Below are 112,195 nucleotides of genomic sequence, written 5' to 3'. Positions count from 1 at the left end.
GTATAATACATTTATTCTTTATGATAATGATAACATAGTTTCAGAAAGATACTGGATTTTCCTTCTATTAAAAAGACTGGATTCCAGACCTTCAGTTTCTTTGACGAATATGTTTCATTGCTATTTAATCTTACAAAACCTCTATTATAGATTACTTGTCCAAAATGAAGAGCAATATGGTTTTGATCAATTCCAAAAAATCACTTGGACAAATTTACGAGAACCCATTGAAAAAGATTATTTAGAACGCTTCCAAAATATGCATGGTTCATTACCAAATCATAGTCGAGTTGTTTATCTGGAGGGTCGGTTTGCTCCTAAGGATGAAGAAGTTAAGAATGTTTCGATTCTCTATAATATTTTAAGTGGGTACTGGAGATATTTGTACAATACTGATCCTGCAAGTGATCTGACTTTATTGCTAGGGGAATTTGAAAAAAATATTACAAACCCACCCTTTATAAAGGGGCGTTATTTAAAATTAGCACTTGTTGCCCACTTTGTAAAACTCCCTGAAACTCGGGTTGACATACCCTACCGACATTATACTTTGCGTACTAAACTTACCAAGCAAGCTTATACTCTTAAAAATACACTTGAATACTACCCATCCTTAAAATTATGGCTGAGAGGCATTGATGCTGCCGCAAACGAACTAGATGCACCACCGGAGGTTTTTGCAAGCGTGTATCGTATGTGCCGTCATTCAGGGATTACGCATCGCAGTTACCATGCAGGGGAGGATTTCCATCACATATTATCAGGTATTCGGGCTATGTTTGATGCATTAGAATTACTTGGCTTATGTGAAGGAGATCGTATTGGCCATGGTACTGCAATGGGTATATCTCCCGAACTATGGTTAAAGCGAATGCCTGGAGGAGTATATATACGTAAAGATGACTGGTTACTTGATTTACTTTCCACTTGGCGCCTTCTAAAAATGATAGGAGAAACAGGGTTAGCCTATAAATTGGAAGCTGAATTGACCGAATTGGGGTCTGAATTATTTGGCCTGCAAATAAATAGTGTAACATTAGAGCGAATAATGAAGCTTAGAGGGCTTAATATTGAATTCCTTGCAAAGATCTTCACGTCTATTCCTGCGAATATAAACAACTCTGAACCGCCAAAAACTGTAAATTCCATCACTCCACTGAGTGATATAGAAATGGCGGAAGCACTAAGGGTTGATGAGGCTGTCAATGCCAATTTCAAGGACTGCGATCTTTTATGGAAATGGCTTAGTGACCCCGAGATACGTTTGCGAGGGAGTCAACTCACTTTTGTTGATGCAGAGTATTTGTCGGCAGCTGAATATATAAAAGTACAGCAGGCATTAATGAAGGTTGTCAAGGACAGAAGAGTTCTTATTGAAACATTACCCTCAAGCAATGTTCGAATCAGCCAGTATGAAAGTTTTGATGAGCATCATGTATTTAGATGGATGGGATTACCAGATTATGCACACCCTGGTGATCCAGAAATAATGGTTACACTTGGTTCAGATGACCCCGGGATTTTTGCTGGTGATCTAGCAGGTGAATTCTATCAGTTATATGCTGTTCTGCAAGGTTTAGGGTTGAGCGATAAAAAAGCATTACATTACATTTCAGAACTTAATGAAAGAGGTAGAGAGTATCGTTTTCATGATTTTAGAATAGGTTGAATTTAATACATATTTTTTATTTAAAAACATCACTATTCAGTCTTAGCTATATGACTAAGACTGAATTTTTTTTGATATAACTAAATGGAAGTTTCAGTAATGTTAATTTATATATTGATAGATAACTCTGAGGTTGATTAAATAAATGCATGGGTTTTTATCTGATAATTTGTGCGTATAACTTATTATATCGATAACTCCAGTGCTAACCTACGATAACTCCCAGTCAGACTCTCTGGCCTGTTTCTGCCTCGCATAGACGACGGGTGGAAGGTCAAGATATTGAGTAGTGAAAATGGAGGAGGTATTTTTAATTCATGCCTCTTTTATAGATACTCATTGTTCTTAACTATATAGCCCATTTAACTGTGATAATTTGAAAAAATAGGATTCATCTGTATTGTTAAAGTATCCAGACGCATTCTGTCTAAGGGATGCATTAATAAGAATGCAGCAATTTTCAGCTCTGGTTATACCAACGTAGTGGAGGTTTAGCTCTTGTTGAAGCGTTGGGTATAGAGGTGTATTCCTGTCTTCGCTATTATATTCTCTATATGGAAAAGACCATTCATCTAGATCTAAATGAAATACTATTTTGAATTCCAATCCTTTCGATTTATGAAGCGTCATTACTTGTATCTCGCTATCATCTAATGGCTTAAATTGATTGATTAAAATGTCGTCAGATATTGTTTTTATTAGAGCGCTGTCATCATGTTCCGAGGCTGTTATTCCTAGAGTATCTGCGATTTCATGAAATTTACAGATCAAATCTTCATGGTTCAATACTTCTCTAATCATTTTTATTTTTTTTCTTAGTAACAACCGAGTATTATCATTTATGATAACTCCATCAAAAACTTTATTAATTAATTCCTGGGCTGTACTTATAGCTTTATACTTGTACGCTAAAAGATCTTTATATAGATCTGAACAACCAGTACCAATTTTATCGAGAGGAGTATCAATATAAAGCCTGAAGTTTGAGTCCAATCCAGAACAAAATAATAACAACGACTTCTCTTTTCTTGCAAAAATTGCTATTTGACTTGCTTTTTTCAATTTCCATTCTCCACTATTTAACCATTTTGAAATCCAGGGTGAGATCGTGATGGCAACATCTTTAAGATTTCCACTCAGTCGTCTCCGATAAATTCTTATTTCATCGGTTGGTAGTAAGTTATAGGTTGGGTCAAGCAATCTCGAAGCATAATTTCCTATTGAAGGATGACATCTATGATTAAAATTTATCTCGAAATGTTTAAAGCATTTTGTATTTTTTACCAATTCTAAAAGAAGTTCTGAGTTTCCACCTCTAAATTCATATATTGATTGCCAAACATCACCAACGGCAATAGAGTGTAAGCCAAGTTCATTTATTTTTAGAAATAGTTGATGCTGGGGTAAGGATGAGTCTTGATATTCATCTATGAATAGATGACTATATCTTGCTTTAATATATCGCCTTGCTGCTGACGATTCATTAATTATTTTTAGTGCTAAGGCTGAAAATGATCCCATCCACAGTATGCCTTCATCGTATAACTTTTTATACCCAGGATCTTCATTGATATTAATAACAGAGGGTGTCCCGGAAAAGTTGTTTTCTATAAAATGACTATATGGCAAATCTAATTTTTTTAGGACTTTGCATTCGGTAGGTATTCCGCCCCATACTCTTGAAAGAAAAGGTATAATTATTTCCTTTAAGCAAAAACTATCAATTGTGCCAAAAAAACTATTTTTTGTATTGTGTGCATCCGCCTTGCATCTACTTTCTAATTCTGAGCTTGCTTTCTTTGTGAATGTAATTGCAATGACTCCTTTATGCTTTGGAAGGCAGGAGGTAATATTTATAATTTTTTCTTTTATAACCGTCGTTTTACCACTTCCCGGGCATGCTGTTATTACCATACTTCCAGTATAGTCAATGGCTAATATTTGCTGAAGTGTTGGTGAGAACTTGCTCATTTCATTCGCCCTTAATTATTTCTACAAGTTTTTTTAATGGTTTAACTAAATTGCCAGAATTAATGTTGTGAAGGTCTGCTTTTATTTTTTTAAGCAGTATACGCATTCTTAATGCTTTTTTCTTCTGTAAATATTCTATTGCACTTTGGTTGCTCTTTTTACCTAAAGCACTTAATATTGAAGTGCTCAATTCTTCTACTAGATCCGTTTCTAAATCAATTTTTGATAAATATACTCCAGATTTATTTATTTCATCAGAAACGGTTTCCCAATCCCCGTTGGTCAGTGTGTCTTTAGATGTTATGCGTGTATCACTATGTTCAAATTTTTCTATACCTGCTATATCTAAGCACCTATTTATACCTGAATATTGCCATTTGTCTTGATCTTTTAGTTTGGAGATATCGTTATCAGTTCGCATTACCCATGGGATTTCTAAAGCATCAAGAATAGTCACATATATTTTAAATGAAATTCCATCAACTGAAATTATCGAGATGTTAAAATAATCCAGATCGATACTTAAACTGTCTGCTAAAGAATGGAAAAACAAAATTTCTGATGGGCCTTCAACTAAGAAAACACCATTCGAAAAAAAGGATTCTGCTGGTAATATACTCATTCGATAGCTCATCCCTTCCCAACCATCTGCAATACCTTTTGAGCATCCTTCACTTGCGGCCACAGTGTGTCCTGCCTTATCAAACAATCTAATTACTGAGTCTGGTTCAAAATTTACAGCAATTTGGGGTGAGTGGGATGATATGAACGTTTGACCCGGAAGTTCAGTTATTAAATAATCGGCCAGTTTTCTTTGTTGGTGGGGGTGCAAGTGTGCTTCAGGTTCTTCGATAACATAAAAAATTACTTCGTTATCTATATCATGTTCCTTGATACTTTTCGATTTCCATAATGCTAATAATATTTGATTATTCCGTCCATCTCCTCCAAGCATAACGTTAGAACCATTCGCATTAGCTCCAAGTTGTAAGTTATCAATAAACTCATTTATTCCGACTGCTCCAGCATCTAGTTGTACGGAATATTCTGAATAATGATGTGCAAGTTTTTTTAGCTCATCATTGATATCTTTTGTTGCTCTATCAACATATATAAGTTGTGATATCTTATCGTTAATTAATTGTAGATCTGAACCTATCTCTACTAACAAATCGTCATCTTCTTCTCTTTCGTTTGAGTTTAAAGATTGTTGTGCAATTTTCAAAAGTTGTTTTTTTTCTTTACGGATAAATCTTTCTAAATCTCGTTGTGATTGAATATACTTTAAATTGACGAATTTAAGATAGTAGCGAGAATTTATTTCTTGTAAGGACTCTAAAGAATCTCCAATAAAGAGTTTATAGCTGAGATCTGATTTTAGAGCAACATATTTAATGAATGATTCGCCTGAGTCACTGACATTTCCTTTTAAAATTGAAAGCACTGCATCTTCATTTATATCTTTAAAATGAATGATAATTTCAATTTCATCACAAGATGTGCCATTTTCTAAATGGAAATCGAGTTCATTTGGTTCAATTTCGGATTCTGAAACACTTTTATCTAATAGCATTCTTAGAGAATGCAGCATGTTGCTTTTGCCAACATCATTAGCACCAATAATTAGAGTATTTGAATTAAAGTTGATGTGTGCATCTTTAAAGTTTCTAAAACCCTTTAGTTTCAGAGATGAAATTTCCAATTTAAAATCCCTCTTTAAAGTAAAAAACATTAATCATGATGAGGTATGGCATAAAGTATGCAACTGATTTTTCCTCATTTTTTACGACAAGTCTATTAGTTGATTTGGTGAAAAAAGAGCCTGATATGGTTTTTAATATATGGTTATCGGTATGTTTTTCAAGGAAATAATTTAATTAATTTCATAAAAATCATATGGTTAAAAATTTCAAAAAACTATCCGATGAAACCCGCTTGGGTATCGTGTTGCTGCTAAGGGAGATGGAAGAGTGATCCTACCCGCGAATAGTGGACACACGGATAAATGTAAAAGCCGGAACAATTCCGGCCAATCGTTTTTGTGCCTACCTTCGTTTCCCCATCACCACAACCTTCTTCACATCCCCATGCTCCAGCCCATCAACAAAATCCCCATACCACTGCAACATACCTCTCCGTTGCTCTAAATACTGCGCATGGTTATACGTTCCACGAATGGTGTTTTTGTCCACATGAGCAAGCTGCAATTCGATCCAGGCAGTGTTATAGCCTTGTTCGTGTAGTATGGTGCTCATCGTGTGGCGAAAGCCGTGTCCTGTCGCTTTACCGTGATAACCAATCCGTTTCAGTACCTGATTAATACTGGCTTCACTCATCGGTTTGGTGATGTCGTTACGTCCAGGGAAAACCAGATTGTAGCGTCCGGTAACGGCGTAGAGCTGTTGCAATGCATCGATAACGTGATTGGAAAGGGGAACGAGGTGAGGGCGGCGCATTTTCATGCGTTCTTTCGGTACTTCCCAGAGCCCTTTTTCAAAATCAAACTCTTTCCATTCTGCTTGTCGTAATTCGATAGTGCGAACGCCGGTAAGCATCAGAATGCGTGTTGCCAGTTGTGTGACCTTGCTCCCCGAATAAGTTGATAACGCACGTAGAAAATCCGGCAGTTCATCAGGCAACAGGTGAGGGTAGTGCGTGGCTTTGGGTGGGGGAAGGGCGCTTGCCAGTTCTGATGCTGGGTTGTTTTCCGCCCGGCCAGTGACAATCGCATAACGGAACACCTGATTACAGGCTTGGCGAATCTTACGCAACTTGTCGAGTACGCCACGTTTTTCCAGTTTGCGCAGCGTGGTTAGCATCTCCAGCGGCTTAACTTCAGCGACAGGACGTTTACCGATATCAGGGAAAATATCGTTTTCAAACGCTTCCATCAGGTCTTCAGCGTACCCCTTCGACCAGTTAGGGCGCTTATATTCATGCCATTCGAGAGCGATGGCTTTGAAGGTGTTATCGATGTTGATTTTCTTAGCTTGTCTTTCGACCTGCTTTTGTTCACTAGGATCGCCACCAGAAGCGACGATTTTGCGAGCTTCTTCGCGTTTTAGGCGAGCCTCTGCCAGCGAGATATCAGGATAAACACCGATAGATAATTTTTTCTCTTTACCTGCAACGCGGTACTTCAAGCGCCAATATTTGGCTCCATTCGGCTTTATCAGAAGATAAAGGCCTGCGCCGTCAGTGAGTTTGTATTCTTTGTCTTGTGGCTTGGCGGTTTCTATCTGTCGAGCATTAAGTGGCATGGTGGGGGCCCCTAATAGTCATTGAACAAGAAGAGCCCCCATAGAGGCCCCCAACATCAACTTGATTTCCGGTATGCTGGGTTGACCTTGGTAGAGCTCAGCGACAGAAAATCCTAGTAGTATCAATGAATATAACGGGGTTTTGTTGAATTCGGTAGAGTCTGGGAGAACTTAAAATGGTACGCCCTACAGGGTTCGAACCTGTGACCTACGGCTTAGAAGGCCGTTGCTCTATCCAACTGAGCTAAGGGCGCATGCACAAATGCCGGTTGGAATACGACAGTGCGCTGGATTATACCGACCCTCCCCAGTGAGTCAACGAATTGAGGCCGCTTTCATGTCAGTCGGGCAATCCCTGAGCAGTGGCGGTGGGGATGATTGCAATCGAAGGGAATACGTCCTGGCGAAAAAGGGGAGGCCCGTACTGTGCATGGTGGGTACGGGCCTCCTGATGGTATCAGGTGCGAGTCTGGGTTTGAGCCATGTCGATATAAATTTCACGGAGCCGGCGGGTGATGGGCCCTGGCTTTCCATCGCCGATAATGTGGTCGTCGAGTTTCACGACCGGCAGCACGAAAGAGGTTGCCGACGTGATGAAGATTTCTCGCGCTTGATAGGCGTCTTCCGGTGTGAAAGGCCGTTCTTCCACATGAATGTTGTCTTGTTGCGCCAGTGCAAGCAACGACTGGCGGGTGATACCCGGCAGCAGAGCATGGCTAAGCGGGCGAGTGATAACCGTATTATCGTCGGTGACGATATAACAGTTGCTTGATGTTCCTTCCGTGATAAACCCATTCTCCACCAGCAATGCGTCATCGGCCTGTTGCGCATGCGCTAACTCTTTGGCCATACAGGCGGCCAGCAGGCTAACGGTTTTGATATCGCGGCGTTGCCAGCGAATATCCGGGCTAGTGATGACCGTCAGGCCAATCTCAGCCTTTGGATGAGCAATAATCGGACGCGCCTGAGTAAAGAGCACCAACGTAGGTTTCACATCGGCTGGCGGATAATGAAAATCGCGATCGCCGGCATTACCACGGCTCAACTGCAGATAAATAGAACCTTCATGCAGTGCGTTTTTTTCTATCAGCGCCAGATGGATATTTTTCAGTGTATCGATTGTCACCGGCAATGTGAGTGAGAGTTCACGGCAAGAGCGTTGCAGGCGCGCCAGATGTGCATCCAGATCCACCAGTCCGCCGTTGATGACCGATGTCACCTCGTAAACGGCGTCGGCAAACAGAAAGCCGCGATCGAACACAGAGATAGTAGCCTGCGATTCGGGCAGGTACTGTCCATCCACATAAACCATGCGTTGCATGACAACACTCCTTAACTGATTTCGGGCAAAAACACCATGCCGCGTCGATTTGATTGGGAAACGTTCAGGCATGAAGAAACTGGATGTAGACGGACCGTCGGCCGAAGCGTGTCGGAATAATCGGGCAAAGGCGGCCGCTCGTCGAACCGCGCATAAAGATACTGGTTTCCATCGGAAGACGAAAGTGAGGTGCAACAGCTTGTCACAGGAAAGTATATTCAGGGCGAAAAAGACCTTATCGTCAGTTGGAAATAATTTCGGTCGGCATATCGACAGCACAACCGAACTCGGATAGTGTGAATCGAGGTTCGGATCCCGGACCTGGCGTCGCTCGGATGGTCCGGGCGCTCACGTTATTCTGAGGATGTTATGGCTGATTCCAATTCTCCACGTCGTTTTTCGCGTATCGATCGTCTTCCCCCTTACGTTTTTAATATCACCGCCGAACTGAAAATGGCCGCCCGCCGCCGTGGCGAGGATATTATCGATTTCAGCATGGGCAACCCCGATGGCCCGACGCCGCCGCATATTGTGGAAAAACTCTGTACGGTGGCGCAGCGGGAAGATACGCACGGTTACTCGGCGTCTCGCGGTATTCCCCGTCTTCGTCGGGCGATTTCACATTGGTATGCCGAACGTTATCAGGTTGATATCGACCCGGAAAGCGAAGCGATTGTCACCATTGGTTCCAAAGAGGGGCTGGCGCATCTGATGCTGGCAACGTTGGATCATGGCGACACGGTTCTGGTGCCGAATCCCAGTTACCCTATTCACATTTATGGCGCGGTTATCGCCGGCGCGCAGGTGCGTTCTGTGCCGCTGGTTGAGGGGGGCGATTTCTTCAATGAGCTGGAGCGAGCCATCCGCGAGACGATTCCCAAGCCGAAAATGATGATTCTGGGATTCCCTTCCAACCCGACGGCGCAGTGCGTTGAACTGGATTTTTTTGAGCGGGTGGTGGCGCTGGCTAAACAGTATGGCGTTCTGGTGGTTCACGATCTGGCGTATGCGGATATCGTTTACGACGGCTGGAAAGCGCCTTCAATCATGCAGGTGCCCGGCGCCAAGGATATTGCGGTAGAGTTTTTCACGCTGTCCAAAAGTTACAACATGGCGGGATGGCGTATCGGTTTCATGGTTGGCAACCAAGAGCTGGTGAGCGCATTGGCCCGAATCAAAAGTTACCATGATTACGGGACGTTTACGCCATTGCAGGTGGCGGCGATCGCGGCATTGGAAGGCGATCAGCAATGCGTGCGCGATATCGCCGAGCAGTACCGCCAGCGGCGTAATGTGTTGGTCAAAGGGTTGCATGAAGCCGGCTGGATGGTGGATGAACCGAAAGCCTCCATGTACGTATGGGCGAAAATCCCTGAACAATATGCGCACCTGGGGTCGTTGGAATTTGCCAAACGGTTACTATCCGAGGCGAAGGTCTGTGTCTCTCCTGGGATCGGCTTTGGCGATTACGGCGATACGCATGTGCGTTTTGCTTTGATCGAGAATCAGGATCGGATCCGTCAGGCGGTAAGGGGCATCAAAGCGATGTTCCGGGCGGATGGGGTGCTTCCCGGCGCGGCTAAAACGGCACATAAACCAGAATAAATACGATCAAGCGTGGATCATGTCATTGATGTCCGCTCCGGTTGCGCAGATGCTTAACTGACCAGTCATGAGTAACGTGTGAGCGCTTGATATAACTATTTTTATGTATTGCAGGGTGAAGTTTTCTTACCGGAACTTCACCCTGTTGTTATTCATCCTATTGTTGTAGGGTTGTCCGGTGTTGGGCGGGTGTATTAACTGCAGCACGTTTTTCTGCTGACTTGATCACGCTGTCTCCTATCACGCCTTGTCGTGATAGACGGAGAGTGATTTGCTAATGCCCCTTAAGATGGAACTTCATTAATAAGACGAGTCGAGTCATGCGTTTATTCTCAATAAAAGCGGTGTTACTTGGAGTATGTTGTCTGGGTCTGGCTGGGTGTCAGGGGACTGCGCCCGAAAAAACGCCGTCAAAGCCATCAGCATCCCGGGCTGCTGTTGTGCCGGTTAACGAACAGATTAACCAGTTGGCGTCGTTGGTCGCCGCCAGTAAATACCTGCGGATTCAGTGTGAACGCAGTGATTTGCCTGATGACGCGGCGATCCTGAAAACGGCGGTGAAAGTCGCGGGTCAGAAAGGATGGGATACCAGCCGCTATTCCACGTTGCCTCAGACCAGCGAAACGCTTTATCAAGGCCTTTTGAAAGATGGTACGCCGAAAACCGCCCAATGTTCCGCCTTTAACCGCTCAATGGCGCCCTTCATTGATGCGATGCGCAGCCGCTGATTGGCAAAAAGCCGGCCGTCAAGCATTTATGGCCGGTATTATGACTACTGTGAATCGCCTTCAATCATATCCGAATCTGGTTTCCCTCCAGGCCAGTCTTGCAAAGAGTCCAGAACGAACGGCTCGCCGTTGAAACTGAAAATCAACACATCCTGTTGAATTTGTTCAATAATTAGCCCTTTGTAGGGCGTATCGCCTTCACGATAAAGCGTACCATTGAGTGTCACGCTGCGTTTTGTCGGATCCGATGTGTAAACGTGGGCGCTGAACGCGATAAAAGGCAATTCTCCAGGTTTAGCGGTTTGCCAGCCGATGACCGGTTTTTTATCCGGCGGCGGCGCCGTTTCTGTTGCCACAGCAGGGGGGACTGAAGGGGAAGCGGTTTGCTCTGCGGCGATATTGGGCTGTGCTTGCTCCTGAATCTGTGCCCGGACTGGCGACGCGGCAACGATAGCGGCTGCCGGCAGATGGGCTGTCGGGGGGCTGAATTCCGCCCAGCGCTGATGGCCAAACCAGCCTAAAAAGAAAATCAGACAGGCATAGACAACCAATAGAGAGCCTGGAATTCGATAGCCTGAAGACGTTTCGCCCTGGGCTGGGGTTTTGACTTCCGATGTATTATTCACGTTGACCTCAAAACGTTGGCTCTCTCGGTTTACCCGGAGGAGCGGCATCCATGACCTGAACCTGCTATTTTTCAGAAAATAAGGCCCTGCTGGCAGTCATTCATCTTATTTATGTGACCCGTCTGCCATTTCGGCAAGATTTCCCGTATCTGAAAATCAGGGCAAATAAAATTTTGAGCCTGGTCGCAAAAAAAATAACGGGATGTGTTTTAATGAAACGATGTTTTAGTCTTATGGTGTCATTGTTTCTGTTTGTGTGAATTGTGCCCCTGATCGGGAATTTAGGGTGTTTTCACGGCGCATTAAGATGCGTGAATACGATGTATGGATGCACCGGAGGCAAAGGAGCTTGGGAGTCATTGTCATGCTGAATTATCCCGTGTAGCCATCGGGAGAAGCGACAAAAAGTCATTGGAATCGCTCATTTTGATGTTGGCGGTTTGTTTGTCGGGATTGCCGTCTTTTAAATACTCATACAAACATGACGGAGTCTATTCGAGTTCTGTTTTTTATCAAGATTATCTCTACGTGAATAAATATAACTCTTTCGGTCGGATAACGAGAACAGGATTGTTTAATAAGTGTTATAACCCGTTCGGGTTTTGTAATGTGTTTCGCATATCCTGAATATCAGATAATAGAGCGATAGCGCAATTGAGTGAATTGAATTAAATATAACCAGGAACCTGTTGAAGGTGAAAGATAGCTGCGGGATGCAGAATACATTGTAGTGAAACATGATGAAATGATTGATAAATCAAGCCATGTTTTATAAGGAAATAACCAGAAAAAATGATATCTGTCCAAAGGATTGCCACGGTTTTTTTGTTTTATGCTTGCGAAAGCGTTGATCAGACTAATTTTTTCTGGGGTAGGCATTGAAAGCCCGGTTTGCCGTCATAGGGGCGTTTTATTATCCTCAAATGTTGTTCTGGTGCCTTGTGGGATAAGCTTCGGTGCCTTGTTGGATAAATAACACTCATGGCTGATTAGGGAATGAATAATTTCATGATGAGAATGCTGATCGCAGATTCTGTTGCCATATCATGATTGGTGAAATATCAAATATGATTCGTCTGGCGACGCGATTACGTAAAACGCATGTTGTTCTTTCCGGGGCTGAATGGCATGTTACTCTTCCTGGAAAGGAATTCTGTATTACCCCGGTTCGCATCCCTCAATGCGGATGGGTTAATCGGCGAACACATAGGGACAATGTTTGCAGATGAAAATCTCACAATTGCCACCGTTATCACCGCCTGTCGTCAGACGGATTTTGTTGGGGTTAGTGCTGTTGCTTATTTGTCAGCAACTGGCAATGCTGTTCTGGCGCGCGGGATTCCCGGACAACGCGCCAGCCCCCAACTCGCAGGTCATGCCGGCGCAGGCGCGGCAACAGCCCGTCCGGCTGAGCGATTTCACGTTGTTCGGCATTTCTGCGGAAAAAACGCAGCCTGGCGCGATGGATGCTGCTCAAATGACCAATCTGCCGCTTTCCTCTCTCAAACTCATGCTGACGGGCGTTATGGTCAGTACGAACGAATCATCCCGCTCGATAGCGATTATCAGCAAGGACAATCAACAGTTTAGCCGGGGAATCAACGAGGATGCCCCGGGCTATAACGCCCGCATTGTTTCTATTCGTCCGGATAGGGTCATTCTGCAATATCAAGGGCGTTATGAAGCGCTTGAACTGTATGTGTCGGACGGCGGCGACAGCGATGCGTCGATCCCCATGTCGCAGGTCAAAGAGCAACTGCAGCAACGGGCTTCCACCAATATGAGCGATTTCGTTTCCTTCTCGCCGATCATGAATGGCGATCGGTTGCAAGGGTATCGCTTGAATCCGGGGCCGCAGAGTGATGCCTTCTACCGCGTGGGATTACAGGATAACGATCTTGCCGTGGGGATGAATGGGTTGGATTTACGCGATCAGGAGCAGGCCAAGAAAGCCATGGAGCGGATGTCTGACGTACATAATTTTACCCTGACCGTGGAGCGAGACGGCCAACGGCAGGATATCTATCTGGAACTTGGGGGAGACGAGTAACGTGCTGGGCAAAGGGATAATGAAACGTTGGGGTTGGCTGGGATTAACCGCTCTCCTGATAAGTTCGACATACAGTTGGTCGGCTGAGTTTTCAGCCAGTTTCAAGGGCACAGACATTCAGGAGTTCATCAATACCGTCAGTAAGAATCTGAATAAAACCGTGATTATCGATCCGACCGTGCGCGGAACCATCACCGTGCGCAGCTACGATATGATGAACGAGGAGCAATATTACCAGTTTTTCCTTAGCGTGCTGGATGTCTACGGGTTTTCCGTGGTGCCGATGGATAACGGCGTGCTGAAAGTCATCCGTTCCAAAGACGCCAAATCCTCCGCCATTCCCGTCGCCAACGATGAACAACCGGGGGTCGGCGATGAGCTGGTAACAAGGGTTGTGCCGTTGAATAACGTGGCGGCCCGCGATCTCGCGCCGTTGCTGCGCCAACTCAACGATAACGCCGGTGCCGGTAGCGTGGTGCATTATGAACCCTCCAATGTCCTGTTGATGACCGGTCGTGCCGCGGTAGTTAAACGTTTGATGGAAATCGTCAGCACGGTGGATAAAACCGGCGATCGCAACGTCGTTACTATCCCGCTGACGTATGCCTCTGCGGACGACGTCGCCAAACTGGTCAACGATCTGAACAAAACGGATGAAAAAAATGCATTGCCCAGCACCATGGTGGCAAACGTGGTGGCCGACGGCCGTACCAACTCGGTCGTGGTCAGTGGTGAAGATAATGCGCGTCAGCGCGTAGTGGAAATGATCCATCAGTTCGACCGCAAGCAGGTGGTGCAGGGCGGTACCAAGGTGATTTACCTCAAATATGCCAAAGCGCTGGATCTGATCGAAGTGCTGGCGGGTAACGGAACCAGCGGCAACCGTAATTCATCGTCAACCAACAATCGTTCCTCGTCGACCCGATCGGGCAGCAGCTCCAGCAATAGCAGTTCCAGTAGCGCCAACAGTTCCAGCAATTCGTCATCTTCTTCCAACTCCGGTAATGGGTCGTACTCCTCGTCCGGTTCCGGCATGGGGTTTGGTTCCACGTTCGGTTCCAGCAGCAGTTCCGGCGGTCGCACCATTATTATTCAGGGCAAAGAAGTGATCATGCGGGCGCATGATCAGACCAACTCTCTGATTATCACTGCACCACCCGATATCATGCGTGACCTGGAACAGGTCATTAACCAACTGGATATTCGCCGTCCTCAGGTGTTGGTTGAGGCGATTATCGCCGAAGTCCAGGATGCAGATGGTCTTAATCTGGGGATTCAATGGGCTAACAAACGCGCGGGGATGACGCAATACACCAACACGGGAATGCCGATTTCTACCGCCATCGTTGGGGTCGACCAATACCGGGACGACGGTACGCTGACCAGTAATTTCTCTAGTGCGCTTGGTAGTTTCAACGGCATTGCCGCTGGTTTCTATCACGGTAATTGGTCGATGTTGCTGACGGCGTTGTCCAGCAATAGCAAAAACGATGTACTGGCGACCCCGAGCATTGTGACGATAGACAATATGGAAGCCACCTTCAATGTGGGTCAGGAAGTTCCAGTATTGACCGGATCCCAGACGACCTCGGCGGACAACATCTACAGTACGGTGGAGCGTAAGACCGTCGGCATCAAACTGAAAGTAAAACCACAGATCAATGAAGGTGATTCCGTATTGCTGCAAATAGAGCAAGAGGTTTCCAGCGTGGCGGATTCTTCCAGCAGTACCAGCAGCGATCTTGGCGCTACGTTTAATACCCGTACCGTCAATAATGCGGTTATGGTGACGAATGGTGAAACCGTGGTCGTCGGTGGATTGCTGAACAAATCTACGGTCGAAACGGACAGCAAGGTACCTTTACTGGGTGACATTCCGGTGTTGGGCAATCTGTTCCGTTCGAAGAGCCTCACTGTATCCAAACGCAACTTGATGCTGTTCCTGCGTCCAACGATCATTCGCGACCGTCAGCAATATCAGGCTACATCGATCAACCAATACAAAGCGTTCGACAGCGAACAGGATCTGCAGCGCAGCAGCAAGGTTTTGGATAGCAATACGTTGCGTCTGCCAGCTGGAGGCAATACCTATACCTTCCGTCAGGTGCAGTCGGCGATTGGTGCGTTCTACTCGGAGGGGCGATGAGCGAACAGCCCATCACCATGCCAGAACTGCGGCCGATATTGCCGTTTGCTTTCGCCCGCGCCCAGCAGGTTCTGCTGTTGCAGGAGGACGGCAGCGACACGGCTGAGGCGATCTGCACACCACAAGCGTCTGCCGCCGCGTTGCTGGAAGCGCGCAGAGTTGCCGGTCGGCCCTTGACGATTAGCCGTGTCAGCTCGGAAGAGTTCGAGCGGCAACTGGTTATGCGTTATCAGCGGGATTCAGAAGAGGCCCGCCGTCTGATGGAAGACATCGGTAACGACATTGATTTCTATACGCTGGCAGAAGAATTGCCCGACAGCGACGACCTACTGGACGCCGAAGACGATGCGCCAATTATCCGCTTGATCAACGCCATGCTGACGGAGGCCATCAAACACAAAGCTTCGGATATCCATATCGAAACCTTTGAACGTCATTTGCTGATCCGCTTTCGGATTGATGGCGTCCTCCGCGAGATATTGCGCCCGCAGCGGCAATTGGCATCGCTGCTTGTTTCGCGCATCAAAGTGATGGCGAAATTGGACATTGCGGAAAAGCGTGTTCCCCAGGATGGTCGCATGGCGTTGCGGATCGGCGGCCGAGCCATTGACGTGCGTGTTTCTACCTTGCCTTCCAACTACGGCGAACGTGTCGTGTTGCGTCTGTTGGATAAAAATAGCGTTCGGCTTGACCTGGAGTTGTTGGGGATGGTGGAGCGTAACCGCCAGTTGCTCGACACGCTGATTCATCGTCCGCACGGCATTATTCTGGTTACTGGGCCGACCGGTTCGGGGAAGAGTACCACGCTGTATGCGGCGTTGAGCCGTCTAGATTCTGCTGAACGCAATATCATGACGGTGGAAGATCCCATCGAATATGAACTGGATGGCATCGGTCAAACCCAGGTCAACCCGAAAGTCGATATGACGTTTGCGCGTGGGCTGCGCGCTATTCTGCGCCAGGATCCGGACGTCGTACTGGTGGGGGAAATCCGCGACGGCGAGACCGCACAAATCGCGGTGCAGGCATCATTGACCGGGCATCTGGTGTTGTCCACGTTGCATACTAATAGTGCGCTGGGGGCGCTTTCCCGGTTGCAGGACATGGGTATCGAGCCATTTTTGTTGTCCACCTCATTGCTGGGGGTATTGGCCCAGCGGTTGGTGCGCACGCTGTGCCCCGAATGTCGAGAGCCTTATACCATTACGGATGAACAACAACAGCAAACGGGGTTGCCCGCGGACACTCAGCTTTATCGGCCCGGCGGGTGCGATAAATGCGGGCATAGCGGCTATCGCGGTCGAACCGGTATCCATGAATTGTTACTGATTGACGACGCTGTGCGCGCCGCGATTCACCGTGGCGACGGCGAACTGGCTATCGCCGAAATGCTTGGCGGTAACAGGGCGACCATTCGTCAGGATGGGTTGGATAAGGTACTGGCTGGGATCACCACCTGGGAAGAGGTGGTCAGGGTAACTAAAGAGGAATGACATGGCCCTGTTTCAATATCAGGCATTGAATGCACAAGGGAAAAAGTGCCAGGGCATGCAGGAGGCGGATTCCGCGCGCCTTGCCCGTCAATTGCTGAGGGAAAAAGGGCTGACGCCGGTCAAAGTCGAGGAACAGCGCGGCGAAGCGGCGCTGCGTGGCAACGGGTCATTCTCGTTACGTCGGGCTCACCGAATTAGCGCCAGCGATTTGGCATTGTTGACTCGTCAGTTGGCGACGCTGGTTGCAGCGGCGTTGCCGCTGGAAGAGGCGCTGGATGCAGTGGCCAGACAGAGTGAAAAACCCAGGCTGAGGGCGCTGATGGCGGCGGTGCGGGCTAAGGTGGTGGAAGGTCACTCGTTGGCGGAGGCGATGGGAAATTTCCCCAACAGTTTCGAACGCCTGTATTGCGCGATGGTAGCGGCCGGCGAAGCGTCGGGCCATCTGGATGCTGTGCTGAATCGTCTGGCGGACTATACCGAACAACGCCAACAGATGCGCAGCCGCATTCAACAGGCCATGATTTATCCCTGTGTCCTGACGCTGGTGGCGGTGGCTGTCGTCAGTATTCTGCTCTCCGCCGTGGTACCGAAAGTCGTCGAGCAGTTCATCCATATGAAGCAAGCTTTGCCGTTATCGACCCGTCTGCTGATGAGCGTTAGCGATGCGGTGCGGACGTTTGGCCCTTGGGCGCTGCTGGCGTTGGTTTTGACTATCATGGGCGCGCGCGTGCTGTTAAGGGAAGAAAAGCGCCGGATTGTGTTTCATCGCCGTCTGTTATTTCTCCCGGTGGTCGGCCGTATCGCACGCGGGCTGAACACCGCCCGTTATGCCCGAACCCTCAGTATTCTTAATTCCAGCGCCGTCCCTCTGCTGCAAGCCATGCGCATCAGCGGCGACGTGCTGACCAACGACTATGCCCGTTTCCGTTTGGGGCAGGCGACCGACGCCGTGCGGGAAGGGGTTAGCCTCAATAAAGCGCTGGAGCAGACTGCGCTGTTTCCCCCGATGATGCGGCACATGATTGCCAGCGGCGAACGCAGCGGCGAGCTTGACGACATGCTATCCCGCGCTGCGGATAACCAAGATCGCGAGTTCAGTGCCCAGATGACGTTAGCGCTCGGGTTGTTTGAGCCGCTGCTGGTGGTGAGTATGGCGGGCATCGTGTTGTTTATCGTACTGGCCATTCTTCAGCCGATTTTGCAACTGAATACCCTGATGAGCATGTAGCAAAGATTCACACATTGATGAGGTAGGAAAAAAGATGGAACAGCGTCAGCGAGGTTTTACCCTGTTGGAGATCATGGTCGTCATCGTCATTCTTGGCGTGCTGGCGAGCCTGGTTGTCCCCAACCTGATGGGAAACAAGGAAAAAGCCGACAGGCAAAAGGCCATTAGCGATATTGTGGCGCTGGAAAGCGCGCTGGACATGTACAAGCTGGATAACAGCCGTTACCCCACTACGGAACAGGGCTTAGGCGCGTTGGTGAAGAAACCGACCACGCCGCCGGAGCCGCGCAACTATCCTCAGGATGGTTATATTCGCCGTTTGCCGCAGGACCCGTGGGGTGCGGATTACCAACTAGTGAGCCCCGGTCGTCACGGCAAGGTGGATGTTTTTTCTTATGGACCAGACGGTATGCCGGATACTGACGACGATATCGGTAACTGGAATGTCGGTAATGCCGGCCAAAACGGCGGTAGCGGGAGCAAATAGTGCGGCAACGGGGATTCACGCTGCTGGAAATCATGCTGGTGGTGTTGCTGGCCGGCGTGGCCGCCACGTTGATCATGATGGCGATCCCGACGCCGAAACGGCAGGACAGCGGCTGGCAGATCGCCCGTTTTCAGGCGCAACTGCAGTATGCGGTGGAGGAGAGTCAAATGAATGACCAAATTTTGGGCATTTATGTTCAACCTCACCGCTGGCAATACGCGCTGCTACAACGTCAGGTGGTAGAGAACTCGCCGGAAGACCGGCAGCAGTTGCGTTACCAGTGGCAGCCCTGGCTGCCTTATCGACTGTCTCAGCCCAATGAACTGCCCGCCAGCTTTGAGATGGAGCTGACGGTACAGGCCGGTGCGGCGGGTGATGGCGCGGGTTTTTCGCCGGGGAACGGCGACCCCAATATTCTGATTTTGCCCGGCGGTGAAGTAACGCCGTTCCGCTTGACGTTGCGTAACGGTAACAGCGCCGCCTGGCTACAGGTGGATACCAACGGTTTTCTGACAATGTCGCCGGACGCGAGGCAGTGATTGAGCATGAAGCAACGGGGGATGACGCTGCTGGAAGTGATGGTCGCGCTGGTGATTTTTGCGCTGGCTGGGCTGACGGTGCTGAGAACCACGGCGCAGCAGTCGTCCATGTTGAGCCGTCTGGAGGAGAAAACCTTTGCCGCTTGGATAGCGGAAAACCAGTTGGCGGTGCTGCGGTTGGAAAAGCGTCAGCCGGAAACCTTCTGGCTTGAGGGCGAAACCCGGTTTGCCGGGACGATGTGGTACTGGCGGATGTTGGGAGCGGATGCGGGTGTCGACAAGGTGCGATCGGTCGATGTCGAGGTGAGGCATGAAAAAGATAACGGCGCGGCGGATGCCGTGTTGCGCAGCTATGTGATTCGGCAGGATCCGCCGGGGGAACCCCAACCGTGATACGTACCCAGGAACAAGGCTTTACTCTGCTGGAAATGATGCTGGCGCTGGCGGTGTTTGCCGCGCTGAGCGTAGCGGCGTCACAGGTGCTGAATGGCGTTATCAAGAATGACGAAGCGTCGGCGCGCAAAGAGGCGCGACTGGCGGAATTGCAGCGGGCGTTTTCGTTGATCGAACGCGACTTCTCGCAGATTGTACCTCGCCGTAGCCAGGGGTATGCGTTGGGTTTTTTCGCTGAACGTTATCAACTGGGGAGTAATGACTGGGCGGTGAGCTTTGTCCGTTCCGGTTGGTTGAATCCGCTGGGTATTTTGCCCCGCTCCGAACTGCAGCGGGTAGGGTATCGCGTGCGGGACGGCCAGTTGGAGCGGTTGTTCTATGATTCGCCGGAACCGGCAGCGTCGCAGGAAGCCGCTATACGGCCGCTATTGACCCAGGTCGATGGTTTTACCTTGCACTTTTTCGGCCGCTCGGGGTGGCAGGATCGTTGGGATGACGCGAAGGAACTGCCGGATGGCATCGCGGTGGTCGTCACCTTGAGAGATTACGGCGAGATTACCCGGGTGTTTTTACTGACGCACCGGTTTGACGAAAAACGTGACCGACTGAGTGATAAAAAGGGTAACGGACAGGAGAAGGAGAGCGGCGAGCAGAGCGACGACAGCACGGACAAGAACACATCGCCAGAGAGTAATGAGGGTAGCTCATGAGCCGTCGTCAGCGGGGAATGGCGTTACTGATCGTGATGTTGATGCTGGCGCTGATGGTCACTGTGGCCGCATCCATTGCTGAACGCAGCGGCAGGGCATGGCAGCGGACGGATCACTTGCTGAGCCGTACCCAGGCTAAATGGTATGCCCTGGGCGCGGAAGCATTGATTGCCGGCGTATTGCAGCGCGACGGCGCAGAATCGCCGGAGCATACATTCATTGGGCAATCCTGGTCGCAAGTCGATCATCAGATGATGGACGATGGCTCGGAAATCCGGGGGCAAGTGGAAGATGGGCAGGCGTGTCTGAACCTGAACGCGCTGAATCCGATAAAGAAAAAGCCGGCTTCCGGCACCACCAGCAGCACCGAAACCAGTTCGGAAAACAATGCGGCTCAGAGCAGCAACGGCGGAACGGAGCAGACGCCTTACGCTGCACAGGTGTTGCGGCAGTTGATCATCATGTTAGGCGAGGATCCGGCACGAGCTGATCAGGTGACTGACTCGGTTCGTGATTGGCTCGATGAGGATAACGAGCCGCGGGAGCAGGGGGCGGAGGCCGACAGTTATCCGACCTTCCTGCCGGGAAACCAGCCAATGACCGATATAACGGAACTCAGGGCGGTAATGGGAATAGATGCGTCGCTGTACCGCCGACTGTTGCCCTATGTGTGCGTACTGCCAGTGGATAAGCTGGTTATCAATGTCAACAGCCTGACGCCTGATCGTGCGTTGCTGCTTTCCGCGATGTTTATGGGGCAGCTCAGTCCGGATAGCGCGGAAAAAATCCTACAGCAAAGGCCGCGGCAGGGATGGGATAAAATCAATGATTTCATGAGCATGTCGCAGATGCCGGAAGAGGGTAAATCCGGGGTGAATAAGTCATTGGCGCTCAAAAGCGAATGGTTTTTCGCCGACATTCAGGTACGGGTTGATGATAGCGAGTTCTATCAGCGCAGCCTGTTTCATCGGGGCAAACAGATCAACGTAATACAACGGCAGTACGGGGGATATAGGACGGTGAACCCATGAACAGAACCGAAAACATCGGCGGAAAGTACCGACTGATTGCCCGTTTTTCCGGGAGTGAAACCGATGAAGCGGAGTGGCAGTTCTGGTCTGTCGGCCGTCAGCACTGCGTGGTTCAGGGCAGCGGCACGGTGGAACAGCTTCAGTCTGTGTTGGCGGACTATCCCACTCAGTCGGTGCGGGTTTTAGTACCGGCAACCGACATCACCTTCCACGTACTGACGTTGCCGCGTCATTCCCGGCGCCAATTGCTTCAGGCAATCCCCTTTATGCTGGAAGAACAGTTAGCTGCCGATATCGAGCAGTTGCATTTCGCGGTTGTGGAATGGCAAGGCGATAAGGCGACGGTGGCGGTAATGCGGCGTACCAGCCTGGAGCGCTGGCTAAAGCAGACGGAGGCGCTAGGCGTGCCGATTGAAACCGTGGTGCCCGATGTGATGGTGCTGCCTCGCCAAGAGAGCGCCTGGAGTGCGCTCAATCATCATGATGTGTGGCTGTTCCGACTGGATAGCGGGATGGGGATGGCGGCGGAGCAAAGCTGGTATCAAGCGCTGCTGGAGACTTTTCAGCCGATGCCGGCGGTACGTTGCTACAGCCCGGTGCCGGCCGTCGCGTTAACCTGGCAACCGATGCCGGAAACTGATTTGCTGACGCTGGCCGCCGGCGCCGTTCTGCCTGGCAGCATGGATTTACGTCAGGGCGACTATGCACCGGTCAAACCCTGGCGGCAGGCGCTGGCGCCCTGGCGCAGCGTCCTGATCGCGCTGGCGGCTTATGTACTGTTATTGCTGGGCGAGTCAGTGTGGATGCACGTCCAACTGTACCGTCAGGCGCAGTATTGGCGTCAGGAAAGCGTGCGTGTCTATCGACAACTTTTTCCCGATGAGAAGCAGGTGATCAACCCACGCGCCCAGATGCAGCGACATTTGCAGGATGCGCAATCCGGCAACAGCGGCTTTGCACTGACGGAGCAGATGAATCGGTTGCAGCAACTGGTTGCGCAAAATGAAGGAATCGCCTTGCAGTCGCTGTCCTATGATCGCGGACGAGACGAAATGCGGCTCAGCGTGCGTGCGACATCTTTTGCCCAGATGGAACAGTTTCGTCAACAGGCGCAAGCGTATTTCCAAATCCCGCCGGGTGAGATGAAGCAGGAAAAAGACCACGTCGAAGGTCAACTGACCTTAAGGAGCCCGCAATGAATGAGTTACGGCGCCGTTGGCAACTTATGAGCGTCCGTGAACGCGGAATGATGGGATTATGCGGCGCGTTTCTGGCGTTGTGTCTGTTCTATTACCTGTGCTGGGCGCCCTGGCGGGATCTGGCACGGCAGTGGCAGACCGCCATCGACCGGGAACGGCAAACGGTGCGCTGGATGCAACAGCAGGCGCCTAAACTGCCGCCGCCCGGAGGTATCCGCCGCCAGATAGTGGGGCGCGACGCCAGTTTGACGGTATTGATCCCGCAGAGTGCTACCCAGTTCGGCATTACGGTGCTGAGGATGCAGCCGCAGGATAATCAGATTTCGGTGACGCTGGCGCGCAGCAACTTCAATGCGTTGCTGCACTGGCTGGCGGAGCTGGAGCAGAAGAACGGCATTATCACGCAAGGGCTGGATGTGGCGGCGGTGCCGAATGCGCCCGGTCAGGTGGAAGTGACTCGGTTGTCGCTGGAGCGACGTCCCTGATGCGTTCAACGGCGCTTTTTTCGCCGATGGATATCGTCGGCGGTCGATATCGTGATTATTCCCAGGGGAAATGGTAATGGATGTCAGTCAGTATGCGTTCGCGTTTCCCTCCGGATGGCGGGCGGCGTTGTTGGTGTTGGGGCTGATTGTCGGCAGCTTTCTCAATGTAGTGATCTACCGTTTGCCCATTATGTTGGGGCGCCGTTGGCAGCGAGAGGCGCGCTTTCACCTCGGTCTGCCGATGGGCAAGCCGGAGGCCCGGTACGATCTAGGCTGGCCGCCGTCCTCCTGCCCGCACTGCCACCGCCGGCTGCGGGTGCGCGACAATGTCCCGGTGTTGAGCTGGCTGCTGTTGCGGGGACGGGCTCATTGTTGTGGCAATGCCATCGACTGGCGTTATCCGCTGGTAGAGACGGCGACGGGGTTGCTGTTCTTGCTGGCGGGTATGGTGTGGCCGCCGGGGCTGGCCCTGTTCGGTGCGCTGTTACTGTTGTGCGTGCTGACGGTTGCGGCGGTAATCGATGCGCGCACCCAGCTTTTGCCGGATGTCGTCACGCTACCGTTGCTCTGGTGCGGGCTGCTGTTCAATCTGGTAGATACGTTTGTTCCATTGGACGAGGCGGTCATCGGTGCAGTGGCGGGGTATTTGTCGCTGTGGTTAGTGTATTGGGGGTTCCGGTTGTTAAGCGGCCGCGAGGCGCTGGGGTATGGCGATTTCAAATTGCTGGCGGCACTGGGAGCCTGGTTAGGGTGGCAGTCGTTGCCGAATCTGGTGTTGGTTGCCTCTCTGACCGGGTTGCTGTTGACGTTGTGCTGGCGCGGCATACGGCGCGCCAACCTGCAACAACCGCTGGCATTTGGCCCCTGGCTGGCGGTAGGGGGCGGTGTTGTTCTGTTTATCCATGCGCTGGCCGGGTTCGGATACTGATGTAGATCTGCCCGGCAGGCTTTAACCCTGAACCGGTGGAGAATAGGCCGAAAGATACCCTGCGGCGCAGTGCTTTTGCATGCCGGGAAGGGGCTCAAATATCGGCTAATTGGCCATGATGGCCGTGTCTGTGTGGCGTCGGCGGCACCGACCAAAATGAAAACAGGCTGCCGGATGAACCGTCAGCCTGTTGTGTGTTCGTTTTTTGTGTATATCGATGATGATTATTGTCGGAATGGTATAGCTGCTTCAACGCCGCCTGGAATAGCCGTCAGGGCTTATTCCACCATCATAAAAAACGTGCCTACCCACAAAAACAGAATGAATGAAACACCCATAAATAAGTACTTCACTGATCTCTCTCCTGCTATTGTCACGCCTGCAATGATTCCGATTGTGCGTTTCACTGTTCAAGATCATTCTGCAACGTTGCAGAATGTCCCACTGTCATTGCCGGGAGCATGGCGGCCAATGACGGAATCGGCGCTAAATCTACGCTTGGTCACGGGGTAATTCAATAGGTGCTCCTCGAAATCGACGGCGCTCGGCGTAAAACAGTAGCGGCTAAGGCTTCGTGCCAGTTTGAGTCTATTTCCTGACTGTTATCGGCTGTTTTGTCATCAGAAATCACTATCAAACCTGTTTCCGGCAGGAGTGGCTGCGTATTGCCGGGATGGCGGCGGATGGCAGCTGTATGCCGCCGGCGATGGGGAGCCAATAGCGCGTTTGATATGCCCGTTGCAGCGGCGGTTTCCGTTGGTTGCCATTACCTTCTTACCTGCAGAGTTTGCCTGAAATCATGGTTGTGTCAGTAATGCCTGGATCAATATCAGCCGTTATGCTATCGCTATTTCTTTTCTTATATAACGATAACCGGGGAATATAATGAATCGATATGGGTCAGTGCTATTGGCATCGGTACTGTTCGTGTTTTCTTGGCAAACACTGGCGACGCGGCAGGTAACGGATCAATTGGGGCGACAGGTGACGTTGCCGGATCAGGTGAATCGCGTGGTGGTGTTGCAACATCAGACACTCAATTTGCTGGTGCAACTGGACGCGCAGGATACGGTGGTAGGGGTGCTCTCCAGTTGGAAAAAACAGTTGGGCGCCGATTATGTACGGCTGGCGCCGCGTCTGGCGTCGCTACCGATGCCGGGCGATCTGACCCAGGTCAATATCGAAAGCGTACTGGCGTTGTCGCCGCAGGCGATTTTTATTGCCAACTATGCACCACCGGAAATGTTGGCACAGCTTGAACGCACCGGGATCCCGGTGATTGCCGTTTCATTGCGACAGGATAAACCTGGCGAAGCCGGCAAGCTCAATCCGACGATGGATGATGAAGAAACGGCATACAACGAAGGGCTGAAAGCGGGCATTCGGCTGATTGGCGAAGTGGTCAATCATCAGGCACAGGCGGAAGCGCTGATCGCCTACACATTTAAACAGCGGGCATTGGTTTCTGCTCGTCTGCAGGATATTCCGATGGAGCAGCGAGTCCGCGTGTACATGGCGAACCCGGACTTGACCACCTACGGTTCCGGTAAATACACCGGGCTGATGATGGCGCACGCGGGCGCGCTGAACGTGGCTGCCGCGACTATTCAGGGGTTCAAACAGGTCTCCATTGAGAACGTACTGCAGTGGAATCCGCAGGTGATTTTCGTTCAGGATCGCTACCCCGACGTTGTGGGCAAAATCCTGCAGGATTCAGCCTGGCAAGCCATCGACGCCGTGAAACAACAGCGGGTCTATCTGATGCCGGAATACGCCAAGGCCTGGGGATATCCGATGCCGGAAGCACTGGCCATCGGGGAGTTATGGATGGCCAAACAGCTCTACCCCGAGCGTTTTAAGGACATCGACATGCAGCAGGCCGCCAACGACTACTACCAGCGTTTTTATCGCACGACATACCAACGGACGACGGATAAACCGGCCAAATGACGCCGGCACGTTATCGGTTGCTGCTGGCGGTATTGTCGGCCTCGATGCTGCTGATTGCCGTATTCTCGCTGGGCGTTGGGCAATACCGATTGCCTGTTGTGCGTATTGTACAGATTCTGGCGTCGCCGTTTGGCGGCGCAGGACAAGCGATCCCGGCGATTGAACAACAGGTGGTGTGGGACGTTCGTCTGCCGCGGGTGTTGCTGGCACTGTTGGTCGGTTCCGGCCTGGCGCTGTGCGGTGCCACGTTGCAGGGCGTGTTCCGCAATCCGCTGGTGGATCCGCATATTATCGGCGTCTCCTCCGGCGCGGCATTCGGCGGCACACTCGCCATTCTGTTGGGGTGGCCGTCGGTCATGCTGTTGCTGTGCGCATTTGCATCCGGAATGGCGGCATTGTTACTGGTGTTTCTGATCGCCTCGTTGCTGGGGCGGCAGCACATTCTGGTGCTGATTCTGGCTGGAGTGATCCTGAGCGGTTTTTTTGGCGCGTTAGTCAGCCTGATGCAGTATCTGGCTGATACGGAAGAAAAACTGCCCAGCATTGTTTTTTGGCTATTGGGGAGTTTCGCGACCGCGCACTGGCACAGCGTATTCACGCTGGCAATTCCGTTGGTACTGGCAGGCGGTTTACTGCTGCGCCTGCGTTGGCGTATCAACGTATTGTCGATGGGAGAACAAGATGCCGTGACGCTGGGGATGCGGGGAATGCGTCTGCGTTGGTTGATTCTGACATTGTGCGCGGCGATCGTCGCGGCGCAGGTGGCGGTCAGCGGCAGTATCGGCTGGATTGGCCTAGTGGTGCCGCATATTGCGCGCCTCTGGGTGGGGCCGGATCACCGCCGGCTGTTGCCGACGGCCATGTGTCTCGGCGGCGGATTTATGGTGTTGGTGGATGATCTGGCGCGCAGTATCACCACTGCGGAAGTGCCGTTGGGTATTCTGACTGCGTTGCTGGGTGCACCTGCCGTGGTCATAGTGTTGTGCCGCTATCGGCAGGAGGTAAAAGGGTGAGCGATATCCTCTTGCGCGCCGACCAACTGGCGTGCGGTCATGCACCGGGGCGGGCGTTGTTCGAGCCGGTCAGCCTTAGCCTGCGCCGTGGCGAGATTACGGCGGTATTGGGGGGCAATGGCCGGGGGAAAACCACGCTGATGCAGACCTTGCTGGGGACATTGCCGCCGTTGTCCGGTCGTGTTGAGCGCCACGGGCTCATCGGTTTTGTGCCGCAACGTTTTACGCCGCCGTTTCCCTACAGCGTACTGGATATCGTGCTGATGGGGCGGGCGCGGCAGGTCGGTTTGTTCTCCATGCCGTCCGTGCATGACGTGGCACAGGCCCACGCCGCGCTGGCGTCGTTGGAGATGGATGCATTGGCGGATCGCCCGTTCGATCGGTTATCGGGTGGGCAGCAGCAGTTGGTGCTGATCGCCCGCGCACTGGCGACCGAGTGCCAGGTGCTATTGCTGGACGAGCCGACAGCCGCGCTGGATCTGGCGCATCAGTCGGCGGTACTGGTTTTGTTGCAACGGCTGGCTCGGGAGCAGAGGATCAGCGTCATGTTTTCCACTCACGATCCGGCGCACGGGGTCATGATTGCCCAACGCGCGCTGCTGTTGATGAATGACGGCGGCTACCTGTATGGGCCTAATGCCACCACCTTAACCGAAACCCATTTAAGCCGGCTTTATGGCGTGCCTATTCGTTCCTGTTCGTTGGAATGGGCGGGACAGCGCTATAGCACGCTGGTGCCTCTTTTCAGTGATATCACGCCATGATTGATCGTCCTTTACGTGTTTTTGCCGCCGGCAGCCTGCGGCTGGCGTTCCACGATTTGTTTGATGCTTTTTCCAGCCGTTACGCCATTGATATCGAACCGGAATTTGGGCCGGCCGGATTACTGGCCCAACAATTGATGGATGGCGCATCGGCCGATGTGTTCGCATCCGCTAACCGGGAACACCCTCTTCGCCTGGCGGCATGCGGCAAAGCGGCGGAGCCGATGGCGTTCGCTACTAATCGGCTGTGCATTACGATGCGCGACGATCCGGAACTGGTGCGACAGCACTGGCTATCGGCGCTTGGCGATCCTCGCTATGTGTTATCCACGTCGACGCCGGGCAGCGATCCCGGCGGTGATTATGCCCAGGCGCTGTTTGCGCGTATTGAACAGTTGCACCCCGGCCAAGGCGAGGCGCTGCGTCAGCGTGCGCAAGCGCTCGTGGGCGCGACGCGCGCAGCGCCGGCGCCGTCCGGCGTACCTGCGGGCGCCGCGCTGATTCTGAATGGGCAGAGCGATATGCATATCGGTTATGCCAGCTATATTCCCCAAATGCGGCGTATGGGCGGCGTGCATATCGTCGAGCTGGATGAACCTTACCAGATTACGGCCTGCTATATGTTGACGACACTGTTGCCGGTGTATCCGCCTGCCGTCCATCTGGCCCGTTTTATCTGCTCTGACGCGGGGCAGGCGGTGTTGGCGCGGCATGGTTTCGGCCCGGCGCTGGCCGTGTAGCCTCGCGGAGAGCCCCGCTGAACCCTGTAAATTTGGTGCGGCCAAACACGATACAAAAATCCTATCCCGTGATAGGCTGTTAAACAGGGCTGATATTGTTATCAGATTGTAATGATGTTGGGTCAATCGGCGTCGGCAAACGCGAATACGACAATGAATACGACAATGTCGTGCCGCACCGTGTTGCCCCGACAGTCCATTCAGCAGGGGGATACAGAGCCTGATGCAGACAACAGAAGTTGACCAGCGGCTGGCGGAGATCGATCAGCGTTTAACGATGGTGCTGGTGCCGGGATTGCGTGACAGCGATGAAGATCATTGGCAGAGCTATTGGGAACGGCGTTTCCCGTTCTGGCGTCGTATCCGCCAGAAAGAGTGGTATCAGGCGGATCTGGATCGCTGGGTGCTGGCGATTCGCCGCGAACTGGCGAGTTGCGATCGACCGGCGATTCTGATTGGCCATAGCTTCGGCGCGCTGGCGTCCTGTTATGCTGTCCAGCAAGGCATGGCCGGGATCGCCGGCGTGATGTTGGTGGCGCCCGCCGAGCCGATGCGTTTCGAGATTGAGGATCGCATTCGGCCGGAACCGTTGACGGCGCCGAGCCTGGCGTTCGCCAGCCATAACGATCCACTGATGACTTTTTCCCGCGCTGAATACTGGACGAATGCCTGGGGCAGTGAGCTGGTGGATGTCGGTGAAGCCGGGCACATCAATGCCGAATCAGGCTTTGGTAAATGGGAATACGGCCTGACGCGGTTGGCGTCCTTCGCCGAAAAGCTGTCCCCACCCGCGTGACCCTCGGCGGCGTCCGCCGCCATGTCTGTTCGGCTCGGCGCTGAATATCTCGGTTGCCCGCCTGCTATCAACCTCTTTCTTGTATCGCTGGCGGCGTCCCCTTTTGTCGGGCATGCCCGCATCAAGGCATTTCCCTCGTCTCTGTAAGCCGGATGTTCTGTAAGCCGAATGTTCTGTAAGCCGAATGTTGTACCCGGCATGAGGATGTCGGCGTCGGCTAAGCATATTAGACGGCGTCATTTGTCAGGTCGCAGGCCTGGATGGGTATGTTCAGAGCGTAGTGCCGGCGGGTACGGGACAGGCGGCTATCTTGCCCGATACCTTGCCGCCGGCATTTAAGGCTGGATGACGGTGGTGGTCAACCGCGAGACGCAACAAAGCGTTTGCCGTGGGTCGACGATTTCAATCTGCCAGACCTGTGTGCGCTGTCCCAGATGCAACGGCTGGCAGATCCCCCGCACCTCGCCCTGGCTAACTGCCCGCAGATGAGTAGCGTTGATTTCGCTGCCGACTACGCTGGCGCCTGGCGGCGTGCACAGCCAGCCAGCGACTGACCCTAGCGATTCCGCCAACACCACGGAGGCTCCGCCGTGCAGCAGACCGAACGGTTGCCGGGTTCGATCGTCTACCGGCATGGTGGCTTCCAGGCAGGCGTCTCCGATATGGGTAAAGACGATCCCCAAATGCGATAACAAGCAGGTTTGGCTCATGTGATTAAGGCTGTCCAGCGAGACATCGCGTTGCCAAATCATCATTCGTATCAGGCCCCAAGCGTCGCGCCGCCGTCGATCACGATATCCTGCAGCGTGATATGGCTCGCCAGATCGGAGGCGAGAAACAGTATGGCATCGGCGATTTCCCGTGGTTGAGCGATTTTCCCCAACGGAATACCGAGTTTGTACTGGGCCGGAAAACCGTCGATGGTGTGCTGTTCCGAAGCGGGAGAATGCCACAGGCCGCGTTGCATCGGGGTATCGGTCGAACCGGGTGAGACCAGATTGCAGCGTACCCCATAGGGCGCCAGCTCCAGCCCCACCGTCAGGCACAGGCTGCGCAACGCCGCTTTGGACGCACAGTAGGCCGCCATGCCGACGCGCGGAACGTGCGCCGCATTGGAGCCGATCGAGACGATGGCACCGCGGCGTTGGCGCTGGAACTGAGGGATCACCGTCTGAAACAGGTTGAACGCGCCGCCTGCGTTGACTGACAGGCAATCCAGCCAGTCCTGCTGGCTCAGGTTTTCCGTCTGTCCCATGCGCAGGATCCCGGCGCCGTTGACCAGCACATCCAGGTGCGGCTGTTCCCTGAGCAACGCGCCGCAGCAATCGGCGACCGCCGATGCGTCGCTGATGTCCAACTCGCGAGCGGAAAACGGCAGGTCGGTATGGGAGAATGCCCGGTCGAACCCGATCACCTCGGCACCCGCCGCCGCAAACCGGCAGGCGGTATCGTAACCGATACCGCGACCCGCGCCTGTAACCCACACGCGCTGGCCTTGAAAGTGCAAACCGCTGTTCATACGCCCTCCCGTACTGGGTTGAGCAACTGATGCCAGTGCCGCAGCGTCGGCTGCCTGACCAGCGCGACGAAATCGAGGTCGTGTCCCTGCTGACGCCAGCGGGCGACCAGCGACATAATGCGAACCGAATCCAGCCCATAGTCGAGCAGATTTTCGTCATCGCAGATGTCATCGCTGTCGTCGTCCAGCAGCGGCAACAGCTCGGCGCGCAGTTGCGTCAGTGTGTAGCCGGTCGCAGGCGCCAGCGCTGACAACGCCTGAGCGGTAGTGACCACCCGGCCGCAGCGCCCGGCGGTATAACGCAGCGCCATCATGTGCTCTTCCTGGGAAAAATCCGCCAGAGCATCGGCCACCATGAACGGTTTGACATCACGCATGAAGGCATCGGTGGCCGTCGTCAGGCAACCGATGTGGGCATAAACGCCGCAGATGATCAGCTGGTCACGCCCGCTCTGTTTCAGCCGTTGTTCCAGATCGGAGCGCTGGAAGGCGCTGTAGCGCCACTTCACCAGCACGGTATCCTCAGGATCCGGCGCCAGCGCGTCGGTAATTTTTTGCTGGTCGGGGTGCCGGTTAAGCCCTGGGCCCCACATGTCGTTCAACAGCGCCCGGTCGGCGGGGCTCTGCTGGTCTGGCTGGGCAGTGTAGAACACCGGGATGCCCAGCTGACGGCAAATCTGTTTCAGGCGCACGATATTTGCGATCAATTGTTGGGTCAGCTGGCTGTCCTGGCCCCAGAAATTGAGGAAGTAACACTGCATATCGTGGATCAGCAACGCAGCACGGTCGGCGTCCAATGGCCAGTTGACCTTGTTGGCGGGCAATTGATCGTCGGTAGGCAGCGAATAGTCGTTCAGCGATGGAATACTCATGATTTACTCTCCTGCGGTTGCCGCCAGACGCTGTTCGGCCAGCTGGCGCAACTGCTTTTTATCCACTTTGCCGACGGCGGTTTCCGGCAGTAACGGCAGGGTTTCGAAACGATCCGGCAATTTGTAGTCGGCGATGCCTTGCTCGCGCAGGTGGCGGCGCAGCATAACGGGCTTGACGGGCTCTCGGGTGACGATGAACGCGCAGCTTTTTTCACCCATCAGCGTATCGGGAATGGCAACCAGCGCGGCATTGATCACCGCCGGGTGACGCAGCAGCAGGTTTTCCACCTCTTCGGCAGCAATCTTTTCGCCGCCGCGGTTGATTTGATCCTTCTCGCGGCCGACCACCTGCAGATATCCGTCTTCTTGCAGGATCACCAGATCGCCGGAACCGTAGAACCCCTGTGCGTCGAACGCCTGACGGTTGTGCTCTGGGCTACGGTAGTAGCCGCGGAAGGTATAAGGGCCGCGGGTCATCAGGCGGCCGGCCTGGCCGTGCGGCAGCGGGTTGCCGTTGGCGTCAGCGACCCATACTTCGTCGTCGGGGCTGATGGGGCAGCCCTGCGTGGTGAACATATGCTGCTCGTCATCATCCAGGCGGGTGTAGTTCACCAGCCCTTCCGCCATACCGAATACCTGTTGCAACTGACACCCCAGCTCCGCCGGAATGCGGCGCGCCAGCGATTCGCTCAGCCGCGCACCGCCCACCTGTAGCAGTTGCAGGCTCTCCAGCGCGTTGCGTTGTCCAGCCAACGCCACTGCCTCCAGCCACAGCGTGACGGCCGGCGGTACCAATGCGGTAACGTTGATGTGGTGGCGGGCGATCAGCGGGAAGCAGCAGCTGGCGCTGGGGTCATGCGCCAGTACGACGGTACCGCCCGCATAAAATGCGCCCAGCGCGCCCGGTGAACTGAGCGGGTAGTTGTGGGCGGCGGGCAGCGCGCACAGATAGCGGGTCTGCCGGTCGAAACGGCAAATCTCCACGCTGCCGCGGATGCTGTAGTAATAATCGTTGTGGGTTCGGGGGATCAGTTTGGGTGTCCCGGTACTGCCGCCGGATAGCTGGAAGAACGCCACTTCGTCCGCCGCAGTGGGGGTGTCTTCCCATGCGAGGGGGGCTTCGTCGTACAGCAGACGAGCCAAATCCCGCGTCTCATCTTCATGGCCGAGCAGGATACTGTTTTGTAGTGTCGGGCAGCGCTGGCGCAGTTCGTCGATAAAGTCGTTATCCGCAAACAGAGGGTGGCGACGATCGGCGATCAGCAGCGCCGGCGCTATCTGGTCGGCGTAAGCGCGCAGTTCGCTGCGTTGGTGATTGTATAAGGCGTTGACCGGCACAACGCCGGCTCGCAGCAGGGCGAAGAAGGTTAGATAGAATTCGGCGGTATTGCCCAATTGCACCAGCGCGGTTTGTCCCGGCAGTACGCCATATCGCCGCAGTGCTGCCGCCAGACGGGCGCTCAACTGCTGCATTTGTGCATAGCTGAACCGACGCTCGCCGCAGATCAGTGCCGTCGCTTCACTGCCGGCGTGACGGGCAATGATGTCGCTCAGCGGCAAATCGTTCCAGTAGCCGCACTCGCGGTAACGGCGCGCGAGTGCGGCCGGCCAACGGGTAAATTCGAGCGTCATGCGGCACGCTCCTGGGGTTGACGCAGGCCGAAAGCACGCAACATGGTGCTCAGTTTCACACCGGTTTCTTGCCATTCACTAACCGGTTGTGAGTCCGGCACGATGCCGGCGCCGGCGAACAAACGCACGCGATTCTGGTGTATTTCGCCGCAGCGGATGGTGACGACCCACTCGCCGTTACCTTGTGCGTCGCACCAACCGACGATGCCGCCGAACAGCCCACGGGTAAAGGGCTCCAGCTCGGCGATACGTTCTCTGGCCGCCAGTGTGGGCGCGCCGCACAGCGCCGGGGTCGGGTGCAGCAGGCAAGCCATCGACAGCGCATTTTCCTGCGGATTACGCACGATACCGCTGATGCGGCTTGCCAGATGCCACAGCACCGGGGTGTTGAGCAGTGTCGGTGCGTCCGGCAGCGTTAGCGTCTGGCAACGCGGAGTGAGCAGGCGCGTGATCTCTTCGGTAACGATGCGGTGTTCGTGGCGGTCTTTACCCGACTGCATCAGCGACTGGCGTAGTTGCTGATCTTCCTGCGGATCGTCGCTGCGCCGGGCTGAGCCCGCCAGCGGTTGCGACAGCACGTCGTTGCCGCGTTTATACAGCAACAGTTCCGGGCTGGCGCCCAGCAGCGCGCCCTGCGCCAGCGGAACATGAAAATTGTAGCTCCCGGGGTTCTGCCGATTGAGTCTCAACAGCATCTGGATGGAATCCAGCGGTTGGTCGGTATCGATATCCAGCAGACGGGACAAGACGATTTTGTTCAGTCGACCTTCACGGGTATCGGCCACGCCGGCGTTGACCATGCGGCAAAATGCCTCGTGTTCCGGGGATTCCCGCAACCGGCGAATGGCGATCGGCGTATCTGCGACGTCAAGCGATTGCAGCTCTTCGCGTGGGAACCAGCGGGCGTGCTGAGGAATGAACAGGTGGGCCGGCTGGCGTTTGTCGAATGGAATGGCGCCGACCAGCAACGAATGCGGTAATCCATCCTGATGGGCTGCGGCAAACAGGTCGGAAACCTGCTGCTGGAAGGCACCCTCAAGATCGCCGCCATCTTCTGTCGATGCGCTCAGCGAAGCGTAGCATCCTCGGGTGTGCAGACTGCCTTGCGGCGACAGGAAGAGAAAATCGTCGTTCAGTAGTGAACGGGAGTGCAGAGCGTGGGTAGTGGCTGATAGCGTCGACACAGTCTGTTCCTTATGTCTGTTGAGTAAACCTATCGCGTGTAGTCGGTTGTGGCATAAGTAGGGCGGACAACACGTCCGCCCGAGAAAACCGCTTACCAGCTGTAGCTGACGCTGGCGACAACGGTACGGCCCGAGCCATAGAAACAGGCTGTGGTGCCGGAGCAGGACGCGACATAGTGTTTGTCGGTCAGGTTGTTGACGTTGAGTTGTAACGTCGTGCCTTTCAGGTTCGGCAGTGCTTCGCCCAGTTCGTAACGCGCCATGGCGTCGTACAGGGTATAGGCCGGCACCTTGAAGGATTCGGCGTTATCCCCATAGCTGGTGCCGATGTAACGCACGCCGGAGCCCAGCGTGACGCCTTTCAGCGGGCCGGTCAGGAAGCTGTAGTTGCCCCAGGCGGACGCGGTGTGACGGGGAATGGCCGCCGGCGACTTGTTGACCTGGCTGGCGGTGTTGCTCTCTTTGGTCTCCGCATCGGTGTAGGTGTAGGCCGCGATCAGGCTGATTTCCGGTGTTAATTGGGTGTGGGCCTCGGTTTCCACCCCTTTGGATTTCACTTTGCCGATCTGTTCGTAGTAACCGATGGTGCTGTTGTAAGAAGAGATATTCTTCTGGGTGATGTCGAACAACGATACCGTCAGCAGGGTATTACTGCCCTTGGGCTGGAATTTGATCCCCACTTCTGACTGTTCGCCGGTTGTCGGGTCGAACGGTGCGGTACCGGGAGCGCCGCTATCGAGGTTAGGCTCGAACGAGGTGCTGTAACTGATGTACGGTGAAATCCCGTTGTCGAAAGCGTACAGCAACGCGGTGCGGCCGGTGAATTTGGCGTCGTTTCTTTCGTCCGTAGTGCTGGTATTGCGATTGGTGGTTTTGACCTGGCTCCAGTCATGGCGACCGGATAACAGTAGGTTCCACTGATTCCACTCCAGTTGATCCTGCAGATAAGCGCCGGTCTGATCCAGCTTCTTGCGTTGGTTGGTGGTCAGGGACTGTGTGCTTTCGTTGATGTTCAGGCCGTAGGTTGGGTTGGCCCAGTCAAGATCGTACTGGCTGCCGGCTGCACGCCAGAGCTTGTAATCGCGATCCGTCCATTTGTAATCCAGCCCGCCAATCAAAGTATGGGATATTTCGCCGGTGCTGAATTTCGCTTTCAGCTGGTTGTCCAGGCCCAGTTCGTTCGCTTCGGTTTCTTCGCGCTGTGCACGACGAGACAGGGTGGTATTGGTCGCGGTACCGCCAGTGGAATACACCAGATATTTATATTTCTCATTCAACTGGGAATAACGGAAGTTCTGCTGGAACGAGAACACATCGTTGAACGAGTGATCGAAGATATAACCGATAGCGGTTTGCTCGCGCTTAGACTGGTTATAGTTGGGATCGCTGACGTTAAAATCATAAGGCAGATAACCGGCGCTGGTGCCGAATACGGTGCCGTAAGCCGGCAGGAAGTTACGCTGCCCTGCTTTGGGGTCGTTCTGGTAGCTGGTCAGCAGGGTAAAGCTGGTATCCGGGTTGGGGAGCCAGGTGATCGCCGGTGCGATAGCTACACGCTGTTGTTTATAGTCATTAACGAATTCTTTGCGGGTGCTGGCGATGCCGTTCAAGCGGTACAGCAGCGATTTGTCGTCGTTAAGCGCGCCGCCGAAGTCAAACGCGGCTTCGCCCAGGCTTTGGTTGCCAGCGCTGAATTTAATCTTGTGAATCTCTTCCGCCGTCGGGCGTTTGCTGGTCATGCTGATCAGACCGCCGGGGTTAACCTGCCCGTACAGTACGGAAGCCGGGCCATGTACCAGTTCTACGCGCTCCAACAGCCACGGGTCGATTTTCCCCATCACGCCGGCCTGGCCGTTTAAGCCATAGCTCAATCCATCCAGGAATTTAGGCGCATAGCGGAAGCCGCGGGCAATTACTTCATCGCTGCGGTTTGAGGAACCGCGGTAGTTTGTCACCACGCCGCTGGAATAGTTCAGCGCGTCCGAGACGTTGGCAACCGCCTGGTCGTCCATCTGATCGCGGGTCACGACGCTGACAGATTGGGGGGTTTTCACCAACGGCGTGCTGGTTTTGGTGCCCGCAGCACTTTCCTTGGCGACGACGCCTTTCAGCGGCGCGGTGACACTTTCATTGGTACTGGCGGAAACGACAATGGTGTCATTTTGGGTTGTCGTTGCCGCCTGAGCCAGCGGCGCGACCAGTAAAGACATGAAAATAGCTAATGGTTTCTTTTTGGTGTGATACATCGGCTTTCCCCTCAGAAAACAGCCCTGTTGGTTCAGTATATGTACATGGGCGAGCCATATCGAAAGGTCGTCTTTGACCATGGCTATCAATAAATCAAAATTAATCAATAGCTTTAAATATTTTCGAACGTTGCTATAACCCAGAGTGTATTGCTGATATCCCGATAAAAATCGAGACACCCATCTTATTGCAAATGTAAATAATTCTCAATATGATTTCTATCAATGTTTATGGCTGTATCCTTGTCATTCCAAACATTAATAAATTTGATTAATTGTAAGAAAAACGTAAAGGGCTGCGGCCCGGGAGGGTTTGATGCCGGAAATACAGGCGCCGGGATTTGCTGCCGCCTTGCTATCGTCACCCCAGGCGGGAATGCATGAATGGTGGCGACAGATCGCCAGCGTGGGAACGCCACTGCTGGAGCCGCAAGGAGAACAGCAGGTACGAATGACGTTTCTCTGGCGCGATCCCGCCGGAACGGAGCGGCATTCCACCATTCGGCAGGTGTATATCGACGTTAACGGCGTGACCGATCATCACCACTTTACGCCGCAGAGCCTGCAACGCCTTCCCGGTACGGATGTCTGGCACTGGTCGGTGGAGATCGAGCGTGACTGGCGGGGCAGTTACTGCCTGATCCCCGTTGGCAGCGAGCATTTGCCGCCGGCGTTCACTGATCATGAACAGCAGCGCGAATGGTGGTGTTCGCTGTTTCCCTTGATGACAGCCGATCCGCTCAATCCGTCTACCCCCTGGGATACCTGGACAGGGAAGCAACTTTCTGCTGTCCACCTGCCGGATGCATTGCCGCAGGCCGCCTGGTCGTCGACCGACGGCGGTACGGCCGTACCGGCGGATCCTTCCCGCCGGTTCACGTTCGAGTGGCACAGCCCGCAGTTGGGGAATTGCCGCCGTATCTGGCTATACGTTACCGGCCATGCCGACGAGCCCGCTGCGCGTCCGCTGGCGATCGTGTTGGACGGGCAAAAGTGGGCGGAGGAAACGCCGCTGTTTGCGCCGCTGGATGAGGAAACCGACGCCGGTCGGCTGCCTGCCGCCGTTTATCTGTTTATCGACGCCATCGATATGCCGCGCCGCAGCCAGGAATTGCCCTGCAATCCGGTGTTCTGGCGGGCGGTACAGGATGAGTTATTACCGATGGCGGCGCAGTATGCGGCCTTCAGCGACGATCCCGATCGCACGCTGGTATCCGGACAGAGTTACGGCGGGCTGGCGTCGTTGTATGCCGGCCTGCATTGGCCTGAGCGTTTTGGCCGGGTGTTGACGCAGTCCGGCTCCTTTTGGTGGCCGCATCAAAAAGTGCTGACCTGCATGGGCGGCCGCCATGAGCAGGATGTCGGCATGCTGATTGCCGAGGTACGACAACGCGGACGTACCGCGAGGCCGCTGGTGGTGTTCCAGGAGGCGGGCCGCCGGGAAAGCGATATCCATTTCGTCAATCAGCAGATGAACGCTGCGCTGAACGCGGCGGGCCATCATGTGCATTACCGCGTCTACAACGGCGGTCACGATATGCTGTGCTGGCGCGGTGGATTGATTGACGGTTTACGCTGGCTGCTGACGACGCAGCCGATAACGACAAACAACAAGGAGTGACGCCATGTCCCAGGAATCTGTGAATCCGTTTGATGATGAGCGTTTAACGTTTCTGGTGCTGATCAATACGCAGCAACAGTTCAGCCTGTGGCCTGAGTTCGCCGCTATTCCCGCCGGCTGGGAGGTGGTATTCGGGCCGCAGAGCCGCGAGGCGTGTATCGGTTATACGCAGGCGCAGTGGCTGGATATGCGGCCTGCCGGAGTGAAAACGACGTCTCAGGCGTAATGCCGTTCGTCTGACCGAACCGGTGGAAAAATACCGAGGGGACAACGGCGGAAGGGTGCCTGTGCGTGTGTCTCCGTTCGCGCAGGGGCGATCGAACGGGATGATTTTTTCAGCCGGGTCATCACTGGCTGACCTGACAAGGCGGACGCTGTTCTCCTCGAACCGTTGACGGATGATAAAGGAATACAAGGTGTCAGAATTAGGTGCAGCGCCTGCTGAACAGGCGAAATATCAGGAGTTGCCGCTGGTGGCGGCGCAACCGGGTATCTGGATGGCGGATCAATTATCCGACCAACATAACGATTTTACGGTGGCGCATGCGCTTGAACTGCGCGGCCCGATAGACAAAACGTGTCTGGACACCGCTATCCGGCAGGCGCTGGCGGAAGCGGATACGGTGCTGGCGCGGTTTGGCGTCAATGCCGCCGGCGAGCCGGTGCAGTGGCTTGCGCTACGGCGAGATCCGTTGCAGGTCAATCCGCCGGAGTGGTTGGATTTCAGCGCGGTTGACGACGGTGAAGAGCAAGCCTGGCAATGGATGCATGCCGATCTGGACGCGCCGCTGCCTGCTGACGGCGATGCGCCGTTGTACCGGCAGGCGGTGATACGGGTCTCGGCGCAGCCGGAACGCTGGCTGTGGTATCAACGCTTTCATCATCTGATGTTGGACGGTTTCAGCTTCGACGCGCTGACCCGGCGCATTGTGGCCCTTTATAACGCGCTGCGGGCGGGCGAAACGCCGTCGCCGTCGCCGTTTGAATCCTTCGCCGCAGTAGTAGACGAATACCGAGCCTGGCCATCGTCGGCGGCCTGTGAACAGTCCGCCGCATTCTGGCGGCAGCACGCGCACGACTTGCCGATGCCGGTCTCGCTGGCGGCGGATGAGTGCCGTGAAGCGCATTCCGGTTCGCGACCCTTGACCCAGCGGGCAGTGATGCCGGGCGCACCCGTTGAGGCGCTGGCGGCGTCCGGGCTGGCGCAACCGGCGGAAATCGCTATGGCGGCGCTGGCGGTGTATCTGCACCGCATGAGCGGCGAATCGCGGTTGTCTCTGGGTTTTCCGTTCATGCGTCGCATGGGGTCGGCCGCGTTATGCGCCACCGGGCCAGTGGTCAATGTCTTGCCGTTACAGCTTGAACTGCGCCCCGATATGACGCTGGAAACGGTGACGCAGGCGCTATGCCGGGAGATCCGCACGGTGCGGCGCCATCAGCGCTACGAAGCGGAGCAACTGCGGCGCGATCTGGGGTTAGTCGGCAGCCATCGGGAATTGTACGGGCCGGTCATCAACTTTAAGGTCTACCAGGCTGAACTGCGGCTGGAAGGCACGCCGGTGGTGACGCACGTACTGGCGATGGGGCCGGTGGACGACCTGGAGTTCACCCTCGGCGTTCAGGACGGCGAGCTGCAACTGGAATTGGTCGCCAATCCGGCGCGCTATGATCGGCAAACGTTGCAGCGGCACGCCGAGCGGCTGCAACAGGTGATGACTCAGCTGGTGACGCAGCCGCAGCAGGCGATTGGCGCACTGGCGCTGGTCAGCCCGGCGGAGTGGCGGCGCATTGAGAACTGGGGGCGTGGCCCGCAGTTAGCGATGCCCGAAGGCATGGTTTCCGTACTGGATAGCCTGCTGCAGCAGGTCAGAACACGGCCGGATGCACCGGCATTGATGGACGCGCGTGAATCGCTGAGTTACCTGGCGCTCACCCGGCGTTCGATGCAGCTGGCGCGTGTATTGATCGCCCGTGGTATCGGCGCGGGCGACGTCGTGGCGATCGGCATCCCCCGCTCAGTGGATGCCGTGGTGGCCATTTTCGCCGTGCTGGCCAGCGGCGCGGCCTATATGCCGTTGGATCTTGACTACCCGCGTGAGCGCCTGGCATTGATGTGCGACGACGCCCAGCCGGCGCTGTTGTTGACGCATCAATCGGTACAGGCGCGGATGCCGCTGCTGCCGCAAACGCTGTGTCTGGATGACCCGTCGGTACGTGAACGCTGCGCGCTGGCCGCTGCCGGGCCGGTACTCGACGACGAACGGCGTGAAGTGCTGTGTGGCGAACACCTGGCCTACATGATTTATACCTCCGGCTCCACCGGGCGTCCGAAAGGGGTGATGAGCACCCATCGCGGTTTGCTGAATCTGCTGGTATCACACACTCATTTCCTATTTGGCCCGGCCATCGATCGTTTTCTGCAACGTCATGGTCGGCGTCTGCGCGCCGGCCATACCGCGTCCTTCTCGTTTGATTCCTCCTGGGAACCGTTGTTTTGCATGCTGATGGGCAGCGAGCTGTACTTGTTTGATGAAGAACTGCGGCGCGATGCCTGGGCGTTGGTGCAACACCTGAATCAGGTGTCGGTGGACATGATGGACATCACGCCGTCGTTTTTTTCCCAGATGATCGACAGCGGCTTGCTGGAGCCGGGCAACCACCAGCCCGCCTTTATCATGATCGGCGGTGAAGCGGCGACGCCGCGCCTATGGCAATTGATGCGTCAACATCCGCAGATAGAAATCCACAACTACTACGGGCCGTCGGAATACACCATCGATACCCTGGGCGCCAGCGTGCAGGCGGCCGAGCAGCCGGTTATCGGCGGCCCGGTGGCCAATACCCACGTCTGGCTGCTGGATAACCGCCTGCAGCCGGTGCCGGCGGGTGTGCCCGGCGAGTTGTACATCGCCGGGCCGGGGATCGCGCGCGGTTATCTGCACCGGCCGGATCTGACGGCGACGCGCTTCGTCGCCTGTCCGTTTATACCGGGCGAGGTGATGTACCGCACCGGCGATCTGATGCGCTGGCGCAACGACGGCCAACTGGCATTTATCGGCCGGGTGGATCACCAAATCAAGGTGCGTGGTTTCCGTGTGGAACTGGGAGAAGTGGAAAACGCGCTGGCGGCACTGCCGGAAATCAGCACTGCCATCGTGATTGCCGAAAATATCGGCGCCACGCATCGGTTGATCGGTTATTGCTCGGTGCCGGACGACGCGGCGCGCCGGCAGCCGGATATCCAGGCGCGTCTGCTGGCGCAGTTGGCGGAACGTCTGCCGGAATACATGGTGCCCGCCATCCTGATGGTGATGGCGGAACTGCCGCTGACGGTGAACGGTAAAATTGACCGGCAGGCGTTGCCCAAACCTCAACAGGCGGCGATACCGACGGGACGCGAGCCGCAAACCGAACAGGAGCAGTTGATCTGCCGCGCCATCGCCCAACTGCTGAATATGGAACGGGTCGGCGCGGAGGATGACTTCTTCGCGCTTGGCGGCGACAGTATTTCCGCCATGGGGCTGGGTACGTTGCTGCGTCGCGCTGGTTGGCAACTGCGGCCGAAAGAGATTTTCGCCCAGCGGACGCCCGCACGCATGGCGCTGGCGATGCAGGCCAATGGCCCATCGACACCGCAGGTGCAGTCGAGTCGACAAGGCGTGGCGGATGGATTATCGATGGTGCGCGGGTTTGCCCATCAGGCAGGGATCACCACCTGTTTTGCGCACGGCGTGTTGCTGGCGACGCCTGCGGCACTACAACCGGGGATGCTGACGTCGGCGCTGGCGGCACTGGCGCAGGCGCATCCGGCGTTGACGGCCTCGGCGGCCGAAGCGCAGCTGACGATAGACGGCCGCCCGTTCGATCCGCAGTGGGTACAAACCCTGATGCTGGAGCACGTCGGGAAGCTGGAAAGCGGCGCTGAACAGGCGTTTGAGGCGGCGGCGGCGCGGCTGGATCCTGCCCACGGCGTCATGATGCAGGCCGTTCTCCTACAGTGCGCGGGTCGTTCGTGCGCATTAGTGCTGGCGGCGCACCATCTGGTGGTGGACGGCGTATCGTGGCGCGTGTTGTTGCCGGAACTGCGGCAGGCGTGTGAGGACATCATCAACGGCCGGATGGCGGTGTTGTCGCCGGAAGAGTGTTCGCTGTATGACTGGTCCGAAACGCTGAACGCGCAGATACCGTCCCGGCGCGCGGAACTGCCGTTCTGGCGGTCGGTGATGCAGGAACCGGTGCCACTGTTGGGCGCGCGGGTGCTGAACCGGCAGCGACATCGCCATGACAGCCGTCGCCTGCTGCGCCTGACATTGAATGCCGTCCAGACGCAGGCGGCGCTGACCCGGCTGCCGGAAAATTACCGCGCCGGCGTGGATGAAATTCTGCTGAGCGCGCTGACGATGGCATGCCGCCAGCGTTACGGCGTGCAACCGCTGCGTATTGGGTTGGAATCGCACGGCCGCCCAGATCTGGATGCCGGTTCGGATCTGGCCAGAACCGTCGGCTGGCTGACGGCGGAATACCCGGTGTTGATCGACGGCGTCGACGATGAAACCCCTTGGCAGGCGGTGCGAGCGGTGAAGGCCGCCTTGCGTGTCGTGCCGGATCGCGGCATCGGCTATGGCGTGCTGCGTTATCTGGATAGCGAAAGCGGCGAGGTGCTGGCGGCGCTGGAGGATCATGCGCCGGAAATTCTGTTCAACTACCTGGGGCGCTTTGGCGCCGAGACGGGCGATTGGGCGCCGATGCGCACCGCGCGCCATTTCCGCGACACTTTTGCGGTGACGCAGGATGAACGGATGCCGCTCACCCATGCGCTGGACATCAATATTTTTGTCGACGAACAGGACGGCACGCCGCAGCTGGCGGTGCACTGGGGCTGGGCGGATGACATTTTTACCGCCGACGACATTACCGCGCTGCATCAGGCGCTGGCGACGGCGCTGGATCGCCTGCTGGCGGGTGCGCAGCAGCAACCGTTGGCGGCGGCCGATACGTTAACTGCGGCGGAGGTGGCACTCCCCGGCGTGACCGATGCGGTGCTGGCGGATCTCCGTCGGCAGTATGGCCCGCTGGCGGCGGTGTTGCCGGTGTTGCCGTTGCAGCAGGGGTTGTTGTTCCACGCGCAGATGGCGGAAACCGACGGCAGCTACAATTCGCTGACCCGGCTGTCGCTGCGCGGCCCGCTGGACGTCGACCGTCTGCGCCGGGCGCTGGCGGCGGTGGTGCGTCATCATCCGCAACTGGCCGCCCGGTTTGACGCCGGGTTGGCGCCGCAGCCGTTGCAGGTATTGCCGCTGCTGCGCGACGATGGCGACTACTGGCCGCTGGATCGGCGCACGTTACCGGCGCTGTCCGCTGCCGATGAAGCTGCCGCGTTGCTGGCGCTGGAGCAGCAAGAACTGAAGCGCGATCTGTTCCGCCAGCCGGATTCGATGTTGCGCGCCTTGCTGGTGACGCACGCCGACGGCGAACGCCACACACTGTTTCTCAATGCCCACCATTTGGTGGTGGATGGATGGTCGACGCCGATCTGCCTGCAGGATCTGTTTACCGTGCTCTATCAGGGGGAAACGGCGCTGTCTGCGCACCCGGTGGCCTACGCCGATATCGTGCGGCGCCTGGCGGCGAGAGACGCTGAGGTTTCCCGTCAATGCTGGCGCTCGGTGCTGGCGGGCGCACGTCCGACGCTGTTATTCGGCGACGGGCCTCATCACGGTGATGTCCGCGAGTTAGCGCTGTTGCCTGAGCCGGCGCTGGAACAGGGTCTGCTGGCGTTGTGTCGTGAACACGGCCTGACGCTCAACACTCTGATGCAGGGCATTTGGGGCGTGTTGCTGAGCGCCAGCTGCGGCGCCGATGAGGTGATTTTCGGGTCGCCGGTATCCGGTCGTTTCGGCCATCTGGACGGGATCGAGCGGCAGATTGGGCTGTTCAGCAATACCCTGCCGGTGCGCCTGACGCTGGACCCTGCGCGTTCGCTGCCGGAACAGTTGGCGACGCTGCAAACGCAGCAAATTCAACTGATTGAGCATGACGATCTTGGTCTGGGCGAGATCCAGCAGTTGGCCGGAACCGGCACGCTGTTCGATACGTTGCTGGTGGTGGAGAACTATCCGGACGGCGACGCGCTGAGCCGAAGCGAACAGCCGCTGCGCTGCGAGGGCGTTAATAACCGCGGGTATACCCATTATCCGCTGACGCTGTTGGTGCTGCCCGGCAAACGCCTGCGTCTGCTGATGGAGTACCGCGACAGCGTGCCGCAGCCGCAGCGTTTGGCGCAGAGATTGATGCTGTTGCTGGAGCAACTGGTGGCACAGCCGGAACGGCCGCTGTGTGCCTGGAACCTGTTGGTACCGGAGGAACAGGCGCTGCTGGATGCGGTGAACCGCACCGCGCATGCGGTGCCGCGCGGCACCCTGCATCAGGCGGTAGCGGAACAGGCAGCACGCACGCCGGAACGCCTCGCGCTGTCGGATTGCCAACACCGACTGACCTATCGTCAGATGTGGCATCAGGCCCGGCTGCTGGCGGAGCGGCTGATCGATGCCGGCGTCCAGCCGGGGGATATCGTGGCGGTGGCGTTGCCGCGTTCGGTGCGATTGAGTCTGGCGCTCAGCGCCATTTTGGAGGCTGGCGCGGCGTGGCTGCCGCTGGATACCGGCTATCCAGACGAACGGCTGGCGCTGATGGTGGAAGACGCTCGTCCCCGGCTGATTATCACCGAAAGCGGGTTGCGATCGCGTTTTGCGCCGTTGGCGGATGTACTGCTGCTGGATACGCTGGCCGATGACCGTCAACAGCCGCGTTACGCGCCGGTGACGGTCGAGCCGCAACAGGCTGCCTATGTCATTTACACCTCCGGCTCCACCGGCCGCCCGAAAGGCGTGGTGGTCGGCCATGAAGCGATCGTCAACCGGCTGTGGTGGATGCAGCATCAATACACGCTGGGCGCGGATGATGTGGTGTTGCAAAAAACGCCGTGCAGTTTTGACGTCTCGGTGTGGGAATTCTTCTGGCCGTTGATGGTCGGCGCACAGTTGGTGATGGCGCCGCCGGAAGCGCACCGCGACCCGGATGCGTTGGTGCAACTGATCGACGATTACGCGGTCACTACTCTGCATTTTGTGCCGTCCATGCTGGCGGCTTGGGTCAGCGCGCTGGAGGCGCGGCCGACGCAGATGATCGGTTGTCACAGCCTGCGGCGCGTGTTCTGTAGTGGCGAAGCTTTGTCGCGTGAGCTGGCGCTAAACTATCAGCGGTTGATCGCCGCCCCGTTGCATAACTTGTATGGGCCGACGGAGGCCGCGGTGGATGTCACTTGGCAACCGGCCTCCGGCGAGGCGTTGGCGCGTTGCACGCTGCCGGGCATTCCCATCGGGTTGCCGGTATGGAATACGCAACTGCGTATCTTGGACGGCGCGTTGCGCCCAGTGCCGCTCGGCGTCGCCGGGGATCTTTACCTGTGCGGTGTACAGCTGGCCCAGGGCTATCTGCGCCGGCCGGATCTGACCGCCAGCCGGTTTGTCGCCGACCCGTTTGCCTGGGGTGAACGTATGTACCGCACCGGCGATATCGCCCGCTGGCTGGAAGATGGCACGGTGGAATATCTCGGGCGCAGTGATGATCAACTCAAAATTCGCGGCCAGCGTATCGAGCTGGGGGAAATCGAACAGGCGCTGCTGGCGCTGCCGGGGGTGGCGCAGGCTGTTGTCGGCGCGCGTGAACTGGGCGGCGGGCAGCATGGGTTGCAGGGCGCTGATGCCCGCCAATTGATCGCCTGGCTGGTGATGGCGGCGGATGTCACGCTGGACAGCGCGGCGTTGCAACAGGCGCTGGCCCGCCAGTTGCCCGCGCATATGGTGCCGGTTGGCTATGTGCAGATGGCGGATTTCCCGCTCAGCGCCAACGGCAAACTGGATCGCAAGGCGTTGCCGTCCCCGGAGGGATTGCAACAGCAGGGCCGGGCGCCGGATACCGTCAATGAACGGGCAGTGGCGGCGCTGTTCGGCGAATTGTTGGCGTGTGGGCCGGTGTCGGCGGACGATGATTTCTTCGCGCTCGGCGGCCATTCGCTGCTGGCGATGCGACTATCGTCGGATATCCGGCGGCAGTTGCAGCGTGCGGTGGGGGTCGGCCAAATCATGGTGGCGCGGACGGTGGCGCGGATAGCCGCGTTGATGGATGACGACGCGGACAGCGGGCGCGGCGGCGTGGATGAAACGCTGCCGCTGCGCAGCGGCGACGGCCCGGCGCTATTTTGTGTGCACCCGGCATCCGGTTTCGCCTGGCCGTATGCCGGTTTGCTGCGTTACCTTGATGGTGACTACCCGATCGTGGGGTTACAGTCGTTGCGGCCGGACGGGGTCATCGCCCGTTATGACGATTTACAATCCATGAGCGATCACCATCTGGCGACCCTACGGCGTATCCAGCCGAAAGGGCCGTATTTCCTGCTGGGGTATTCGCTGGGCGGTATGTTGGCGCACTCTATCGCCGCGCGTTTGCAGCAGCAGGGCGAGGAAGTCGCTTTCCTGGGGCTGCTGGATACCTACCCGCCGGAAGAGCAGGACTGGCGCGAGCCGGATGCGGACGATGAAGAGGCGAACCGCGAGATGGAGCGTGAGCAGGCGGATTTTCTCGCCATGCTGGAAGAGGAGTCGGATCCCGAGTTGCGGGCGGAACGAATGGCGTTGTTCGACAATATCGTCGCCAACTACGACGATTCGTTGCGGATCCTGCCATCAGCACGTTCGCTGCGTTATGACGGCGACGCGGTGTTGTTTGTGGCGACCCGGACGTTACCGGACGACATGGATATCGACGCGACCTGGGCACCGTACATCAGTAACCTGACCCAGTACCGATTGGACTGCGAGCATGTGGATATCCTCTCGCCGTCGATGCAGACCGAACTGGGGCCATTGCTCAATCGCCTGCTGCGTCGCGAATCATAGGGCCGTCGCGGTAACAAATGGCCGGGCAGGTCGGCCATTTGTTATGGCGCCCCTCGCGGTGCGTTACCTTGCGGGCCGACGTGGGGCGTCGTGGAAAAACGCTCCCGGCGTGTAATGATAAAGAAGCCCCTCTGTGAGCGCGGTGCTGACAGGGGGGCTTCTTTTATGCCTGATACGATGGGGTGGAGTTGTGTGTCAGGCCGCAGGGTGATGACGTCCGCAGGGAACGATCAGCGGGGTGTGGGAAACCGGGTCGTCGATAATCACACACGACAGACCGAAGACCTCCTGCACCAGCTGCGCGCTGATAATCTCGGACGGTTGGCCTTGCGCCATCACTTGTCCGGCGCGCATCACAATCAGATGATCGGCGTAGCGGCAGGCTTGGTTCAGGTCGTGCAGTACCGCCACCAGCGTGCGGCTGTGGCGCTGGTTCAATTCGCGGAACAGATCCAACAGATCGATCTGATGGGCGATATCCAGCCAGGTCGTGGGTTCATCCAGCAGTAACAACGGCGTCTGTTGTGCCAACACCATGGCAATCCATACCCGCTGGCGTTGACCGCCGGACAGTTCATCCACGCAACGTTCCGCCAGATCGCCGACGCTGGTGGCGGCCATCGCGTGTGTGACCGCATCCTGGTCGTCCTGGCTCCACGGACGGAGCAGCGTTTGGTGCGGGTAGCGCCCGCGGGAAACCAGATCGGCGACGGTGATGTTGTCCGGTACGATGGCGTGTTGCGGCAGCAGGCCGAGTTGCCGGGCCAGTAGCTTGGTGGGGATCCGGTGGATGTTGCGGCCATCCAGCAGCACTTCACCCGCCTGGGGTTTCAATAGGCGGCACAGGGCGCGCAGTAGCGTCGATTTGCCGCAGGCGTTAGGGCCGATGATGACGCTGAATTTCCCTTCAGGAATGGCGACGCTCAGATCCTGCGCGATGATTTTCTGGTCGTAACCGAGCGTGAGCTGTGAGGCATGTAAAAGATGAGTCATGGACGGTTTCTCTTCACAGACGGATGAATAACGTGTTATGAGCGGCGCGATTCACGGATCAACAACCCGATCAGGTAAAGACCGCCGATGCTGACTGTGACCGCCCCTACCGGCAATTGCCGGCCGTGAAATGCGTGTTGGGCAATGATGTCGGCGGCCAGCAGCAATGCAGCGCCGACCAGCGCCGATGCGCCCAGCGGTACGCTGCTGGCGTGCGTTAGCCGGCGGGCAATTTGCGGCGCGGCCAGCGCGATGAATGAAATCGGCCCGGCGCAGGCGGCGACCACGGCGGTGAGCACAATGCCGCACAGCATCAGCCACAGGCGGCTGGCTTCGGCATTTACGCCCAACGCCCGCGCACTGTCGTCACCCATTTCCAGCAGTTGCAGCCGCCGGGATAGCAGCAGTGTGACGACGATGGCGATGGGGCAAAGCACTAGCGCAGGTGTTGCTTTGCCCCAGGTCATGCCGTTCAGCGTTCCGTTGCCCCAGAGCGCCGCCGCCATCACGGTTTCGAGCGAACCGGTAATCATCAACCAGGTATTGAAGGCCGAGAGCATGGCGCTGACGGCAATCCCGACGATAATTAGCCGGAAGCCGGAAATACCCCGCCGCCAGGCCAGCAGGTATACCGCGACGGCGGTGGCAATCCCGCCGATCACTGCGCCAATCGCAGCGTCGTAATAACCGCCTTGCAGCAGAATAAAGGTGACGAGAGCCCCGGTATAAGCACCCATATTGAAACCGATGATATCCGGGCTGCCCAGCGGGTTACGGGTCAGCGACTGGAAAATGGCGCCGCTGATGCCGAGCGCGCCGCCCAGCAGCAACGCGGTGACGGCGCGCGGCGCGCGCCACTGGGTGATCACGGTGACGGCGCTGCCGTTTCCGTGGCCAAACAAGGCTTGCCAGACTTCGATGACGGAGAATGACAGGGTGCCGAGCATGATGGCCAACGTCAGCAGCATCAGACCTAGCAACAGCAACAGGCCGTTGACATAAAACATGCGCCACGGCAGACGAGTCCCCGTAGCGGCGTATAACAGCGGGAGTCGGGTCGACAGCATCCGTTTTCCTCTACATGCGTTGACGCTGGCGCACCAGCCAGATTAATACCGGCGCGCCGATGAAGGCGGTAACGATAGAAACGCGCAGTTCGCCCGGCACCAGCAGGCGGCCGATGATATCGGCCAATAGCAGCAGGATTGGCGAGAACAGCAGGGAATAAAGCAGGATCCAACGCTGATCCGGCCCGGCCCACCAGCGGGCGACGTGCGGGATCATCAGGCCGATGAAGCCAATCGGGCCAGCCAGTGCGGTAGCAGAACCACACAGCAGCATGACGGCGATCATCGCCAGCACTCTGATCAGCGTCACTTTTGTGCCCAGCGCCGTGGCAAGGTCTTCCCCCATACTGAGAGTGTTAAGTGAGCGAGCAGAGACAAACGCCAACACGCAGCCCAGCAGAACCGGCGGTAGTACCAGTGCGATGTTTTGCAGGGAACGGATATCCAGCGTGCCGGCTTCCCACAGACGCAACTGATCGAAGGCGTAAGGATTGAGTAGCGAGATGGCGCTGGTGATGCCGGTCAATACCGCGCTAAGCGCCACGCCCGCCAATGTAAGACGTATAGGGTTGACCCGGCCGCCGCTCAGCGAGCCGATCAACCATATCGTCAGGCTACTGAACAGTACGCCGGCCCAGGCAAAGGTTAACCAGGATGCCATGGTGCTGATGCCAAAACCGATAATGCCCAGCACGATGGCGAAGCTGGCGCCTGCATTGATGCCCAGCAGCCCAGGGTCGGCCAGCGGATTGCGGGTCAGCGCCTGGATAACCGCGCCGGAAGCGCCCAGCGCCGCACCGATCAGTATGCCGGCCAGGGTGCGCGGCAGACGGGACTGCAGCACGATGGTGCTATCCGGTGTTTGCAGGACGCCGGTCAGGCTTTGCCACACCACATCGGCCGAGATGGCGCGAGCCCCCAGCGTCAGGCTGGCGATGCCGACGAGGAACAACAACAGCAGGCAAGGGGCGATGCCGTAATAGCGACGCCGTGTCAGTGCATCCGACAGCTGCGCGATTCCCCGATTACCGGGCAGCACACGCTGTAAAGGCATCATCAATAAGCTCCTTTTTATTAAGTAATGCATATGATTATTATTATCATTAATGTTGTTTGGTGGCTAGAATAACACAGGGTTGGCGGCAAAGACATTGACCTGACACCGGTGAGGTCACTCCTTTTACGGTGACTTGCGGGGATCGATGAACGTGTCTGGCGATGGATGTCGGCAACGGTGGTCGCCGTCGGTCATGACGGGAGATGGCCTCAAAACAAACAATGAATGGATGATTATGGCTAAAACTTCTTTTTTGCTCGACTTCAGCCTGCTGAAGAACAATCGACATTTTCGTGCCATTTTTGTGGCCCGGATGTTGTCGGTATTTGCGCTGGGGATGCTGACCGTGGGGGTGCCGGTTCAGATTCAGGCGATGACCGGCTCCACATTGCAGGTGGGGATGGCGGTGGCGCTGGACGGCATCGGGATGTTTATCGGCCTCATGTTGGGCGGCGTACTGGCCGACCGTTTCGACCGGCGTCGGCTGATTCTGTTTGCCCGCGGCACTTGCGGCCTGGGGTTTGTGGCGCTGAGCATCAATGCGTTTTCCGGCACGCCTTCGCTGATCGCGCTTTATGTTCTGGCCGCATGGGATGGCTTTTTCGGTGCGCTGGGGATGACGGCGTTGATGGCGGTGATCCCGTTGTTGGTCGGGCGTGAAAACCTTCCCGCAGCGGGGGCGTTGACCATGTTGACGGTGCGATTAGGTGCGATTTTATCACCCGCGCTGGGCGGGGTGATTATTGTTGCAGGCGGCGTCGGCTGGAATTTTGCCGTGGCGGCGGTGGGAACGTTGGCTACGCTGATTCCGCTGACGCGCTTGCCGTCGATGCGCCCGGCGCCGCGTGAGCCGGAACACCCGTTGCGGTCATTGGCCAGCGGGGTGGGGTTTGTCTGTTCGCACCCGGTGGTGGGTTGCGTGGTTCTGGTCGGCATGCTGGTCAGTATTGTCGGCGCGATGCGCGTGCTATTTCCTGCGTTGGCGAACGACACCTATCATGCCGGGCCGTCGGCGGTGGGGTTGATGTATTCGGCGGTGCCGCTGGGGGCGATGCTGGGGGCGTTCACCAGCGGCTGGGTGTCCGGCGTGCGCCGTCCCGGCCTGCTGTTGTTGGGATGCGCGATGGGGGCGTTTCTGACGGTGGCGTCGCTAGGTTTGTTTGCTCACCTGTTGCCCGCGCTGGTGGCGCTGGTGGGGTATGGCTATCTTAATGCCACCACGTCGCTGTTACAGTTCACGCTGATCCAGACGCATACGCCGGATCATTTGCTGGGCAGGGTGAACAGTCTGGGTACGGCGCAGGATGTCACCGGCGATTCTATTGGCGCGCTGCTGTTAGGCGTGATGGGGAAGGTGCTATTGCCTGCCGCCAGTATACTGACCTTCGGCGGCGTAGCGGCAGTCTTCGGTGGGATAATGGCATTACTGGTGCGTCCGCTAAGACAGTGTCGTTTCGGTGAGCCGGCGTGTCAGCCGGCACCTGAACCCGAGCTGGAGTCCGCATCGGCGTCAACTGATCGAGCGGGATCCTGAGATCCCGCGTTCAGGACAGGGATGATGATGCGTGGTTAGCGCCGGCGAAAATGTTGTTCGATGCGATCGAGCATGTTGCTGGCGCTGTAGTAGTCCAGACGGAAGGTGTCTGTTCCCATTGACCATATCTGTCGTTGCTGTACTGGTTCCAGGTGGCTAAGGAATGGGTTCTTGATGACCTGTTCGACGGTGGCGTCGTCGGTGGCGAACAGCAATAGCGAGCGACCATTGAGGCTAGCCGCCAGATTTTCGCCGGAAATTTGCAGAATATCCTGTCGCTTGCCTTGCTGGAGGCCGGTCTGAATAGCGTCCGACAGTTCCGCTAGCTCAAAACCTAACTCGGTGAGCAGTTGTCCTTGCGCCGAAGCCCGAGTCCACAGATTTACGCCGCGGCCGTCTTCGTAATACACCAGCGCGGAAACCGGCTGCGGCGGTAGCTGGATTGCCTGTTTAACTGCGAGCACCCGCTGGTCGAACTGCGTCGTGATCTGCCTGGCATCATCTTCATGACCGGTTGCGTTTCCCAACTGTTCCGCCAATTGCTGCCAGCTTTTATCGCCGTAGTTGATGACCAGCGTTGGGGCAATGGCCGACAGTTGATCGTATAACTTCATGGCGGAATCGCCGCCGGTGGCTGAAATGATGATCAGGTCCGGCGCGGCAGCGGCGATGGCTTCGGCATTAGGCTCCGTAATATACAGCGGTTTTACGTCGCGTTTTCGGGCCTCTGCGCTCCATTGATTGAAAAAACCCTGATCGTCGGAAACGACCGTATGCGGTGCCGTAGCGCCTGAGCCGACCAACGGCGCCTGAATGGCCAGCAGGGTGCCGCTCACGGTGACACTGGTCGACACGATGCGTTTAGGTTGGGTTGACAGTGTCAGCGGGCCTTTGAGGGTCTGGAGAGTGCGGGGCCAGCCGGCTGTCGGGGCGGGAGTGACGGACTGTGCCGACGGCTTGCCATCGTCGCATCCACTGAGCAGCATGCCGAGCAGCAACACACATCGAGCCAGGTACCCGCTGCGTTTGCCTTTGATGAGGCGGCGTTTGACGCCGGTAGCATACGGTATCATTCCAGAGTACGTCATCATTGGATTTCCTGAGATATTAACGCGGTGGTGCAAGGTTATCGATAATGCGTCTCACATACAATAAGCGGATGGCAATAGCGTTTTTGGCGAGTAGTGATTGGCGGAGGGGAGCAGCAACAGAAAAGCGGCGTCAGCTGCAAAAAAGCACCGCTGCGATATGCAAACGGTGCTTTATGAAGACAATTATTGCCCTCAGTGAGAGCGCTCTTGCTGTATGAAGCCGTTACATCAGGCTGTTGTGTTGATCTGGGTTCCGACGCTGCCGGTAGTCCTCAGCAGATTCTGCGCCATTGACTCATCACCATCCGGTCTTGTCTCGGTGGCTTCATTGTCGCGGGCGCTTTCAGGAACAACGTTTTTAGCGGTTGTGCTTACGGGAATGGATACAGCAGAAGAGTAATCACCGCTGGAAGGAATTGACATGCTCATATTGCAACCTCCTGATTTATTTTAATAAACTTCAGGCGTTAACCTGAAGCATTCATCAGACCCTGTTGGGGTCTGTTCATTGCCCTGATGTGCCGGGCAATAAGCGCTATCCCTCAATAATGACTTAGTTGTTGCGACAACGCCGTTCAGCCAATGATTCGACCTTATTCTGGGTATTTAGCCGTGGGTTGGTGGCCATACCGGTAATCGGGCTGCTGTGTCACCAATAGGATTCCTGAACGTATCTGTTCTCAATGAGCAAGAATGAGCAAGTTGGCGCTGCCTGCCGCCCGGTAGAAACCTTAGAAAGAGCAAGGAAACTTTACCGCGTTGTTTTAGACGGTAAGGTGGCAATTAATGGTGTTTTATGTTGTGTAATTGCGCGGTTGGTGTTAATGCAGCCTTAAGGTTTGGGTGTTATTGCAATGGACGAAGACAGTATAAAAATGTCATGGCCGTTGCTAACGATGTGGTTTGCCGGAATGTACGCCATAAAAAAGCAGGCGCTTGCGGCGCCTGCTTTCATACCGGAGAAATGATATATGACAATGGATTACTGCCCTGACCAGGCTTTGATCTGCTGGTCTCGAACCTGTAGCTTCTGTTCCGGCGTCAGTTTGTTGTAATCCTTGCTCAGGCCGCTTTCCCAATCACCATACAACGGATTGGGCAGTACGATGTATTGAGTACCGAATTTGGTTTGATTTTGGCTAACGAAAGCGCGGCGCTCTGCATTGTCTTTATGATAGGTGGCAGCTCCGAAATCGTTAAGGTTGTCGCCGACATACAGCACGATGTCGTTGCCTGCGGCCTTGATTTCGTCAAAACGCGCCTGCTTGTTGGAGCTGCCTTTACTCAGCAGTACGGTTTGATCCGTTACACCTGGGAAGCCGAGTTTCAGCATATTTTCTCGGGTGTCATTAAACTCGGACTGTAACCGGTTGGAAACATAAAACATTTGCCCGCCGTGGTTGGTTACGTACTTGGCGAAAGCGACAGCGCCGGGTACGGCGGTCGCCTGGCGAGACTGGGACCATTTCGCCCAGGATTTGCCGTCATACGGCTGATGTTGTTTGACTTGCCAGCCGCTGTAAGGGCTGTTGTCCAGCATGGTTTCATCCAAATCGACGACGACGGCTTTTTTCTTGCCCGGTGCGACGGGGGCGGCATCAAAGGCGATACGAGCGGTATTGAACGCCTGATAACTCAGCGCCTGGTACTCGCCGGACTGCTGGAACCAGTTCAGCGCCAATACAGACTGGTTGGACAGCGCGGTTTGCGCTTCCTGCTGGCGCTGCTGGGCGCAGCCGGTTAACGCTAGCATGACCATCAATGCGCCGGCACTTAATGTCAGTTTTTTCATCGTTTTTCCTTTACTTGTCCCAATTGAGTTGCCTGGTTTAAAAACAACATAGAATCAATAGTATAGAGTGATGTAAAGCCAGCAGTTTTACTTGTATGCACTTTTTTAAATTCTGTGACAAATAACTGTGTGATGAAATGTGGCGCCAGCATTTCAACGGCGGGCTGCTGATAGCGTCTATTGACGACAGATCGTGCGTAAATGAGTGTTTTCGGTTTTTTATCCGGAAATCATGCGCGATGAAGCCGCTATCTAATATGGTGATAAGGCTTGCTTGGGAATGTACGGAAATTCATCAACCATAATCGCAAAATGACAGTTGTCTTTGAGAGTCAACTCGAACACGAAAAACACCGTTGCATAGCACTGTTAAATCGAGCGTTATGCTGTTTGAGCATGTTACTGATGATAACTCTGGAACAACATATATGCATAATAAGCAAAATGAGAATATATCTCCGTCATATCGCTATTCAATGTTGCGTCCAAGACTAACTTTTGAGCGTTTGATTTTAGTGATGGTACAAAGCCCTTGCCATCTATCAGGAACCAGTCCATAATAGCGTCCATTCCTGATGCAGGAAGTGAAAATGTCTTAATAATCAATATGTTGTTGATTGTTTTTTAGGATAACATCACTGCATAATGAATGTCTAAATAAGGCGCGTTGGCAGAGTGGCCATGCAGCGGATTGCAAATCCGTCCACCTCGGTTCGACTCCGGGACGCGCCTCCAAATTCTGAGCCCAGATGGTGGAATCGGTAGACACAAGGGATTTAAAATCCCTCGGCGTTCGCGCTGTGCGGGTTCAAGTCCCGCTCTGGGCACCATGTGTTAACGCCTTAATAAATAAGATAAAAACTGAAAGAATATTACCGCCACTAGGCGGTTTTTTTATGCCTGTAATTTGGCAAGTGGCGACGTTGGTTTTTGCTGGTATGCAGAAGTGATTTTTGATAAAGCCCTCATTATTCATCGTGGTTGAATAATTAAAGCGCAACACCCAATGATTTTTCTCCAGGAATGGCTGTGTGGCGGAGTTGAATTAATCGCAACTTTATTACCATCACCCACGCTGACCTGTACCACGCAAATCAGGTGTTCATAATGGCCAGTTGGAACATTTTCAATAAAGCGCTCCTCATGGCGGCCCCGTCCGTATTGGGCTGGATACGTCAATCACCGTGTCTCGGTTTGAAACTGCCACATGTCATGACGAAGGTAGTTCTCGCGTCACGCTGAATCTTTTCAGTATCACAACTGAACTGCTGGTTACGTTGCGTCAGTCTGACGTCTCTAAATTCTATCCTTGAGTGCATAAGTTGGTTCGCATATTATTCACGCCTTGTGTTAATGATTATCATTTGCGAAAAAATGTGTTCAGGGAACCTATTCATGATAACTACGTGTACTTTCTCTTTTGATCCTGGTCGCTCCGCTTTGTCGCGGCGTGGATATTTGGCCATTATGATTTCGGCTGCGCTAGGGAGTATCTCTTCGGTAGCACTCGCCGCAGAGGAAACGATTACCGTTGAAGCGTCGACGGTTACGAAGGAAGACGCCTGGGGACCGGCACCAACTATCGTCGCCAAACGTAGCGCTACCGGTACGAAAACCGATACGTCAATCGAGAAGAACCCACAATCCGTATCGGTCGTCACCAGTGAAGAGCTTCAGATCCGTCAACCCGATACGGTAAAAGATGCATTGGGCTACACACCTGGTGTGTTTTCCGGTAACCGCGGTAGTTCCAATACTTATGATGTGGTGAATATTCGGGGATTTACGTCGGTCAATACTAACCAGTATTTGGATGGTCTTAAGCTACAAGGGGATAACTACTCTGAAGCCGCCCTAGATCCCTATATGCTTGAGCGCGTTGAAGTATTGCGCGGGCCGGTTTCTGTCCTTTATGGCAAAACCAGTCCCGGTGGGTTGGTTGCGCTGGTCAGTAAACGTCCAACGGCCGAGACGATCCGTGAAGTGCAGTTTAAAATGGGGACGGATAATCTCTATCAAACCGGGTTTGATTTTGGCGGCGCGCTGGATGATAGCGGGGTGTATACCTATCGGTTTACCGGTGTGGCGCGTAGTAGCGATGCGCAGCAGGATATGGCCAAGGAAAAGCGTTATTCCATCGCGCCGTCATTTAGCTGGCAACCTGATCAGAACACTAAATTTACCCTGTTAACTCATTTCCAAAATGATCCCTATACCGGGTTCTATGGGTGGTTGCCGCGTCAGGGAACGGTGAATCCGTATTTCGATGCCGATGGGCAGGCCCATAAGCTGTCAACTTCCTTCAATGACGGGGAAGCGAGTAATAAGCTTTCACGTAACCAGAAAATGATCGGTTACAGCGCGGAACACGCATTCAATGACACTTGGACCGCAAGACAAAACCTGCGCTACATGCAATTGGATTCCTATTATCGCGGCATTTATGGTTCCGGTGTTTCTTCTTCTCAATCATATGTATTGGATCGCGCATCGGTTATCTCCCGTGAGCACTTGAACAGCTTCACGGTTGATAATCAGGCTCAGGCTGTATTCTCAACGGCGGACGTCGAGCATACCGTGCTGTTCGGTCTCGATTATATGCGTATGCGCAATGATATCGATGCCTATTTCGGCTCTGCTTCGGCGCTGGATATGAGCACTCCACTTTATGGGGACGACACGATTCCTTCTGATTCGTTGTTTGCCTGGAAGTATTTGAATCGTCAGGAACAAACAGGTTTTTATATACAGGATCAGGCGCAGTGGAAGCAGTGGCTGTTGACGATGGGCGGGCGCTATGACTGGTCGAAAACTTCGGCGCAAAATCGTAATTCAGGCTCGACCGAAGCCCGGAACGATGGGCAATTTACCTGGCGTGGTGGGATCAACTACCTGTTTGCTAACGGCATAACGCCTTATTTTAGCTATAGCGAATCGTTTGAGCCGACGTCGGGCACCAATGCTGATGGGGAAACGTTCAAACCCTCTTTGGGTAAACAATATGAAGTTGGGGTGAAATATGTACCGAAGGATCGGCCGGTTGTTCTGACGGCTGCCGTCTATACCCTAACGAAGAGTAATAATCTGACCACTGATCTCTCCAATCCGAGTTTCAGTATTCAGACCGGGGAAATTCGTGCCCAGGGTGTGGAGTTGGAAGCCAAAGGCGCATTAAACCAGAACGTCAACATGACGGCGGCTTATTCACATGTTGATGTGAAGTACACGCGGGATAATGCGTTGCAAGGGAAGCGACCCTACCAGATTCCGAATAACCAGGCGTCCTTATGGCTGGATTACACCTTCCGTGAAGCAGCGCTTAGCGGGGTGAGTATAGGATCAGGCGTTCGTTATATTGGCAGCTCGTATGGCGATGCCGATAATTCGTTCAAAGTTGCGCCATATGGTTTGCTTGATGCGATGGTGAAATACGATCTGGCGCGATTTGGCATGTCGGGATCCAGTATTGGCGTCAATGTGGATAATCTGTTGAATCGTCAATACGTTGCCAGTTGCTATTCAGATTATGCCTGCTATTGGGGCAGTGAACGTCGTGTTACCGCTACGGCTACATTCAGATTTTAAATGTATACTGCCGTGGTTGGGGAACCACGGCAGTCATTGCGAGGATGTTATACGCCAAGCTTTTTGTGGTATTCCGCACGGGTTTTCTTCAGCTCATCCGTTGCGGCTTTTGCTTGTTCCAGCTTGCCTGCATCAACCAGTGCAATAGCATCATCAATTTGTTTGAGTAGCTTACTTAAGCCTTCATTGAATACCGCACTTTCAGCACCCTTATTAGCCTGCGGATCAGCCTTGGCTTTAGTGGCGTGCTCCTTCAGTTTCAATAGCTCGGCCTTCAATGTTGCGGCATCATTGGCATTGGATGCTGCTTTGTAGCTTTTTTGCATGGCTGACATTTCATCTCGTACTGCAGCGATGCCAGAAACGGGCAGAAGTGCTGCGGATGCCGAAATGGCCAGGCACATTGCGATAATCGTTTTTTTCATTGCTCACTCCAGGTTAAAAAGCCTTATAGGCGATGGGCTTGTTATTTTTCGGAAGTATTCATGAGCGGCTTCATGGGGTCAAATGGAATTTATATTACACTTAACATAGTTATCTAAAACAATGTCTATTGCACGTGTAAAAAAACGGCAATTCATAATTAACTGCATGATGATTCAATGTTTTTTACCATACTGATTTCAATGTAAATATTTATATTTTTTTAAGTCCCTCTGCATAAGAAGCTATTGATTGGTTGTGTAATATTAATCATTATTAATGAGACTAAGATCTCTTAATTAGGCGGTTGCGATGCAGGTTACGAATTAACGACAATATCAATCTGAAATCGAGGGAGAATAATATCCGCAATATGAAGCAAGTTATTTACGAGTTGCCGAATAATTAGACTTTATCCCGATACCACCACGGTATCGCAGTCATTCGCCGGATTTCCCTATGCCCGAGATGGGCCTGCGGAATTCATGTTATTAGGTGGAGAGCAGCAAAAGAACAACATTAATGTGTCGAACTTAATTGTTGCTGATATGGCTGATTATCGACTGGGCGTTTTGTCTTTCTTGTATCGCCACAACCATTTCCCACTGGTCATGCGACGATAGAAAAGGATACCTCGCACGATCCAGTCGAAAAACATGCCCATCCATACACCAACGACGCCGAAGCCAAGTATAACCCCCAGTATATAACCAGCTATAACCCGGCATCCCCACATGCCTGCCAAAGCAACCCACATGGTGTAACTGGCGTCTTTAGCGCCCTTGAGGCCGGCGGGTAACACCCAGGAAGCTGCCCAGGCTGGCATGAACAGCGCATTAAGCCATATCAGTTCCTTAGCAACCTTTATCACATCCGGTTCATTGGTATAGAACGATGACAGCCAACCAGCCATAGGAACGGATAGGATCCCCAATGTGCAAAGTCCAATGTTGGATAACCAGAAAATGTGTTTAAGCTGGCGTACCGACTGGGCAATTTGGCCTTTCCCCAAGCGGGTTCCTACGATGATGGTTGATGCTGCACCGAGGGAGTTCCCTGGTAGGTTGATCAACGCCACAATAGAAAACGCGATAAAATTACCGGCAATGACTTCGGTTCCCATGCCAGCGACAAAACGTTGAGTAATCAGTTTCCCGATATTGAACATGACGGACTCAATACTGGTGGGAATACCAATACTTAGTACCTCGTAGAGGATCGCCGTTGTAAAAGGGTAAAAGTAGCTTCTAAACGAAATGCGTAACGCGCCATTGAACCCTTTCATCAAGGTTAAAATGACAAATAAGGCGCCGATATAACGTGAAAGCGTAATGCCTAAACCTGCGCCAATAAATCCCAATCCATGCCAGGGGCCGATACCGTAAATTAGAATGCCGCTGATTATAATATTCAGGATATTCATAGCGATATTAATCAGCATAGGCAGCCGGGTATTGCCGGCGCCGCGCAGTGCACCGCATCCGACAAGTGCTATCGCTATAGCTGGATAGCCCCAAACGGTCAGGCGAAGGAATGTTAAAGCCAGTGTTTTTACCGCGGGTTCAGCGCTCCAGGCGATAAGGTTGATGATGGTAGCGCCGGATAATTCAACCACACCAACCAGCACAAAGGACACCAGAACCAGTAACGACATGGATTGCCTGGATGCTTGCAGAGCCATATATCGTTTACGCTGCCCCAGATTGAAAGCGACGACAACTGCCGTACCAAGAGCTACTGCTGTGAAGAAGGCGATGACCAGCATGTTGAAGCTATCGGCCAATCCGACAGCCGCCATCGCTTCTTTACCTAACCAACTGACGAGGAATGTACTGAAAATCCCCATCAGGACAACGCAAAGCCCTTCAACAAAGATCGGCAGCGCCAGTGGCATGATTTCACGTTTGAGCAAAACGCGGTTTGAGCGGCGTTTTCTATACCAGGAGGTATCGCGTAGCGTACTTAACAGCTGTTTGGCTGTACTCAAGATCGTATTACCTGTTTTTTGATTTGAAGCGGGGAGGAGACCTGACTTTTACTCATTTTTTGCGGTTGAGCTCGCTCATTTAGCCATGGTTATCCTGGGGTATAGAAACAGTGTGCACGATGTCGCTGGTCCGTACCATGATCAAAGAAGGGGAATTGGGACATTCTCGCGCTGTCGTCGCACATTGGCTGTTGGGGTATCAAATGGTTTGCTGCAGTGATTATAAACACGCTTTGCGTATGAAACAGTATGACGGCGCGATTTAGTTAAAACATGATTTTATATTGAAATTACCATGATCTGTTGCTGCCCTGGCAAGGATAGCCGTTGTGATCTTCTGTCATGTAAACGGAATCACCACTCACTGAGAATTAGTTGCATCTGGATTGCGGTTCACTAGAAAAGATCTGTAAAGTAACAAGAAGCGACCATATTCTGGTTTTTCAGAGCAATATTATGAATGTAAACGATCGTGTTACGGTAAAAACGGATGGTGCGACTCGCAGGGAGGGCGTGATTCTGGCGGTAGAGATGTTTCAGGAAGGCGTTATGTACTTGGTGGCGCTGGATGATTATCCCGATGGGATCTGGTTTTTTAACGAGCTAAACAGCCCGGAGGGGGTCTTTGTTGAGCCGGAAAGACCTTGATAGAAATGGCCCGATACTGCAACCGCTGTATCGGGCATACCAGTCAGAACGTTTCCCAGTTATCGCTACCGGTATTGGCGTGCGGTTTCCCAAGCTGCAGATTTGTTGTCGTGGCTGCTGTTGTCGCCAATGCTGGTTTGGACGGCGTGATGAATTGCGAACCCGCGTGATTGGCGAGTTTGAATGCAGCTACGGCGCGAGTCAGTATTGATGCCTGTTCCTCAAGTGACGCGGCGGCTGCCGATGCTTGCTGTACCAGCGCCGCATTCTGTTGCGTTGTGCTGTCCATTTCCGTGATCGCCTGACCGACCTGGCTGATCCCTCTACTCTGTTCGTCAGATGCAGAGGCGATCTCATTCATAATATCGGTGACGTTGGTTACCGCATGGACGATTTCGTGCATTGTCTGCCCAGCTTTATCAACCAGGGCGGAGCCATTGTTGACTAGGGTAACTGATTCAGAAATCAGATTTTCAATCTCCTTGGCGGCTTGAGCACTGCGCTGCGCCAGATTACGAACCTCACCTGCGACGACGGCAAAACCACGTCCTTGTTCGCCTGCCCGTGCCGCTTCTACCGCAGCATTCAGCGCCAGAATGTTGGTCTGGAAGGCAATGCTGTTGATGACGTTGGTGATTTCAGAGATTTTGCGGGAACTGCCGGAGATACTGTTCATCGTGTTGATGACATTTTCAACGATTTCGCCACCCTGACGCGCTTTTCCGGAGGCATTTGATGCCAACTGGCTGGCATGGTGGGCGTTATCCGAGTTTTGTTTCACTGTGGCGGTCAGCTGCTCCATGCTAGCGGCCGTTTGTTCGATAGCTGCAGCCTGCTGTTCCGTCCTGGATGCAAGGTCTTTGTTACCGGCGGTAATCTCTGTTGTACCCTGATAAATAGAGTCCGCACTATCACGAACCGTCGAAACCGTATGCACCAGAGATGCCTGCATCTGTTGGACATTCTTGCCGAGGATCCCCATCTCGTTTCGACCGAAACGTTCATCGGATTGAGTCAGGTCGCCTTGCGCAATGCGTTGGATGCGAGTGACTAGAATATTCATCGGTTTAATCAATGTGCCACGCAAGAACATGAATGTCAGTAAGGTCATCACTGCGGCAATTACAAAGCTGATTGCCATTAATGAATAACCTAACATGGCTTGATGTTGAGCTTCGGCATTCAGTGCTTTGGCGCGTTCTGTCCGAAATGCAATCGCTTTCAGCAGCGGCTTATTGTATTCCGCATCCAGTACTCGAACTTCATCCGCTTCATGATTCAGTATCTCTTCAAAATAACCGTCTTTGGCTGCCTTCAACATCGGCAGGATGCCTTTTTCGATGTAATCGTTGTAAGCCTTTTTCAAATCGGGATCCAAAGCAATATCCGTATCGGTTTTAACGGCCCGGTTTTCATAGATATTGAACGCATCTTTCGACATTACGATGCGTTGTTCGGCTTGCTTTATATTGTTGTTAAATACCTCCGTATCCCCAACGCGAACAGCAGCTCCAGCTTGAATAATAAGCAATCGGGCGGTTCTGATATGGTTGGAACTGTTGGAGAGACCTAGACGGACGTCGATCTCCTGGGTGACATAATCCAGATTCTGGTTTGCGCGAACCAGAAAATAGCTGGCGGTACCAATAGCCAGAGCAAACATCAGCATGATGCCGCCCAGAATGATGACAAATAACGGTACCAGACCAAGGTTACTCAATATGCTCGCTTTACCCTGTTGATTTGATTTTGACATCATTTTCATATCCATATCGCTCGTTTCAGGAAAAATGAATCATCGCTTGCTGTGTGTACTACCGATATAACCTGAGAGTGTTAACTTATGGAAACATTAGCGCAACAATTTTGCTCGCGTATTACGAATATAGCCTAGCATCTATGATGTGAAACATTCATACATTTCAGTGCGATTTTGATCACGAATCTGGTGGCTGAAAAAGTCTCTTTCTGCTGTTAACCGTTTTCATTATTAAGTAAATAAATGGGATCTGAAGAAACCAGCACTGTTGGTTGGATATGTTAAAAATTGATACCCTACTTTGAGTGAGATATCACCGTTGTTTTGATGGCATGGCGATGATTCTGTGCAAACATGCTCGATATGAAACAAATAAGCGCTATTAGGCATTTGTATAGATGGCGACAACTTAAATGTTTCTCGAGCGAGCATAATGTCGGCAATAAAGGGCCCCAATGATCCAAGCATGTATCATGTATAGGGTAGTAGGTCGGGCTATTTATGAGGATGTCATGAGAACCGTTACATTACTTATTCCAGTAGTCGTAACCTGAATTTTTGAAAATTGGGAGTTGCTTTCCTGGTTACTGCTCAATGTTCAGCTCTTGTCACACACTATCCTCCGTTTGCCAGCGACATTGCTGGCAAATGAGCACTTATATAACTAATCTATTCGCTAAGAGAGCATGTAAACAGAATGAAAGAATATGCGGAATTCACATAACATATTGATTTATTTTAATTAATTTGTATATTGTCTCGATTGGTCGAGATTTTTGTGAATATCTTTGGTTGTTTTGTGTTCAGTGAGATTTCATTGAAAGGCAAGAATAGTGAAATGTTGTAAGTGAGATCCTTTTAAAGCGTGACTTACGTCGCATTTTTATTAAAATGCCCTCTGGCTTTCGTTGTACGAGTCATGGCTAAGGCGGTAGAGTGGCAGGAATTAGGATTAATCCTATGCTCTGGGTATGGACGGAAAGTGAAGCCAGGAAGGATACATTTGTGGTAATGGACAACGAGAGCGTGGGGTACATCAACACAGTTGATACTGCATTTTCGTCGTAGATAACACTATAAAGCTTTAAATAATCTGGCACCGATAGTTTTCATGCCACCTATGGAGAGTGACTGTTTAACCGGGCGATACGTTATATCACCTAACTGAAGTTTAAAACATAGCCTGTCGGGATGGGATTATGGGTACCTCTGAATTACTCAAGCACATTTATGACATCAATTTGTCTTACTTGTTACTTGCTCAACGGTTAATCAACGACGAAAAGGCATCTGCTATGTTTCGTCTCGGCATAAATGAAGAGATGGCCGATACGCTGATGCAGCTTACTTTGCCGCAGATGGTCAAGCTGGCCGAAACTAATCAACTGATATGTCATTTCCGCTTCAGTGATCACAATACGATTAAGCTTCTGACTCAGGAGTCGCGTGTTGATGATTTGCAGCAAATCCATACCGGAATCTTATTATCTAGTCATTTATTACAAGAGTTGTCTTCTAAAGAAGAAAACCTGCCTAAGAAAAGGGCATGATGATGGCGGAAAAAAGCATTGTTCAAGAAGCGAAAGATATTCAGTTAGCGATGGAACTGATATCTCTTGGCGCTCGCTTACAGATGCTGGAAAGTGAAACCCAGCTGAGTCGTGGGCGTTTAATCAAGTTATATAAAGAATTGAGAGGTAGCCCCCCACCTAAAGGTATGTTGCCTTTTTCTACTGACTGGTTCATGACATGGGAACAAAATATTCATTCGTCCATGTTCTATAATGCCTATTTATTTTTGCTGAAAAATGGTCAGCATAGTGGCGTAGAGGCAGTTATAAGAGCTTACCGTCTCTATTTGGAGCAATGTGCTCCACAAAGCGATGCTCCTCTGCTGGCGTTGACCCGTGCATGGACATTAGTGCGTTTTGTTGATAGTGGCATGCTACAGCTATCCTCTTGTAATTGCTGTAAAGGCATGTTTATCACTCATGCTCATCAACCTAAAAACGGGTTCGTCTGCAGTCTGTGTCAACCTCCTTCCCGAGCAGTAAAAAGACGTAAACTTTCTCCGCATGTTGCCGATATGATACCTCAACTGCTGGATGAACAGGTCAAGCACGCCGTCTGAGCCTGATTCGTGATTCTGTCACTGTGAGTTCGAGTGACGGAATCTTTCCAAGCAAGTGTTGTTAAGGCTCTACAGTACTTATGCCTTGCCCAACCACCTTTGCTATTTTATAAGGAATTCTTGTGCTGGTTATATTGGGTTATCTTGTCACTATAGGCTCCATACTGGGCGGTTATCTTATCGTTGGCGGTGAGCTGGGAGCTCTTTATCAACCCTCAGAGTTACTGATCATTGGTGGTTCGGCAATAGGTGCTTTTATTGTCGGTAATACGGGCAAGGGAATCAAAGGGACATTGCGTGCGCTTCCAGCCTTATTCAAAGGTTCCAAATATACCAAAGCTGTATATATGGATCTTATGGCTGTTCTATTCCGTCTGATGGCCAAATCTCGCCAACAGGGTATGCTTTCGTTAGAGTTTGACATTGATAATCCTAAAGAAAGTGAAATCTTCTCAACTTATCCACGAATTCTGTCCGATAATTATGTTATTGAGTTTGTCACTGACTATCTTCGATTAATGGTTAGTGGAAACATGAATGCGTTTGAAATAGAGACGCTAATGGATGAAGAAATCGAAACGGTCGAGCATGAAATAGAAGTTCCTGCTACCAGTCTTAACCTGATGGGTGATGGCTTGCCTGCTTTCGGTATTGTTGCAGCAGTAATGGGGGTGGTTCATTCTCTGGCGTTTGTCGACCGTCCTGCCGCTGAGTTGGGGATGATGATTGCCCATGCAATGGTAGGGACGTTTCTTGGTATTTTATTAGCTTATGGCTTTGTTTCTCCTTTAGCGTCTTTGTTACGTCAAAAAAACTCAGAAAAAATCAAAGTATTACAATGCATTAAAGTTACTTTGTTGTCTAGCCTTAATGGATATGCACCACAGATCGCTGTTGAATTTGGTCGTAAAACGCTGTATTCCACGGTACGTCCTTCATTCACTGAAATGGAAGATCATATTCGTAGCGTAAAAGCTCCACCGCAGCAGGCAGCGGAAAATGACGCATGAAACATCAACATCCCATTATCCGCAAAAAACGTAAATCGGGACATGCGGCTCATCATGGCGGTTCATGGAAAATTGCCTACGCTGACTTTATGACAGCCATGATGGCACTTTTCTTGGTTATGTGGCTTATCGCTATTTCATCTCCATCCCAGTTAGCTCAGATTGCTGAGTATTTTCGTACACCCTTAAAAATTGCTATTACATCCGGGCCCAAAATGAGTGATGCATCAAATCCTATACCTGGTGGAGGGACTGATCCGACTCATCAGGAAGGGGATGTATCGAAGCAGATCGATACGATGGATGGACGACTCGAAGAAATAAAACTCAATAAATTGCGTGAGCGTCTTGATCAGTTGATCGAAGCTGATCCGCGTTTACGTGCACTGCGGCCTCATTTATTGATAGAAATGGTTGATGAAGGGTTGCGTATACAGATAATTGATAGCAACAACAGACCTATGTTTAAAACCGGTAGTGCTCAGGTAGAACCTTACATGAGTGATATTTTGCGAGCTATAGCGCCGATACTTAATGATATTCCTAATAAAATCAGCCTTTCCGGACACACTGATGATGCAAGGTACGCGACAGGGGAAAGAGGTTATAGCAACTGGGAGTTGTCTGCGGATCGAGCAAATGCGTCACGACGCGAGTTGATTGCTGGAGGATTGACTGAAGGTAAAGTACTTCGGGTTGTAGGGATGGCTGATACAATGAACTTAAAGCAGGCCAAAGATGGCAGCGATGCTATCAACCGCCGTATCAGTCTGGTTGTGCTAAATAAGCAGGCACAGGAAAATATCGAGCGTGAGAATGCTGAAAGTAGTGCCGTCAACATTGATAAAATAGAGAATTTGCAGAATATGGGGTTGGATAAGTCTAAATCTGGCAGCGGCTCTGCCGAAAACAGTAATGGTATGACTTTACCACAACCCGAGACTAACGGGACGCCAGCGCCGGCTGCAACCGGGGCTCCTGCTCAAGCACCGGTTCCGGCAGTGGCACCAGCATCGGGCGCGAATGGAGCATCGACACCAGGTCGTCGGCAGCCGACAACTGCGTTGCCTGCCGCACCTGATAGTCAGGCGACACCTTCTTCAATAAGCCGCGATTCACAGCAGAGGTGACCCACGTGAGCATGGACATGAGTGCTTTCTATCAAACATTCTTTGATGAAGCAGATGAATTGCTGGCGGATATGGAGCAGCATTTATTGCAGCTTGATCCATCAGCGCCTGATACGGAACAATTGAACGCCATATTCCGCGCTGCTCACTCGATTAAAGGGGGCGCAGGAACTTTCGGTTTTACTATATTACAAGAAACCACGCATCTATTAGAAAACCTGTTGGATGGTGCCCGTCGCGGAGAAATGCGCCTGAGCACCGATATTATCAACCTGTTTTTGGAAACAAAAGATATCATGCAGGAACAGTTGGATGCTTATAAAACCTCGCAGGAACCCAATGCGGAAAGCTTTGAGTATATTTGCCAAGCTCTGCGTCAGCTCGCTCTGGAGTCAAAAGAAGGACCGAGCGCGTCTGAGTCTGTTCCTGCAGCGGTAACAGCTAAAACAGAAAACGCTGTGGGTGTCCCGTCGGCATCAGTTGCTTCGGGACATGCCGGACTGTGTATTTCCCTCACGAAATTGAAAGAGCAGGATATTCCCCAATTACTTGAAGAACTGGGAAATCTTGGAACAATCAAAGACACTCAGCAAACAAGCAATAGTGTTGATGTAATGCTGGAAACCTCCGCCAGTGAGGATGATATCAGTGCTGTGCTGTGTTTTGTTCTTGAACCCGATCAGATCAGTTTCAAGAATGTATCCGAGGGTTCTGACGCCAAGCAAGCGGCTCCAGCTTCAGCGGTTGAGGTTGTGCCTACCGCTCCTGCCGTTGTTGAAGTGGCAGCCGTTCCAGAGGAATCTCAGCCCAAGTCTCAACCGAGCTCACCTGTCGCTAAGGCTGGTAGTGATGCAGGCAAGGCGAGGACCAAAACCGGCGATACCAGCATCCGTGTTGCTGTGGAAAAAGTTGATCAACTAATAAACCTGGTTGGTGAGTTGGTCATTACTCAATCAATGCTAGCTCAACGCTCAAGCGCTCTTGATCCTGTTGCTCATGGTGATTTGCTTAACAGCATGGGGCAATTGGAACGCAATGCACGTGACCTCCAAGAGTCAGTTATGTCTATCCGTATGATGCCGATGGAGTACGTATTTAGCCGTTTCCCTCGACTTGTACGTGATTTGGCAGCCAAGTTGGGCAAAGAGGTTGAGCTGACATTATTGGGTAGTTCGACAGAGCTGGATAAGAGTCTGATCGAACGTATTATCGACCCATTAACCCATCTGGTTCGTAATAGCCTTGATCATGGTATCGAGTCGCCGGAAAAACGCATTGCCGCAGGTAAACCTGCAGTGGGTAATCTGACATTATCCGCTGAGCATCAGGGTGGGAATATTTGCATTGAGGTTATCGACGATGGTGCGGGTCTTAATCGCGAGCGTATACTCGCCAAGGCTCTATCACAGGGAATGGCTGTTAGTGAAAGCATGACGGATGAAGATGTCGGAATGCTGATTTTTGCCCCTGGATTCTCTACGGCGGAAAAAGTAACTGATGTGTCTGGCCGTGGTGTAGGTATGGATGTTGTTAAACGAAACATCCAGGAAATGGGGGGACACGTTGAAATTCACTTTCAGAAAGGTAAAGGGACCACCATTCGAATTCTGTTGCCGTTAACTTTGGCTATCCTTGATGGGATGTCAGTGAAAGTCAGCGGTGAGGTATTTATTCTGCCATTAAATGCAGTAATGGAGTCTTTACAGCCGCAGGCGGAAGACTTGTATCCGTTGGCTGGCGGGGAACGAGTGCTGCAGGTTCGTGGCGAATATTTGCCGTTGGTTGAGTTGTATCAGGTGTTTGATGTTGCAGAAGCCAAGACGGATGCTACTCAAGGTATCGTCGTAATACTGCAAAGTGCGGGACGGCGTTATGCACTTTTAGTCGATCAGCTCATTGGCCAACATCAGGTTGTAGTTAAAAACTTGGAAAGTAATTATCGCAAGGTGCCGGGAGTTTCAGCCGCAACTATTCTAGGGGATGGTAGCGTAGCATTGATCGTCGATGTATCGGCGCTTCAGGCACTGTATCGGGAGAAGCGAGTGGCTGAAACCGCTGCTTGATAACAAGATGACGGTTATTAAATAAAGGTGACAAACATGACTGGACTTGCAAATGTTACTAAATTGGCTGGCGAGACAGTAGGTCAGGAGTTCCTGATTTTTACTCTGGGCGATGAAGAGTACGGTGTTGATATTTTGAAAGTACAGGAGATACGCGGTTACGACCAAGTGACACGTATTGCCAACACGCCATCATTTATTAAAGGTGTGACAAATCTGCGCGGAGTGATTGTTCCGATTGTTGATTTACGTATCAAATTTGCACAGCAGGAAGTGGATTATGATGATAACACTGTTGTCATCGTGCTCAACCTAAGCCAGCGTGTAGTCGGTATCGTTGTTGACGGTGTTTCGGATGTGCTTTCCTTGACGGCGGATCAGATTCGTCCGGCGCCTGAATTCGCGGTGACTTTGTCGACGGAATATTTGACCGGACTGGGCTCATTGGGCGAACGAATGCTGATTCTCGTTGATATCGAGAAATTATTAAGCAGTGAAGAGATGGCCTTGGTTGATAGCGTTACAAAAATCTAATCGTCACTAAATGGGGTCACTTCGGTGGCCCTTAGTTTTATTTAAATCCGCTACTTTCTACAATTTTTCACGGTAATGTTACAACAGATGCTAGTGCATCGATAATAGTTATATAAATAAGGCTAGATATGCTTAATCGTATAAAAGTTGTCACCAGTTTGATTATTGCACTGGGGTTATTTAGTGCGCTTCAAATTGCTTCAGGTGGTCTATTTTTCCATGCTTTAAAATCAGACCGAGAAATATTCAAAATTACTCAGGTAATTAATCAGCAAAAATCTGAGCTAGATTCTACGTGGTCTTATCTCTTGCAGACGCGCAACACGTTGAACCGTGCTGGAACCCGATATGCACTTGATGTGTCCGGTGGAAAAACCGGTGGAGTTAGCGCTAATGATTTGATCGCTTTGGCCAAAAAGCAGTTAGTTGTTGCTAATGCCCATTTCGCTAATTATGAAAAGATACCTTATGTTGAACAGCAAGACGCCGTTGTAGCGCAGGCGATAAAAGAAAACTATAACGCACTAAACAGTGCGCTAAATGAGTTAATCGTTTTTATTTCCAACGGACAGTTAAAAGAATTTTTTGATCAGCCAACACAAAGTTTCCAGGACAAATTTGAAAAGGCCTATTACTCTTACAAAGAGTCTTACGATAAAGTATACAATCAAGCGATTGTGGAAAATAACTCGGCCTATTCTTCTTCGATTTGGGTTCTCTGTTCAGTAGCCGTATTACTGTTAGTAATGGTGCTTATGATGTGGGTGAGTATTACTCGTTCACTGATTTATCCACTGAACTCGTTGATAGAACATATTCGCCAGATGGCCAAAGGTGTTTTGACAACACATATTGATTTCCATGGCTCCAATGAGATGGGCATTCTGGCTGATAATTTACGGCATATGCAGAGTGAATTCATCACAACGGTCAGTGCTGTTCGGCATGGTGCTGAAGCCATTTACACTGGTGCTAGCGAGATTAGCGCTGGTAATAATGATCTTTCTTCCAGAACGGAACAACAAGCTTCATCTCTTGAAGAAACAGCCGCCAGTATGGAACAACTGACAGCGACTGTGAAGCAGAATGCGGAGAATGCGCGCCAGGCTAGTCAATTGGCGCTGAGTGCTTCGGAAACTGCGCAGAAAGGCGGTAAAGTTGTTGATAATGTGGTGAAAACCATGCACAACATTGCTGGGAGTTCGCAAAAAATCGCAGATATCACCAGCGTGATTGATGGTATTGCATTTCAGACCAACATATTGGCGCTCAATGCTGCAGTAGAAGCAGCCAGAGCGGGCGAACAAGGTCGTGGTTTTGCTGTTGTTGCTGGTGAAGTAAGAAGTCTTGCTCAACGCAGTGCTCAGGCTGCCAAAGAAATCAAATCGCTCATTGATGATTCTGTCAGTCGTGTGGATGAAGGCTCAATCCTGGTTGAAAGTGCAGGTGAGACCATGGGAGAAATTGTCAGCTCGGTGACTCGCGTGACGGATATTATGGGTGAGATTGCCTCTGCATCCGATGAGCAAAGCCGTGGAATAGAACAGGTCGGACTGGCCGTCACTGAAATGGATCAGGTTACTCAACAAAATGCTGCATTGGTGGAGGAATCTGCAACAGCTGCTGTTGCTCTTGAAGAACAGGTGCGCATTTTGAACCAGGCCGTTGCGGTTTTTCAGTTGCCTGTCAGTGGGACATCGACCGCACAATCAGTAAGTTATGATCATGCCCGAGTGAGCGCTCCAAAAGTTGGGCTAGTGAAAGTTGCATCAGATAGAAAAGAAATCAAAGAAAGCAAAGCATCGGATAACTGGGAAACATTCTAGAGTATAGCGTTTGGTGGCCCGATAAGTCTGGAATGGCTTTATTGAGTGCGCTGATAGGTTGCATGTTGTCATGCAACCTATTAGTTAGATTGTTATTCGGACTGTCATGAATAGAAGTGGCCAGAATTTGATGGCTTCAATTGTTGTTGATTTGTGGCATGACGTGACTATTTCCTGAGTGTTATTGGGCAAAGAGAGGATAAATTTTGCTCATAGGATCCATTTTTTGGGATAGTTGCGACAGTTTTTGATTTTTGTTGTGCAATGCACGCTGGTTTAGTTAAAGAAAGGTTCATTTTGGCCGATTGATATGGGTAATGCCGAGCTAAAGTGTGGGGTGTTCGAAACGTTGTGATGGGCGCCAGCGGTCTGCAGGTCGGCAAATATATAGCACTGGGTTTACTCCGAGGATGCTGAGTAACCTGGGGCTGATAGGAATCTCATAAAATACAGAACAGATACAGGTTCGATCAAAGGTATCCATACCTGTTTCCTGGCTGGAGGACGTAGGTCGGCATTGTGGAATGTGTGTTGTTTTATCGTACCATGCAAAAATGGATGCCTGAATGACAGTGAAAGGTCTATGCATTTCATAATAGGAAATCTAATTGGAAAACAATAAGATAATCTATTCATATTCGGGCGGTTAGATATGAAGAATACACCATCGCCAAATCGTTCAGGTTCCACATCTATTTTAAGTCAGATGGTAGAACGGTTGCCTCTGTCTGATACTCACTTCCGGCGTATCAGTCAGTTGATTTATCAGAGAGCCGGTATTGTTCTAGCCGATCACAAGCGGGAGATGGTCTATAACCGCCTGGTTCGCCGTCTTCGATTGTTGGGGATTAATGATTTTGGCCAGTATTTGGCGCTGTTGGAATCTGATCCTAATAGCTCTGAATGGCAGGCATTCGTTAATGCATTGACGACGAATCTCACTGCTTTTTTTCGTGAGGCGCATCACTTTCCTATTCTGGCTGAGCATGCCCGTAAACGACCAGGTGGTTATAGTATCTGGAGTACAGCTGCATCGACGGGGGAAGAACCATATTCTCTGGCAATGACGTTGGCAGAGGTTTACGGCGATCGTTCAGGTAGTTGTCAAGTTATTGCCAGTGATATCGACACTCAAGTATTGGAAAAAGCATCGGCGGGGATTTATCGCCAGGAAGAGTTGCGTTCACTCTCACCCCAGCAATTACAGCGTTTCTTTTTGAAGGGAACAGGCCCACATAGTGGTTTAGTACGTGTGCGACCAGAATTGTCGTCGATGATACATTTTCAGCAGGTCAACCTATTAGCTCCAGATTGGGCTGTTCCGGCGCCATTTGATGCGATTTTTTGTCGTAACGTAATGATTTATTTTGATAAAGAAACACAAGAACGCATTCTGCGCCGCTTTGTCCCGTTGCTGAAGCCTGGCGGGTTGTTATTTGCCGGACACTCAGAGAATTTTAGTCAGATAAGTAAAGAATTCTATCTGCGCGGGCAGACTGTATATGGGCTGGCTAAGGAAAGATAATGAGTAAAATAAAAGTATTGTGTGTTGATGATTCTGCGTTAATGCGCCAGATCATGACTGAAATCATTAATAGTCATCCCGATATGGAAGTAGTCGCTACAGCCCCTGACCCATTGGTGGCGCGTGACCTTATTAAAAAATTCAACCCGCAGGTACTGACACTGGATGTGGAAATGCCACGGATGGATGGGTTAGATTTCCTTGAAAAACTGATGCGTCTTCGCCCTATGCCGGTAGTCATGGTTTCGTCTTTGACAGGAAAAGGTTCAGAAATTACGTTGCGCGCTCTGGAACTGGGGGCGATTGATTTTGTCACGAAGCCACAATTGGGTATTCGTGAAGGGATGTTGGCCTATAGTGAGTTGATCGCTGAAAAAATACGCATGGCTGCCAAAGCTCGTTTACCTCAGCGTAATACAACGGTAACGCCGACTCTTGTTATGCCAAGTACACCGCTGTTGAGTAGTGAAAAATTAATTGCAATCGGTGCATCAACGGGTGGAACGGAAGCTATCAGGCACGTATTACAGCCTCTTCCACCAACCAGTCCTGCATTGTTGATCACTCAACATATGCCACCTGGATTTACTAAATCTTTTGCTGAACGCCTGAATAAATTGTGTCAGATTACAGTGAAAGAAGCGGAGGATGGTGAGCGTGTTTTACCTGGTCACGCTTATATAGCTCCGGGAGCTCGCCACCTTGAGTTGGTGCGCAGTGGTGCAAACTATCAAGTAAAATTGCATGACGGCCCGCCGGTCAATCGTCATCGCCCTTCGGTTGACGTGTTATTTCATTCTGTAGCACAGTACGCGGGCCGGAATGCCGTCGGGGTTATTCTGACGGGAATGGGGAACGATGGTGCGGCAGGTATGCTGGAATTGCATCAGGCAGGGGCTTATACCATTGCGCAGAATGAAGCCAGTTGTGTGGTATTCGGTATGCCGCGAGAGGCTATTGCACTCGGTGGTGTCGATGAGGTGGTGGATTTGCACCAGGTGAGTCAGCGCATGCTGGCACAAATTTCTGCCGGACAGGCATTACGTATATAGCAGCTCCGGGTGAGCAATAATATTTAGGAGTAAGTATGGCTGATAAAGAACTCAGGTTTTTAGTAGTGGATGATTTTTCGACGATGCGTCGTATTGTTCGAAATCTACTAAAAGAGCTGGGCTTTAATAATGTAGATGAAGCGGAAGATGGTGCGGATGCGCTGAATAAGCTTCGTGCAGGCGGTTTCGACTTTGTAATATCAGACTGGAATATGCCTAATATGGACGGGTTGGAATTGTTGCAGGCGATCCGAGCCGATGGTGCTCTTTCCAAGCTCCCAGTTTTGATGGTGACCGCTGAGGCTAAGAAAGAAAACATTATCGCCGCCGCACAAGCGGGTGCGAGCGGTTATGTTGTTAAACCTTTTACTGCCGCAACACTTGAAGAAAAGCTTAGCAAGATTTTCGAAAAGCTGGGTATGTAAGGAGATGCCATGAATCCACATCCGATGCCCTCTAGCGATCAAGCCACTGCCACAGAGATAATATCTCGCATCGGGCAATTGACTCGCATGTTGCGTGACAGCCTAAAAGAACTTGGTTTGGATCAAGCGATTGCCGAAGCTGCAGAGGCTATTCCTGATGCTCGTGATCGACTTGATTATGTTGTCCAAATGACTGCGCAGGCGGCAGAACGTGCGCTAAGTTGTGTGGAAGCCGCTCAGCCGCGACAGAATCAATTGGAGGTTGAAGCAAAATCTCTAAAAGAACGTTGGGATCAATGGTTCGAAAACCCAATTGAACTAGCGGATGCCCGTGAGTTGGTGACAGACACTCGTAATTATCTTGAGACGGTTCCTGATCATACGGGGTTCACTAATGCCCAGTTGTTGGAAATCATGATGGCGCAGGATTTCCAGGATCTTACTGGTCAGGTTATCAAAAGGATGATGGATGTCGTTCAGGAAATAGAGAAGCAGTTGTTGATGGTGTTGCTGGAAAATATTCCAGACAAACCATCTGCAGATCGACGTGCTAATGAGGGACTGCTTAACGGACCTCAAGTTGATAAGACTGCAGCTGGAATTGTCTCCAATCAGGATCAAGTTGACGATTTGCTGGATAGTCTGGGATTCTGATTATCACGAGCCATATAGCAGACGCTTGGTTTCCGTGGTTTAAGGCATGTGGATTTTTACGATCGGGAGGAACCATCTCGATCGTAAATTCCCACGTTGTTTTATGTTCCAATAAAATAAATAGCCACCAGTTTTCTTCTTTTTTCCATCCATAAAGTTTCTCCGTATTTGTCATGCTAACGCTGTATATCTTTAATATCGAACAGCGCATACAGGAACAGCCGTAGTGGCAGATGATAGCGATCTGGAGAAAACAGAAGCTCCTACCCCTCACCGAAAGGAAAAAGCTCGAGAAGAAGGTCAAATCCCTCGCTCGCGTGAGTTAACGTCCATCATGATGTTGGTCGTTGGGTTGGGTATCTTGTGGATGGCCGGTGATATTGTTGCTCGCCGTCTAGCGCTATTGCTGAGTCAGGGGCTGTTTTTCACCCATGAAATGATCAGCGACGACAAACAAATGCTCAAGCATATGTTGGGCCTGCTCAAGTTGGGAGGCTCGGCCTTGGTTCCTATTATCCTGGGGACGGTTGTTGTTGCAATTGCCGCTCCGGTCATGCTGGGGGGGTTGATTTTTTCTACCAAACAGATGGAGTTCAATCTAAATAAGTTGAACCCCATTTCTGGGATAAAACGTTTAGTGTCATCGCAGATGCTGGCGGAACTGTTTAAGGCTGTCCTCAAAGCTGTCGTCGTTGGGGGCATTACCAGCTTATTTCTATGGCATAATTGGCAGGATATACTGCGGTTGGTGTCTGAACCACTATTCAGTGCGGTGACTGATTCGTTACATTTTGCGATTTTTTGTGGTTTTTTTGTACTTATTGGTTTGATCCCAATGGTTGGGTTTGATGTGTTCTGGCAGATATGGAGCCATCTCAAGAAATTGAGAATGAGCAAACAGGATATCCGTGATGAATTTAAACAGAATGAGGGTGATCCCCATGTCAAAGGCCGCATTCGTCAGTTGCAACGAGCTATGGCCCAGCGGCGTATGATGGCAGATGTGCCTAAAGCGGATGTAATTGTCACCAACCCGACGCATTATGCTGTGGCCTTGCAGTACAATGAACAAAAAATGAGTGCACCGAAAGTGCTTGCGAAAGGTGCCGGAGAGATAGCCTTGAAAATCAGAGAATTAGGTAATGAGCATAAGATACCTATTCTTGAGGCTCCTCCGCTGGCCCGGGCACTGTATAAACATTCCGAGATTGGCAAGAATATTCCTTCCACACTTTATGCCGCAGTTGCGGAAGTTCTTGTCTGGGTCTACCAGATTAAGCGCTGGAAACGTGAAGGCGGGATTGTCCCTCGTAAACCAACGAATTTACCTGTGCCAGATTCACTGGACTTTGCTAAAGAGAACATAATTGATGGCTAATCTGGCTTCATTGCTGCGCCTGCCAGGCAATTTCAAAGATACACAGTGGCAAATATTAGCAGGACCCGTGTTGATCCTGATGATTTTGTCAATGATGGTGTTGCCATTACCACCGTTTATCCTTGATTTGCTGTTTACTTTCAATATCGCATTATCCGTAATGGTTCTACTCGTCGCGATGTTTACGCAACGCACGCTGGATTTTGCTGCTTTCCCGACGATTCTACTGTTCTCAACACTGTTGCGTCTTTCGCTTAACGTAGCGTCTACCCGTATTATTCTGCTGGAAGGACATACTGGGGCGGCAGCGGCTGGGAGGGTGGTTGAGGCATTTGGTCATTTCCTGGTCGGAGGCAACTTTGCCATCGGTTTGGTGGTTTTTATCATACTGATACTTATAAATTTTATGGTAATTACCAAAGGTGCTGGCCGTATTGCGGAAGTGGGGGCTCGTTTTGTTCTTGACGGTATGCCAGGTAAGCAGATGGCGATCGATGCGGATCTTAATGCCGGCCTGATTGGTGAGGCTGACGCTAAGCGCCGTCGTTCAGAGGTTGCTCAGGAAGCTGATTTCTATGGGTCAATGGATGGTGCGAGTAAGTTTGTGCGTGGCGATGCCATCGCCGGGCTGGTTATCATGGCCATTAATGTTATCGGAGGACTGCTGGTTGGGGTTCTTCAGCATAATATGCCGCTTGGTAAGGCCGCAGAAAGTTATACCTTGCTGACCATCGGCGATGGTTTAGTTGCCCAAATACCTGCGTTGGTTATTTCAACTGCTGCTGGTGTCATTGTTACTCGGGTAAGCACGGATCAGGATGTTGGCGAACAGATGGTGACCCAACTGTTCAATAACCCGCGAGTGATGGTTCTGAGTGCTGCAGTGTTGGGGTTGATGGGGTTGGTACCCGGAATGCCCAACTTCGTGTTTTTGTTGTTCACGACTATTTTGCTTGGCCTGGCGTGGTGGATGCGCCATAGCGAAGAGAAAAAAGCTGCTCAGTCTGCAGTAGAGCCTACTAAAGCAGAAAGTCAGCAGCCTCAGATTGTTGAAGCCAATTGGTCTGATGTACAACTTGAAGATCAGCTAGGACTGGAAGTCGGTTACAGATTAATTCCTATGGTTGATTTTCAACAGAATGGCGAGTTGCTGGGGCGAATTCGTAGTATCCGGAAAAAATTTGCACAAGAAATCGGATTCTTGCCTCCGGTTGTGCATATTCGCGATAACCTTGAGCTTCAACCGGCTAGCTATCGTATTTTTATGAAAGGAGTCGAGATCGGAAGCGGTGAAGCGCATCCAGGTCGTTGGATGGCCATTAATCCGGGAAATGCGGTTGGTAAACTTACGGGTGATATTACAAAAGATCCTGCGTTTGGATTACCCGCGGTATGGATTGACAGCGCGTTGAAAGATCAAGCTCAAGCTCAAGGATACACCGTTGTCGAGGCCAGTACGGTAGTTGCAACCCATCTGAACCATTTGCTTAATGTTCATGCCAGTGATCTGTTTGGTCGTCAGGAGGCCCAGCAGTTGATGGATCGGGTGTCAAAAGAGATGCCTAAGCTGACGGATGACTTTATTCCTGGGGTCGTGACGCTGACAGTGTTCCACAAAGTGATGCAGAATTTGCTGGCGGAGCGTGTGTCTATCCGTGACATGTACACGATTTTAGAAACGTTGGCTGAACATGCCCCGGTACAGAAGGATCCGAATGAACTCACTGTGGTTGTTCGTGTTGCATTGGGACGCGCGATCACTCAGCAATGGTTCCCTGGGAAAGATGATATACAGGTTATCGGCCTTGAATCGACGCTGGAGCGCGTATTGTTGCAGGCATTGCAAAATGGCGGAGGGTTAGAGCCTGGATTGGCCGATCGTTTGTTAAGTCAGTCTCAGGATGCGGTGCAACATCAGGAAATGCTAGGTGCACCTCCTGTTCTGCTGGTCACTCATGCATTGAGACCACTATTGTCGCGTTTTCTCCGACGTAGCCTACCACAACTTGTTGTGCTGTCTAATCAGGAGATTACGGATACTCGCCAGATCCGGATGACATCGATCATCGGCGGAGCCGGCAACAAGTGAAGGGCATCTGGTTAATATTTGGGCTGCTGGCATCGGGCTATGTGTTTGGTGTCGGTAAGTCGCCTGTCTGGGACGGTGCAAATATTTACCTAGGACAAAAAGGGGTTGTTTATCGTTCGGCTATGCTGCAATCGAATGGGACGTTTCCAGAGCGCTCGACGGTAACGTCAGTAGTATGGCGTTACAATCTGAATTCTTCCGCTATACCTTCCCGCTTTTCGTCGTCACTCTGTACTTCCGACATGTGCATCCGGCTAGATGGAGCTAGTGGTAAAACGCTGGCATTTGAAGGTGTCCCTGCAAATCGACCATTCTATTTTGTGTTTTATATTCCTGGGAAAGGAGCGCTAAGGCCACCGATGACAGTTTTACGTTATGAGGTGATGGTTAATTATCATAACTAATCTATTGGTTAGATTGGGCAATTTTATTGAATTACGTTTGAAAATGTTGAAACGAATCAGACGCTAAATTTCCTGCCGAGCTTATCGCCAGTACGTGTTTGTCCATCAGGACCATAGATGTCCTGACGCTTCTTCTTCTCAAAAAAAGCCAAGGCATCTTGTGTATTCTTCAGATGAGCATCTAGCAACATGCCATTACGTCTGTTGTCGCGGCTCAACTCTTTAGTGATAATGTAAATTTTATTCCAGGCCGCATTCAGAGACGAACTTTGGCTGTATGGAGGGGAAATCGATAATTCTTTTTCCAGTCGTAAACGCTGAGTATCGTAATGCTTGAGACTAGCCAATTGTTCATTTTTCTTTTCAGTCAATCGATGCAGAAAAGCTGGATTTATCTGAAGAGCGCTCAATTCAGCCTGTTCCTTAGACAGGATGTCCTGAAGTAAAACCAAAGAATTGTGTATGGTTTCAAGTAGCTCTTCTAACTGCATTGCTTCGTTACCTTCTACTTCGATATTCAAATATCAGATTGTGCTTCATTCAAGAGAGCATCAGCAATCTTGCCTACATCAATCTGAAGCTTACCATCTTTGATGGCTTGTTTGATCGACTCAACTTTTTCCAGGTCAATATCCTGACTGCTTGGCTGCATCAGGCGAGATTGCGCTTCGCTCAAGCTGACCTGGGTTTGCTCTGTTTCATTATTGTCTGTTACAGACGATGACTTACCTTTGGTACTTTGCAAAAGTCCCGAGTCTTTATTTTGTATTGATTTCACACCGGAAACTGGCCGGGTACTATCGATGCTCATAGATCCTCCAATATTGCTGGATAAGCGCCGGGAATAATTCCTACTGTGATTATCGGCACATCATGTGGAACCTTTAATTGTCACTGTATAATTCGTACCAGACCCTTTTCAGCCGCGATACCGCTAATGATTTGCCCAGAATCCATGCGCACTCTAACTTTATCATTTACTGCTGCATTTTCCAGCGCTTTCCCTTCGCTATTGATACTGAATCCAGTACCGGAAACGACGACTTGTACCGGTTCTCCCAGTTTTATCGCCCAAGCGCTTCGGAGCATTTTGGCGGAGATGGCTTGTCCAGCGCCAAGCATTCGGGTTGTCACATTACCAATAGCTTCAGCCGGAGTGGTGATCGGTGCCGTTGTCAGTAAATCAATCCGTCCCCTTGTGACGGCGATGTCGTCAGCCTGGATCTGATGCCGGGTTGGTATTGTTTTAGCGGCGACGACATAGGGTGCGATAACCTGAACATCGGCTTGTAGAAAATAACGCTGGCTATCACATGTCACCCTTATGTTAATGTTCCCCCATAATTTTTTGTTGGGTGGTAGGGCGAACTGCGGTGCTGTGCAGGATGATAATCTATTTAACGGCGTTCGTATTGCGACGGAAATCTCTGATGATGGAACTGTAATTTGGCTTTGTATAAATGCTTTTAGTGCAGCAGTAACATTCTCCCCGCCTGAAGCATAGGAAGGTATTGGTGCCAGAGCGAAGAGTAAAAACGCGACTGCACAAAAGGACAGATATGAACTTGCTGCTGTTTTGCTATGTATTTTGTTCACCAAAGCCTATTTCACCCATCATCTGAGAACACAAATCAGAATATTGCACGACATTGCCGATTCAAGTGCTCGCAGTCTAGCGTGATAGTGCGTTTATCAAACGGGAAAATAGCTACTCATTTCACCGTTATTCCAACGATAAAGTTAGCGTGCGGAGTTTATGCTGTTTATCGTCACTCTACCTTAATCTTTTTTCCTAAGGGAAAAGTATGCTTGACAAAATCGATGCGTCGTTTCGTTTCATGCAAGAGGCTTTGAATTTGCGGGCTCAGCGCCAGGAAATTCTTGCCGGTAACATCGCCAACGCAGATACCCCGGGCTATCAGGCTAGGGATATCGATTTTGCGAATGAGCTCAAAAAAGCGATGAAGCAAGGGCGTGCATCAGAAAGTTCGCTTTCTCTGACGACGACGTCGGTTCGGCATATTGAAGTATCTGGCGAGTCGTTTCCTGATTTGAATTTGTTGTATCGGGTTCCCGATCAGCCAGCTCTGGATGGGAATACCGTTGATATGGATAGAGAACGCACAAACTTTGCTGATAATAGCTTGCGTTATCAAACAGATCTCACTCTGCTGGGCGGTCAGATCAAGAGCATGACGTCAGTATTACAGGATAAATAATCGTTATGTCATTAACCAGTATCTTTGAAATTTCAGGCTCGGCTCTTACCGCGCAATCGCAGCGTATGAACGTAAGCGCCAGCAACCTGGCAAATGCGGATAGTGTCACAGGGCCTGATGGTCAACCCTATCGCGCCAAGCAGGTGGTTTTTAAATTGGCTGCAACCGAAGGCCAGGAAATCGGTGGAGTCAGGGTCGATGACGTTGTCGAAGATCCCTCCCCGGACAAGCTGGTTTACCAGCCGGGTAATCCGTTAGCTGACCAGCGTGGTTATGTCCGCATGCCCAATGTGGACGTGGCGGCAGAAATGGTTAACTCCATTTCCGCATCGCGCAGTTATCAGGCTAATGTCGAAGTTCTTAATACTGCCAAAACGTTGATGCAAAAGACATTAACGCTGGGCCAGTAATATAGCAGGGGAGGGAAGGCTATGAGTGTTGCAGTTTCACTTACCGAATCGAGCAGTAGCAGTACCACAACATCTTCAACATCCAGTACGGGAAGCAGCAGTTCAGATCTCCAAGATGAGTTCATGACGCTTCTGGTAGCACAGCTGCAAAATCAGGATCCGACGGATCCCATGGATAACAGCCAACTGACAACGCAATTGGCGCAAATCAGCATGCTCAGCGGTATCGAAGAGATCAATACCACGCTGGGTTCAATTACCAGCCAGCTTGATACCAACGAAATGCTGCAGGCTTCAACTCTGATTGGTAATGGCGTCCTGATCGAAGGCAATAGTATTACGGTGGGTGATGATAGCTCCACGACGGCTTTCGGCGTCGAGTTGGATAGCGCTGCAACCAGCGTCGTCGTGACGATCAAAGATTCCAGCGGTAATACGGTAAGAACGGTAGATCTGGGGTCGCAGAGTGCGGGCATTCAGACTTACAGCTGGGATGGCACTAACGATAGCGGCACTGCGGTGGATGCAGGTTCTTATACCTATACGGTAACAGCAACATCCTCCTCTGGCTCTACCGTTACTGCAACCCCACTAAAATATGCATTGGTTTATGGTGTCAACACGGATTCCAGTGATGCAGTGCTTAATCTGGGGCTTTCAGGAACTGCCTCGCTGAGTGACGTAAAACAGATCATTTAAGTGGGTATCAATCCCCTTTAAATGTGAGTTGTCACTGTAATTTAGTTATTAACTATTCAGGAGAGCCTCGAAATGGGTTTTTCACAAGCGGTAAGTGGATTGAATGCTGCTTCCAGCAATTTGGACGTGATTGGTAACAACATTGCCAACTCTGAAACGACGGGATTTAAATCAGCAAGTGTCTCGTTCGCAGATATTTATGCAGACTCTGCTGTAGGGTTGGGGGTTAAAGTTGCATCCGTAACACAGAACTTCGGTGACGGTACGGTGGAATCAACCGATGTCGGCACGGACGTCGCTATTTCAAAAACCGGTTTCTTCCGGGTTACTGATGATAGTGGGTCCGTATATTACACGCGCAATGGTGAATTTACGCTGGATTCGGATCGTAACCTGGTGACAAAAACCGGTTATTATGTGACAGGGTACGCAGCTACAGGTACTCCTCCGAGTATTGCTGCAGGTTCTCAACCAACAGTTTTGAATATTTCGTCCTCGGGCATGGCGGCAAGTGCTACCAGCACAGCCAGTTTCTCTGCGAACTTGGATTCTGGTGAAGATGCAATCACCACGACCTTCGATGCAACAGATTCAAGCACATATAACTGGACTCAGTCGCTGACAACTTATGACAGTCTGGGTAACGTTCATACCGTCAACTTGTATTTCACCAAAACGGCAGATAATACCTGGGAAGTACATGCGTTGGACAGCAGTGATTCTTCGGCAACTGCACAGGATCTGGGGTCTATTTCTTTCAGTACCAGTGGGCAGATCACCGGGACGACTTCTTTCAATATCAGTACCAATTCACTGAATGGTTCCGCCGCGAATACTTTTAGTATCGATTTTACGGGGACCACTCAGCAGAACTCGGACAGTAGCGTTAATACCAAGAGCCAGGATGGTTATACCGCTGGCAGTCTGACGTCCTATACCATCAATGATGACGGTACAATTACAGGTACCTACTCCAACAGTCAGACTCAATTGCTCGGGCAGATTGTTCTGGCCAGTTTCTCTAATCCACAAGGCTTGTCATCGCAAGGTGATAACGTGTGGTCTGAAACGTCTGCCTCGGGACAGGCGCTGCTGGGTACAGCGGGAACCGGCGTATTCGGTACCTTGACCAGTGGTGCGTTGGAGTCGTCAAACGTTGATATCAGTCAGGAACTGGTCAATATGATAGTTGCTCAGCGTAACTATCAGTCCAACGCGCAAACGATCAAAACACAGGATGCCATCCTGAATACTCTCGTGAACCTGCGTTAATAACAGAAGCAAGGTAGAAATATGGATCATGCCATATATACCGCGATGGGTGCGGCGAGTCAGACGCTTGATCAGCAGTCGGTCATCACGAACAACCTCGCTAATGCCTCTACGCCAGGCTTTAGGGCCCAGTTGAGTGCCATGCGTGCTGTGCCCGTTGATGGCCCGACATTGCCGACACGAACCTTGTCGATAGCATCCACACCGGGTGCCGATATGTCGCAGGGGCCGCTGGATTACACGTCACGGCCTCTTGATGTCGCTGTACAGAATGATGGCTGGCTGGCGGTACAACTGCCGAATGGTGAAGAAGCATATACCCGCAACGGTTCTATCCAGATCGATCCGACGGGGCAATTGACTATCCAGGGATTTCCGGTTGTCGGCGATGCAGGGCCGTTGGTTGTGCCGACGCAAGCCAGCATCACTATCTCTGCGAACGGTACGGTTGCCTCACTCGGGGATGGCGATTCGCCTAATACGGTTGCTCAGGTAGGCGCTTTGAAGCTGGTCAAAGGGGATTCGACTCAGTTGGTGCGTGGTGACGATGGCCTTTTCCATGTTTCTCCTGCTGCGAGTCAACAGGTGGGGAATGCCCTGCCTGCTGACCCTACGGTCAGAGTGATGCCGGGCGTGCTTGAGGGCAGCAACGTTAATACTGTTGAGTCTCTGGTGGACATGATTGGCAGTGCAAGGCGTTTCGAGATGCAAATGAAAGTGATTGCAAGCGTCGATCAAAACGCGGAAAGCGCCAATAAACTGTTATCCGTAAGCTGATAAATTTTTAAGGGTAAACATATGATTCGTTCACTTTGGATTGCCAAGACTGGCCTCGACGCCCAGCAAACCAATATGGATGTCATTTCCAACAACTTGGCAAACGTTAGTACCAATGGTTTCAAGCGTCAGCGTGCGGTATTTGAAGACTTGCTGTATCAAACTGTGCGCCAGCCGGGAGCTCAGTCATCGGATCAGACAAACCTTCCTTCAGGGCTGCAACTAGGGACTGGGGTTCGTCCGGTTTCGACTGAGCGATTGCATAGCCAGGGCAACTTGGAGCAGACAGAGAACACCAAGGATATCGCCATTAATGGCCAGGGTTTTTTCGAAGTGCTGATGCCGGATGGCACCACGGCTTATACTCGTGATGGCTCATTTCAATTGGATGCCAATGGTCAGCTGGTCACTGCCAGCGGTTATACCGTGCAGCCGGCGATCACTATTCCCACTACGGCCCAAACAATGACAGTCGCACGCGATGGCACCGTCAGTGTAACCCTGCAGGGGCAGACAGCATCGACCCAGGTGGGGCAGTTGACGTTGAGCACATTTATCAATCCGGCCGGTTTGCAGAGCCTAGGTGAAAATCTGTATCAGGAAACGCAAAGCTCTGGGGCGCCGACTCAGTCGACTCCTGGGCAGAATGGCGCCGGTGTTCTTTATCAGGGTTACGTCGAAACATCTAACGTCAATGTGGCGGAAGAACTGGTCAGTATGATTCAGGTTCAGCGTGCCTACGAAATAAATAGTAAGGCTGTTTCTACGTCTGATTCCATGTTGCAACGTCTGACGCAAATTTAAGAACACATATTTATGGTGTTAATTAGAAAAAAAATGCTGATTTGCATGAAGGATCAACGCAGGAGAAGGGAGGTGGCCGGCCGAGCAGTGTTGCTGGTTTCGGCAGCCATCGCGCTTGCCGGGTGTGCATATATGCCGCACAAGAACTTGGTTGAGGGCGACACAACTGCGCAACCCGCCCCGGCCGTTATGTATGCCACCAATGGTTCTATTTTTCAGACTGTCCAGCCGATGAATTATGGCTACCAGCCATTGTTTGAGGATCGTCGTCCCCGTAATGTGGGGGATATCCTTACCATCACGTTGCAGGAAAATGTCAGCGCGAGTAAGAGTTCTACCGCCAGTGCCTCACGGGATGGTTCAGCAACCAGCACCGTGACGACGGCTCCCAGAATGTTGCAAGGGCTGTTTGGTAATCAACGCGCAGACTTGGATGCCGCAGGTACAAATGACTTTACCGGCAAAGGGGGCGCTACGGCGAGCAACACTTTTACCGGTACGATTACCGTGACGGTCAGAGAAGTGTTAAGCAACGGCAACCTAAAAGTTGTCGGGGAAAAGCAGATAGCCATCAATCAGGGAGCGGAATATATCCGTTTTTCTGGCGTGGTTAATCCTCGCACGATTACCGGAACAAACTCGGTTGTTTCCACTCAAGTTGCTGATGCCCGTATCGAATATGTTGGTAAAGGTTATATCAATGAAGCTCAGGAAATGGGGTGGCTGCAGCGCTTCTTCCTGAATGTTGCACCATTTTAAGAGGTTTATCATGCGGGTCAGGTGGTTAACACTTTTCTTTATCACGTTATCGCTAATGCTGTCGTTGACGGCTAACGCTGAGCGTTTGCGTGATTTGGTGGATATCCAGGGAGTGCGCGATAACCCGCTGATTGGATATGGGCTGGTAGTCGGTTTGGATGGCACCGGCGACCAGACGACGCAAACCCCCTTTACGACACAGAGTTTGACCAACATGTTGTCCCAGTTAGGTATCACTGTTCCCAGTGGTACGAATATGCAGTTGAAAAACGTGGCAGCGGTGATGGTGACGGCTAATTACCCGCCGTTTGCTCGAGCCGGTCAACGCATTGATGTTGTCGTATCTTCGTTGGGATCAGCCAAGAGCCTGAAAGGCGGGACGTTGGTATTGACGCCGCTGAAAGGGGTGGATAATCAGGTCTATGCCCTTGCACAGGGAAATCTGTTGGTGGGGGGGGCTGGTGCTTCTTCTGGGGGGAGTCAGGTAAAGATTAACCAGTTGTCTGGTGGGCGAATTAATAGCGGGGCCATTATCGAACGCGAATTGCCAAGTACGTTCGGCACCAGTAATCGGTTGATCCTGCAGTTAAAGGATGACAATTTCAGTCTAGCACAGCGAGTGAGTGATGCGGTTAATCGCTATGGTGCATCGGGTTCCGCCAGAGCTATAGACGGCAGAACCATCGAAGTTACTATTCCTGCTAACAATACGCAGCAGGTTCGGTTCCTGGCTCAGATTCAGGACATCAACATTGATGTCGGCGAAATGGACGCCAAAGTGATCATCAATTCCCGGACGGGGTCGGTGGTGATGAATCGCAACGTGACTCTTGATTCTTGCGCGGTCGCTCAGGGCAATCTCTCGGTGGTCGTGAATAATCAGCAAAATGTCAGTCAGCCCAATACACCGCTTGCCGGCGGTCAGACAACAGTGACCCAGCAGACGCAGATTGATGTCAGGCAAGAAGGCGGTGCATTGCAGCGCGTGAATGCCAGCGCCAATCTTAACAGTGTCGTTCGAGCGTTGAATGCGCTAGGTGCGACGCCAATGGATCTGATGTCGATTATCCAGGCAATGCGTAGCGCAGGCTGCATTAAAGCCCAGGTGGAGATTATCTAAATGATTCCGCTTGATAAATCCGTCGACCAGCAAGCATCCGCAGCGTATGACGTAAAGTCGTTGAATAAGCTGCGTAATGACGCGGGGAAAAGTGACCCCGCAGCATTAAAAAAGGTTGCTCGGCAGGTTGAAGGGCTATTTGTCAATATGATGCTGAAGAGTATGCGATCCGCATTACCTCAGGATGGAATCATGGATAGTCAGCAAACCCGCATGTTTACCAGCATGTACGATCAGCAGATATCGCAGGACTTGTCTGCCAAAGGTCTGGGGCTTGCCGATATGATGGTGAAGCAGTTGGGGAAAAATTTTAAGGGAGAAGTAGGCGATGATGTCGGTAAAACGGCAATGCCGTTGACATCGGATGATTTTTCCCCAACGGCATTAACGCCTGCACTGGCAGGCGAGTTGATGCGCCGCTCTGGCCAATCGTCAGATCGTGAAGGTGATGGCCGCGAATACTCAGAACTTCCCCCTGTATCGGCCAATTTTACCGATAGACTTTCGATTCCTTCCATGATTGCAAGCCTGAAAACAGGTATCCCACATTATCTCATTATGGCTCAGGCTGCGCTGGAGTCGGGGTGGGGGAAAAAAGAGATCATGACGTCAGAGGGGAAAACCAGCCACAATCTGTTTGGTGTTAAAGCGGGAAACAGTTGGGATGGGAAAGTCACGGAGATATGGACGACAGAATTCGAAAACGGACGTTCGTATCGGGTAAAAGAAAAATTTCGAGTATATGACTCCTACCTTGAATCTATTAATGACTATATTTCTCTGCTGACGAATAATTCGCGTTATAAAGATGTAGTCAATGCAGGTAACGCCGAAGAGGCTGCCTATGCTTTACAACGTGCCGGCTATGCTACTGATCCGCGGTATGGCGATAAATTGGTTCAAATCATCGGGCAAATCAAAAACGTCTCTCAAAAAGCAGTTAAAGCGTATACCCACGATATAAGCGGCTTATTTTGAGTGCGCTTTTTTTGTTTTTGATGCTCAAGTTTCGTGTTGTGCTGCCGATACTTGAATCAAGTGTCATTGTCGATACAAATCTTTAATAAAAGGGAAGCTCATGAGCAGTTCTTTAATCAGCATTGCATCTTCCGGCCTGAAAGCCGCTCAGGTAGCTCTCAGCACTACATCGAATAATATTAGTAACTCTAGTACGGATGGCTATAACAGACAGAGTGTTTCTCTGTCGCAGACAGCTGGGACTACCCAAACATATGGCTCTGTAGGCAATGGTGTTTCCGTTGTATCTATCGATCGTGCATATGATTCTTTGGTTGTTAGTCAGCTTAGAAGCGCCTCAAGCACGTATCAGGCTACTAATGCTTATTATGAACAAGTTTCCCAAATTGACGATTTACTGTCAGACAGTGATAGCAGTATTTCGACATTGATGTCTTCGTTTTTTACCGCACTGGAATCGCTAAGTGAGAACGCGAGCGATACATCTGCTCGCCAGACAGTGATCAGTAGCGCCGAAAGTATGGTTAACCAGTTTGTGAGTACCGATCAATATTTACGTGATATGGACTCTGCAATTAACTCTTCGATTTCAAGTAGCGCAGATCAAATTAATAGCTACACACAGCAAATAGCCACATTAAATAAACAAATTTCTCAACTTGGCGCATCTGGTAGCGCTGCAAATCAGCTTCTTGATCAGCGGGATCAACTTATTAGCGAGCTTAATGATATCGTCGGTGTTGATGTGACGACGCAGGACAGTATGGTATCGATAAGTCTTAAGAATGGGTTAACTCTGGTTCAGGGCGATACGTCCTACAGTATGAAGGCTGTGACTTCGAGTAGTGATTCTTCGCGCACTGTGCTGGCTTATGATACCGGTGTTGGCGACCCTATCGAATTGGACGAGGATGATTTGCAGAGTGGTAGCGTTTATGGCCTGCTTAACTTTCGCTCGTCAGCGCTGGATAGCGCCAGAGATCAGTTGAACTTGATTGCGCTTACGCTGGCCGACAGTTTCAATACACAGCATAAAGAGGGTATTGATCTTAATGGCGATGCAGGTACCGATTTCTTCTCGTTCTCTTCGCCGACAGTGGTCAGTAATAGCAATAACAGCGGAAGTGCCACGTTGACTGCCAGTTATACCGACACTTCCTCTGTTCAAGCCAGCGATTATGTTCTGAGCTACAAGAGCGGTTCGTGGTCAGTCACCAAGTCATCTGATGGTTCCAGCGTGAGCTATACGACAGGGTCAGATTCCAGTGGTAATACGACGTTGAGTTTTGATGGTGTCGAGATTACGGTAAGCGGCTCCGCCAGTTCGGGTGATAAATTCACACTGAATACGGTGAGTGACGTGATTTCAGGTCTGTCAGTCGCCATCAGTGATCCAGCGTTGCTGGCCGCCGGGCAGGACGATTCCAGTTCTGGAGAGAGTGATAACCGTAACGCATCGGCATTATTAGACTTGCAGAATAGTAAGCTTATCAATGGCAATACCACATTAAACAGTGCTTATGCTGCGCTTGTCAGTGATATTGGCGTTAAAACAAGCGGTGCCGAAACCAAGAGTGAAACGCAGTCCACGATTGTCGATCAATTGACGGAAAAACAGCAGTCTGTATCGGGTGTAAATCTGGATGAAGAGTACGTCGATCTGCAACGTTATCAGCAATACTATACTGCGAATGCCAAAATATTGAGTACAGCCAATACTATTTTCGACTCACTGCTGTCGGCAATTTCTGGCTGATTGGTAAATATCTCCAGGTAGTATATTGGCTCGAATTGATTACGAATATAGAGGACGAAAACCATGCGTCTGAGTACCGCAATAATTTACAAGCAGAATCAGCAGAGTGTCAGCAATTCATACTCACGATATCAGGAGTCGTCGGTTCAGTTGTCAAACCTGCAAAAGGTCAATTCGCCTTCGGACGATCCTGTCGCTTCTGCCCAGGCCGTTATTCTGGCACAGACTCAGGCAAGCAGTGCTCAGTATGCGACATCTCGTTCTTCTGCATCGAATAGCTTGAAGCTTGAGACGACGACATTGGATCAAGTTACTGATGTTATTCAGAATATTCAGACTCTGATCGTTGAGGCTGGTGATACGACGTACAGTGATACTGATCGTCAGTCTTTGAAAACAGAATTGCAGGGTTATAAAGATCAGCTTCTTGGTTTGGCCAATAGTACAGACTCTAACGGCAATTATATTTTTGCCGGTTATAAGACAGGCTCAGCACCGTTTTCTGAAGATACCACTAGCGACCCGAGTGTTATCAGCTATGTAGGTAGCGATACGGCAATCAGCCAGAAAGTGGATGCCAGTCGGACAATGACGGTTGGTGATACTGGGGATGATGTCTTTGGTGATATTTTTACCCACATCAATAATGTATTGGATGCGTTAGACATCTCGCTTGATGATACAAATGGTGACAACACCAATATGGATACCTATACGGCTGCACTTGGTACAGCAACTACAGGAATGTCCGATTCGCTTGATGATGTTCTTACCATCCAGGCTTCTGTTGGAAGCAAAATTAACGAATTAGATACTCTTGATAGCGCTGGTGATAGCAAGGATCTTATCTACTCTGATTTGATGACCAGCCTGAAAGGCGCTGATGCGACTGACTGGTACGATATTATTTCTGAAAATACGTTGAGGAAAGCCACACTGCAGGCAGCCTATACGGCCTTCTCATCGATGCAATCTTTATCGTTATTCGAAATGAATAGCTGATATTTAAAGATTCTATGGTTTTGAATACGCTTAAACCGGGCGTATTTCTTTTGGCTGTATCGTTTGTTTTACTAAAATGAGCGATACGCCGTTTTTTTGTTTATAACAGATTTACCTGCTATTGATGATATTTCCTCTGGTAAGGCATTGATTGCAGAAAATTTCGCTTCCGAAGCAAAAGTACGGGTGCTACGGATATAAGTTGATATGTGTAAACTTTTATCAGTTGTTACCGATAATGTATAAATGAACGGATGAAATCTCTGAAAGGGTTGAATAATGGCAACGACAACGAGTAGTACGAGTTCATCAACCAGTACTAGCACATCGACAAGCAGCTCAGGACTGGTATCTTCGCTTGGCGTTGGTTCGGGTCTTGACCTGAGTTCTCTGTTGGAGTCTCTGCAAGAAGTCGAAGATCAGAAACTTACGGCAATTACGACTAAACAGACCAGTTATGAAGCGAAATTGACAGCTTACGGTACGCTGCAAAGCGCGCTGGAGACGTTTTCAACCGCGACGGAAGCACTGTCGGATAGTTCGCTTTATACAACGAAAAAAACGTCAACGAACACATCTTTTACGGCTACCGCTGAATCAACCGCTTCAACCGGCAGCTATTCTGTTCAGGTCACTCAGTTGGCAACCTCCCAGACATTGGCGAGTGAGGCGCAAAGCAGCAAAACTACCGAACTGGGCGATAGCAGCCTGAGCAGTCGCACAGTGACGATTACAGTTGGTAGTAATACAGCAGTTGATATCACGCTGACAAATTCTCAGACTACGCTCTCGGGGATTGCCAGTGCAATTAACTCAGCTAAGGCCGGTGTAACGGCCAGCATTGTTCAATCTGGCGATAGTAGCTATCAGCTGACGTTAACATCTGATGATACCGGCGAAGCATCGACCTTTACTGTCAGCAGTGATGACACGACGTTAAACGGTATTATCGGGTACGATGGCGACAGTACGTCCACATCGAATGGGATGACGGAAAAGGTTGCCGCACAGAATGCGAAGCTAACGGTTAACGGTATTTCTATTGAGCGAAGCAGCAATACTGTCACTGATGTTCCTGCGGAAGGCGTAACGCTTGAACTTTCTTCGGTGTCTTCATCAGCCGAAACGTTGATCGTCAGCAAGAGCATTACGGATGCAGTGAGTGCAGTGAGCGACTGGGTTGATGCGTACAATACATTGCTCAGTTCCTTTGCTACCTTATCGAAATATACTTCAGTTGATGCTGGTGAGACACAGTCTACAGATAATGGTGCTCTGGTCGGTGACTCAGTTCTGACGTCCGTCAAGAGTCAGCTTAAGTCGTTATTGAGTCATGCTCAAAGCAGCGATACATACAAAGTAATCACGCAACTCGGTATATCCATTGAATCGTCTTCGACAGATGATAACGGCAATACCATTTTCGGTACCTTGTCACTTGACGACGATACATTAATTAATGCGCTGACTGAAAATGCGTCTGCAGTATCGGATTTCTTTGTAGGGGATGGCAAGACGACAGGCCTGGCAACCCAGATGGTTTCGGCTATTTCAACCTATACCGAAGACGATGGGGTGATTGATGGTGCGGAGGAAGGTATCCAGTCAATTATTGATAAATTGGCGGATAACTATACAGCTACTCAGAGCCAGATTGAAACCAGAATGGCGCGTTATAAAAAACAGTTTGTGGCATTGGATGTTCTGGTATCTGAACTTAACTCTACGTCAGATACGCTGACATCTATGTTCGAACAGCTGACAAGTTCCAGCAGTTAATCACAGAGTACAGAGGCAGTGATGGCAGCAACAATGTATGGTTCGCAAGCATATGCTCAGGTTGGGCTAGAAAGTGGCGTAATGAGCGCCAGTCCTCATAAGCTGATCACTATGTTGTTTGATGGCGCTATCAGTGCTCTCGTTCGGGCTGATATTTTCATGGAGCAAGGCGACACTGTTGCGAAAGGGAATGCTATAACAAAGGCCGTAAGAATAATTGATAGCGGCCTGTTAGCTTCCTTGGATATGGAAAAGGGAGGAGAGATAAGCACTAACCTGGCGCAATTATATGATTATATGATTCGGCAATTATTGAATGCTAACCTACGCAATGACCGCGAGTTGCTACAGAATATAACGGAGTTGTTGCGGGGAATTGCGGATGCCTGGAAGCAAGTCGATCCAGTTAGTCCTAATACCGAAGGATAATTCTGAATTCTCATAGGTTCATTATACGGCTTGAATGATTTTCATATGATGAGACGGAATGACAAATGATATCAGTGATACAGAGCCGTCAATATAGTATAGATCCAGGAAAAGACTAATGGATGCCCACAAATCAGCCCTTATTTGTTATCAACAAATACTAGAATTAAGCGATCGCATGTTGCAATTGGCGATACAGTCAGAGTGGGAAAAACTTATCGAATTAGAACAAGAATACCTTAGCGCAGTTAGTAAGCTGACATCACTGATTGAGGGAAAAAATCTAATCCTTACACCGCTCGATCAGGAACGCATTAAAGTGTATCTGGAAAAAATCCTTAATAATGAACAAACTATACGGGATAAGCTACAAGCGCGGATGGACGAATTAAGAGAGTTGATTGGTCAGTCCGCTCGTCAGCAGTCTGTTAATGCGGCATATCATAAATTTTCAAGTGGTAACTCAATGCTTCCTGGTGGTGGCAAACGGTAATGTCGAGTAATAGTCATTTTCGTACCTCATTATTTCAACTGTAATATCAACTATAGTTTGTTGAGTTAGGCATATCCAAGCAGTGTATTTACACACCACTGATTTAATTTGAATTCGATACTAAACAATATCACGCATAATAAAAAACGAGAGTAGATAATATCTGCACTCGTTTTTTATTACGAATATACTCCGAGCTCGTAGATTAGATACGTGCTCTGCAACATTCAGACGGACATGTTCATGATTTCCTGATAAGCGGATACCAGTTTATTTCGAACCTGAACACCCATCTGCAACGATAATGACGCTTTCTGCAAGTCAACCATGACATCGTTAAGCGCGATGCCCTTTTCGCCCAATTCATATTGTTGAGCTTGAGTTTTAGCCGTTTCCTGCAGTTGACTGATTTTATCCAGCGCGGATTTCATCTCTTGTGCGAAACCAACACCTGCCGCAACTTCATTTGTATCAACGGAAGTGCTGGACAAGTTGGTTGATACCGCCTGTGTCGCTACAGATTGCAGTTGGTGCAGAACAGATTCAATTCCTTGCACTGACATTTTCAAGCCCCAAGAACAGTCATGGATAATTGATTATCAATGTACCAGAATACCCGGCACCCTAAGCGCTTAAATAGCTATAAAAACATTTGCTAATTCACCCATAGAATTGTGCTGTGCAGGGAAATAATATATCGCCCAAACCAGAAAGGTGAACGCTTAAGCTGCTAAACAGCCATTGCTTATCAGGGAGTCTATTTTGTTTTTATCAATAACTATCAAGATGTTAATTGGCAGGAAGAGTGCATGAGCTCCGTGAAAAGCAGTTCGCCCGCGATGAGTATGAACGGATTTACTGCTGTACTTAATCGGCTACGCGCTAACCCAAGAGTGCCACTGCTTATTGCTGCGGCGTTTGCGGTAGCCGTTGTGACAGCACTGGCTTTATGGGCTAAAAGTCCTGATTATAGAGTGCTTTACAGCAATCTTAACGATCGTGATGGTGGCGAGGTCGTCACTCAACTGACGCAAATGAACGTGCCATATCGTTTTGCCGACAATGGCAGTGCGATACTTATTCCCTCCGACAAAATTTATGACACCCGTTTGCGATTGGCGCAACTTGGGCTCCCGAAAGGCGGTGCCGTAGGGTTTGAACTGCTTGATCAGGAGAAGTTCGGGATCAGCCAGTTTAGTGAACAGATTAATTATCAACGCGCGTTGGAAGGCGAATTGTCCAGAACGATTGAGACGCTCGGTCCTGTTCATAGCGCCCGCGTTCATCTGGCTATCCCTAAACCTTCGCTTTTTGTCCGGGAGCAAAAATCACCGTCAGCCTCGGTGACACTGAACCTGCAACCAGGCAGAGCGCTTGATGAAGGGCAGATTAACGCCATTGTTTACATGGTTTCCAGCAGTGTCTCTGGGTTACCGCCTGAGAATGTAACGGTTGTCGATCAAAATGGCCGTCTTTTGAGCCAAACGGATGCGGCGGGACGTGATCTAAACGCGGCGCAGCTCAAATATGCGACGGAAGTTGAAGGTCGTTATCAACGCCGTATCGAGGCCATTCTGACGCCAATCGTCGGTATGGGAAATGTGCATGCTCAAGTGACGGCTCAGATCGATTTTTCAAATCGTGAGCAAACCGACGAACAATATCAGCCCAATCAAACACCGAATCAAGCTGCTGTACGTTCGCAGCAATCGAGTCAAAGTGAGCAGTTGGGGGGGAGAAATATTGGCGGCGTACCTGGCGCATTGTCGAACCAACCGTCCGCAACACCAACGGCACCGGTTACAACACCTGGCAATCAGACCAATCAAAATACCGCCGGTCAGACAAACGCGGCAAACAATGCCAGTGCTGGCGCACAGACGGGGACGTCCGCTTCAGGATTACAGTCTTCAAATACTCGTCGGGATTCGACGATCAACTATGAGGTTGACCGGACGATTCGTCATACCAAGCAAAGTGCAGGTAATGTCCAGCGTCTTTCTGTGGCGGTAGTGGTCAATTATGCGCTGAATAGCGAAGGTAAGGCTGCTGCATTAAGTGAAGAGCAGGTCAAACAGATCGAGTCTCTGACCCGTGAAACAATGGGATTCTCAAGTGATCGGGGCGATACTCTTAATGTTGTGAATGCACCGTTCAATGAAGTGACGGATGGTAGCGGAGAATTGCCCTTCTGGCAGAAACAGGCGTTTCTTGACCTCGTAATCAGCATTGGCAAGTGGTTGCTGGTTTTGCTGGTCGCCTGGATTCTGTGGCGCAAAACAGTACGACCTCAGATGCAGAAACGTGCCCAACAGCAGGCACTTATGGAAGGGCTCTCCGCCGCAAAACAGGAAGAGGATATTGTTGTCCAACTGAGTCGTGAAGAGCAGGAACAGCAGCGGAAATCGCAGCAACGTGCCAGCGCTGAGCACCAGAGTCAGCGTATTCGCGACCTGGCCGAAAATGATCCGCGCGTCTGCGCCCTGGTTATTCGCCAATGGATGAGTACTGAACTATGAGTCTGACTGGAACTGAAAAAAGCGCCATCCTGTTGATGACAATTGGCGAAGATCGCGCCGCAGAGGTATTTACTCACCTGTCTGCGCGTGAAGTTCAGCATTTAAGTGCTGCCATGGCCAATATGAAGCAAGTTTCCAATAAAGAGCTGATGGAAGTATTGCGGGAGTTTGAGGCCGAAGCGGAGCAGTATGCTGCGCTTAGCGTCAATGCGGGCGATTATCTTCGGTCTGTACTGGTCAAAGCCTTGGGTGAAGAGCGTGCTGCGTCATTGCTGGAGGATATCCTTGAGAGCAAGGAAACCTCTTCCGGTATGGAAACGCTCAACTTTATGGAGCCGCAAATGGCGGCCGATCTCATTAAAGACGAGCACCCGCAGATTATCTCGACCATTCTTATCCACCTGAAGCGTGCCCAGGCTGCAGATATCCTGGCCTTGTTTGATGAACGCTTACGTAATGACGTCATGTTGCGTATTGCAACTTTTGGCGGGGTGCAGCCTGCGGCTTTGGCTGAATTGACCGAAGTGCTCAATGGTCTACTAGACGGCCAAAATCTCAAACGCAGCAAGATGGGCGGTGTTCGTACTGCAGCTGAGATTATTAACCTGATGAAAACACAACAGGAAGAAGCGGTTATCGAAGCCGTGCGCGAGTTTGATGGTGAGCTGGCGCAAAAAATCATTGATGAAATGTTCCTGTTTGAGAACCTCGTCGATGTCGACGATCGCAGTATTCAGCGCCTGTTGCAGGAAGTGGAGTCCGAATCGCTGCTTATTGCACTGAAAGGGGCAGACGATGCATTGCGGGACAAATTCCTGCGCAATATGTCGCAGCGTGCGGCTGAAATCCTGCGTGATGATCTGGCAACGCGCGGGCCGGTACGTATGTCGCAGGTCGAGAACGAGCAGAAAGCCATTTTGCTTATTGTTCGCCGACTTGCCGACAGTGGTGAAATGATAATTGGCGGTGGTGACGACGCTTATGTCTAATCATTCGAACGAGTTGCCGTGGCGTCCCTGGAAACTGAAGGACCTGAGTGAGCCGGTTCTTCCGGTGTTGGACGAGCCCCTTGATGCAACTCCGCAGTTTACCGAGGTGGATTCTGAGCCTGATAACAGCCTGGAACTGTTGCGTGAGCAAGTACAACTGCGAGCGCAGGAAATTGGTTATCAGGAGGGGCATCAAAAGGGGTATGAGGAGGGATTCCGGCAAGGCGTTGAAGCTGGTCGCCAGCAGGGTGTGGAGGAAGGTCTGAAACAGCAGGAGCCTTTGGCTGCTCAAATGCAGCAGATGGTGACTGATTTTCAGCAAACGCTCGATTCTCTCGATAGCGTCATTGTTTCCAGACTGATGCAAATGGCATTGACTGCGGCGAAACAAGTCATTGGGCAATCACCGGTTTGTGATGGTTCTGCACTGCTTAACCAGATACAGCAAATGATTCAGCAAGAGCCTTTATTTAGCGGGAAACCTCAACTTCGGGTTCATCCGTCCGACATGGAGCGAATCGAGCAGCATCTCGGGCCAGCGCTGGCTGCTAATGGCTGGCGTTTGTTGGCCGATAACCAATTACATCCGGGGGGATGTAAGATCAGTGCTGATGATGGCGATCTGGATTCCAGTATCGCAACACGTTGGCATGAGCTGTGTCGGTTGGCCGCACCGGGGGAATTATAATGACTGTGCGGCTCTCTCGCTGGCTCTCAACGCTGGATTCCATCGAAAAAAGGATGGCATCTACTCCAACTGTGCGTCGTTATGGGCGCTTGACCCGCGCAACGGGATTGGTACTTGAAGCCACCGGATTACACCTGCCACTGGGGGCTACCTGTATGATTGAGCGCCCCCATGGCGATTTAATGCAGGAAGTTGAAAGCGAAGTCGTCGGCTTTAATGGGCAGAGGCTGTTTCTGATGCCGTTGGAAGAAGTGGATGGCATTGTTCCTGGCGCCCGTGTCTATGCCAGAATTGGTGGAGATAATGAAGGGCAGGGGAAAAAATTGCCGCTGGGTATGTCGTTGTTGGGGCGCATCCTTGACGGTGCGGGTAAGCCTCTTGATGGGTTGCCGCTTCCTGAAACAGGGTATCGTGCATCATTGACAACGCCACCGTTCAACCCACTGCAGCGGACGCCGATTGATCATGTACTTGATGTGGGCGTGAGAGCAATCAATGCACTGTTGACGGTGGGGCGCGGTCAGAGAATGGGGCTATTCGCCGGCTCTGGCGTAGGGAAAAGCGTCCTGCTTGGTATGATGGCCCGGTATACGCAAGCTGATGTGATTGTCGTTGGATTGATCGGAGAGCGTGGCCGAGAAGTCAAAGATTTTATTGAAAATATTTTAGGCGCTGAAGGACGATCTCGTTCTGTGGTGATCGCTGCGCCTGCGGATGTGTCACCCTTGTTGAGAATGCAGGGGGCGGCCTATGCGACCCGGATTGCGGAGGATTTCCGTGACAAAGGGTATCATGTGCTGTTGATTATGGATTCGTTGACACGCTATGCGATGGCGCAGCGTGAGATTGCATTGGCGATCGGTGAACCCCCAGCGACAAAAGGCTATCCGCCATCCGTATTTGCGAAATTGCCCGCACTGGTGGAACGCGCTGGTAATGGGATTCATGGGGGAGGGTCGATTACGGGTTTTTACACTGTATTGACCGAGGGAGATGACCAGCAAGACCCTATCGCTGATTCCGCCCGTGCGATACTGGATGGACATATTGTGTTGTCGCGTCAGCTCGCTGAGTCAGGGCATTATCCTGCGATTGATATTGAAGCGTCGATTAGCCGTGCAATGACGTCGTTAATCGACGAATCACATTACGCAAAAGTGCGACAATTTAAACAGCTATTATCGGTATACCAGCGTAATAAGGATCTAATCAGTGTTGGCGCCTATGCTGCAGGTAGTGATCCTCTGCTTGATAAAGCAATAAAGCTTTATCCGCGTATGGAAAGCTTTTTACAGCAGGGTATGTATGAACGGTGCGACGAAGATCATGCCCTACAGCAGTTAGGCGAGCTCTTTACTGTGTGAAGGGAGTAGCGGATTTCCTCGCTATCTCCGCAAGGAATGCGTTGGGTAGGATTGGACTGTATATTGCCGCTATAGTTAATGAGGTACTATGAAGAGCGATACTCCTCTTGATAAGCTTCGCGAATTGGCTCAGCAGGAAGTCGACGATGCCGCTACCTTATTGGGCAAGGTTCGTCAGTCCCATAGCCAGGCGCAAAAACAGCTTGATATGTTGCTTGACTATGAGAATGACTACCGCCTGCGCCTCCAGGAGTCGATGGGTACCGGTATTAATGCAGCCAATTGGTATAATTATCAGCAATTTATAAAGACTCTGGAACTGGCAATAGAGCAACACCAAAAACAATTACATGTGTGGGCTCAGCGTCTTGAGAAAGCGCTCTCCACATGGCAGACAAAACGACAACGGTTGAATGCTTTTGAAACGTTGAAAGAGCGGGCGATGCAGGAATTTCTCCTCAGAGAGAACCGTCGTGACCAGAAACTGATGGATGAATTTGCACAGCGCGCATCATTAAGGAAACTGAATCCATGAATTTATCTATTGCCACCGCTTTGTCTAATCAAAATGGTGTAAATCAATCAGATTCCACGACGTCTGGTTCATCTAGCCCAGTGTATGGGACTACTCAGCCCAATACCTTTAGCGACATGCTGTCTTCGCAGATGGCCAGCACTCAGCAAAGTCAGAATAATCAAACCACTGCCAGTACAGATAATGGGCAACAGGCCAAGACCTCTCAAGATGAGAGCAAACCACTGGAGGAGCATACGGCATCTTCACAGCAGTCTGCTCAGCCCCAACAAACTTCATCGCAGACTACAGCTGAAAGTAAAACGACTACCGAGAAAGCAAAATCAGATGCTACCAACACGGTGGAAAACAAGAACGACGCTGTGGATGATGCTTCTCTGGAAAATGGTGAAACACTGCTGAATGCATCGTTGAATGCAATGCTTCAACAGTCGCGCGCTGCACACGCTAAAAATACATCCGTCAGTAAAGATTCTGCGGTACCGAATGGTCAGAAAGCAGATACATCAACAGATGATGATGCGCTTGATATTACCGATGGCGGTATTGTTATTTCAACGGACTCGACTGCAGGGACGGATGCGGCTACGTCATCCTCCGCCATTATTGCCATGTTGGGCTCGGAGATTCCGCAGCAACTTCAGAAAGTTGTTACTGGGACGGGGACTACCTCAACGGATGCTCATTCAGCTGCGGAGTCGACAGTTGCATTGGGTTCGGCCGATGGTACAGAGAAAAGCTCACTTTTGTTGGCGCAAACTCGTCAATTAAGTACGTCGAAAGAACTTGGATTATCGAGCGACACCGGTGAAGTGGTTGATTCTGCCAAGACTACGGCGATAACCGGTTCTTCGGCGCTGACGGCTGGAAAGGGTAAAAACAGTAAAGATACCATCAGCGATGCCAAAGTGAGTTCCACAGATAGTTCCCGTGCGCAAGTGCAATCGGCTGATGTAACGTTGACTTCGGTGGTAACGGAGCATAAACAATCTGCAGAAGCGAATGTATCTGCAACGACATCCTCATTGAATGCATTGAATAGTACGTTGAGTCAAACGGTTGGTAACAGTACGACCTTGAGTACCACTCCTACGAGTTCTGCAGCATCGGCAACGATTAATGCCCGTTTGGGGAGTGATGAATGGCAGCAGGCATTTAGCCAGCAGATCGTGATGTTCAGTCGCAATAACCAGCAAAATGTGGAGTTGAAGCTTCATCCGCAAGAGCTCGGCGCTATCCAGGTTAGTATGACGCTTGATGATAATCAGGCCCAGATTCATCTGGCATCAGCTCACAGTCAGGTTCGCGCAGCACTGGAGGCTGCATTGCCCCAGTTAAGAACCGCGTTATCAGAAAGTGGTATTACACTGGGCCAAACCAGTGTAGGCAGCGAGAGTTATTCTGGCTCAGGATGGCAGCAAAACAGTCAGGGGCAGTCTAGCTCTTCGTCATCGCAACAATATTCTTCATCAGTGGATGCTGCGCGAGACGTTCTGGATGTTCCGGCATCACTGCAACGAGTCGCGTCATCCCTGAATGGTGTTGATACTTTTGCGTAAAACAAACCTTTAAGGTAGTGTGATTTTCCTCGTCTATTCATCCTATTGATAGAATAAATAGACGGGATAATCACTATATATAGTGCAGTTCGTATCCTGCATTTAATACCAATGCGTATAGGAATTATCTTGGTCTATGGCTGAAAAAAAAACACAGTCGGGGCGTAAGCGTTCTGTCTGGTTACTACTACTGATTGCTGTAGTGCTTGCAGCTGCATGTGCTGCCGGTGCTAGTTGGTGGTTTCTCCATCAAAAGAACGTGGAACCTCAGGTAGCCAAGGAAGCTCCTCCCCCCGAGCCAGTATTCATGCCGTTGGATACGTTCACTGTGAATCTGGTCAATCCAGATAACAATCCGGATCGGGTTTTGTATATTGGATTTACACTGCGTTTACCGGACGAAGAGACCAAGAGTCGTTTTACGCGCTATTTACCGGAGGTTCGTAGTCGTCTGTTGTTGCTCTTGTCTCGTCAAAATGCCGTTGCCTTAGCGAATGAACAGGGTAAGCAAAAACTGATTGAAGAGATTAAGCAAGTGTTAAGTCCACCACTGGTGCCCGGACAACCGAATCAGGTGGTGAATGATGTCCTGTTCACGGCTTTTATACTGCGATAATTATTATGAGTGACAGCATTCTTTCCCAGGCCGAAATTGACGCATTACTGAATGGCGATAGTGATGATAGCGATAGCAAAGCCAAATCAGCGGCGTCTGCTGACAGTGATATTAAACCGTATGACCCCAATACACAGCGAAGGGTTGTTCGTGAGCGGTTACAGTCACTGGAGATTATTAACGAGCGTTTTGCCCGTCAGTTTCGCATGGGGCTATTCAACCTACTCCGTCGTAGCCCGGATATCACTGCTGGACCTATCAAGATTCAGCCCTATCATGATTTCGCCCGCAATTTGCCGGTGCCAACAAACCTTAACTTGGTGCATTTAAAACCACTCCGGGGGACTGCTTTATTTGTATTCTCTCCTAGCCTGGTCTTTATTGCGGTGGACAACCTGTTCGGGGGAGATGGTCGTTTTCCCACAAAAGTAGAAGGTCGGGAATTCACACATACCGAACAGCGAGTAGTAAAAAGAATGCTTCGGTTGGCGTTGGATGCTTATGGTGATGCCTGGAATGCCATTTACAAACTGGATGTGGAATATGTCCGGTCTGAAATGCAGGTTAAATTTACGAATATCACGACATCTCCTAATGATATCGTGGTCACTACGCCGTTCCATGTTGAAATTGGTAATCTCACGGGGGAATTCAATATTTGTATTCCTTTCGCGATGATTGAACCGTTGCGTGAGCTGCTGGTGAATCCACCGCTGGAGAACTCGCGTCAGGAAGATCAAAACTGGCGGGAAACGTTGGCCAAGCAGGTACAGCATTCGGAATTGGAGTTGGTTGCGAATTTTGTCGACATTCCCTTAAGATTGTCGAAAGTATTGAAATTAAAACCAGGTGATGTATTACCTATTGAAAAACCTGAGAGTTTGGTTGCTCATGTTGATGGCGTACCCGTCCTTACCGGGCAATATGGTACTTTCAAAGGGCAATATGCCCTCAGGGTTGAACGTTTGATTAATCCTATTTTGAATAATCTGAATAACGAGGAACAGCCCAATGAGTGACACGAAGAAACCGTCCGAAGAAAAAGATTCAGTGGACGATCTGTGGGCTGATGCATTTAATGAGCAACAGACCGCAGAGAAAGCAGGCAGTGCTGAAGGGATTTTTAAAACACTTGATGTCGATGCGGCGTCTGGGACCGCTCAAGATATTGATTTGATTTTAGATATTCCAGTAAAACTGACTGTTGAGTTGGGCAGAACCAAAATGACGATCAAAGAGCTTCTGAGACTGTCCCAAGGGTCAGTAGTGGCTCTTGATGGATTGGCTGGCGAGCCTTTGGATATCTTAATCAATGGTTATTTGATTGCTCAAGGCGAAGTTGTCGTCGTTGCTGATAAGTACGGTGTGCGCATTACAGACATTATCACTCCCTCTGAACGTATGCGTCGTCTGAGCCGTTAGCTCCCATGTCTCAACCCCAGGATCAGACAATGCTCACATCGACGGTGCAGCCAGCGGTTGGCGCCGCACCGTCGTATTCTTCAGATTCTGCATTGACGCAAATTGGTGTTGTTTTAGGCTTGATTCTTGTACTCATTCTACTGATGGCATGGTTGGCCAGAAAGTTGGGTTTTGCCCCACAAATGAGACAGAACAAGATGTTGAAGGTGGTTTCGAGCTGCCTGGTCGGTCAGCGTGAGCGAGTCGTCATCGTTGAGGTGGATAATGAGTGGTTGGTATTGGGGGTTACGCCTCAGCAGATCACACATTTGCGTACTTTGCCCGCGAAAACGATGGATGAAGTGCCTGCGGTAGATAAATCGAAGCCGACAGATTTTCGTTCACTTCTGAATAAAGTGTTAACTCGCTCGGAAAAATCAGAATGATGATGTTTTCTGCACCACTTGCGCGTTTATTTCGGCGCGGCTTTTTTACCATTCTGATTGTTTTTTTTGCCCCGAATTCGTGGGCTCAGTTACCTGGTATCATCAGTCAACCGTTGGCGAATGGCGCTCAGAGTTGGAGTCTCCCGGTTCAGACGCTGGTGTTGCTAACATCGCTGACATTTATTCCTGCTGTTTTGCTGATGATGACCAGTTTCACTCGCATTATCATTGTGCTGGGATTACTGCGTAGTGCTTTGGGTACGCCGACGGCACCGCCAAACCAAATTTTGATCGGCCTCAGCCTGTTTTTGACTTTTTTTATTATGTCTCCTGTGTTGACTAAGGTATATCAAGATGCGTACCAGCCTTTCAGCGAGAATAAAATCAATATGGAAACTGCAATTGAGCGGGGTTCCCAGCCGTTGCGTCAGTTTATGTTGCGTCAAACGCGGGAAACGGACCTGGCATTGTTTGCCCGCTTAGCCGAGATACCCGCATTATCAGGGCCTGAAGCGGTTCCTATGCGTGTTTTAGTGCCGGCCTTTGTGACCAGTGAGTTGAAAACCGCATTTCAGATTGGGTTCACTATTTTTATTCCTTTCCTGATCATTGACTTGGTTGTGGCCAGTGTACTTATGGCGTTGGGGATGATGATGGTGCCTCCAGCAACGGTTTCGTTACCATTCAAACTGATGCTATTTGTGCTGGTTGACGGGTGGCAATTGTTGTTGAGTTCGTTGGTACAGAGCTTTTACAGTTAACCATGACTAAATGTCGTAGGGACTGAAATCATGACACCTGAATCCATAATGGCAATGGGCAATGAAGCGATGAAAGTGGCGCTTTCGTTGTCGGCTCCGTTGTTACTAGCTGCACTGGTAACAGGCCTTATCGTAAGTATCCTGCAAGCAGCGACCCAGATAAACGAGATGACACTTTCTTTTATTCCCAAGGTACTTGCTGTCTTTGCAACAATCATCATTGCCGGCCCCTGGATGCTAGGGGTATTCCTTGATTACGTCCGTTCTCTGTTTGGCAGCTTGCCAACGATCATTGGCTAATCATGATCGAATTGACAACGGCAGAGTTAACTCATTGGCTTAATCAGTTTTTCTGGCCGTTTATCCGAATATTGGCATTGATATCCACCGCACCGGTATTAAGCGAAAAAGAGATCAACAATAGAGTAAAGATTGGTCTGGCGTTGCTAATCACCTTTCTTGTCAGTCCCACGATACCTATCCCGTCGATTCCTATTTTTTCTGCCAGCGGGCTATGGGTGCTGGGAAAACAAATGGCGATAGGCGTTTGTATCGGTTTTACCATGCAGCTAGCATTGACGGCTTTCCGTGTTGCCGGCGAGTTGATCGGTCTGCAGATGGGTTTATCGTTTGCGACCTTTTTCGATCCGTCTGGTGGGCCTAATATGCCGGTACTGGCACGTCTTTTAAATTTACTAGCGTTATTACTTTTTATGGCATTCAATGGGCATTTATGGTTGGTCTCTATGCTCGCTGATACTTTTCATGTTATCCCAATTAACGACGACGCCATCGACAGTCATATTTTCTACTCGGTAGCGTTAGCCGGAATACAGATTTTCAACTATGGGCTCAGGCTGGCATTACCGCTGATCACATTATTGCTGGTTATAAACTTATCTCTGGGGTTTTTGAACCGGATGTCGCCGCAGCTTTCGGTTTTTGTTATTGGATTCCCGGTGACACTGACTGTCGGTATTCTGACACTTAGCTTTCTGATGCCTCTTCTTCCCACATTTGCCGAACGTGTCTTCGGAGAGTTTTTTGATGTTCTTGCCAGGATGGTCGGTAATTTCATTTCCAGAAATTAGGCATCAACAGTTCTATGCTGTTACGTTCTATCCCGAGGATGACTGGATTTGTGGATCCTAGCTATCGATTTCGTGATTCGTTTGTGCTCATTCCTATTCTCTGCCAGACGGATTTGCTGAGAGTGTTTGGCCGTTTTATATGGATAGTTTCAAGATATTTCCATAACTCATTGAAAATAAATAAAATATAAAATTTTGACTTAAACGCCTAAAGGTTGAGTGCAGTAAGCCGATACCACAAAGGACGGTGGTTGACGCCGTGGGCGGCAAAGCCTGAACCCTTACCATTTAAGTCCTGATGGATGATTTAAAAGGAAATCTCTTATGGCACAAGTAATTAACACAAACAGCATTTCGCTGATTGCGCAGAACAACTTAAACAAGTCTAAGACTTCGTTGAGTACTGCGATTGAACGTCTGTCCTCTGGTCTGAAAATCAACAGCGCTGCAGATAACGCTGCGGGTCAGGCAATTTCTAACCGCTTCACTTCTCAGATCAACGGTTTGACCCAGGCTTCCAGCAACGCTAGCGATGGTATCTCTCTGGCTCAGACCACTGAAGGCGCTCTGGACGAAATCAACGAAAACTTGCAGTCCATCCGTACCCTGACTGTACAGGCTCAGAACGGCACCAACTCTGCAAGCGACCTGCAGTCAATCCAGGATGAAATCACTCAGCGTCTGTCTGAAATCGACCGTATTTCTGCCCAGACCGACTTTAACGGCGTTAAAGTTCTGGATGGCAGCAAAACTTCTGTATCTATTCAGGTTGGTTCTCAGGATGGCCAGACCATCTCTATCGACCTGCAGAAAATCAACACAACCAGCCTGAACCTGACTGGTTTTAACGTTGATGGCCCTCAGCTGTCTGGTACTGCTACCGATGCAAGCAGCGGTACTTACAACAGTACTGCTTACACTGGTGTAACTGTAGATGTTAACGGTACTACCGGTAGTGTTTCTGGCTCCTTCAGCGGCGTATTGAGCGGCGCTACGCTGGTTAGTGATGATAACGGTAACTACTTTGTCAGCGGTACTCTGACCTCTGCTGTAGATGGTGTCGGCGCTTCTGGTACCACCGCTTACTACAAACTGACTTCTAATGATCTGTCTGTAGACAGCACCACGGGTGTCCTGACTGTCTCTATCGACTCGGTCAGCACTGATGACCTGACTCTGGAAGCTACAAGCGATCCATTGACTACGCTGGATAAAGCCATTTCTCAGGTAGATAGCATGAAGAGTAACCTCGGTGCGATTCAGAACCGCTTCGACTCTACTATCAACAACCTGACTAGCACCACGACCAACCTGAGTGAAGCTCAGTCTCGTATCCAGGATGCTGACTATGCAACTGAAGTGTCCAATATGAGTAAAGCTCAGATCCTGCAACAGGCTGGTACCTCTGTTTTGGCTCAGGCCAACTCTGTACCGCAGACTGTTCTGTCTCTGCTGCAGTAATATGCCTTGTATTGCAAAACCCCACTTTGGTGGGGTTTTTTATTTTTATATGGATAATATTTGTTGAGCACCAGTTTGTTCTTTAACTGATATTGTGCATGATGATTATTTTTCATGCTATATCAAAAAGTCATAGATGAAATAGTTGCATTTCACTTCATAGACTGAATAGCCGTAAAAAAGAGTCTGACATTCTCTGTTTAAAACCGGCTGCAAGCACTTATAATCTGCTAATTTATGCGATGCTAGCGATTACGCTGCTTGATGCAGCGGTATAAGAAAGTAAAAGAGGCTAGCAGGTCTGATCAATAAGAGGTGTGGTGATGGGTAATACTCCATTGGTAAGTGTTATCATTTTTGCAGAGAATCCTCGTTTTTTTGAGTTGTCACTCCGAAGTGCTTTACAGCAAGACTACGCCAACATTGAAATTATTGTATGTGATGCTACCTCTGATAGCGTAATTGAAAACATCGCCTACAAATTACTTGCGATGTCTCCTTATCCCATCAATTATTATCGCTGTGATGCTTCTCATGATTTTGAGAATCGTTTTGTCAAATCCCTTGATATGGCGAAAGGCGAATATATCAAGTTTCTGTTTGATAAGGATGTTATCCGAGAAAATTGCGTTAGATTATTGGTCGGGGCTTTGGATAGTGACACTTCTTTGACACTGGCGTCATCCCGGTATCAGAGGATTGGTGGCGACGGGCAAGAGTTAACCGAAAGTGCGGCATCGGTTTATCCATTTACGGATGACAGAATCATAAAAGGCGAAGGATTGCCGAGTTTCTTTGCTGATTATGTTATTAACTTTATCGGTACACTTTCCTGTTCTCTTTGTCGAAAATCCGAGCTGCAGTCAGTAGAAAAACCGTTCTTCCACATCGGCAATCAGCATTTTAGTGCTATGCGTTCCTTGGTGTTGTATACGAAATTGCTGATACGCGGTGATCTGGTGATGTTAGCTCAGCCGCTTTCACAAATACGTATCCTTGATACTGGGCAAATTAATGATGCGATCGATGGCAAGGAATTTGTTGAACATTCCCATTTTGGCAAAGCCATTGTTCAGGCTGGTTGGTTTATACCCCATAAAGGCAATAGCAAATATATCCAGGTTGCACCACTCGATTTCCCCGATCAATTCATTGACTTTGATGTGAATGAGGCAATAAGAAACAGGCAGAGTGAGCTGCTGATTAAAAAAACGGAATCAAAAGGTGGGTGGCTGGCCGCTCGCGTACCTACTCGGGTCGAATCAGAGTTTATCAATCGGTATTTAGAGAAAAACCCGGATGGAAGGACATTCTGTATTGTTATTTATGATGAGTTTAACGATACGGAAAAAGTTAATAAAACTATTGAGAGTATTTTTGATTCCTCTATTTCCGGTGTAATGGTCACATCAATAGTATTGACGACGGCAGAGGGTGATATATACCCCATCATGGATGGGGTGGAATATAAAAAATTAGGGAATTCGCTTGCCCAATCATTAAACGATATTGCCACTAATGTTGAATTCGACTGGCTTTTAAATATTCGCGCTGGTGAATGTGTAACGGCTGGCGGGCTGATTATGACCAGTATAGGCCTTGTTAGCGCACAAGGCTGTTCTGCCGTTTATGGTGACGAACTGTTGCGCGGCGACAACGATAACATTGGTGCTTCGTGTCGCCCTGATTTCAATCTTGATTATCTGCTTAGTACTCCCGCAATTATGGCGCCCCACTGGTTGTTTAAACGGGAGGTGTTACTGGAACTGGGCGGATTTGATAACGAATTTTCACAAAGCATTGAGTTCGAGTTTATTGTTCGACTGATTGAGCAGAAAGGGATTGGAGCGATCGGACACCTGGCTGAATTTTTAACTATATCAAATGCCGTGACGTTGCGATCAGTACCGGATGAGATTCGAGTACTTGAACGTCACCTGGTGAGGCGCGGATATGACAATGCTCAAGTGTTAACTCCGGCGCCGGGGCATTATCGGCTGGTCTACAACCATGCAGAAAAACCGCTGGTTTCTATCATTATTCCTGCCAAAGATAAGCTTTCCGTATTGGCCAGCAGCGTTACCAGTCTGTTGGAGAAAACCAAATACCGAAACTACGAACTTATTATTGTGGACCATGGTAGCCGGAATAATGAGACCAAAGTCTGGCTGGATGGCCTGGCGAAAGTAGATCCCAATCGCATCCGGGTATTTTATGCTCCGGAAGAGACAACCGAATTTGGTGTTAATAATCTAGCGTTTTCGGCTGCCAATGGCGATTACCTGCTGTTTCTAAAAAGCGAAACCGCCATTATCCAGGCTGAATGGCTGGATAATATGCTGAATCATATTCAGCGTCCGGAGGTGGGTATTGTCGGGGCTAAACTGATTTATTCCGACGGCAGCGTACAACATGCCGGGATGATTCTTGGGTTGCGCGGCCCGGCTGATATCCCTTTTGCCGGAGAGTCAGTGAATTCCAGCGGTTACATGGAACGTCTGGTCGTCGATCAAAACTATACCGCAATAAGCGCCGCCTGCATGCTGATTAAGAAAGCGTTGTTTGATCATATTGGCGGTTTTGATGAGCAACAGTTTGGTTCTGCATACGGAAATGTTGACTTGTGTTTGAAAGCGAGGGAAGCCGGTTATCTTACGGTATGGACGCCATACGCGGTTGTCATGCATGACAAAGCTGCCAATAGTGCGGAATCCCAGAAAGAAACACAATCTGAAATGGAAAATAAACATCGTGCGTTTCTGGTAGAACAGGATCGGATGTACGAGAAATGGCTTCCAGTTATCAGTCGTGATCCCGCTTATAATATTAATTTATCGTTGAATGGCCGGGGATTTGAAATTGAACCCGATCCCTCATTGATATGGCGCCCGCTGAGTTGGAATCCATTGCCTATCGTAATGGCACAACATGCTGATTCATTTGGTTGTGGCCATTACCGTGTGATTAAACCTTTTAATGCGATGAAGGACGCTGGTTTGATCGATGGCAAACTGGCCAATGTCTATCTCAGTTTGCCGACGATGGCTCGCTATGCGCCGGATGTTCTGATTTGCCAACGTCCAACGTCTGACTACTTCCATGACTGGGTTCATCGGCTGGCCAAATACACGAGTACGTTCAAAGTTTACGAAGTGGACGATTACATGCCCAACGTTCCGCTGAAGAGCATTCATCGCAAGGATGTCCCTAAAGATATCCTGAAAGCGATGCGTAAAAGCTTGGGTTTTATGGATCGATTCGTCGTTTCTACTCAGTCTTTGGCTGAGGCCTTCGCCGGCATGCATGCAGATATTCGCGTGGTGGAGAACAAGCTACCGGTTGAATGGTGGGGTAACTTGACCTCGCTGCGCCGGCAAGGGAAAAAACCGCGCGTAGGTTGGGGCGGCGGCAGCAGCCATACCGGGGATTTGGAGCTGATTGTAGATATTGTCCGGGATTTAGCGGATGAGGTTGAATGGGTATTTTTCGGTATGTGTCCGGAAAAACTTCGGCCCTATATCCATGAATTCTATAAAGGTGTGCCGATCGATTCCTATCCGGAAAAGCTGGCGTCCATGAACCTGGATCTCGCGTTGGCCCCGCTTGAGGATAATCTGTTTAACCGCTGTAAAAGTAATCTTCGTTTGCTGGAGTATGGTGCATGTGGTTATCCCGTTATTTGCAGTGATATTGAACCGTATCGTTGTGATCTGCCTGTGACCCGCGTCCGCAATCGTTATAAAGAGTGGATGGATGCGATCAGAGAATACTTGTCCGATCTTAATGAAACAGCAAAGACGGGGGATATGCTAAAACAAGCCGTCAGTCGTGATTGGATGCTGGATGGTGATAATTTGCATATATGGCGGAAGGCTTGGTTACCTAATTGATTGAACGTGCGTCACCGAAAGACATTAAATAGTGAAACCGTGTTACGCACCGAAATTATGTGGTAGCTGAAGTATGTATTTAAATTATAATACTATTCAGTCTACATGATGAAGTGAGGACTATCATGAAGAAAATTGCCGTTGTGGGTGCGGGTTTTTCTGGTGCTGTCTTAGCAAGAGAGCTTGCTCTTGCTGGTTATGATGTATCTGTATTTGATAGTCGTAACCATGTGGCGGGGAATTGTTACACCGCTAGAGATAAACAAACAGGGATTATGGTTCATAAATATGGGCCACATATATTTCATACTAGCGATGATAGAGTATGGAAATATATAAATCAGTTTGACAAGATTAATAACTTCACTAATCGCGTCAAAGCTATTAGTAACGGTCATATATATTCTCTCCCTATTAACCTAATGACAATCAATAGTTTTTTTGGGAAGGTTTTTTCTCCCCATGAAGCAAAAAATTTTGTTAGTTCAATAGCTGAGAATGCAATTAATATTCCAGTTACTTTTGAGGATCAAGCACTAAAATTTGTAGGTAAAGATCTCTATGAGGCTTTTTTTAAAGGCTATACACAGAAACAATGGGGAGTTCATCCGTCTGAGCTACCTGCGAGCATTTTGAAAAGACTCCCCGTTCGATTTAATTACGATGATAATTATTACAATAGCAATTATCAGGGAATCCCCGAAAACGGTTATACGGTTATTGTTGAAAAAATACTCACTCATAAAAATATTCATTTAATCTTAAATACACATTTTTTCCGTGAAATGGCATCTGAGTATGAGCATGTTTTTTATAGTGGGCCTATTGATGCATGGTTTAATCATTCGAAAGGTAGATTAGGTTATAGAACTCTTGATTTCAAACCTGAATATCACTACGGAGACTATCAAGGCAATGCAGTGATAAATTATTGTGATATCAATGTACCATGGACTAGAATATCTGAACATAAACACTTTTCTCCATGGGAGTCTCATGATTCCACATTAATTTATAAAGAATATAGTCGGGAATGTATTAATGATGATGTTCCATAT

The 112,195-nt window shown here is 50.9% G+C and carries 95 protein-coding genes and 3 tRNA genes; 73 read left to right on the top strand and 25 right to left on the bottom strand.

Annotation, left to right across the window (positions count from 1 at the left end):
• Nucleotides 1–1,669, top strand: a 1,669-nt coding sequence (locus HEP82_RS14785) for an amidohydrolase family protein (protein WP_192458776.1), incomplete at its 5' end; no start/stop codon positions are given.
• Nucleotides 1,670–2,014: 345 nt separating this feature from the next.
• On the opposite strand, the gene HEP82_RS14780 is transcribed toward HEP82_RS14785, so the two are convergent.
• The 5 genes from HEP82_RS14780 to HEP82_RS14760 all read right to left on the bottom strand — a co-directional run bounded on the left by HEP82_RS14780 (nucleotide 2,015) and on the right by HEP82_RS14760 (nucleotide 8,221).
• The gene (locus HEP82_RS14780) at nucleotides 2,015–3,640 is read right to left on the bottom strand and encodes a UvrD-helicase domain-containing protein (protein WP_192458775.1); all 1,626 of its coding nucleotides are present in this window, start codon (nucleotides 3,638–3,640) and stop codon (nucleotides 2,015–2,017) included.
• 1 nt (nucleotide 3,641) lies between these two features.
• The gene (locus HEP82_RS14775; protein WP_192458774.1) at nucleotides 3,642–5,342 is read right to left on the bottom strand and encodes an ATP-dependent nuclease; all 1,701 of its coding nucleotides are present in this window, start codon (nucleotides 5,340–5,342) and stop codon (nucleotides 3,642–3,644) included.
• A 343-nt stretch (nucleotides 5,343–5,685) separates the two neighbouring features.
• Nucleotides 5,686–6,900: a tyrosine-type recombinase/integrase gene (locus tag HEP82_RS14770; protein WP_192458773.1), complete on the bottom strand. Its 1,215-nt coding sequence runs from the start codon at nucleotides 6,898–6,900 to the stop codon at nucleotides 5,686–5,688.
• Nucleotides 6,901–7,077: 177 nt separating this feature from the next.
• Nucleotides 7,078–7,154: transfer RNA gene (locus HEP82_RS14765), tRNA-Arg, on the bottom strand.
• Nucleotides 7,155–7,357: 203 nt separating this feature from the next.
• Nucleotides 7,358–8,221 carry a D-amino-acid transaminase gene (locus HEP82_RS14760; RefSeq protein ID WP_192458772.1) on the bottom strand — a complete coding sequence of 288 codons (864 nt, stop codon included), beginning with the start codon at nucleotides 8,219–8,221 and terminating at the stop codon, nucleotides 7,358–7,360.
• Nucleotides 8,222–8,590: 369 nt separating this feature from the next.
• Here HEP82_RS14760 and alaC point away from each other — a divergent pair, with 369 nt between their 5' ends.
• Both alaC and outS read left to right on the top strand, forming a co-directional pair.
• Nucleotides 8,591–9,826, top strand: a complete 1,236-nt coding sequence (gene alaC / locus HEP82_RS14755) for an alanine transaminase (RefSeq protein WP_192458771.1) — start codon at nucleotides 8,591–8,593, stop codon at nucleotides 9,824–9,826.
• 320 nt (nucleotides 9,827–10,146) lie between these two features.
• Nucleotides 10,147–10,554 carry a GspS family T2SS pilot lipoprotein variant OutS gene (gene outS / locus HEP82_RS14750; protein WP_192458770.1) on the top strand — a complete coding sequence of 136 codons (408 nt, stop codon included), beginning with the start codon at nucleotides 10,147–10,149 and terminating at the stop codon, nucleotides 10,552–10,554.
• A gap of 44 nt (nucleotides 10,555–10,598) precedes the next feature.
• On the opposite strand, the gene gspB is transcribed toward outS, so the two are convergent.
• Complete coding sequence (gene gspB / locus HEP82_RS14745) at nucleotides 10,599–11,180, bottom strand: type II secretion system assembly factor GspB (protein ID WP_243061614.1); 582 nt, start codon at nucleotides 11,178–11,180, stop codon at nucleotides 10,599–10,601.
• A 1,225-nt stretch (nucleotides 11,181–12,405) separates the two neighbouring features.
• On the opposite strand from gspB, the gene gspC reads away from it, so the two are divergent.
• The 18 genes from gspC to HEP82_RS14655 all read left to right on the top strand — a co-directional run bounded on the left by gspC (nucleotide 12,406) and on the right by HEP82_RS14655 (nucleotide 29,132).
• On the top strand, nucleotides 12,406–13,230 hold the full coding sequence (gspC, locus tag HEP82_RS14740; protein ID WP_192458768.1) for a type II secretion system protein GspC: 825 nt from the start codon (nucleotides 12,406–12,408) through the stop codon (nucleotides 13,228–13,230).
• Between the two features lies 1 nt (nucleotide 13,231).
• Entirely contained in the window at nucleotides 13,232–15,376 is a 2,145-nt protein-coding gene (gene gspD / locus HEP82_RS14735) for a type II secretion system secretin GspD (RefSeq protein ID WP_192458767.1), read from the top strand.
• Nucleotides 15,373–16,869 (top strand): type II secretion system ATPase GspE, encoded by a 1,497-nt coding sequence (gene gspE, locus HEP82_RS14730; protein ID WP_192458766.1) that lies wholly within the window; start codon nucleotides 15,373–15,375, stop codon nucleotides 16,867–16,869. Before gspD ends, gspE begins: the two co-directional genes overlap by 4 nt.
• A gap of 1 nt (nucleotide 16,870) precedes the next feature.
• On the top strand, nucleotides 16,871–18,097 hold the full coding sequence (gene gspF / locus HEP82_RS14725; RefSeq protein WP_192458765.1) for a type II secretion system inner membrane protein GspF: 1,227 nt from the start codon (nucleotides 16,871–16,873) through the stop codon (nucleotides 18,095–18,097).
• A gap of 34 nt (nucleotides 18,098–18,131) precedes the next feature.
• The gene (gene gspG / locus HEP82_RS14720; protein WP_012765090.1) at nucleotides 18,132–18,584 is read left to right on the top strand and encodes a type II secretion system major pseudopilin GspG; all 453 of its coding nucleotides are present in this window, start codon (nucleotides 18,132–18,134) and stop codon (nucleotides 18,582–18,584) included.
• The gene (gene gspH / locus HEP82_RS14715) at nucleotides 18,584–19,123 is read left to right on the top strand and encodes a type II secretion system minor pseudopilin GspH (protein WP_192458764.1); all 540 of its coding nucleotides are present in this window, start codon (nucleotides 18,584–18,586) and stop codon (nucleotides 19,121–19,123) included. Before gspG ends, gspH begins: the two co-directional genes overlap by 1 nt.
• A gap of 6 nt (nucleotides 19,124–19,129) precedes the next feature.
• The gene (gene gspI, locus HEP82_RS14710; RefSeq protein ID WP_192458763.1) at nucleotides 19,130–19,516 is read left to right on the top strand and encodes a type II secretion system minor pseudopilin GspI; all 387 of its coding nucleotides are present in this window, start codon (nucleotides 19,130–19,132) and stop codon (nucleotides 19,514–19,516) included.
• A 35-nt stretch (nucleotides 19,517–19,551) separates the two neighbouring features.
• The gene (gspJ, locus tag HEP82_RS14705) at nucleotides 19,552–20,226 is read left to right on the top strand and encodes a type II secretion system minor pseudopilin GspJ (RefSeq protein WP_237048300.1); all 675 of its coding nucleotides are present in this window, start codon (nucleotides 19,552–19,554) and stop codon (nucleotides 20,224–20,226) included.
• The gene (gene gspK, locus HEP82_RS14700; RefSeq protein WP_192458761.1) at nucleotides 20,223–21,257 is read left to right on the top strand and encodes a type II secretion system minor pseudopilin GspK; all 1,035 of its coding nucleotides are present in this window, start codon (nucleotides 20,223–20,225) and stop codon (nucleotides 21,255–21,257) included. The genes gspJ and gspK overlap by 4 nt, the downstream gene beginning before the upstream one ends.
• On the top strand, nucleotides 21,254–22,456 hold the full coding sequence (gspL, locus tag HEP82_RS14695; protein ID WP_192458760.1) for a type II secretion system protein GspL: 1,203 nt from the start codon (nucleotides 21,254–21,256) through the stop codon (nucleotides 22,454–22,456). Before gspK ends, gspL begins: the two co-directional genes overlap by 4 nt.
• Nucleotides 22,453–22,941 carry a type II secretion system protein GspM gene (gspM, locus tag HEP82_RS14690; RefSeq protein WP_192458759.1) on the top strand — a complete coding sequence of 163 codons (489 nt, stop codon included), beginning with the start codon at nucleotides 22,453–22,455 and terminating at the stop codon, nucleotides 22,939–22,941. Before gspL ends, gspM begins: the two co-directional genes overlap by 4 nt.
• 76 nt (nucleotides 22,942–23,017) lie before the next feature.
• On the top strand, nucleotides 23,018–23,869 hold the full coding sequence (locus tag HEP82_RS14685; protein ID WP_192458758.1) for a prepilin peptidase: 852 nt from the start codon (nucleotides 23,018–23,020) through the stop codon (nucleotides 23,867–23,869).
• 174 nt (nucleotides 23,870–24,043) lie between these two features.
• Nucleotides 24,044–24,382, top strand: coding sequence for a hypothetical protein (locus HEP82_RS20290; protein WP_237048291.1), 339 nt, complete (start codon nucleotides 24,044–24,046; stop codon nucleotides 24,380–24,382).
• A 372-nt stretch (nucleotides 24,383–24,754) separates the two neighbouring features.
• Nucleotides 24,755–25,819 carry an ABC transporter substrate-binding protein gene (locus tag HEP82_RS14675; protein WP_192458757.1) on the top strand — a complete coding sequence of 355 codons (1,065 nt, stop codon included), beginning with the start codon at nucleotides 24,755–24,757 and terminating at the stop codon, nucleotides 25,817–25,819.
• A complete protein-coding gene (locus HEP82_RS14670; protein ID WP_192458756.1) occupies nucleotides 25,816–26,832 on the top strand; it encodes a FecCD family ABC transporter permease in 1,017 nt (338 codons plus the stop codon). The genes HEP82_RS14675 and HEP82_RS14670 overlap by 4 nt, the downstream gene beginning before the upstream one ends.
• Nucleotides 26,829–27,596: an ABC transporter ATP-binding protein gene (locus HEP82_RS14665; protein WP_192458755.1), complete on the top strand. Its 768-nt coding sequence runs from the start codon at nucleotides 26,829–26,831 to the stop codon at nucleotides 27,594–27,596. Before HEP82_RS14670 ends, HEP82_RS14665 begins: the two co-directional genes overlap by 4 nt.
• Nucleotides 27,593–28,336 carry a molybdate ABC transporter substrate-binding protein gene (locus HEP82_RS14660; protein ID WP_192458754.1) on the top strand — a complete coding sequence of 248 codons (744 nt, stop codon included), beginning with the start codon at nucleotides 27,593–27,595 and terminating at the stop codon, nucleotides 28,334–28,336. Before HEP82_RS14665 ends, HEP82_RS14660 begins: the two co-directional genes overlap by 4 nt.
• 223 nt (nucleotides 28,337–28,559) lie before the next feature.
• On the top strand, nucleotides 28,560–29,132 hold the full coding sequence (locus HEP82_RS14655) for an RBBP9/YdeN family alpha/beta hydrolase (RefSeq protein WP_192458753.1): 573 nt from the start codon (nucleotides 28,560–28,562) through the stop codon (nucleotides 29,130–29,132).
• Nucleotides 29,133–29,467: 335 nt separating this feature from the next.
• Here the strand turns inward: HEP82_RS14655 and HEP82_RS14650 are convergent, their stop codons facing one another.
• The 6 genes from HEP82_RS14650 to HEP82_RS14625 form a co-directional block, all read right to left on the bottom strand.
• On the bottom strand, nucleotides 29,468–29,884 hold the full coding sequence (locus HEP82_RS14650) for a hotdog fold thioesterase (RefSeq protein ID WP_192458783.1): 417 nt from the start codon (nucleotides 29,882–29,884) through the stop codon (nucleotides 29,468–29,470).
• Nucleotides 29,885–29,892: 8 nt separating this feature from the next.
• A complete protein-coding gene (gene dhbA, locus HEP82_RS14645; protein ID WP_192458752.1) occupies nucleotides 29,893–30,651 on the bottom strand; it encodes a 2,3-dihydro-2,3-dihydroxybenzoate dehydrogenase in 759 nt (252 codons plus the stop codon).
• Nucleotides 30,648–31,523, bottom strand: a complete 876-nt coding sequence (locus tag HEP82_RS14640) for an isochorismatase (RefSeq protein ID WP_192458751.1) — start codon at nucleotides 31,521–31,523, stop codon at nucleotides 30,648–30,650. The genes dhbA and HEP82_RS14640 overlap by 4 nt, the downstream gene beginning before the upstream one ends.
• 3 nt (nucleotides 31,524–31,526) lie before the next feature.
• On the bottom strand, nucleotides 31,527–33,155 hold the full coding sequence (locus tag HEP82_RS14635; RefSeq protein ID WP_192458750.1) for a (2,3-dihydroxybenzoyl)adenylate synthase: 1,629 nt from the start codon (nucleotides 33,153–33,155) through the stop codon (nucleotides 31,527–31,529).
• Complete coding sequence (locus HEP82_RS14630; protein ID WP_192458749.1) at nucleotides 33,152–34,339, bottom strand: isochorismate synthase; 1,188 nt, start codon at nucleotides 34,337–34,339, stop codon at nucleotides 33,152–33,154. Before HEP82_RS14630 ends, HEP82_RS14635 begins: the two co-directional genes overlap by 4 nt.
• A 92-nt stretch (nucleotides 34,340–34,431) precedes the next feature.
• A complete protein-coding gene (locus HEP82_RS14625; protein ID WP_192458748.1) occupies nucleotides 34,432–36,585 on the bottom strand; it encodes a TonB-dependent siderophore receptor in 2,154 nt (717 codons plus the stop codon).
• Nucleotides 36,586–36,901: 316 nt separating this feature from the next.
• Between HEP82_RS14625 and fes the strand changes: the two genes are divergently transcribed.
• The 3 genes from fes (at nucleotide 36,902) to HEP82_RS14610 (ending at nucleotide 47,163) form a co-directional block, all read left to right on the top strand.
• Nucleotides 36,902–38,206 carry an enterochelin esterase gene (fes, locus tag HEP82_RS14620; RefSeq protein ID WP_192458747.1) on the top strand — a complete coding sequence of 435 codons (1,305 nt, stop codon included), beginning with the start codon at nucleotides 36,902–36,904 and terminating at the stop codon, nucleotides 38,204–38,206.
• Between the two features lie 4 nt (nucleotides 38,207–38,210).
• On the top strand, nucleotides 38,211–38,432 hold the full coding sequence (locus HEP82_RS14615) for an MbtH family protein (protein WP_192458746.1): 222 nt from the start codon (nucleotides 38,211–38,213) through the stop codon (nucleotides 38,430–38,432).
• A gap of 190 nt (nucleotides 38,433–38,622) precedes the next feature.
• Entirely contained in the window at nucleotides 38,623–47,163 is an 8,541-nt protein-coding gene (locus tag HEP82_RS14610) for an amino acid adenylation domain-containing protein (RefSeq protein WP_192458745.1), read from the top strand.
• A gap of 195 nt (nucleotides 47,164–47,358) precedes the next feature.
• On the opposite strand, the gene HEP82_RS14605 is transcribed toward HEP82_RS14610, so the two are convergent.
• From HEP82_RS14605 to fepD, 3 genes are read right to left on the bottom strand one after another with little or no spacing between them, the layout of a single operon-like run.
• Complete coding sequence (locus HEP82_RS14605) at nucleotides 47,359–48,156, bottom strand: ABC transporter ATP-binding protein (protein ID WP_192458744.1); 798 nt, start codon at nucleotides 48,154–48,156, stop codon at nucleotides 47,359–47,361.
• A gap of 35 nt (nucleotides 48,157–48,191) precedes the next feature.
• Entirely contained in the window at nucleotides 48,192–49,223 is a 1,032-nt protein-coding gene (gene fepG / locus HEP82_RS14600) for an iron-enterobactin ABC transporter permease (RefSeq protein WP_192458743.1), read from the bottom strand.
• A 10-nt stretch (nucleotides 49,224–49,233) separates the two neighbouring features.
• Nucleotides 49,234–50,280 (bottom strand): Fe(3+)-siderophore ABC transporter permease, encoded by a 1,047-nt coding sequence (fepD, locus tag HEP82_RS14595; RefSeq protein WP_407938294.1) that lies wholly within the window; start codon nucleotides 50,278–50,280, stop codon nucleotides 49,234–49,236.
• 235 nt (nucleotides 50,281–50,515) lie between these two features.
• On the opposite strand from fepD, the gene entS reads away from it, so the two are divergent.
• Entirely contained in the window at nucleotides 50,516–51,814 is a 1,299-nt protein-coding gene (gene entS, locus HEP82_RS14590; protein ID WP_192458741.1) for an enterobactin transporter EntS, read from the top strand.
• 35 nt (nucleotides 51,815–51,849) lie between these two features.
• Here entS and fepB read toward each other — a convergent pair whose 3' ends face one another.
• From fepB to HEP82_RS14575, 3 genes are all read right to left on the bottom strand, one after another.
• The gene (fepB, locus tag HEP82_RS14585; RefSeq protein ID WP_225622489.1) at nucleotides 51,850–52,902 is read right to left on the bottom strand and encodes a Fe2+-enterobactin ABC transporter substrate-binding protein; all 1,053 of its coding nucleotides are present in this window, start codon (nucleotides 52,900–52,902) and stop codon (nucleotides 51,850–51,852) included.
• A gap of 231 nt (nucleotides 52,903–53,133) precedes the next feature.
• A complete protein-coding gene (locus HEP82_RS14580; protein ID WP_192458740.1) occupies nucleotides 53,134–53,334 on the bottom strand; it encodes a hypothetical protein in 201 nt (66 codons plus the stop codon).
• 553 nt (nucleotides 53,335–53,887) lie between these two features.
• The gene (locus HEP82_RS14575; protein WP_192458739.1) at nucleotides 53,888–54,697 is read right to left on the bottom strand and encodes a 5'-nucleotidase, lipoprotein e(P4) family; all 810 of its coding nucleotides are present in this window, start codon (nucleotides 54,695–54,697) and stop codon (nucleotides 53,888–53,890) included.
• A 661-nt stretch (nucleotides 54,698–55,358) separates the two neighbouring features.
• Here HEP82_RS14575 and HEP82_RS14570 point away from each other — a divergent pair.
• From HEP82_RS14570 to fhuA, 3 genes are all read left to right on the top strand, one after another.
• A tRNA-Cys gene (locus HEP82_RS14570) sits at nucleotides 55,359–55,432 on the top strand.
• Between the two features lie 8 nt (nucleotides 55,433–55,440).
• Nucleotides 55,441–55,527 (top strand) — tRNA-Leu (locus tag HEP82_RS14565).
• Nucleotides 55,528–56,092: 565 nt separating this feature from the next.
• The gene (fhuA, locus tag HEP82_RS14560; RefSeq protein ID WP_192458738.1) at nucleotides 56,093–58,282 is read left to right on the top strand and encodes a ferrichrome porin FhuA; all 2,190 of its coding nucleotides are present in this window, start codon (nucleotides 56,093–56,095) and stop codon (nucleotides 58,280–58,282) included.
• A gap of 47 nt (nucleotides 58,283–58,329) precedes the next feature.
• Here fhuA and HEP82_RS14555 read toward each other — a convergent pair whose 3' ends face one another.
• Together HEP82_RS14555 and HEP82_RS14550 are read right to left on the bottom strand one after the other, a co-directional pair.
• Nucleotides 58,330–58,707 (bottom strand): cytochrome b562, encoded by a 378-nt coding sequence (locus tag HEP82_RS14555; protein ID WP_192458737.1) that lies wholly within the window; start codon nucleotides 58,705–58,707, stop codon nucleotides 58,330–58,332.
• Between the two features lie 554 nt (nucleotides 58,708–59,261).
• Nucleotides 59,262–60,695: an EmmdR/YeeO family multidrug/toxin efflux MATE transporter gene (locus HEP82_RS14550; protein WP_192458781.1), complete on the bottom strand. Its 1,434-nt coding sequence runs from the start codon at nucleotides 60,693–60,695 to the stop codon at nucleotides 59,262–59,264.
• A gap of 453 nt (nucleotides 60,696–61,148) precedes the next feature.
• On the opposite strand from HEP82_RS14550, the gene dsrB reads away from it, so the two are divergent.
• Nucleotides 61,149–61,340 (top strand): protein DsrB, encoded by a 192-nt coding sequence (dsrB, locus tag HEP82_RS14545; protein ID WP_192458736.1) that lies wholly within the window; start codon nucleotides 61,149–61,151, stop codon nucleotides 61,338–61,340.
• 43 nt (nucleotides 61,341–61,383) lie between these two features.
• Here the strand turns inward: dsrB and HEP82_RS14540 are convergent, their stop codons facing one another.
• The gene (locus HEP82_RS14540; RefSeq protein ID WP_192458735.1) at nucleotides 61,384–63,111 is read right to left on the bottom strand and encodes a methyl-accepting chemotaxis protein; all 1,728 of its coding nucleotides are present in this window, start codon (nucleotides 63,109–63,111) and stop codon (nucleotides 61,384–61,386) included.
• A gap of 1,187 nt (nucleotides 63,112–64,298) precedes the next feature.
• On the opposite strand from HEP82_RS14540, the gene flhD reads away from it, so the two are divergent.
• From flhD to HEP82_RS14470, 14 genes are all read left to right on the top strand, one after another.
• Complete coding sequence (gene flhD / locus HEP82_RS14535; protein WP_012765125.1) at nucleotides 64,299–64,649, top strand: flagellar transcriptional regulator FlhD; 351 nt, start codon at nucleotides 64,299–64,301, stop codon at nucleotides 64,647–64,649.
• Nucleotides 64,650–64,651: 2 nt separating this feature from the next.
• The gene (gene flhC / locus HEP82_RS14530) at nucleotides 64,652–65,230 is read left to right on the top strand and encodes a flagellar transcriptional regulator FlhC (protein ID WP_023638243.1); all 579 of its coding nucleotides are present in this window, start codon (nucleotides 64,652–64,654) and stop codon (nucleotides 65,228–65,230) included.
• Between the two features lie 122 nt (nucleotides 65,231–65,352).
• A complete protein-coding gene (gene motA / locus HEP82_RS14525; protein WP_192458734.1) occupies nucleotides 65,353–66,240 on the top strand; it encodes a flagellar motor stator protein MotA in 888 nt (295 codons plus the stop codon).
• A complete protein-coding gene (gene motB / locus HEP82_RS14520; protein WP_192458733.1) occupies nucleotides 66,237–67,370 on the top strand; it encodes a flagellar motor protein MotB in 1,134 nt (377 codons plus the stop codon). The genes motA and motB overlap by 4 nt, the downstream gene beginning before the upstream one ends.
• A gap of 17 nt (nucleotides 67,371–67,387) precedes the next feature.
• Complete coding sequence (gene cheA, locus HEP82_RS14515) at nucleotides 67,388–69,433, top strand: chemotaxis protein CheA (protein ID WP_192458732.1); 2,046 nt, start codon at nucleotides 67,388–67,390, stop codon at nucleotides 69,431–69,433.
• A 36-nt stretch (nucleotides 69,434–69,469) separates the two neighbouring features.
• The gene (gene cheW / locus HEP82_RS14510; RefSeq protein ID WP_012765130.1) at nucleotides 69,470–69,967 is read left to right on the top strand and encodes a chemotaxis protein CheW; all 498 of its coding nucleotides are present in this window, start codon (nucleotides 69,470–69,472) and stop codon (nucleotides 69,965–69,967) included.
• Between the two features lie 128 nt (nucleotides 69,968–70,095).
• Nucleotides 70,096–71,793, top strand: coding sequence for a methyl-accepting chemotaxis protein (locus tag HEP82_RS14505; protein ID WP_192458731.1), 1,698 nt, complete (start codon nucleotides 70,096–70,098; stop codon nucleotides 71,791–71,793).
• Between the two features lie 652 nt (nucleotides 71,794–72,445).
• Nucleotides 72,446–73,318 carry a protein-glutamate O-methyltransferase CheR gene (gene cheR, locus HEP82_RS14500; RefSeq protein WP_012765132.1) on the top strand — a complete coding sequence of 291 codons (873 nt, stop codon included), beginning with the start codon at nucleotides 72,446–72,448 and terminating at the stop codon, nucleotides 73,316–73,318.
• On the top strand, nucleotides 73,318–74,370 hold the full coding sequence (locus tag HEP82_RS14495) for a protein-glutamate methylesterase/protein-glutamine glutaminase (protein WP_192458730.1): 1,053 nt from the start codon (nucleotides 73,318–73,320) through the stop codon (nucleotides 74,368–74,370). Before cheR ends, HEP82_RS14495 begins: the two co-directional genes overlap by 1 nt.
• Before the next feature lie 35 nt (nucleotides 74,371–74,405).
• Nucleotides 74,406–74,795 (top strand): chemotaxis response regulator CheY, encoded by a 390-nt coding sequence (cheY, locus tag HEP82_RS14490; protein ID WP_192458729.1) that lies wholly within the window; start codon nucleotides 74,406–74,408, stop codon nucleotides 74,793–74,795.
• 9 nt (nucleotides 74,796–74,804) lie between these two features.
• Complete coding sequence (gene cheZ / locus HEP82_RS14485) at nucleotides 74,805–75,449, top strand: protein phosphatase CheZ (protein WP_192458728.1); 645 nt, start codon at nucleotides 74,805–74,807, stop codon at nucleotides 75,447–75,449.
• Nucleotides 75,450–75,675: 226 nt separating this feature from the next.
• The gene (gene flhB, locus HEP82_RS14480) at nucleotides 75,676–76,827 is read left to right on the top strand and encodes a flagellar biosynthesis protein FlhB (protein WP_192458727.1); all 1,152 of its coding nucleotides are present in this window, start codon (nucleotides 75,676–75,678) and stop codon (nucleotides 76,825–76,827) included.
• The gene (flhA, locus tag HEP82_RS14475) at nucleotides 76,820–78,916 is read left to right on the top strand and encodes a flagellar biosynthesis protein FlhA (RefSeq protein ID WP_012765137.1); all 2,097 of its coding nucleotides are present in this window, start codon (nucleotides 76,820–76,822) and stop codon (nucleotides 78,914–78,916) included. The genes flhB and flhA overlap by 8 nt, the downstream gene beginning before the upstream one ends.
• On the top strand, nucleotides 78,913–79,320 hold the full coding sequence (locus HEP82_RS14470; RefSeq protein ID WP_192458726.1) for a flagellar protein FlhE: 408 nt from the start codon (nucleotides 78,913–78,915) through the stop codon (nucleotides 79,318–79,320). The genes flhA and HEP82_RS14470 overlap by 4 nt, the downstream gene beginning before the upstream one ends.
• A gap of 56 nt (nucleotides 79,321–79,376) precedes the next feature.
• Here the strand turns inward: HEP82_RS14470 and HEP82_RS14465 are convergent, their stop codons facing one another.
• From HEP82_RS14465 to flgA, 3 genes are all read right to left on the bottom strand, one after another.
• The gene (locus tag HEP82_RS14465; RefSeq protein ID WP_192458725.1) at nucleotides 79,377–79,811 is read right to left on the bottom strand and encodes a flagella synthesis protein FlgN; all 435 of its coding nucleotides are present in this window, start codon (nucleotides 79,809–79,811) and stop codon (nucleotides 79,377–79,379) included.
• Between the two features lie 26 nt (nucleotides 79,812–79,837).
• Nucleotides 79,838–80,131 (bottom strand): flagellar biosynthesis anti-sigma factor FlgM, encoded by a 294-nt coding sequence (gene flgM / locus HEP82_RS14460; RefSeq protein WP_192458724.1) that lies wholly within the window; start codon nucleotides 80,129–80,131, stop codon nucleotides 79,838–79,840.
• A gap of 80 nt (nucleotides 80,132–80,211) precedes the next feature.
• The gene (flgA, locus tag HEP82_RS14455) at nucleotides 80,212–80,916 is read right to left on the bottom strand and encodes a flagellar basal body P-ring formation chaperone FlgA (RefSeq protein ID WP_192458723.1); all 705 of its coding nucleotides are present in this window, start codon (nucleotides 80,914–80,916) and stop codon (nucleotides 80,212–80,214) included.
• 209 nt (nucleotides 80,917–81,125) lie between these two features.
• Here flgA and flgB point away from each other — a divergent pair, with 209 nt between their 5' ends.
• The 14 genes from flgB to fliT all read left to right on the top strand — a co-directional run bounded on the left by flgB (nucleotide 81,126) and on the right by fliT (nucleotide 93,817).
• A complete protein-coding gene (gene flgB, locus HEP82_RS14450; RefSeq protein WP_192458722.1) occupies nucleotides 81,126–81,539 on the top strand; it encodes a flagellar basal body rod protein FlgB in 414 nt (137 codons plus the stop codon).
• 5 nt (nucleotides 81,540–81,544) lie between these two features.
• A complete protein-coding gene (flgC, locus tag HEP82_RS14445; protein WP_012765143.1) occupies nucleotides 81,545–81,949 on the top strand; it encodes a flagellar basal body rod protein FlgC in 405 nt (134 codons plus the stop codon).
• A 21-nt stretch (nucleotides 81,950–81,970) separates the two neighbouring features.
• Nucleotides 81,971–82,648 (top strand): flagellar hook assembly protein FlgD, encoded by a 678-nt coding sequence (locus HEP82_RS14440; protein WP_192458721.1) that lies wholly within the window; start codon nucleotides 81,971–81,973, stop codon nucleotides 82,646–82,648.
• 72 nt (nucleotides 82,649–82,720) lie between these two features.
• Nucleotides 82,721–83,920 (top strand): flagellar hook protein FlgE, encoded by a 1,200-nt coding sequence (gene flgE, locus HEP82_RS14435; RefSeq protein ID WP_192458720.1) that lies wholly within the window; start codon nucleotides 82,721–82,723, stop codon nucleotides 83,918–83,920.
• Between the two features lie 21 nt (nucleotides 83,921–83,941).
• The gene (locus tag HEP82_RS14430; RefSeq protein ID WP_012765146.1) at nucleotides 83,942–84,697 is read left to right on the top strand and encodes a flagellar basal body rod protein FlgF; all 756 of its coding nucleotides are present in this window, start codon (nucleotides 83,942–83,944) and stop codon (nucleotides 84,695–84,697) included.
• Nucleotides 84,698–84,718: 21 nt separating this feature from the next.
• Entirely contained in the window at nucleotides 84,719–85,501 is a 783-nt protein-coding gene (flgG, locus tag HEP82_RS14425; protein ID WP_012765147.1) for a flagellar basal-body rod protein FlgG, read from the top strand.
• A gap of 45 nt (nucleotides 85,502–85,546) precedes the next feature.
• Nucleotides 85,547–86,260 (top strand): flagellar basal body L-ring protein FlgH, encoded by a 714-nt coding sequence (locus tag HEP82_RS14420; protein ID WP_192458780.1) that lies wholly within the window; start codon nucleotides 85,547–85,549, stop codon nucleotides 86,258–86,260.
• Nucleotides 86,261–86,270: 10 nt separating this feature from the next.
• Nucleotides 86,271–87,380, top strand: a complete 1,110-nt coding sequence (locus HEP82_RS14415; RefSeq protein WP_192458719.1) for a flagellar basal body P-ring protein FlgI — start codon at nucleotides 86,271–86,273, stop codon at nucleotides 87,378–87,380.
• Nucleotides 87,381–88,358, top strand: a complete 978-nt coding sequence (gene flgJ, locus HEP82_RS14410; RefSeq protein ID WP_192458718.1) for a flagellar assembly peptidoglycan hydrolase FlgJ — start codon at nucleotides 87,381–87,383, stop codon at nucleotides 88,356–88,358. It begins immediately after the preceding gene.
• Nucleotides 88,359–88,458: 100 nt separating this feature from the next.
• Complete coding sequence (gene flgK, locus HEP82_RS14405; protein ID WP_192458717.1) at nucleotides 88,459–90,114, top strand: flagellar hook-associated protein FlgK; 1,656 nt, start codon at nucleotides 88,459–88,461, stop codon at nucleotides 90,112–90,114.
• A gap of 63 nt (nucleotides 90,115–90,177) precedes the next feature.
• Nucleotides 90,178–91,116, top strand: coding sequence for a flagellar hook-associated protein FlgL (flgL, locus tag HEP82_RS14400; protein ID WP_192458716.1), 939 nt, complete (start codon nucleotides 90,178–90,180; stop codon nucleotides 91,114–91,116).
• A 279-nt stretch (nucleotides 91,117–91,395) separates the two neighbouring features.
• Complete coding sequence (gene fliD, locus HEP82_RS14395) at nucleotides 91,396–92,895, top strand: flagellar filament capping protein FliD (RefSeq protein WP_192458715.1); 1,500 nt, start codon at nucleotides 91,396–91,398, stop codon at nucleotides 92,893–92,895.
• A gap of 21 nt (nucleotides 92,896–92,916) precedes the next feature.
• The gene (fliS, locus tag HEP82_RS14390; RefSeq protein WP_407938293.1) at nucleotides 92,917–93,324 is read left to right on the top strand and encodes a flagellar export chaperone FliS; all 408 of its coding nucleotides are present in this window, start codon (nucleotides 92,917–92,919) and stop codon (nucleotides 93,322–93,324) included.
• A gap of 118 nt (nucleotides 93,325–93,442) precedes the next feature.
• Nucleotides 93,443–93,817, top strand: coding sequence for a flagellar protein FliT (fliT, locus tag HEP82_RS14385; protein ID WP_192458714.1), 375 nt, complete (start codon nucleotides 93,443–93,445; stop codon nucleotides 93,815–93,817).
• Between the two features lie 227 nt (nucleotides 93,818–94,044).
• Here fliT and fliE read toward each other — a convergent pair whose 3' ends face one another.
• Entirely contained in the window at nucleotides 94,045–94,380 is a 336-nt protein-coding gene (fliE, locus tag HEP82_RS14380) for a flagellar hook-basal body complex protein FliE (protein WP_192458713.1), read from the bottom strand.
• Between the two features lie 246 nt (nucleotides 94,381–94,626).
• Between fliE and fliF the strand changes: the two genes are divergently transcribed.
• From fliF to HEP82_RS14300, 16 genes are all read left to right on the top strand, one after another.
• On the top strand, nucleotides 94,627–96,336 hold the full coding sequence (gene fliF / locus HEP82_RS14375) for a flagellar basal-body MS-ring/collar protein FliF (RefSeq protein ID WP_192458712.1): 1,710 nt from the start codon (nucleotides 94,627–94,629) through the stop codon (nucleotides 96,334–96,336).
• Entirely contained in the window at nucleotides 96,333–97,325 is a 993-nt protein-coding gene (fliG, locus tag HEP82_RS14370; RefSeq protein WP_192458711.1) for a flagellar motor switch protein FliG, read from the top strand. Before fliF ends, fliG begins: the two co-directional genes overlap by 4 nt.
• Nucleotides 97,318–98,013 carry a flagellar assembly protein FliH gene (gene fliH, locus HEP82_RS14365; RefSeq protein ID WP_192458710.1) on the top strand — a complete coding sequence of 232 codons (696 nt, stop codon included), beginning with the start codon at nucleotides 97,318–97,320 and terminating at the stop codon, nucleotides 98,011–98,013. Before fliG ends, fliH begins: the two co-directional genes overlap by 8 nt.
• Nucleotides 98,013–99,377 carry a flagellar protein export ATPase FliI gene (gene fliI / locus HEP82_RS14360; RefSeq protein ID WP_012765160.1) on the top strand — a complete coding sequence of 455 codons (1,365 nt, stop codon included), beginning with the start codon at nucleotides 98,013–98,015 and terminating at the stop codon, nucleotides 99,375–99,377. Before fliH ends, fliI begins: the two co-directional genes overlap by 1 nt.
• A gap of 88 nt (nucleotides 99,378–99,465) precedes the next feature.
• Entirely contained in the window at nucleotides 99,466–99,912 is a 447-nt protein-coding gene (fliJ, locus tag HEP82_RS14355; RefSeq protein WP_192458709.1) for a flagellar export protein FliJ, read from the top strand.
• Nucleotides 99,909–101,471 (top strand): flagellar hook-length control protein FliK, encoded by a 1,563-nt coding sequence (locus HEP82_RS14350; RefSeq protein ID WP_225622481.1) that lies wholly within the window; start codon nucleotides 99,909–99,911, stop codon nucleotides 101,469–101,471. Before fliJ ends, HEP82_RS14350 begins: the two co-directional genes overlap by 4 nt.
• 136 nt (nucleotides 101,472–101,607) lie before the next feature.
• On the top strand, nucleotides 101,608–102,087 hold the full coding sequence (fliL, locus tag HEP82_RS14345) for a flagellar basal body-associated protein FliL (protein ID WP_192458708.1): 480 nt from the start codon (nucleotides 101,608–101,610) through the stop codon (nucleotides 102,085–102,087).
• Nucleotides 102,088–102,092: 5 nt separating this feature from the next.
• On the top strand, nucleotides 102,093–103,106 hold the full coding sequence (gene fliM / locus HEP82_RS14340; RefSeq protein ID WP_192458707.1) for a flagellar motor switch protein FliM: 1,014 nt from the start codon (nucleotides 102,093–102,095) through the stop codon (nucleotides 103,104–103,106).
• Nucleotides 103,099–103,509 (top strand): flagellar motor switch protein FliN, encoded by a 411-nt coding sequence (gene fliN / locus HEP82_RS14335; RefSeq protein ID WP_192458706.1) that lies wholly within the window; start codon nucleotides 103,099–103,101, stop codon nucleotides 103,507–103,509. The genes fliM and fliN overlap by 8 nt, the downstream gene beginning before the upstream one ends.
• Nucleotides 103,510–103,538: 29 nt before the next feature.
• The gene (fliO, locus tag HEP82_RS14330; RefSeq protein ID WP_407938292.1) at nucleotides 103,539–103,934 is read left to right on the top strand and encodes a flagellar biosynthetic protein FliO; all 396 of its coding nucleotides are present in this window, start codon (nucleotides 103,539–103,541) and stop codon (nucleotides 103,932–103,934) included.
• The gene (gene fliP / locus HEP82_RS14325; RefSeq protein ID WP_225622480.1) at nucleotides 103,931–104,695 is read left to right on the top strand and encodes a flagellar type III secretion system pore protein FliP; all 765 of its coding nucleotides are present in this window, start codon (nucleotides 103,931–103,933) and stop codon (nucleotides 104,693–104,695) included. The genes fliO and fliP overlap by 4 nt, the downstream gene beginning before the upstream one ends.
• A gap of 30 nt (nucleotides 104,696–104,725) precedes the next feature.
• A complete protein-coding gene (fliQ, locus tag HEP82_RS14320; protein ID WP_012765168.1) occupies nucleotides 104,726–104,995 on the top strand; it encodes a flagellar biosynthesis protein FliQ in 270 nt (89 codons plus the stop codon).
• 2 nt (nucleotides 104,996–104,997) lie between these two features.
• A complete protein-coding gene (gene fliR / locus HEP82_RS14315) occupies nucleotides 104,998–105,786 on the top strand; it encodes a flagellar biosynthetic protein FliR (protein ID WP_192458704.1) in 789 nt (262 codons plus the stop codon).
• A gap of 324 nt (nucleotides 105,787–106,110) precedes the next feature.
• Nucleotides 106,111–107,247 (top strand): FliC/FljB family flagellin, encoded by a 1,137-nt coding sequence (locus HEP82_RS14310; protein WP_192458703.1) that lies wholly within the window; start codon nucleotides 106,111–106,113, stop codon nucleotides 107,245–107,247.
• A 323-nt stretch (nucleotides 107,248–107,570) separates the two neighbouring features.
• Nucleotides 107,571–111,137, top strand: a complete 3,567-nt coding sequence (locus tag HEP82_RS14305) for a glycosyltransferase (protein WP_192458702.1) — start codon at nucleotides 107,571–107,573, stop codon at nucleotides 111,135–111,137.
• Between the two features lie 122 nt (nucleotides 111,138–111,259).
• Nucleotides 111,260–112,195 (top strand): UDP-galactopyranose/dTDP-fucopyranose mutase family protein (locus HEP82_RS14300; RefSeq protein WP_243061615.1); only part of this gene is annotated, 936 nt, incomplete at its 3' end.

Origin of the sequence: Musicola keenii, assembly GCF_014855505.1 — a bacterium.
Lineage (GTDB): Bacteria > Pseudomonadota > Gammaproteobacteria > Enterobacterales > Enterobacteriaceae > Musicola > Musicola paradisiaca.
This window is presented reverse-complemented; position numbering and strand designations above follow the sequence as displayed.

Bases quoted from the DNA above. Each gene is read 5' to 3' on its own strand.
- HEP82_RS14780 (WP_192458775.1), bottom strand. From the start codon at position 3,640: ATGAGCAAGTTCTCACCAACACTTCAGCAAATATTAGCCATTGACTAT.
- HEP82_RS14770 (WP_192458773.1), bottom strand. From the start codon at position 6,900: ATGCCACTTAATGCTCGACAGATAGAAACCGCCAAGCCACAAGACAAA.
- HEP82_RS14760 (WP_192458772.1), bottom strand. From the start codon at position 8,221: ATGCAACGCATGGTTTATGTGGATGGACAGTACCTGCCCGAATCGCAG.
- alaC (WP_192458771.1), top strand. From the start codon at position 8,591: ATGGCTGATTCCAATTCTCCACGTCGTTTTTCGCGTATCGATCGTCTT.
- outS (WP_192458770.1), top strand. From the start codon at position 10,147: ATGCGTTTATTCTCAATAAAAGCGGTGTTACTTGGAGTATGTTGTCTG.
- gspC (WP_192458768.1), top strand. From the start codon at position 12,406: ATGAAAATCTCACAATTGCCACCGTTATCACCGCCTGTCGTCAGACGG.
- gspE (WP_192458766.1), top strand. From the start codon at position 15,373: ATGAGCGAACAGCCCATCACCATGCCAGAACTGCGGCCGATATTGCCG.
- gspF (WP_192458765.1), top strand. From the start codon at position 16,871: ATGGCCCTGTTTCAATATCAGGCATTGAATGCACAAGGGAAAAAGTGC.
- gspG (WP_012765090.1), top strand. From the start codon at position 18,132: ATGGAACAGCGTCAGCGAGGTTTTACCCTGTTGGAGATCATGGTCGTC.
- gspI (WP_192458763.1), top strand. From the start codon at position 19,130: ATGAAGCAACGGGGGATGACGCTGCTGGAAGTGATGGTCGCGCTGGTG.
- gspJ (WP_237048300.1), top strand. From the start codon at position 19,552: ATGATGCTGGCGCTGGCGGTGTTTGCCGCGCTGAGCGTAGCGGCGTCA.
- gspK (WP_192458761.1), top strand. From the start codon at position 20,223: ATGAGCCGTCGTCAGCGGGGAATGGCGTTACTGATCGTGATGTTGATG.
- gspL (WP_192458760.1), top strand. From the start codon at position 21,254: ATGAACAGAACCGAAAACATCGGCGGAAAGTACCGACTGATTGCCCGT.
- gspM (WP_192458759.1), top strand. From the start codon at position 22,453: ATGAATGAGTTACGGCGCCGTTGGCAACTTATGAGCGTCCGTGAACGC.
- HEP82_RS14685 (WP_192458758.1), top strand. From the start codon at position 23,018: ATGGATGTCAGTCAGTATGCGTTCGCGTTTCCCTCCGGATGGCGGGCG.
- HEP82_RS20290 (WP_237048291.1), top strand. From the start codon at position 24,044: ATGAACCGTCAGCCTGTTGTGTGTTCGTTTTTTGTGTATATCGATGAT.
- HEP82_RS14675 (WP_192458757.1), top strand. From the start codon at position 24,755: ATGAATCGATATGGGTCAGTGCTATTGGCATCGGTACTGTTCGTGTTT.
- HEP82_RS14670 (WP_192458756.1), top strand. From the start codon at position 25,816: ATGACGCCGGCACGTTATCGGTTGCTGCTGGCGGTATTGTCGGCCTCG.
- HEP82_RS14660 (WP_192458754.1), top strand. From the start codon at position 27,593: ATGATTGATCGTCCTTTACGTGTTTTTGCCGCCGGCAGCCTGCGGCTG.
- HEP82_RS14655 (WP_192458753.1), top strand. From the start codon at position 28,560: ATGCAGACAACAGAAGTTGACCAGCGGCTGGCGGAGATCGATCAGCGT.
- HEP82_RS14650 (WP_192458783.1), bottom strand. From the start codon at position 29,884: ATGATTTGGCAACGCGATGTCTCGCTGGACAGCCTTAATCACATGAGC.
- dhbA (WP_192458752.1), bottom strand. From the start codon at position 30,651: ATGAACAGCGGTTTGCACTTTCAAGGCCAGCGCGTGTGGGTTACAGGC.
- HEP82_RS14640 (WP_192458751.1), bottom strand. From the start codon at position 31,523: ATGAGTATTCCATCGCTGAACGACTATTCGCTGCCTACCGACGATCAA.
- HEP82_RS14635 (WP_192458750.1), bottom strand. From the start codon at position 33,155: ATGACGCTCGAATTTACCCGTTGGCCGGCCGCACTCGCGCGCCGTTAC.
- HEP82_RS14625 (WP_192458748.1), bottom strand. From the start codon at position 36,585: ATGTATCACACCAAAAAGAAACCATTAGCTATTTTCATGTCTTTACTG.
- fes (WP_192458747.1), top strand. From the start codon at position 36,902: ATGCCGGAAATACAGGCGCCGGGATTTGCTGCCGCCTTGCTATCGTCA.
- HEP82_RS14615 (WP_192458746.1), top strand. From the start codon at position 38,211: ATGTCCCAGGAATCTGTGAATCCGTTTGATGATGAGCGTTTAACGTTT.
- HEP82_RS14605 (WP_192458744.1), bottom strand. From the start codon at position 48,156: ATGACTCATCTTTTACATGCCTCACAGCTCACGCTCGGTTACGACCAG.
- fepG (WP_192458743.1), bottom strand. From the start codon at position 49,223: ATGCTGTCGACCCGACTCCCGCTGTTATACGCCGCTACGGGGACTCGT.
- fepD (WP_407938294.1), bottom strand. From the start codon at position 50,280: ATGATGCCTTTACAGCGTGTGCTGCCCGGTAATCGGGGAATCGCGCAG.
- entS (WP_192458741.1), top strand. From the start codon at position 50,516: ATGGCTAAAACTTCTTTTTTGCTCGACTTCAGCCTGCTGAAGAACAAT.
- fepB (WP_225622489.1), bottom strand. From the start codon at position 52,902: ATGACGTACTCTGGAATGATACCGTATGCTACCGGCGTCAAACGCCGC.
- HEP82_RS14580 (WP_192458740.1), bottom strand. From the start codon at position 53,334: ATGAGCATGTCAATTCCTTCCAGCGGTGATTACTCTTCTGCTGTATCC.
- HEP82_RS14575 (WP_192458739.1), bottom strand. From the start codon at position 54,697: ATGAAAAAACTGACATTAAGTGCCGGCGCATTGATGGTCATGCTAGCG.
- fhuA (WP_192458738.1), top strand. From the start codon at position 56,093: ATGATAACTACGTGTACTTTCTCTTTTGATCCTGGTCGCTCCGCTTTG.
- HEP82_RS14555 (WP_192458737.1), bottom strand. From the start codon at position 58,707: ATGAAAAAAACGATTATCGCAATGTGCCTGGCCATTTCGGCATCCGCA.
- dsrB (WP_192458736.1), top strand. From the start codon at position 61,149: ATGAATGTAAACGATCGTGTTACGGTAAAAACGGATGGTGCGACTCGC.
- HEP82_RS14540 (WP_192458735.1), bottom strand. From the start codon at position 63,111: ATGGATATGAAAATGATGTCAAAATCAAATCAACAGGGTAAAGCGAGC.
- flhD (WP_012765125.1), top strand. From the start codon at position 64,299: ATGGGTACCTCTGAATTACTCAAGCACATTTATGACATCAATTTGTCT.
- flhC (WP_023638243.1), top strand. From the start codon at position 64,652: ATGGCGGAAAAAAGCATTGTTCAAGAAGCGAAAGATATTCAGTTAGCG.
- motB (WP_192458733.1), top strand. From the start codon at position 66,237: ATGAAACATCAACATCCCATTATCCGCAAAAAACGTAAATCGGGACAT.
- cheA (WP_192458732.1), top strand. From the start codon at position 67,388: ATGAGTGCTTTCTATCAAACATTCTTTGATGAAGCAGATGAATTGCTG.
- cheW (WP_012765130.1), top strand. From the start codon at position 69,470: ATGACTGGACTTGCAAATGTTACTAAATTGGCTGGCGAGACAGTAGGT.
- HEP82_RS14505 (WP_192458731.1), top strand. From the start codon at position 70,096: ATGCTTAATCGTATAAAAGTTGTCACCAGTTTGATTATTGCACTGGGG.
- cheR (WP_012765132.1), top strand. From the start codon at position 72,446: ATGAAGAATACACCATCGCCAAATCGTTCAGGTTCCACATCTATTTTA.
- HEP82_RS14495 (WP_192458730.1), top strand. From the start codon at position 73,318: ATGAGTAAAATAAAAGTATTGTGTGTTGATGATTCTGCGTTAATGCGC.
- cheY (WP_192458729.1), top strand. From the start codon at position 74,406: ATGGCTGATAAAGAACTCAGGTTTTTAGTAGTGGATGATTTTTCGACG.
- cheZ (WP_192458728.1), top strand. From the start codon at position 74,805: ATGAATCCACATCCGATGCCCTCTAGCGATCAAGCCACTGCCACAGAG.
- flhA (WP_012765137.1), top strand. From the start codon at position 76,820: ATGGCTAATCTGGCTTCATTGCTGCGCCTGCCAGGCAATTTCAAAGAT.
- HEP82_RS14465 (WP_192458725.1), bottom strand. From the start codon at position 79,811: ATGCAGTTAGAAGAGCTACTTGAAACCATACACAATTCTTTGGTTTTA.
- flgM (WP_192458724.1), bottom strand. From the start codon at position 80,131: ATGAGCATCGATAGTACCCGGCCAGTTTCCGGTGTGAAATCAATACAA.
- flgB (WP_192458722.1), top strand. From the start codon at position 81,126: ATGCTTGACAAAATCGATGCGTCGTTTCGTTTCATGCAAGAGGCTTTG.
- flgC (WP_012765143.1), top strand. From the start codon at position 81,545: ATGTCATTAACCAGTATCTTTGAAATTTCAGGCTCGGCTCTTACCGCG.
- HEP82_RS14440 (WP_192458721.1), top strand. From the start codon at position 81,971: ATGAGTGTTGCAGTTTCACTTACCGAATCGAGCAGTAGCAGTACCACA.
- flgE (WP_192458720.1), top strand. From the start codon at position 82,721: ATGGGTTTTTCACAAGCGGTAAGTGGATTGAATGCTGCTTCCAGCAAT.
- HEP82_RS14430 (WP_012765146.1), top strand. From the start codon at position 83,942: ATGGATCATGCCATATATACCGCGATGGGTGCGGCGAGTCAGACGCTT.
- flgG (WP_012765147.1), top strand. From the start codon at position 84,719: ATGATTCGTTCACTTTGGATTGCCAAGACTGGCCTCGACGCCCAGCAA.
- HEP82_RS14420 (WP_192458780.1), top strand. From the start codon at position 85,547: ATGAAGGATCAACGCAGGAGAAGGGAGGTGGCCGGCCGAGCAGTGTTG.
- HEP82_RS14415 (WP_192458719.1), top strand. From the start codon at position 86,271: ATGCGGGTCAGGTGGTTAACACTTTTCTTTATCACGTTATCGCTAATG.
- flgJ (WP_192458718.1), top strand. From the start codon at position 87,381: ATGATTCCGCTTGATAAATCCGTCGACCAGCAAGCATCCGCAGCGTAT.
- flgK (WP_192458717.1), top strand. From the start codon at position 88,459: ATGAGCAGTTCTTTAATCAGCATTGCATCTTCCGGCCTGAAAGCCGCT.
- flgL (WP_192458716.1), top strand. From the start codon at position 90,178: ATGCGTCTGAGTACCGCAATAATTTACAAGCAGAATCAGCAGAGTGTC.
- fliD (WP_192458715.1), top strand. From the start codon at position 91,396: ATGGCAACGACAACGAGTAGTACGAGTTCATCAACCAGTACTAGCACA.
- fliS (WP_407938293.1), top strand. From the start codon at position 92,917: ATGGCAGCAACAATGTATGGTTCGCAAGCATATGCTCAGGTTGGGCTA.
- fliT (WP_192458714.1), top strand. From the start codon at position 93,443: ATGGATGCCCACAAATCAGCCCTTATTTGTTATCAACAAATACTAGAA.
- fliE (WP_192458713.1), bottom strand. From the start codon at position 94,380: ATGTCAGTGCAAGGAATTGAATCTGTTCTGCACCAACTGCAATCTGTA.
- fliF (WP_192458712.1), top strand. From the start codon at position 94,627: ATGAGCTCCGTGAAAAGCAGTTCGCCCGCGATGAGTATGAACGGATTT.
- fliG (WP_192458711.1), top strand. From the start codon at position 96,333: ATGAGTCTGACTGGAACTGAAAAAAGCGCCATCCTGTTGATGACAATT.
- fliH (WP_192458710.1), top strand. From the start codon at position 97,318: ATGTCTAATCATTCGAACGAGTTGCCGTGGCGTCCCTGGAAACTGAAG.
- fliI (WP_012765160.1), top strand. From the start codon at position 98,013: ATGACTGTGCGGCTCTCTCGCTGGCTCTCAACGCTGGATTCCATCGAA.
- fliJ (WP_192458709.1), top strand. From the start codon at position 99,466: ATGAAGAGCGATACTCCTCTTGATAAGCTTCGCGAATTGGCTCAGCAG.
- HEP82_RS14350 (WP_225622481.1), top strand. From the start codon at position 99,909: ATGAATTTATCTATTGCCACCGCTTTGTCTAATCAAAATGGTGTAAAT.
- fliL (WP_192458708.1), top strand. From the start codon at position 101,608: ATGGCTGAAAAAAAAACACAGTCGGGGCGTAAGCGTTCTGTCTGGTTA.
- fliM (WP_192458707.1), top strand. From the start codon at position 102,093: ATGAGTGACAGCATTCTTTCCCAGGCCGAAATTGACGCATTACTGAAT.
- fliN (WP_192458706.1), top strand. From the start codon at position 103,099: ATGAGTGACACGAAGAAACCGTCCGAAGAAAAAGATTCAGTGGACGAT.
- fliO (WP_407938292.1), top strand. From the start codon at position 103,539: ATGCTCACATCGACGGTGCAGCCAGCGGTTGGCGCCGCACCGTCGTAT.
- fliP (WP_225622480.1), top strand. From the start codon at position 103,931: ATGATGATGTTTTCTGCACCACTTGCGCGTTTATTTCGGCGCGGCTTT.
- fliQ (WP_012765168.1), top strand. From the start codon at position 104,726: ATGACACCTGAATCCATAATGGCAATGGGCAATGAAGCGATGAAAGTG.
- fliR (WP_192458704.1), top strand. From the start codon at position 104,998: ATGATCGAATTGACAACGGCAGAGTTAACTCATTGGCTTAATCAGTTT.
- HEP82_RS14310 (WP_192458703.1), top strand. From the start codon at position 106,111: ATGGCACAAGTAATTAACACAAACAGCATTTCGCTGATTGCGCAGAAC.
- HEP82_RS14305 (WP_192458702.1), top strand. From the start codon at position 107,571: ATGGGTAATACTCCATTGGTAAGTGTTATCATTTTTGCAGAGAATCCT.